General features: G+C 69.6%; 90 protein-coding genes and 15 pseudogenes (2 of these 105 running past the window's edge). 68 read left to right on the top strand and 37 right to left on the bottom strand.

Going from position 1 to position 115,343, the window contains the following annotated elements; translation table 11 throughout:
* Positions 1-376, top strand: the end of a protein-coding gene (locus tag ACFC8N_RS24445; RefSeq protein ID WP_362823292.1) for an RNA polymerase subunit sigma-70. The gene continues 584 nt to the left of window position 1, outside the view; only the last 376 of its 960 coding nucleotides appear in the window; its start codon lies off the left edge, out of view; the stop codon is at positions 374-376.
* A gap of 575 nt (positions 377-951) precedes the next feature.
* Complete coding sequence (locus tag ACFC8N_RS24440) at positions 952-1,620, top strand: CatB-related O-acetyltransferase (protein ID WP_376289706.1); 669 nt, start codon at positions 952-954, stop codon at positions 1,618-1,620.
* Between the two features lie 141 nt (positions 1,621-1,761).
* Here ACFC8N_RS24440 and ACFC8N_RS24435 read toward each other — a convergent pair whose 3' ends face one another.
* The gene (locus tag ACFC8N_RS24435; protein ID WP_376289841.1) at positions 1,762-2,031 is read right to left on the bottom strand and encodes a replication-relaxation family protein; all 270 of its coding nucleotides are present in this window, start codon (positions 2,029-2,031) and stop codon (positions 1,762-1,764) included.
* 753 nt (positions 2,032-2,784) lie between these two features.
* On the opposite strand from ACFC8N_RS24435, the gene ACFC8N_RS24430 reads away from it, so the two are divergent.
* Together ACFC8N_RS24430 and ACFC8N_RS24425 are read left to right on the top strand one after the other, a co-directional pair.
* Positions 2,785-3,303, top strand: coding sequence for a hypothetical protein (locus tag ACFC8N_RS24430; RefSeq protein WP_356025001.1), 519 nt, complete (start codon positions 2,785-2,787; stop codon positions 3,301-3,303).
* Between the two features lie 80 nt (positions 3,304-3,383).
* A pseudogene (locus tag ACFC8N_RS24425) lies at positions 3,384-3,548 on the top strand (IS701 family transposase); the annotation flags it as partial.
* Here the strand turns inward: ACFC8N_RS24425 and ACFC8N_RS24420 are convergent.
* Both ACFC8N_RS24420 and ACFC8N_RS24415 read right to left on the bottom strand, forming a co-directional pair.
* Positions 3,539-3,856: pseudogene (locus ACFC8N_RS24420) on the bottom strand (PP2C family protein-serine/threonine phosphatase); the annotation flags it as partial. The pseudogenes ACFC8N_RS24425 and ACFC8N_RS24420 overlap by 10 nt on opposite strands.
* 256 nt (positions 3,857-4,112) lie before the next feature.
* Positions 4,113-6,228 (bottom strand): annotated as a pseudogene (locus tag ACFC8N_RS24415) (glycoside hydrolase family 3 N-terminal domain-containing protein); the annotation flags it as partial.
* Between the two features lie 428 nt (positions 6,229-6,656).
* On the opposite strand from ACFC8N_RS24415, the gene ACFC8N_RS24410 reads away from it, so the two are divergent.
* From ACFC8N_RS24410 to ACFC8N_RS24395, 4 genes are all read left to right on the top strand, one after another.
* Positions 6,657-8,330, top strand: a complete 1,674-nt coding sequence (locus ACFC8N_RS24410) for an extracellular solute-binding protein (RefSeq protein ID WP_376289704.1) — start codon at positions 6,657-6,659, stop codon at positions 8,328-8,330.
* The gene (locus ACFC8N_RS24405; protein WP_356024996.1) at positions 8,330-9,391 is read left to right on the top strand and encodes an ABC transporter permease subunit; all 1,062 of its coding nucleotides are present in this window, start codon (positions 8,330-8,332) and stop codon (positions 9,389-9,391) included. The genes ACFC8N_RS24410 and ACFC8N_RS24405 overlap by 1 nt, the downstream gene beginning before the upstream one ends.
* Positions 9,388-10,314, top strand: a complete 927-nt coding sequence (locus ACFC8N_RS24400) for a carbohydrate ABC transporter permease (RefSeq protein ID WP_362823288.1) — start codon at positions 9,388-9,390, stop codon at positions 10,312-10,314. The genes ACFC8N_RS24405 and ACFC8N_RS24400 overlap by 4 nt, the downstream gene beginning before the upstream one ends.
* A 162-nt stretch (positions 10,315-10,476) precedes the next feature.
* Positions 10,477-11,193: a hypothetical protein gene (locus ACFC8N_RS24395; RefSeq protein ID WP_376289702.1), complete on the top strand. Its 717-nt coding sequence runs from the start codon at positions 10,477-10,479 to the stop codon at positions 11,191-11,193.
* 7 nt (positions 11,194-11,200) lie between these two features.
* On the opposite strand, the gene ACFC8N_RS24390 is transcribed toward ACFC8N_RS24395, so the two are convergent.
* Positions 11,201-12,043 carry an enoyl-CoA hydratase/isomerase family protein gene (locus ACFC8N_RS24390; RefSeq protein ID WP_376289700.1) on the bottom strand — a complete coding sequence of 281 codons (843 nt, stop codon included), beginning with the start codon at positions 12,041-12,043 and terminating at the stop codon, positions 11,201-11,203.
* 106 nt (positions 12,044-12,149) lie between these two features.
* Here ACFC8N_RS24390 and ACFC8N_RS24385 point away from each other — a divergent pair, with 106 nt between their 5' ends.
* The 4 genes and pseudogenes from ACFC8N_RS24385 to ACFC8N_RS24370 all read left to right on the top strand — a co-directional run bounded on the left by ACFC8N_RS24385 (position 12,150) and on the right by ACFC8N_RS24370 (position 13,675).
* Positions 12,150-12,542, top strand: a complete 393-nt coding sequence (locus tag ACFC8N_RS24385; protein WP_362823285.1) for a helix-turn-helix domain-containing protein — start codon at positions 12,150-12,152, stop codon at positions 12,540-12,542.
* A 38-nt stretch (positions 12,543-12,580) separates the two neighbouring features.
* Positions 12,581-12,712 (top strand): annotated as a pseudogene (locus tag ACFC8N_RS24380) (IS5/IS1182 family transposase); the annotation flags it as partial.
* 73 nt (positions 12,713-12,785) lie between these two features.
* Positions 12,786-12,971, top strand: coding sequence for a hypothetical protein (locus tag ACFC8N_RS24375; RefSeq protein WP_356024984.1), 186 nt, complete (start codon positions 12,786-12,788; stop codon positions 12,969-12,971).
* Between the two features lie 374 nt (positions 12,972-13,345).
* Positions 13,346-13,675: a hypothetical protein gene (locus ACFC8N_RS24370; RefSeq protein WP_376289698.1), complete on the top strand. Its 330-nt coding sequence runs from the start codon at positions 13,346-13,348 to the stop codon at positions 13,673-13,675.
* Positions 13,676-13,742: 67 nt separating this feature from the next.
* Here ACFC8N_RS24370 and ACFC8N_RS24365 read toward each other — a convergent pair whose 3' ends face one another.
* Entirely contained in the window at positions 13,743-15,236 is a 1,494-nt protein-coding gene (locus ACFC8N_RS24365; RefSeq protein ID WP_376289696.1) for an RICIN domain-containing protein, read from the bottom strand.
* 134 nt (positions 15,237-15,370) lie between these two features.
* Positions 15,371-17,602 carry an alpha-L-fucosidase gene (locus ACFC8N_RS24360; RefSeq protein ID WP_376289694.1) on the bottom strand — a complete coding sequence of 744 codons (2,232 nt, stop codon included), beginning with the start codon at positions 17,600-17,602 and terminating at the stop codon, positions 15,371-15,373.
* 432 nt (positions 17,603-18,034) lie between these two features.
* On the opposite strand from ACFC8N_RS24360, the gene ACFC8N_RS24355 reads away from it, so the two are divergent.
* From ACFC8N_RS24355 to ACFC8N_RS24290, 14 genes and pseudogenes are all read left to right on the top strand, one after another.
* Positions 18,035-19,093 carry a sugar ABC transporter substrate-binding protein gene (locus ACFC8N_RS24355; protein WP_376289692.1) on the top strand — a complete coding sequence of 353 codons (1,059 nt, stop codon included), beginning with the start codon at positions 18,035-18,037 and terminating at the stop codon, positions 19,091-19,093.
* A gap of 78 nt (positions 19,094-19,171) precedes the next feature.
* Complete coding sequence (locus ACFC8N_RS24350) at positions 19,172-20,734, top strand: sugar ABC transporter ATP-binding protein (protein WP_356024969.1); 1,563 nt, start codon at positions 19,172-19,174, stop codon at positions 20,732-20,734.
* 4 nt (positions 20,735-20,738) lie between these two features.
* Positions 20,739-21,782: an ABC transporter permease gene (locus ACFC8N_RS24345; RefSeq protein WP_376289839.1), complete on the top strand. Its 1,044-nt coding sequence runs from the start codon at positions 20,739-20,741 to the stop codon at positions 21,780-21,782.
* A gap of 96 nt (positions 21,783-21,878) precedes the next feature.
* A complete protein-coding gene (locus tag ACFC8N_RS24340) occupies positions 21,879-23,213 on the top strand; it encodes an L-fuconate dehydratase (protein WP_376289690.1) in 1,335 nt (444 codons plus the stop codon).
* Complete coding sequence (locus tag ACFC8N_RS24335; protein WP_376289688.1) at positions 23,206-24,108, top strand: amidohydrolase family protein; 903 nt, start codon at positions 23,206-23,208, stop codon at positions 24,106-24,108. The genes ACFC8N_RS24340 and ACFC8N_RS24335 overlap by 8 nt, the downstream gene beginning before the upstream one ends.
* Positions 24,099-24,536, top strand: a complete 438-nt coding sequence (locus ACFC8N_RS24330) for an RbsD/FucU domain-containing protein (protein WP_356024961.1) — start codon at positions 24,099-24,101, stop codon at positions 24,534-24,536. The genes ACFC8N_RS24335 and ACFC8N_RS24330 overlap by 10 nt, the downstream gene beginning before the upstream one ends.
* Positions 24,533-25,576 carry a zinc-binding dehydrogenase gene (locus ACFC8N_RS24325; RefSeq protein ID WP_376289686.1) on the top strand — a complete coding sequence of 348 codons (1,044 nt, stop codon included), beginning with the start codon at positions 24,533-24,535 and terminating at the stop codon, positions 25,574-25,576. The genes ACFC8N_RS24330 and ACFC8N_RS24325 overlap by 4 nt, the downstream gene beginning before the upstream one ends.
* Complete coding sequence (locus tag ACFC8N_RS24320) at positions 25,573-26,334, top strand: SDR family oxidoreductase (RefSeq protein WP_376289684.1); 762 nt, start codon at positions 25,573-25,575, stop codon at positions 26,332-26,334. Before ACFC8N_RS24325 ends, ACFC8N_RS24320 begins: the two co-directional genes overlap by 4 nt.
* Positions 26,331-26,963, top strand: coding sequence for a bifunctional 4-hydroxy-2-oxoglutarate aldolase/2-dehydro-3-deoxy-phosphogluconate aldolase (locus tag ACFC8N_RS24315; RefSeq protein ID WP_376289683.1), 633 nt, complete (start codon positions 26,331-26,333; stop codon positions 26,961-26,963). The genes ACFC8N_RS24320 and ACFC8N_RS24315 overlap by 4 nt, the downstream gene beginning before the upstream one ends.
* Positions 26,960-27,997 (top strand): sugar kinase, encoded by a 1,038-nt coding sequence (locus ACFC8N_RS24310; RefSeq protein WP_376289682.1) that lies wholly within the window; start codon positions 26,960-26,962, stop codon positions 27,995-27,997. The genes ACFC8N_RS24315 and ACFC8N_RS24310 overlap by 4 nt, the downstream gene beginning before the upstream one ends.
* A 34-nt stretch (positions 27,998-28,031) precedes the next feature.
* Complete coding sequence (locus ACFC8N_RS24305; protein WP_376289680.1) at positions 28,032-29,072, top strand: aldo/keto reductase; 1,041 nt, start codon at positions 28,032-28,034, stop codon at positions 29,070-29,072.
* A pseudogene (locus ACFC8N_RS24300) lies at positions 29,035-29,427 on the top strand (FadR/GntR family transcriptional regulator); the annotation flags it as partial. The gene ACFC8N_RS24305 and the pseudogene ACFC8N_RS24300, both read left to right, overlap by 38 nt.
* A gap of 640 nt (positions 29,428-30,067) precedes the next feature.
* Complete coding sequence (trpC, locus tag ACFC8N_RS24295; protein ID WP_376289678.1) at positions 30,068-30,853, top strand: indole-3-glycerol phosphate synthase TrpC; 786 nt, start codon at positions 30,068-30,070, stop codon at positions 30,851-30,853.
* A gap of 144 nt (positions 30,854-30,997) precedes the next feature.
* Positions 30,998-31,561 carry an MBL fold metallo-hydrolase gene (locus ACFC8N_RS24290; protein ID WP_356024944.1) on the top strand — a complete coding sequence of 188 codons (564 nt, stop codon included), beginning with the start codon at positions 30,998-31,000 and terminating at the stop codon, positions 31,559-31,561.
* 265 nt (positions 31,562-31,826) lie between these two features.
* Here ACFC8N_RS24290 and ACFC8N_RS24285 read toward each other — a convergent pair.
* Positions 31,827-32,257: pseudogene (locus ACFC8N_RS24285) on the bottom strand (AraC family transcriptional regulator ligand-binding domain-containing protein); the annotation flags it as partial.
* A gap of 112 nt (positions 32,258-32,369) precedes the next feature.
* On the opposite strand from ACFC8N_RS24285, the gene ACFC8N_RS24280 reads away from it, so the two are divergent.
* Positions 32,370-33,626: an SLC13 family permease gene (locus ACFC8N_RS24280; protein ID WP_376289676.1), complete on the top strand. Its 1,257-nt coding sequence runs from the start codon at positions 32,370-32,372 to the stop codon at positions 33,624-33,626.
* A 5-nt stretch (positions 33,627-33,631) separates the two neighbouring features.
* Positions 33,632-34,132 carry a universal stress protein gene (locus ACFC8N_RS24275; RefSeq protein WP_356024939.1) on the top strand — a complete coding sequence of 167 codons (501 nt, stop codon included), beginning with the start codon at positions 33,632-33,634 and terminating at the stop codon, positions 34,130-34,132.
* Positions 34,133-34,198: 66 nt separating this feature from the next.
* Here the strand turns inward: ACFC8N_RS24275 and ACFC8N_RS24270 are convergent, their stop codons facing one another.
* Together ACFC8N_RS24270 and ACFC8N_RS24265 are read right to left on the bottom strand one after the other, a co-directional pair.
* The gene (locus tag ACFC8N_RS24270) at positions 34,199-34,957 is read right to left on the bottom strand and encodes a FadR/GntR family transcriptional regulator (RefSeq protein ID WP_376289674.1); all 759 of its coding nucleotides are present in this window, start codon (positions 34,955-34,957) and stop codon (positions 34,199-34,201) included.
* 349 nt (positions 34,958-35,306) lie between these two features.
* Entirely contained in the window at positions 35,307-36,209 is a 903-nt protein-coding gene (locus ACFC8N_RS24265; protein ID WP_376289672.1) for an expansin EXLX1 family cellulose-binding protein, read from the bottom strand.
* 285 nt (positions 36,210-36,494) lie between these two features.
* On the opposite strand from ACFC8N_RS24265, the gene ACFC8N_RS24260 reads away from it, so the two are divergent.
* Entirely contained in the window at positions 36,495-36,770 is a 276-nt protein-coding gene (locus ACFC8N_RS24260) for a hypothetical protein (RefSeq protein ID WP_356024932.1), read from the top strand.
* Between the two features lie 85 nt (positions 36,771-36,855).
* On the opposite strand, the gene ACFC8N_RS24255 is transcribed toward ACFC8N_RS24260, so the two are convergent.
* Complete coding sequence (locus tag ACFC8N_RS24255; RefSeq protein WP_376289670.1) at positions 36,856-40,515, bottom strand: LamG-like jellyroll fold domain-containing protein; 3,660 nt, start codon at positions 40,513-40,515, stop codon at positions 36,856-36,858.
* Positions 40,516-40,841: 326 nt separating this feature from the next.
* Here ACFC8N_RS24255 and ACFC8N_RS24250 point away from each other — a divergent pair, with 326 nt between their 5' ends.
* The 6 genes from ACFC8N_RS24250 to ACFC8N_RS24225 all read left to right on the top strand — a co-directional run bounded on the left by ACFC8N_RS24250 (position 40,842) and on the right by ACFC8N_RS24225 (position 48,826).
* The gene (locus tag ACFC8N_RS24250) at positions 40,842-41,888 is read left to right on the top strand and encodes a LacI family DNA-binding transcriptional regulator (RefSeq protein WP_356024928.1); all 1,047 of its coding nucleotides are present in this window, start codon (positions 40,842-40,844) and stop codon (positions 41,886-41,888) included.
* Positions 41,889-42,028: 140 nt separating this feature from the next.
* Positions 42,029-43,276: an extracellular solute-binding protein gene (locus ACFC8N_RS24245; RefSeq protein WP_376289668.1), complete on the top strand. Its 1,248-nt coding sequence runs from the start codon at positions 42,029-42,031 to the stop codon at positions 43,274-43,276.
* A gap of 10 nt (positions 43,277-43,286) precedes the next feature.
* Positions 43,287-44,270, top strand: a complete 984-nt coding sequence (locus tag ACFC8N_RS24240; RefSeq protein ID WP_376289666.1) for a carbohydrate ABC transporter permease — start codon at positions 43,287-43,289, stop codon at positions 44,268-44,270.
* Positions 44,267-45,091, top strand: coding sequence for a carbohydrate ABC transporter permease (locus ACFC8N_RS24235; protein ID WP_376289664.1), 825 nt, complete (start codon positions 44,267-44,269; stop codon positions 45,089-45,091). The genes ACFC8N_RS24240 and ACFC8N_RS24235 overlap by 4 nt, the downstream gene beginning before the upstream one ends.
* Before the next feature lie 79 nt (positions 45,092-45,170).
* Positions 45,171-46,907: an amylo-alpha-1,6-glucosidase gene (locus ACFC8N_RS24230; RefSeq protein ID WP_376289662.1), complete on the top strand. Its 1,737-nt coding sequence runs from the start codon at positions 45,171-45,173 to the stop codon at positions 46,905-46,907.
* A 65-nt stretch (positions 46,908-46,972) separates the two neighbouring features.
* Complete coding sequence (locus ACFC8N_RS24225; RefSeq protein ID WP_376289660.1) at positions 46,973-48,826, top strand: RICIN domain-containing protein; 1,854 nt, start codon at positions 46,973-46,975, stop codon at positions 48,824-48,826.
* 38 nt (positions 48,827-48,864) lie between these two features.
* On the opposite strand, the pseudogene ACFC8N_RS24220 reads toward ACFC8N_RS24225, so the two are convergent.
* Positions 48,865-49,359, bottom strand: a pseudogene (locus ACFC8N_RS24220) (hypothetical protein); the annotation flags it as partial.
* On the opposite strand from ACFC8N_RS24220, the gene ACFC8N_RS24215 reads away from it, so the two are divergent.
* Entirely contained in the window at positions 49,265-49,732 is a 468-nt protein-coding gene (locus tag ACFC8N_RS24215; RefSeq protein ID WP_376289836.1) for a hypothetical protein, read from the top strand. The pseudogene ACFC8N_RS24220 and the gene ACFC8N_RS24215 sit on opposite strands and share 95 nt — an antisense overlap.
* On the opposite strand, the gene ACFC8N_RS24210 is transcribed toward ACFC8N_RS24215, so the two are convergent.
* Positions 49,674-50,657, bottom strand: a complete 984-nt coding sequence (locus ACFC8N_RS24210; RefSeq protein WP_376289658.1) for an acetylxylan esterase — start codon at positions 50,655-50,657, stop codon at positions 49,674-49,676. The genes ACFC8N_RS24215 and ACFC8N_RS24210 overlap by 59 nt on opposite strands.
* A gap of 206 nt (positions 50,658-50,863) precedes the next feature.
* Here ACFC8N_RS24210 and ACFC8N_RS24205 point away from each other — a divergent pair, with 206 nt between their 5' ends.
* Positions 50,864-53,008: a beta-galactosidase gene (locus tag ACFC8N_RS24205; RefSeq protein ID WP_376289656.1), complete on the top strand. Its 2,145-nt coding sequence runs from the start codon at positions 50,864-50,866 to the stop codon at positions 53,006-53,008.
* 66 nt (positions 53,009-53,074) lie between these two features.
* On the opposite strand, the gene ACFC8N_RS24200 is transcribed toward ACFC8N_RS24205, so the two are convergent.
* A complete protein-coding gene (locus tag ACFC8N_RS24200) occupies positions 53,075-55,009 on the bottom strand; it encodes an alpha-L-fucosidase (protein ID WP_376289654.1) in 1,935 nt (644 codons plus the stop codon).
* A gap of 151 nt (positions 55,010-55,160) precedes the next feature.
* On the opposite strand from ACFC8N_RS24200, the gene ACFC8N_RS24195 reads away from it, so the two are divergent.
* Positions 55,161-55,604: a hypothetical protein gene (locus tag ACFC8N_RS24195; protein WP_376289652.1), complete on the top strand. Its 444-nt coding sequence runs from the start codon at positions 55,161-55,163 to the stop codon at positions 55,602-55,604.
* A gap of 152 nt (positions 55,605-55,756) precedes the next feature.
* Here the strand turns inward: ACFC8N_RS24195 and ACFC8N_RS24190 are convergent, their stop codons facing one another.
* The 5 genes from ACFC8N_RS24190 to ACFC8N_RS24170 all read right to left on the bottom strand — a co-directional run bounded on the left by ACFC8N_RS24190 (position 55,757) and on the right by ACFC8N_RS24170 (position 63,677).
* A complete protein-coding gene (locus ACFC8N_RS24190) occupies positions 55,757-57,514 on the bottom strand; it encodes a cellulase family glycosylhydrolase (protein ID WP_376289650.1) in 1,758 nt (585 codons plus the stop codon).
* A gap of 58 nt (positions 57,515-57,572) precedes the next feature.
* Positions 57,573-59,072, bottom strand: coding sequence for a glycoside hydrolase family 43 protein (locus tag ACFC8N_RS24185; RefSeq protein WP_376289649.1), 1,500 nt, complete (start codon positions 59,070-59,072; stop codon positions 57,573-57,575).
* Positions 59,073-59,109: 37 nt separating this feature from the next.
* Complete coding sequence (locus ACFC8N_RS24180) at positions 59,110-61,257, bottom strand: alpha-galactosidase (RefSeq protein ID WP_376289647.1); 2,148 nt, start codon at positions 61,255-61,257, stop codon at positions 59,110-59,112.
* A 15-nt stretch (positions 61,258-61,272) separates the two neighbouring features.
* Positions 61,273-63,261 (bottom strand): beta-galactosidase, encoded by a 1,989-nt coding sequence (locus ACFC8N_RS24175; protein WP_376289645.1) that lies wholly within the window; start codon positions 63,259-63,261, stop codon positions 61,273-61,275.
* A 113-nt stretch (positions 63,262-63,374) separates the two neighbouring features.
* Entirely contained in the window at positions 63,375-63,677 is a 303-nt protein-coding gene (locus ACFC8N_RS24170) for a hypothetical protein (protein ID WP_376289643.1), read from the bottom strand.
* A 209-nt stretch (positions 63,678-63,886) separates the two neighbouring features.
* On the opposite strand from ACFC8N_RS24170, the gene ACFC8N_RS24165 reads away from it, so the two are divergent.
* The 3 genes from ACFC8N_RS24165 to yicI are packed head-to-tail and all read left to right on the top strand — an operon-like array spanning position 63,887 to position 70,475.
* On the top strand, positions 63,887-66,796 hold the full coding sequence (locus tag ACFC8N_RS24165; RefSeq protein ID WP_376289641.1) for a glycoside hydrolase family 3 C-terminal domain-containing protein: 2,910 nt from the start codon (positions 63,887-63,889) through the stop codon (positions 66,794-66,796).
* Positions 66,793-68,196: a GH1 family beta-glucosidase gene (locus tag ACFC8N_RS24160; RefSeq protein ID WP_376289639.1), complete on the top strand. Its 1,404-nt coding sequence runs from the start codon at positions 66,793-66,795 to the stop codon at positions 68,194-68,196. Before ACFC8N_RS24165 ends, ACFC8N_RS24160 begins: the two co-directional genes overlap by 4 nt.
* Complete coding sequence (gene yicI / locus ACFC8N_RS24155; protein ID WP_376289637.1) at positions 68,193-70,475, top strand: alpha-xylosidase; 2,283 nt, start codon at positions 68,193-68,195, stop codon at positions 70,473-70,475. Before ACFC8N_RS24160 ends, yicI begins: the two co-directional genes overlap by 4 nt.
* An 11-nt stretch (positions 70,476-70,486) precedes the next feature.
* Here yicI and ACFC8N_RS24150 read toward each other — a convergent pair.
* The 4 genes and pseudogenes from ACFC8N_RS24150 to ACFC8N_RS24135 all read right to left on the bottom strand — a co-directional run.
* Positions 70,487-71,569 (bottom strand): annotated as a pseudogene (locus tag ACFC8N_RS24150) (arabinofuranosidase catalytic domain-containing protein); the annotation flags it as partial.
* Between the two features lie 54 nt (positions 71,570-71,623).
* Positions 71,624-72,316 carry an alpha/beta hydrolase family esterase gene (locus ACFC8N_RS24145; RefSeq protein WP_376289635.1) on the bottom strand — a complete coding sequence of 231 codons (693 nt, stop codon included), beginning with the start codon at positions 72,314-72,316 and terminating at the stop codon, positions 71,624-71,626.
* A 244-nt stretch (positions 72,317-72,560) separates the two neighbouring features.
* Positions 72,561-74,324, bottom strand: coding sequence for a cellulose binding domain-containing protein (locus tag ACFC8N_RS24140; protein ID WP_376289634.1), 1,764 nt, complete (start codon positions 74,322-74,324; stop codon positions 72,561-72,563).
* A 260-nt stretch (positions 74,325-74,584) separates the two neighbouring features.
* On the bottom strand, positions 74,585-75,400 hold the full coding sequence (locus tag ACFC8N_RS24135; protein ID WP_362822671.1) for an AraC family transcriptional regulator: 816 nt from the start codon (positions 75,398-75,400) through the stop codon (positions 74,585-74,587).
* Positions 75,401-75,471: 71 nt separating this feature from the next.
* On the opposite strand from ACFC8N_RS24135, the gene ACFC8N_RS24130 reads away from it, so the two are divergent.
* Both ACFC8N_RS24130 and ACFC8N_RS24125 read left to right on the top strand, forming a co-directional pair.
* Complete coding sequence (locus ACFC8N_RS24130) at positions 75,472-76,290, top strand: phytanoyl-CoA dioxygenase family protein (protein WP_376289631.1); 819 nt, start codon at positions 75,472-75,474, stop codon at positions 76,288-76,290.
* Positions 76,287-76,604 (top strand): hypothetical protein, encoded by a 318-nt coding sequence (locus tag ACFC8N_RS24125; protein ID WP_376289629.1) that lies wholly within the window; start codon positions 76,287-76,289, stop codon positions 76,602-76,604. The genes ACFC8N_RS24130 and ACFC8N_RS24125 overlap by 4 nt, the downstream gene beginning before the upstream one ends.
* 122 nt (positions 76,605-76,726) lie before the next feature.
* Here ACFC8N_RS24125 and ACFC8N_RS24120 read toward each other — a convergent pair whose 3' ends face one another.
* The 3 genes from ACFC8N_RS24120 to ACFC8N_RS24110 all read right to left on the bottom strand — a co-directional run bounded on the left by ACFC8N_RS24120 (position 76,727) and on the right by ACFC8N_RS24110 (position 78,374).
* Positions 76,727-76,930, bottom strand: a complete 204-nt coding sequence (locus tag ACFC8N_RS24120; RefSeq protein ID WP_356024876.1) for a hypothetical protein — start codon at positions 76,928-76,930, stop codon at positions 76,727-76,729.
* 253 nt (positions 76,931-77,183) lie between these two features.
* Positions 77,184-77,909, bottom strand: coding sequence for a glycoside hydrolase family 16 protein (locus ACFC8N_RS24115; RefSeq protein WP_356024874.1), 726 nt, complete (start codon positions 77,907-77,909; stop codon positions 77,184-77,186).
* 246 nt (positions 77,910-78,155) lie between these two features.
* Positions 78,156-78,374 carry a hypothetical protein gene (locus ACFC8N_RS24110; RefSeq protein WP_376289627.1) on the bottom strand — a complete coding sequence of 73 codons (219 nt, stop codon included), beginning with the start codon at positions 78,372-78,374 and terminating at the stop codon, positions 78,156-78,158.
* Between ACFC8N_RS24110 and ACFC8N_RS24105 the strand changes: the two are divergent.
* From ACFC8N_RS24105 to ACFC8N_RS24080, 6 genes and pseudogenes are all read left to right on the top strand, one after another.
* Positions 78,355-78,597: pseudogene (locus tag ACFC8N_RS24105) on the top strand (S1 family peptidase); the annotation flags it as partial. The gene ACFC8N_RS24110 and the pseudogene ACFC8N_RS24105 sit on opposite strands and share 20 nt — an antisense overlap.
* 615 nt (positions 78,598-79,212) lie before the next feature.
* Positions 79,213-79,631, top strand: a pseudogene (locus ACFC8N_RS24100) (DDE-type integrase/transposase/recombinase); the annotation flags it as partial.
* 590 nt (positions 79,632-80,221) lie between these two features.
* Entirely contained in the window at positions 80,222-81,505 is a 1,284-nt protein-coding gene (locus tag ACFC8N_RS24095) for an ABC transporter substrate-binding protein (RefSeq protein WP_376289625.1), read from the top strand.
* Between the two features lie 11 nt (positions 81,506-81,516).
* Positions 81,517-82,470 (top strand): carbohydrate ABC transporter permease, encoded by a 954-nt coding sequence (locus ACFC8N_RS24090; protein ID WP_376289623.1) that lies wholly within the window; start codon positions 81,517-81,519, stop codon positions 82,468-82,470.
* Positions 82,471-82,475: 5 nt separating this feature from the next.
* On the top strand, positions 82,476-83,303 hold the full coding sequence (locus tag ACFC8N_RS24085; RefSeq protein WP_376289621.1) for a carbohydrate ABC transporter permease: 828 nt from the start codon (positions 82,476-82,478) through the stop codon (positions 83,301-83,303).
* A 64-nt stretch (positions 83,304-83,367) separates the two neighbouring features.
* Positions 83,368-83,727: pseudogene (locus ACFC8N_RS24080) on the top strand (family 1 glycosylhydrolase); the annotation flags it as partial.
* Positions 83,728-83,758: 31 nt separating this feature from the next.
* Here the strand turns inward: ACFC8N_RS24080 and ACFC8N_RS24075 are convergent.
* Both ACFC8N_RS24075 and ACFC8N_RS24070 read right to left on the bottom strand, forming a co-directional pair.
* A complete protein-coding gene (locus tag ACFC8N_RS24075) occupies positions 83,759-84,007 on the bottom strand; it encodes a hypothetical protein (protein WP_362822664.1) in 249 nt (82 codons plus the stop codon).
* A 12-nt stretch (positions 84,008-84,019) separates the two neighbouring features.
* A complete protein-coding gene (locus tag ACFC8N_RS24070; RefSeq protein ID WP_356024861.1) occupies positions 84,020-84,214 on the bottom strand; it encodes a hypothetical protein in 195 nt (64 codons plus the stop codon).
* 460 nt (positions 84,215-84,674) lie between these two features.
* On the opposite strand from ACFC8N_RS24070, the gene ACFC8N_RS24065 reads away from it, so the two are divergent.
* Together ACFC8N_RS24065 and ACFC8N_RS24060 are read left to right on the top strand one after the other, a co-directional pair.
* Complete coding sequence (locus tag ACFC8N_RS24065) at positions 84,675-85,139, top strand: transposase family protein (RefSeq protein WP_376289619.1); 465 nt, start codon at positions 84,675-84,677, stop codon at positions 85,137-85,139.
* Between the two features lie 2 nt (positions 85,140-85,141).
* The gene (locus ACFC8N_RS24060) at positions 85,142-85,975 is read left to right on the top strand and encodes a transposase (RefSeq protein WP_376289617.1); all 834 of its coding nucleotides are present in this window, start codon (positions 85,142-85,144) and stop codon (positions 85,973-85,975) included.
* Here ACFC8N_RS24060 and ACFC8N_RS24055 read toward each other — a convergent pair.
* Positions 85,964-86,728 (bottom strand): hypothetical protein, encoded by a 765-nt coding sequence (locus ACFC8N_RS24055; protein WP_376289616.1) that lies wholly within the window; start codon positions 86,726-86,728, stop codon positions 85,964-85,966. The two genes, ACFC8N_RS24060 and ACFC8N_RS24055, sit on opposite strands and share 12 nt — an antisense overlap.
* Positions 86,729-87,218: 490 nt before the next feature.
* Here ACFC8N_RS24055 and ACFC8N_RS24050 point away from each other — a divergent pair, with 490 nt between their 5' ends.
* From ACFC8N_RS24050 to ACFC8N_RS24040, 3 genes are all read left to right on the top strand, one after another.
* Positions 87,219-87,500 (top strand): NAD(P)-binding domain-containing protein, encoded by a 282-nt coding sequence (locus ACFC8N_RS24050; RefSeq protein ID WP_376289614.1) that lies wholly within the window; start codon positions 87,219-87,221, stop codon positions 87,498-87,500.
* Positions 87,415-87,696 carry a ricin-type beta-trefoil lectin domain protein gene (locus ACFC8N_RS24045; RefSeq protein ID WP_376289833.1) on the top strand — a complete coding sequence of 94 codons (282 nt, stop codon included), beginning with the start codon at positions 87,415-87,417 and terminating at the stop codon, positions 87,694-87,696. Before ACFC8N_RS24050 ends, ACFC8N_RS24045 begins: the two co-directional genes overlap by 86 nt.
* A gap of 630 nt (positions 87,697-88,326) precedes the next feature.
* A complete protein-coding gene (locus ACFC8N_RS24040; RefSeq protein WP_376289612.1) occupies positions 88,327-89,415 on the top strand; it encodes an AbfB domain-containing protein in 1,089 nt (362 codons plus the stop codon).
* A 789-nt stretch (positions 89,416-90,204) separates the two neighbouring features.
* Here the strand turns inward: ACFC8N_RS24040 and ACFC8N_RS24035 are convergent.
* Positions 90,205-90,517: pseudogene (locus ACFC8N_RS24035) on the bottom strand (hypothetical protein); the annotation flags it as partial.
* A 603-nt stretch (positions 90,518-91,120) separates the two neighbouring features.
* Between ACFC8N_RS24035 and ACFC8N_RS24030 the strand changes: the two are divergent.
* Complete coding sequence (locus tag ACFC8N_RS24030) at positions 91,121-93,220, top strand: hypothetical protein (RefSeq protein WP_376289610.1); 2,100 nt, start codon at positions 91,121-91,123, stop codon at positions 93,218-93,220.
* 84 nt (positions 93,221-93,304) lie between these two features.
* Here ACFC8N_RS24030 and ACFC8N_RS24025 read toward each other — a convergent pair whose 3' ends face one another.
* Together ACFC8N_RS24025 and ACFC8N_RS24020 are read right to left on the bottom strand one after the other, a co-directional pair.
* Complete coding sequence (locus ACFC8N_RS24025) at positions 93,305-93,445, bottom strand: DUF6207 family protein (RefSeq protein WP_376289608.1); 141 nt, start codon at positions 93,443-93,445, stop codon at positions 93,305-93,307.
* 340 nt (positions 93,446-93,785) lie between these two features.
* On the bottom strand, positions 93,786-94,010 hold the full coding sequence (locus ACFC8N_RS24020; protein WP_376289606.1) for a hypothetical protein: 225 nt from the start codon (positions 94,008-94,010) through the stop codon (positions 93,786-93,788).
* 268 nt (positions 94,011-94,278) lie between these two features.
* Between ACFC8N_RS24020 and ACFC8N_RS24015 the strand changes: the two genes are divergently transcribed.
* From ACFC8N_RS24015 to ACFC8N_RS24000, 4 genes are all read left to right on the top strand, one after another.
* Entirely contained in the window at positions 94,279-94,845 is a 567-nt protein-coding gene (locus ACFC8N_RS24015) for a dihydrofolate reductase family protein (protein WP_362822655.1), read from the top strand.
* A 132-nt stretch (positions 94,846-94,977) separates the two neighbouring features.
* Positions 94,978-95,403: a Ku protein gene (locus ACFC8N_RS24010; RefSeq protein WP_376289604.1), complete on the top strand. Its 426-nt coding sequence runs from the start codon at positions 94,978-94,980 to the stop codon at positions 95,401-95,403.
* A gap of 57 nt (positions 95,404-95,460) precedes the next feature.
* Complete coding sequence (locus tag ACFC8N_RS24005; RefSeq protein WP_356024840.1) at positions 95,461-96,543, top strand: serine/threonine-protein kinase; 1,083 nt, start codon at positions 95,461-95,463, stop codon at positions 96,541-96,543.
* A 989-nt stretch (positions 96,544-97,532) separates the two neighbouring features.
* A complete protein-coding gene (locus ACFC8N_RS24000) occupies positions 97,533-99,206 on the top strand; it encodes a TROVE domain-containing protein (RefSeq protein ID WP_376289602.1) in 1,674 nt (557 codons plus the stop codon).
* A 677-nt stretch (positions 99,207-99,883) separates the two neighbouring features.
* On the opposite strand, the gene ACFC8N_RS23995 is transcribed toward ACFC8N_RS24000, so the two are convergent.
* Both ACFC8N_RS23995 and ACFC8N_RS23990 read right to left on the bottom strand, forming a co-directional pair.
* Positions 99,884-102,334: a discoidin domain-containing protein gene (locus tag ACFC8N_RS23995; protein ID WP_376289600.1), complete on the bottom strand. Its 2,451-nt coding sequence runs from the start codon at positions 102,332-102,334 to the stop codon at positions 99,884-99,886.
* 528 nt (positions 102,335-102,862) lie between these two features.
* A pseudogene (locus ACFC8N_RS23990) lies at positions 102,863-102,990 on the bottom strand (ArsR family transcriptional regulator); the annotation flags it as partial.
* A 1,159-nt stretch (positions 102,991-104,149) separates the two neighbouring features.
* Between ACFC8N_RS23990 and ACFC8N_RS23985 the strand changes: the two are divergent.
* From ACFC8N_RS23985 to ACFC8N_RS23975, 3 genes and pseudogenes are all read left to right on the top strand, one after another.
* Entirely contained in the window at positions 104,150-104,431 is a 282-nt protein-coding gene (locus tag ACFC8N_RS23985; RefSeq protein ID WP_376289598.1) for a hypothetical protein, read from the top strand.
* 224 nt (positions 104,432-104,655) lie between these two features.
* Positions 104,656-105,318, top strand: coding sequence for a peptidylprolyl isomerase (locus tag ACFC8N_RS23980; RefSeq protein WP_376289596.1), 663 nt, complete (start codon positions 104,656-104,658; stop codon positions 105,316-105,318).
* Between the two features lie 335 nt (positions 105,319-105,653).
* Positions 105,654-105,976: pseudogene (locus tag ACFC8N_RS23975) on the top strand (integrase); the annotation flags it as partial.
* 215 nt (positions 105,977-106,191) lie between these two features.
* Here the strand turns inward: ACFC8N_RS23975 and ACFC8N_RS23970 are convergent.
* Together ACFC8N_RS23970 and ACFC8N_RS23965 are read right to left on the bottom strand one after the other, a co-directional pair.
* Positions 106,192-107,535, bottom strand: coding sequence for an endonuclease domain-containing protein (locus tag ACFC8N_RS23970; RefSeq protein ID WP_376289594.1), 1,344 nt, complete (start codon positions 107,533-107,535; stop codon positions 106,192-106,194).
* Positions 107,536-108,109: 574 nt separating this feature from the next.
* A complete protein-coding gene (locus ACFC8N_RS23965; RefSeq protein ID WP_376289830.1) occupies positions 108,110-108,307 on the bottom strand; it encodes a peptidoglycan-binding protein in 198 nt (65 codons plus the stop codon).
* 419 nt (positions 108,308-108,726) lie between these two features.
* Between ACFC8N_RS23965 and ACFC8N_RS23960 the strand changes: the two genes are divergently transcribed.
* A complete protein-coding gene (locus ACFC8N_RS23960; RefSeq protein WP_376289592.1) occupies positions 108,727-109,116 on the top strand; it encodes a hypothetical protein in 390 nt (129 codons plus the stop codon).
* Between the two features lie 43 nt (positions 109,117-109,159).
* Here the strand turns inward: ACFC8N_RS23960 and ACFC8N_RS23955 are convergent, their stop codons facing one another.
* A complete protein-coding gene (locus ACFC8N_RS23955; RefSeq protein WP_376289590.1) occupies positions 109,160-109,399 on the bottom strand; it encodes a hypothetical protein in 240 nt (79 codons plus the stop codon).
* 1,143 nt (positions 109,400-110,542) lie between these two features.
* Here ACFC8N_RS23955 and ACFC8N_RS23950 point away from each other — a divergent pair.
* The 4 genes from ACFC8N_RS23950 (at position 110,543) to ACFC8N_RS23935 (ending at position 114,030) form a co-directional block, all read left to right on the top strand.
* Positions 110,543-111,715 (top strand): hypothetical protein, encoded by a 1,173-nt coding sequence (locus ACFC8N_RS23950; RefSeq protein WP_356024819.1) that lies wholly within the window; start codon positions 110,543-110,545, stop codon positions 111,713-111,715.
* A 490-nt stretch (positions 111,716-112,205) separates the two neighbouring features.
* Positions 112,206-112,403 carry a cold-shock protein gene (locus ACFC8N_RS23945; protein WP_356024817.1) on the top strand — a complete coding sequence of 66 codons (198 nt, stop codon included), beginning with the start codon at positions 112,206-112,208 and terminating at the stop codon, positions 112,401-112,403.
* Positions 112,404-112,796: 393 nt separating this feature from the next.
* The gene (locus tag ACFC8N_RS23940) at positions 112,797-113,543 is read left to right on the top strand and encodes a polysaccharide deacetylase family protein (RefSeq protein WP_376289587.1); all 747 of its coding nucleotides are present in this window, start codon (positions 112,797-112,799) and stop codon (positions 113,541-113,543) included.
* Positions 113,544-113,676: 133 nt separating this feature from the next.
* A complete protein-coding gene (locus ACFC8N_RS23935) occupies positions 113,677-114,030 on the top strand; it encodes a hypothetical protein (RefSeq protein ID WP_376289585.1) in 354 nt (117 codons plus the stop codon).
* Between the two features lie 39 nt (positions 114,031-114,069).
* Here ACFC8N_RS23935 and ACFC8N_RS23930 read toward each other — a convergent pair.
* Positions 114,070-115,097: pseudogene (locus ACFC8N_RS23930) on the bottom strand (LacI family DNA-binding transcriptional regulator).
* A 200-nt stretch (positions 115,098-115,297) separates the two neighbouring features.
* Here ACFC8N_RS23930 and ACFC8N_RS23925 point away from each other — a divergent pair.
* On the top strand, positions 115,298-115,343 hold the 5' end (the start) of the coding sequence (locus ACFC8N_RS23925; RefSeq protein ID WP_376289584.1) for an ABC transporter substrate-binding protein. It continues 1,274 nt past the right edge of the window; the window shows 46 of its 1,320 coding nt (coding positions 1-46); the start codon lies at positions 115,298-115,300; the stop codon falls past the right edge of the window.

Below are 115,343 nucleotides of genomic sequence, written 5' to 3'. Positions count from 1 at the left end.
GGACGAGGAGACCCAGCGCGTCCTCCTCGACGACTATGTCGACGCCTTCACCCGCGCCGACCCCGACGCGCTGGTGCATCTGCTGCGCGTCGACGTCGAGCTGGAGATGCCCCCGACCCCGACCTGGTTCACCGGCCGCCAGGCCGTCATCGGCTTCCTGTCCGCCCGCGTCCTGCGCCCGGGCCGGTGGCGGATGACCCCCACCCGCGCCAACGGTCAGCCGGCCCTCGTCGTCCACACACACGCGGGCGGCGGGCGGTATGAGCCTTACGGCATTCAGGTCCTGACCCTGCGCGCAGACCACATCGCCCGGATCACCGCCTTCAACGACCCCTCCCTGGTCGCGGCCTTCGCCGACTGCCTCGAAACGAACTGACGTGCGCCTGTGGGTTCCCAGAACCCGCGGCGGCGTTCGCCCCGCTGTGTCGACCGCGTTGTGCAGGGCTTCGGCGATGGCGCGTGCCTGTGTGGTCATTCCCTGTACCTCGGCCGCGGCGAGGTGGCCCGTTGCGGTGGCGGCGAGCAGTGCGAGCACGTGATCGTCGCCCGCCGCCAGCTGTCGGGCTTGCGCCCACTCTGTACAGCACTTGTCCGCCTCGGCCCCTTTGTCCGCGTACTCCTCCGGTACGGCGACCCGGCGGTCGATTCCCTGCCTGATCGTGTCGAGGTGGGCTCGGCGTGTGCCGGGGGGCTTGTGGAACGGGGGAGTGTCGGCCTGCTGGGGGAGTTCGCCGGTGGGGCGGTTTTCTCGGTGAGCTTGCGGGCGATCGCCCAGACTAGCGGCGAGGGGAGGGCCAGGTCGTTCTGCTGGCGGTCGATCAGGTCCTTCTCGTGTACGGCGGTGCCCCAGGACGGTGTCGGCGGCTTTCTGGGCGCGGCCGGCAGCTCTGCAGCATCGGCGTCCAGTTCGGACGGCCGGATGAAGTGGTCCTCGGCCCGAAGCAGTTGACGGTGATCCGCAGCCCGTCCCTGCGTGTCGAGCATGCGCGGGAGCACGGTCATCAGCCCGAACGGGAAGGGGAGAAGCCCGGTGACCAGCAGGTGAAGTCGCCGCTGATCGAGGTCGGTGACTTCTCCTACCACGACGATCCGGACGACCCGACCGCGTTCGAGACGCGCAACGTCCTGTACCACTACGGTCCCGAGCGGCTCGTCATCGGCAAGTACTGCGCACTGGGGACGGGCACCCGGTTCATCATGAACGGCGCCAACCACCGCATGGACGGACCTTCCACCTTCCCGTTCCCCACCATGGGGGGGGGCTCCTGGGCGGAGCACTTCGACCTGATCACCGACCTGCCCTGCCGGGGCGACACGGTCGTCGGTAACGACGTGTGGTTCGGCCACGGCGCCACGGTCATGCCCGGTGTACGCATCGGTCACGGCGCGATCATCGCCGCCGGCGCCGTGGTCACCGGCGACGTCCCCGACTACGGCATCGTCGGCGGCAACCCCGCCCGGCTCATCCGCACCCGCTACGACGCCGCGGACATCGCCCGGCTCCTCGCCGTGGCGTGGTGGGACTGGCCCGTGCAGCACATCACCAGGCATGTACGGACGATCATGTCGGGGACCGTCGCCGACCTGGAGGAGGCTGCCGCGCAGATCGACCAGCCCTGACACCACGGTCCTCGGCACCGGCGGGTCCGGTGCTGTCCGGGTGGGGATCCAGTCCAGCGGCCGTCACAGATCGCCATGGCAGCGGGCGTTTTTGAGGAAGGCGGCTGCGGTCTCGGCCACGGTCAGCGTGTGGCCCGGCCTTCAGCAGCACGGCGGTCGGGTCGGACACGGTCCTGGAGGGCCGGTGCCCGCGCATCTCCGGCCGCTTACAGGCGAGTTGCAGGCTGTTCGGGTGGGGAACCACACCCGGGTCTGTCCGGCCCGCGGCAGAGTGATGCGGTCGACCAGCCCCTCGACACGCAGCCTGGCCAACCTGCGCCGGGCCTGCCCGATGCGCACCGAGGGGGCGATCATCCGGTGCATCTGCCCGGTGGTGGCCATCCGGCACTGCGTCAGCACGCCCAGCGCCATCCGGTCCGCGCTGCCCACGTCCCCGCCGATCATCACGGATCTGCTCGCTTCCCGTCCGGTGCGGCGCCGTCCTGCCCGACCCCGCCCGGTCACTGCAGCAGCCGGTCCCGACGAGAGCACCGACCATGAAAGCCGACCACGGTCACGAAGCGACAACGCCTCCGTGGACCAGACCCACATCCCCGCCGACACCCCGACCGACAGCTCGGCCGACAACCGTCCGCACCCACTTCCGCATCCGCCCACAAACCCGCAGGTCACCAGGCTGCCCCTGCGATGGTCGGGAGGCCGACGTCCCTGCTGCGCCCCCGAGTCCACGCCTCACAGCAGGAAGAAGGAAGTGGGTGGGTGGGACAGGTCCCGGGCGGCGGGCGAGGGTTCGGGCGCCGCTGGTGTTCCGCGCGCGTCGGCGGGGCCGTGCGCGTCGGCGGACGGACAGACCGTCCGGCGGCCCCCGGCTGACATCACGGGACCCCGGGTCGTCGCGGCAGCCCTGAGCCACTCCCAACTCGCTACACTGCGCGCCATCGTGTCGCGGCGTTTCGGTGCTGGTGGGGAGCGGCTGTGCTTGGTGGACCTACGGGGGAAGAAGGAACCGTGCGGCGTGCCGTTGCTCTGACGCTCTGTTCGGGGATGTTGGCTGCCACTGCGGCGTGCGCCGGATCCTCGCCGGGGAACTCGGCGGCGCCGCGGAGTCCGTCTGTCGGCGCCACGTCGGTGTCCTCGGCCGGCAGCAGGAGCCCAAGCGGCAGGGTGCCCGCCTCCTGCCCGAATGGCGTGCAGGGCCAGAGCGCGGCCTCACCCGCTGCGGGCAGTGGCACTTCTGCCGACACCGTGCAGGCACAGGCACTTGCGCAGGCCGTCGGCGATGAGGAGTTCAATTCCGAGTACTCGGATATTTTCGGCACGGTGATCGACGGCTACACCCAGGGCCGGGTGGCCCTGTGTGTCACGGACGTGGCACGCGGGAGGCTGCTCGCGCAGGCGGCCAAGCGCGCCCACCCGACCGTCGACCTCAACCGGCTCGACATCTTTCCTTGCCGCTACTCCGAGCGGACACTACACGCGGCCGTTCGCGGCCTCATGGCGCACGACGGTCCGACGATTGCAGGGTTCCCCGTCTACCAGATCGGTCCGGCCACGGACGATTCCGGCATCGAATTGCGGACCAGCCAGGCAGGAAGCGCCTCAGCGGCCTTGCGCCGCTACCTCACCTCGCAGCTGGGCGGCATCGCCTTCACCATCGTGAAGGGTGAGCAGGCGGCCGGATGAGGTGGACCTCGACATGGCTGCCGGCCTTAGTACTCCAGTCAGAAATCGTGTCCTGAGCTGCATCTTCTCGTTGTCCGGTCATGGAGGGGACCACTGAAGTCGAGGGCTGGGCTGCGGAGTTGGAGTCCGTCTTCGCCCGGGTGGCAGGCCGGTTCGGTCGTGCGGATCTGCGGTGGCGGATGCGGGACTACCTCCGCGGCCTGCTGGCGCCGGTGGGCCGCAAGAACGGCTGGCAACTGGCCGAGGAGTGCAGGCCGTGACCGACGACATCGCCGACGACGAGGGCGCCGTGGGCGCCGGACAGCGGAATGACGTCGAACCAGTCACCGCCCACTTCCACGCCGGTCCCGCCGGGCAGGTGGCGGGATGCCACCTCGACCGCCTCCTGGTTCGGCACCCCCTGCGGCAGCAGGCTGCGTTGCAGGGTCAGCGCGGTCGTGCGCTCGCGCGAGTACCGGCGGGCGGTGTCGATGGCGACGGCTGCCTTGGGGGTCAGCTCTTCGGCGAGGATCAGATCGTCGGCGGTGAAGGCCTCGGGCCGGTCGAGGCGGGACGCCCCGGACGGTAGCGTGGTCCCGGCCGGTACGGCCTGGAGCGTCCACGCCACTGCAGCGTGGTCCGCGGCGGAGGAGCGGCGACGTCACGCCACCGCGGCACCGGAAACAGACCGACAAATCGACAACGAGCCCGGCGCCGGTCTCCGGCACACTCTGCCAGGCCTCGTCGCGGGCCCCCTTTCCGAAGTCACAGGCGCGGAACAGCAGCTCGCCTTTCCGGCCGGTCACGGGGCGACGGCGTCCCTCCGACATCTTCGTGCGGTCCACGATCTCCGTGTCGCTCGGGTCATCGAAGTCCGTCGCGTCCAGGCCTCCCGCCATGACCGGCCGGGGGACGGACGGCTCGCCGTCGAGGGTGGACGGTCCGGGTCAGGCGGATGTCCTCGCTGGACGTTCCGACGAGGATCTCGTAGGGGCCCGGTGCCACCCGCCGGCGTCGCTGCGCCGCGTCCCAGAAGGCGAAGGCCGACATCGGCACCCGGAAGGCGATCTCCGTGACCTCCCCGGGCGCGAGCGTCACACGCTGGTGCGCGGTCAGATCCCTGCGAGGCCGTGACACCGACAGTTCCATGGCCCGGGTGTAGAGCTGGGCGACCTCGTCCACGGTGTCGTCACCGGTGTTGCCGACCGTGAAGGACAGCTGCAGTGTCCCGTCCTCGACGCGAGTCGTGAGGCCTTCGTAGGAGAAGGACGCGCACGACAGGCCGTGGCCGAACGGGAGGAGTGGCGTGCCTTCGCGGCCGTTGATGTGCGGATCGTTACCCGCGAGCACCAGGACCACGTCCGGCTGCGAGGCGACCCTGCTCACCGCGTCCTCGCCGCGTTCGACGACGACCTCGAAGATCTCACCGTTCCCGTCGGCAACCTTGAGGCCGTCGGCGGCGACAGAGACGTGGTGACCCGTTCCGACGTACCGAAGGAGGTGCCCGTTCTCGTGCCGTTCCAGGCGGAACGTCTCCTGGACGACCCAGCCGCCGGACTGGTCGGCGGAGGCGCGGAAACGGCCGTCCTCGGCGACCGAGAGACAGCGGCCGTCGGGGGAGCACAGGGTCAGCACGCCCTCGCCCGAGTCGGCGAGCGCGAACTCCGTGCCGGTCGCGTCGGTGGTGAGCGAGGGCAGGTCCGTACGGACCGCGAGCAGGGCGGGGTCGAGGGCGCCCTCGGCGCCGCGCACCTCGTCGGCGGCGTCCGTCTCGGGGACGTGCAGGCAGGTTCCGGCCGAGGTCTTCAGCAGGATGCGGTCGACGCCCTCCGCGAACTCCACACGCTCCGCGCCGAACCGCTCGTACAGGCCCTCCAGCAGGGGTGAGCGGTGGATGAGCATGCTGCTGTACCAGTCGCGCTTGCACTCGTCCGCGAGCAGGCCGACCACGGCGAGCCGGGTGCCGGGCGCGAGCGGCAGCAGGCCGGGGCTGTTCCCGAGCAGGACGACCGCCTGCTCGGCGGCCTCCTGGGCGAGGGCGCGGTGGGCCGGGGTGTCGAAGTCCCTGGTGATCGCGTGCGGGTCGTGTTCCGGGTCGAACTCGCCGAGCCTGAAGCGGACCGAGAGCTGGCGCCGTACCGCCGGGTCGATGTCCGACTCGGTCAGGCCTTGTTCCAGGGCTCCCCGGACCCGTGCGGTGATCTTCGAGACGTTCGTGCCGTGGTCGGTGAAGCTGTCGGCGCCGGCCAGCAGCACGGCCGTCGCCTCCTCGTGGGTGCCGAGGGAGTGCTCGGAGTCGACCAGGTCGGAGGGCGCGCCCGCGTCCGAGCAGACGAGGAGGTCCTCATCCGTCCAGGTGCGCAGGTGCTCGCGCCGGTACGGGGAGACGTGGTTGGGGCGGGCGTTGACCAGGTTGTACGCCGGCATCACGCCTGTCGCCGCGCCCGCCTCGACCGTCCCGCGGAAGGCGCGCAGGTCGTACTCGTGGAGCACGCGCGGACGGACCGAGGAGGACGTGACGTCACGGCCCGTCCCGTTGTTGCGGGCCAGCCAGTGCTTGAGGACGGGCGCGGTGCGCCGCTACGTCGGGTGGTCGCCGCGCAGGCCACGGGTGTACGCGGTGGCGATGGCCGAAGTGAGCTTCGGTTCCTCGGAGTAACTCTCCTCGTTTCGGCCCCACACGGGGTGGCGCAGGAGGTTGGCCGTGGGGGACCAGACGTTCAGGCCCACGCGGTCGTCGCGGGCGCGCATCGCGGGTCTCCTCGGAGACGGTCTCGCCGAGCCGTCGTACGAGATCGGTGTTCAAGGCTGCGCCGAGGCCGACGGCCTGCGGGAAGACGGTGGCCGGGCCCATCCAGGCCACGTCGTGCAGAGCCTCTTGGCAGTGCGGAACGCGGCGATGCCGAGGCGCTCCACGGTCGGCGCGAACTGGTGCAGGAATCCCATCTTTTCGTCGAGCGTGAGCTACGGCAGAAGGTCGTCGATGCGCATCGCGACGGGCAGCTGCGGATCGCGGAAAGGTGGTGGCGTGTGCGGGGTGTGTACGGACATGTGGGGTTACCTCAAGACGGAACTGGCCAGCTATTCGAAGCGCTTCGATGCTCTTCAGGCATGGGATGGGTGTCAAGAGATCAGCATCAACGCATCATGCAGGACATACGCAGAGTGCCTTCCAGAACCTCGGATGAATCTTGGAGCCGACCCTTGTGCGGGCATGGGAGTTCACTTAACCTCGCAGCAACATCGAAGCGCTTCGACTGTAAAACACGTCGCAGTAATGGGACGTCTGCTTTCAGCTCAGCCAGTTCCAGTCACGACACCGCAGCCGACGGCCCACCGCCGGGTGTCCAGGTGCGCCATGAAGGGTTGACGCAATGACGCCGAACGCCGCCTCCTCCGGACTGAGCCGGAGAAGCTTTCTCGCCTCCACGGCGGTCGCCACCGCAGCGGTGGCCGGGGGAATGCCGCTGCTCACCGCCTGCGGTGCCTCGGACAACGGGTCGCAAGGCGGCACCACGTCGGGCAAGGCCGCCGAAAAGCTGCTCCCGACTTACGTCGCCAGCGCGGTCGCCCAGCCGGACCTTCCGTCGAAGAACGGTTCGTCGGCCGGCTACACCCGCAAGGTCGACCTCGCGGCCCTCGCCACCTCGGTTCCGCACAAGCTCGGCACCGGCGCTCCCTTCACGATCATGTCCCCCCTCTGGGGCACCCCGCCGAAGACCGATTGCGCGTACTACAAGGCGGTCGACGCGGCGGCGGGCACCAAGGTCACCTGGCAGAACCAGGACGGCAACACCTACGCTCAGAAGCTCGGCGCCGTCCTCGCCTCCAGCTCCATACCCGACATGGTGGTCGTGCCCAGCTGGTTGCTGGTCGGCCAGATCCCGAACGCGGTGGCCTCGAAGTTCATGGACCTCGGCCCCTACCTGGCGGGCGACAAGGTCAAGAAGTACCCGAACCTGGCCGCGATCCCCTCCGACTCCTGGCGCATGTCCATCTTCGGCGGAGCGCTGCGCGGTATCCCGATGCCCACCGCCGCCGCGTCGTCCGTCGTGCCCTACTACCGCAAGGACATCTTCGACAAGAAGGGCTACACCGTACCCAAGTCGCCCGATGAGTTCCTCAGCTGGGCCAAGGACGCCACCAGCGCCAAGGCCAAGGTGTACGCCTGCGGGGACATGGCCTGGGTATCGGCGGGCATCTTCGGCGTCCGCCCCGCCGGGCCGCTCGGCTGGAACATCGGGGACGACGGCAAGCTGACCTACCGCATCGAGCAGCCCGAGTACCTTGAGGCCCTGGAGTGGACTCGCAAGCTGTTCGACGCCGGCGTGGTCCATCCCGACGACAAGGCGCGCACCGGCGACGCGGGCCAGCGGTTCACCTCCGGCCAGATCCTGGTCTGGGTCAGCGACTCCTCGGCCTGGTACGTCAAGACCGCCGAACAGGCGAAGGCCAATCCGGACTTCAAGATCGAGGGCATGGACTACTTCGGCGCCCACGGAGGCAACCCGCAGCTGTGGGCGTCCTCGCCCGCCAGCATCTGGTCGCTGATCCGCAAGGGCGCCTCCAAGGAGACCGTGGAGAACGCGCTGGCCGCGGCCAACTTCGCGGCAGCGCCCTACGGCACCAAGGAGCGCATGCTCGTCGACTACGGCGTCGAGGGCACCCACTACACGGTCAAGGACGGTGTCCCGGTCAAGAACGACCAGGGCAACGCCGAGGTGATCAACGCCTGGGTGATGCTGGCGTCCCCGGCCCCCTACTTCGCCCACCCCGACTTTCCCGATGTCGCCCGCAAGCAGGTCGAGTGGCAGCAGCGGATGGGTGCCTCCATGAAGAAGACGTCCACCTTCGGCATGAACATCGTCGAACCGACCCGCTACGCGAACCTCTCCAGCCAGTTCGAGCAGCTGGAGATCGACTTCGTGCGCGGCCACAAGCAGCTCTCCGATGTGCAGCAGGCCATCTCCACCTGGAAGTCTTCCGGTGGCGACAAGCTGCGCGACTGGTACAAGCAGCTCCTCGACAAGAACGGCAGCGGCAACTGATGTCCATGACGGCCGGTAGCAGGCCCGACGGGACCCGTCCCTCCGTGGCCGTCGAGGAAGCGACGGGCGCGGTCGCCACCGCGGCGGCGAAGGACCGGGTGCCACGCAGGACGAGCAAGGCCGCAAAGGCGGGCAAGGTCCCGTGGCGGATCCGGCTGCGCCGCGACCGCGCGCTCATCCTGATGACCTTGCCCGTCATCGTCCTGATCCTGCTCTTCAACTACGTCCCCCTGCTCGGCAACGTCATCGCCTTCCAGGACTACGACCCGTACGTCTCCAGCAACGGCATCACGGCGATCTTCCACAGCCCCTGGGTGGGTGTGGAGCAGTTCTCGCGGATGCTCGACGACCCGCTGTTCTGGAGCGCGGTGAAGAACACCATCATGCTGTTCGTGCTCCAACTGGTGCTGTTCTTCCCGGTACCGATCGTCCTCGCGCTGGTCATCAACAGCGTGATCCGGCCCCGGGTGCGGGCCGTGGCACAGGCGATCATGTATCTGCCGCACTTCTTCTCGTGGGTCCTCGTGGTGACCGTGTTCCAGCAGATCCTCGGTGGCGCGGGCATCATCGCGCAGACCCTGGCGAAGCACGGGTGGAGCGGCTTCGACCTGATGACCAATGCTGACGTCTTCAAGTACCTGGTCATCGGGCAGGCCGTGTGGAAGGACGCCGGCTGGGGGATCATCGTCTTCCTCGCGGCCCTGTCCGCCGTCAGCACCGACCTGTACGAGGCCGCCGCCATGGACGGCGCGGGGCGCTGGCGCCGTATGTGGCATGTCACGCTGCCCGCACTGCGCCCGGTGATCGCGCTGCTGCTGGTCCTGCGGGTGGGCGACGCGCTGAGCGTCGGATTCGAGCAGTTCCTGCTCCAGCGGGACGCGGTCGGTACCAGGGCCGCCGAGGTCCTCGACACCTATGTGTGGAGCGTGGGAATCAAGTACGGCGATTTCAGCTACGCGGCCGCGGTCGGCCTGGTCAAGGGAGCCATCGGAGTGTGTCTCGTCCTGGGCGCGAACAAGGTCGCGCACCTGCTCGGCGAGCAGGGGGTGTACAAGAAATGAGCCTCAACACGCAGCTCATCCGCAGCCTCAAGGCTCCCGCCCGCCCCGTCTGGGAGGAGCCGCCGAGCAAAGCAGGAATCACCGCCAAGAGCGGCTTCCTCCTGTTGTGCTGCCTGGGGGTGCTCGGTCCGCTGTGGATCGTGATCGTCACCAGCCTCTCTCCCAAACCCGTGATCGACCGGGTCGGCGGCCTCGTGGTGATCCCCCAGGGCGTCACCTTCGTCAACTACACCGAACTGCTCGGCGGCGGCCAGGTCAGCCGGGCGATCATGGTGTCGGTCGGTGTCACGCTCTTCGGCACGCTGTTCTCGATGGCGGTGTCGGTGCTGGCGGCCTACGGCCTGTCGCGGCCGGGGAGTCTGGGCCACCGGTTCTTCCTGATGGCCATGATGGCGACGATGTTCTTCGGGGCCGGACTCATACCGACGTACCTTCTGGTGCAGACGCTGGGCCTCACCGACACCTATCTGTCGCTGGTGCTGCCGAGCGCGGTCAGTGTCTTCAACATCCTCGTCCTGCGGGCCTTCTTCATGGGGATCTCACCCGAACTCACCGAGTCCGCCCGCATCGACGGGGCCAGTGACCTGCGCATCCTGCTGACCATCATCATGCCGCTGTCGCGCGCGGTGCTGGCCGTCATCTCGCTGTTCTACGCGGTCGGCTACTGGAGTGCCTGGTTCAACGCCTCCATCTACCTCTCCGACCAGAACATGATGCCGTTGCAGAACGTGCTCATCCAACTGGTCCAGAAGAACACCGAGGCGCCGACCGGCCTCCAGCAGCAGGTTCGCACCGGACAACTCTCCTCGCTGGGCCTGCAGATGGCTGTCATGGTCCTCGCGCTGATCCCCGTCGCGGTCGCCTCCCCCTTCGTCCAGCGGCACTTCAAGAAGGGCATGCTCACCGGAGCCATCAAGGGCTGAGACCCCCCGGCGACCCGCGCCGGTGACCGGCGAGGTGCCCGGCACCCACCAGGACTTCTTCTGGCGACGCGGCCGGTCCATCTCGTCGCCGGAGAGGGCCACGTCCTCAGCGAGGGGCGTGGTAGCAACCCCCACATTTCCCCCACCCATGGAAGGGACACCATGGTGAAAAGCAGGATAGGCAAGATAACCATGGCGGTGCTCGCGCCGGCGATGGCTCTCGGTGCCACCGTCGGCCTCGCCTCCGCCCCCGCTTCGGCCGCAGTCTGGAACTCCCGCGACCGGTGGGCCAGCACCAGCCGGGACGGTTACAGGCTCTACAACAACATCTGGGGCTCCGGTGCCGGCAGCCAGTGCATCTGGGCCAACTCCGGGACCAGCTGGGGTGTCTGGGCCGACCACCCCAACACCGGCGGCATCAAGTCCTACGCCGACTCGACGAAGACGATCAACAAGTCGATCGACACCCTCAGCTGGCTCACCAGCGACTACAACGTCAGCGTCCCGTCGTCCGGCGCGTACAACACGTCGTACGACATCTGGGACAGCGCCCACCAGTACGAGATCATGCTCTGGGTCAACCACACCGGATCCGTCGGCCCGATCGGCAGCTGGCAGGCCAACGTCACGCTCGGTGGCCACAACTGGGACGTCTACAAGGGCACCAACGGGTCGAACCAGGTGTTCTCGTTCGTGCGGACGTCCAACTCCGACTCCGGCACCGTGGACGTCAAGCCGGTCCTCAACTGGATCGCCTACACCAGGGGCTGGATGCCCGGCAACGCGGTCATCGGCGACGTGCAGTTCGGCTATGAGATCACCTCGTCGTCCGGCGGACTCAACTTCAACACCAACAACCTGTCCGTCAGGGGCGGCTGACCCGTCATCAAGACCGAAAGCGCGCGACGCTGCGCATCAGTCCCTCAAGGTCGCGTTCGCCTGCCGGTGTTTGCGCCCCTTCCTGAAGGGCTCCGCTGATCAGGTGTTGAGCGGCCGGCAGGCTGAACGTAGAGGCCCAGGCGTCGTGCTCACGGAGGAGCCCTTCCTTGAGGTCATCGGCGGGCAGCGCGCGCTTGGCTGCTTCTATGACACCGTCGGGCAGCGCGGCGATATCGTGGGCGATACGGTCGACGTACTCGTCGAGCTCGTCGGCCGGCAGGGCCCGGTTGATCCAGCCGTAGGACGCTGCGGTCTCGGCATCGAACAAGTCGGCGGTGAGGACCACCTCCAGTGCGCGGTTGCGACCCACGCGGTCCCGGAGGTACTGCGTTCCGCCTCCGCCGGGGACGATGCCCATGAGTGCTTCGATCTGACCGAGTCCAGCGGTCTCGATGGCGGCGAATGCCATGTCCGCTGCGGCCACGAACTCCGCGCCGCCTCCGCGGGCCTTCCCGGCGAGCTTGACGATGGTCACCTGGGGCTGATGGCGGATCAGTTCACCGATCGCCTGGAACACGTTGACGTCCGTCGGCGCGGATGCGGCGAGTTCCTGGAGGACGTCCATCTCGTCCACGATGCGCATGTCCACGTGAGCGATGAAGAACTCCGGGTCGGCGCTCGAGAAGACGATCACGCGGACGGATGAGTCGTCCTTGAGGCCGGTCAGCACCGTCCGCAGCTCGCGCATCATCGTCGTTCCGAGTGCGTTCACCGGGGGATTGTCGAGGACGATCCGGGCGACGCCGTGTTCGCTGCTCACGCGCAAGGTCGAGCAGGCATCGTTCGTCATGTGGTTCTCCGTTGGTTACCGCTGGGCATGTAGGTTTGCCATGCATACCCACCGTCCGCGACGGCGCCCAGATGGTCAAGAACGCACTTTGGGAGCACCAAGGATCATGAAGGACACCGATCCGCACCACGTGGACGCCGAAACACGGACGGTTTTCCGGGCGGACTGCCCCAGCCGGCCGATCCTCGACCAGATAGCGGACAAGTGGTCGATGATGGTGATGGCGCTGCTTGAGCGGCCCACCCGGTTCAACGAGCTGAAGCGAGGTCTGGAGGGCGTGACGCAACGTGTCCTCACCCAGACACTGCGCCGTCTCGAACGCAACGGCATGATTCGGCGTACGGTGCTGCCGACCTCACCGGTCGGCGTCGAGTACTCGCTCACGCCCCTGGGCGAGTCCCTGCGCGAGCCGTTCGGGCACCTCTACGACTGGACCGTCGAGCACAGCGAGGAGATCCAGAGCAGCCAGCGGGCGTACGACACCAGGGCGGACGCCTGACCGCTGTTCGACGGTGGCAACGCGCAGGTCGCGATGGCGCGCCGGGACTGCTGAGGGTCCTGCGCGAGGCCGATGCGGACTTCGTCCTGGTCATCGGCACGCTCGCCGAATGCGACCCGGTCGGCGACGGACGGGCCGACTACTCCCGCAAGCACCGCCGGCAGGGGGTAGGACGTGCAGGGTCACCGATCGGCCTGCCCGCGATGGGATGGAGGCGCGGACCAAGGGCACAAGGAGTTCGGAATGAGCAGATCGAGGCGCGCGCCCCGCGAGATCATCACGCATGGTGAGGGCGGTCGGGTACCGGACCACGGCCCGGTTGAGGGCGTGCTCTGCCGCCGGGTCGGCAACGGCGCCCAGCGCGGGCGGACGGCGGCCCTCGGCCCGAAGAACGAGCGCACCTTGTCGAAGGCCGCGGCCGGTCTGTAGCGGCTGACCGGACTGTCCGGCCTTGGCATGGCCCGGCGCATCCGGCCCGGTCACGGTCGACTGCCGGGTGGTGCCAGGAGGCTCGCTCGCCTTCGAGGTGTCCGCCGGGCAGTCGGTGCCCCGGGACCGGCAGTTGGTCCTGCAGCCCCGCGACGAGAACATCGCCGCCACCGCGCAGATCCAGTTCGAACAGTCCGACACGTGCGGCGACGGCAGCGTACGGGTCGTCCTCGACGAGCGTCACCGGGACCTCGCCGAGGGCGACTGGGACGTGTTCCTGCGACGCACGGGCGGCAGCAGGTCGCACCCGGTCCGAGCGGGGCTCGTCGAGACGGCGCACCTCCTGGATCCCGCAGCCTGCGGCCCTCGGGCCGGTGGACGAGGCAGGGCGCACAAGGACAGCGCGGGCGTACCACCACCGCTTCCTGGCGCGGCTCCAGGGCAACGGCGGGCATGCCGTCGACACCCCTTGTTTCGTGGATCAGCATGCCGACTTCCGCACCACCTTGCCGGTCGATGTGGTGGCGGAACTCCAGCCCGGGGGAGAGGCGCTGTGGGACCTGCGTCCGAGCGCGTACGGCGGGCCGGAGATCCGCCTGGCGATGCTGGCCGGTGATGTAGTCGCCCCCCCCGGGACGTCAGCGTGTTTCCGGCCCTCCGGTGCGCGGGCCCCGGCGAAGGGCTGTCGCTGCGGCCCCAGCTGACACGTGATCACGACCTGGTGCTCAGAACCGCCGATACGGTGTTGGGCCGACCGTAGAGTGGCGACAGTCAGAGGGCGAGCAGCCGCCACTGCTGGTTGGTTCCGTCACCGACAGGCCACTGGATCACCTTGGCGCCGTTGTCCGCCGATCCGCCCTCGACGTCCGCGCACAGGCCGTTGCGGACGTTGACGAGCCGCACGTGTCCACCGCCCGCGTCGACTACCTTCCAGTGCTGGTTGTCGCTGTTGCCGTCCGGCCACTGGATGAGCTGGGCGCCCTGTCCGGAGCCCCCGGGGCTGTCGACGACCTTGCCGCTGTGGCGGGCGACGAGGCGGAAGGAGCCGTCGGCGTCGGGCTGGAGCCGCCACTGCTGGTTCTCGCTGCCGGACCAGCCCCACTGGATGAGGTCGGCGCCGTCGGCGGTAGTGCCGCTGGTGACGTCGAGCACCTTGCCGCTGCGCCGGTTTTCGAGCCGGAAGAAGCCGCTGAGCAGGGAGACGGTGATGTCGGTGCGCTGCCCGGCGGTCAGGGAGACCTTCCTGGCGTGGGTGCCGAGGGAGGAGGCTGTGACGGTCGCGGTCGTGGCCACGGAGGTCATGCCGCGGCGGCTGATCAGCGTGACGTCCTGGTCGACGTCGGAGGTGACGGACAGGGTGGCGGTCCGGGCGTTCAGGTCCCAGGCGAAGCTGTGAATCCGGATCCGGCCGCGGGCCCGGACCCCCGTGATCGTGCCCTTCGGCAGCTGGTCGGGCAGCGCGGGGAGGATCTCCAGCACTCCCGGCCGGCTGTAGACCAGGGCCTCTGCCAGCACGCCGGGGACGGCGTTCGCGGCGTCGGCGTTGTAGATGTCGAGGTTCGGGTTGTGCGAGGTCATCGGCGACTTGAAGACCATGTTGTTGCCGAGGATCTTCCGCAGGTTGCCGTAGACCTGTCCGCCGTCCTTCAACCGGGCCCAGGCCAGTGCCCGGTGCAGGCTGCCATGTGCCGAGATGTTCTGGTCGCCGCGCAGCTCAAGGGCCCGCTTCGCCGGGCGGACCAGGGAAGGCGCGTCCTCGGGGTTGATCTCATGCAGCGGCCAGGCGCCGACCCGTGCGTAGTCGTTGACCGTGGTCATGCCGGGTGTGTCGATGTGCAGTTCGTACGCGGGGTGGTAGGCCTGCGTCCAGCGCAGCGACCAGCCCGCGGCGAAGTCCCGGTTGGCCCCCGCGTAGTCACCCGCGAGAGCCTTGTCGCGTGCGCCTTCCAGGCGGCCGGAGATCACCGGCGGGTTCACGTCACGGGTGCCGTTCGGGAGCACCAGCCGGTGATGGTTGAAGACGACCTTCTCCAGGGCGGGAGCGCCGTGCAGCACGGCCCCGAATTCGCCGTTTCCGGTGAGGAAGCCGTCGGTCCAGGCGGAGGCCGGGGACGTGTCGTGGATGCCGCGCTCGGGGAGGGTGATCTGCGGGGGGACGGCCGCCAGCGCCCTGCCCGAGAGCGGGCCGCCGGGCAGGGCCGATGCTCCCGCGGTCAGTGCGGCCGCGGTGAGGAACCGTCTGCGGTCGATGGCGCTGTCCGTCAAGGGGACTCCTGTGTCCGGTCGGCGGGGCGTGGTCGTGGGGGAGGCGAGCGGTGACCCGTCGTCGTGGTGACCCACCGCCGCCCGGCCGACTTGGAACGGAATCCGGGCGGCGGCGGGGGCCGCGGGAAAAAGGATCAGACGGCCGTGAAGGACCACAGCAGGTTGGTGCTGCTGCCGTACGTCCACTGCTTGGTGACGGAGCCAGAGTCGACCTCGCCACCGCCGTCGAGCACCAGGCCGGTGGTGCGGTTGGCGATCGAATAGAGGTCGCCGCCCCGGTGGGTGAGCTTCCACTGCTGGTTGGTACCGCCGTTCCAGGGAGCCTGGCGGGCCGGAGAGCCGTTGTCGGTGGCGCCCCAGCCGTCGGCGACCATGCCGTTCGTCCGGTTGACCAGCCGGTAGTAGCCGCCGCCGACCGCCTCCGCCTGCCACTGCAGGTTGGAGCTGCCGTTCCACGTCCACTGCTTGAGGTCGGACCCGGAGGCCACGCCGCCCCCGCTGTCCAGGGCGAGTCCGTCGGTGGCGTTGGTGAGCCGGAAGTACGCCGCAGGGTTGAACTGGACCCTCAGCGAGGCGATCCGGTCGTTGTTGCCGGTGACCCGCAGGTCGGGGTTCTCGGTGGTGAACGTCCAGGAGGTGCCGGTGAAGTCGTCCCCGGAGTAGCCGATGACCTGGTAGCCGGGGGCCGGCCGGAGGGAGGAGATGCTGCCCGCGCCCAGCCCGGCCGAGGTGAGGTCGGCCGTGGTGTAGTCGCCGACGGTGAGTACGGCCGAGTTGCCGCTGTAGTCGACGTCCGTGGAGGCGAGGGTGCCCGCGAGCGGCCGCAGGCCCGGGATCGTGCCGGAGAAGGCGAGCTTCAGGACGTAGGCGTTGGCGTTGTACGGGGCCGAGGACGGCAGGGTGACCGTGAGGCCGGACGAGTTCTGGGCCGGCGTGGGCAGGTCGATGTAGGTGCCGGCGGTGGTGCCGAGGAGCTTCACCGAGGTCAGCGACGAGAGGTTGATCCGGTCCGGGCTGAGCGTCTTGATCGTCAGTGAGCTGGCCGGCCAGCCGAGGACGGTGGCGTACAGGACGGTGCCTGCCTTGTCGCGGGTGAAGCGGATGTCCTGCGGCGTGCCGGCGTGCGGGGTGGTGAAGGCGCCGCCGCCCATCTTCGTCGGGCCCTCGCCGTACGCCGTCCAGGCGCGGGTCGAGTACACCGACTCGCCGAAGCGCTTCAGGTGGTCTCCGATACCGAGCAGGATGTCCTTCTGCGCCTGGGGGATGGTGCCGTCGGCCATCGGCGCGATGTTCAGCAGCATGTTGCCGTTCTTGCTGACCCGGTCGATGAACGAGTGCAGCATCTGCTGGATGGTGTAGTAGCCGATGCCCTGGGTGTAGCACCAGCTGCTGCTGGAGATGCTGTCGTCGGTCAGCCAGTACGGGGAGGTCAGGTCTCCCGGACCGCCGCGCTCGTAGTCGAAGACCTCGCCCTTGCCGTTCATGCCGTCCTTGTAGGTGGCGACGACCTCACGGCCCCAGCTGTTGGCCTGGTTGTAGTAGTACGCCAGGAAGTTCAGGCGCTGTGTCTCGTCCACGGCGTCCAGCTTGAAGTCCTGCCACAGGATGTCGGGCTGGCTGCGGTCTATGACCTCCTTGAGCTTGTCGAACCAGAGCTGGTTCTCCGCGGCCGGGCCCAGTTGTCCGTAGAGCTTCTTGAGGCTGGGGTCCGTCTGGGCGGGGACGAACTCGTAGAAGCCGTTGAAGTGGTACGCGTGGTGCATGGCCACCAGCAGCTTGAGGCCCTTGGCGCGGATGGCCGTGGAGAAGAGCCGCAGCAGGTCGAGCCCCGGGCCCTTCTTCACCGAGTTCCACTCGTTGACCTGGCTGTCCCACATGGAGAAGCCGTCATGGTGCTCGGCGACCGGGCCGGCGAACCTGGCGCCGGCGTCGACGAACAACTGCACCCACTCGTCGGGGTCGAACTTCCCGCCCGCCGACTGCAGTTTCGGCGCGAACTTCACGAAGTCGCCCGCCAGGTCCTTTGCCCCGTTGATGAAGTCGTGGTACGGCCATGCCGATGGCTGGCCGTAGGTCGCGATGTGGTGCTGGTTGGCGTTGCTGCCCGCCTGGTACATGTTGCGCGGGTACCACTCGTTGTCGTAGGCGGGGACGCTGAAGACGCCCCAGTGGAAGTAGATCCCGAACTTCGCGTCCCGGAACCACTCCGGGGCCGGCGGGTGCTGGTCGACCGAGCTCCAGTCGGGCGTATACGTGCTGGGTGCGGCCCGGGCGATGCCGGCATCGAACACGCCTCCGGCAACGGCCGCCGCGGCGACGCAGGTGGCACCGGCCAGGAAGTGGCGTCTGTTGATCGAACTCGACATGGAGACATCCCTGGTGCAGAGGGGGCAGAGGAGTGCAGGGCGCCGCTTGTTACGCATGAAGGTCGGCCATGTCTCCCTGGGATGTCAACCGGTGTGCAGGGATGAAAAGCGCCGATCGGTCAGAGAGTTGGCTTTATTTGGTGCCGGTCTGATGCGGTTTGCGACTGACCAGACATGGAATGTCTGTCAGGGCTACATGGCTGATCTGGATCGGTCAAACGCGAGGATTGATGGGATGGGTCTTGCCCCCTTGGCGCCGAGGTTGAAATCTCGGATGGGCTGTGAGCTGACATTTTGATACTCATTCGATCGTGGGGTAGACAGGGTGGCGAGGGCGCGCCTATAAACATCCCATCTCTTTCGGCACGGCGATACGCAGATGTCGTCGAGGCGAAACATCTCCCGCTACGGGACCGGCGCGAGGAAGCACCGATGAGAGTCAGAACCGCCCTCTGTTCAGCCGTCTCCGTCCTGTCCGCCCTGACGTTGCTCAGCGCCTGCAGCAGTGGCTCCGGCACCGGGGCCGGCGGCGCGCCGCTGGTCGGCGTCGACTACCCGCGCTCCGACACCGACTTCTGGAACTCCTACATCAAGTACACGCCCCAGTACGGCAAGCAGCTTGGCCTGGACCTGAAGACGACCAACTCGCAGAACGACGTCGCCAAACTCACCGCCAACGCACAGACGTTCATCAGTCAGGGCGTCAAGGGTCTCGCGATGGCCCCGCAGGACACCGCCGCCATCGCGCCCACCCTCGCGCAGCTGGAGGCGAAGAAGATCCCCGTCGTCACGGTCGACACCCGCCCCGACACCGGCAAGGTCTACATGGTCGTACGCGCCGACAACCGCGCCTACGGCGAGAAGGCCTGCCAGTACCTCGGCGCGAAGCTCGGCGGCAAGGGCAAGGTCGTCATGCTGGAGGGCGACCTCTCTTCCATCAACGGCCGCGACCGCACCGAGGCGTTCAACAACTGCATGAAGAAGAACTACCCGGACATCAAGGTGTTCGGCGAGGCCACCAACTGGGACGGCGCGGTCGCCGCCCAGAAGCTGCAGACCGACCTGACGGCCAACCCGGACATCAAGGGCGTCTACATGGAGGCCAGCTTCGCGCTGTCCGGCACGCTCCAAGTCCTGAAGCAGAAAGGCCTGTTGGTGGGCCCGAAGGACACGAAGCACGTGTTCGTCGTGTCCAACGACGGCATCCCCGAGGAGCTCAAGTCCATCGCCGCGGGCAAGATCGACGCCACGGTCTCGCAGCCGGCCGACCTCTACGCCAAGTACGCCCTGTACTACGTCAAGGCCGCGATCGACGGGAAGACGTTCAAGCCCGGCAAGACCGACCACGACAGCACCATCATCCAGGTCCGCGACGGCGTACTCGAGGACCAGCTCCCCGCCCCGCTCGTCACCGCCGACGGAGGCACCTACGGCGGCGTGCCCAGCGTCAAGAGCGACGACAAGGCGCTGTGGGGCAACAACCTCGGCTGATTCCTCTGACTTCTCATCGGGACGCATCGGTGATTCCACATCAGTGACGCAACGGCGCACGAGGACAAGGAGGTTGAGATGAGCGACGGGGAGCGAGCAGTCACCCCCGCGCCCGCCCAGGCGGACGGCGGGCGGTCCCCCTCGGGCCCGCCCGTCGTCGAGGCGACGGGCATAGTCAAACGATTCGGTCCGACGGTGGCCCTGAACGGCGCCCGGATCACCGTCCGGCCCGGCGAGACCCACGCGCTGGTCGGCCGCAACGGAGCCGGCAAGTCGACCCTGGTGTCGGTCCTCACCGGCCTTCAGGCCCCCGACGAGGGAAGGGTGACCTTCGGCGGCGAGCCGGCCCCCCGGCCCAGCGACCGTGACGCCTGGCGGCAACGCGTGGCCTGCGTCTACCAGAAGTCGACGATCATCCCCGCACTGACCGTCGCCGAGAACCTCTTCCTGAACCGGCACGACCACGGACAGAGCCGGCTCATCAGCTGGCAGGCCACCCGTCGCCGCGCGCAGGACCTGCTGTCGACCTGGTCGGTGGACGTCGACCCGCAGACTCCGGCCGGTGATCTGAGCGTCGAGCAGCGGCAGTTCGTCGAGATCGCCCGCGCGCTGTCCTTCGGGGCCCGGTTCATCATCCTCGACGAGCCGACCGCCCAACTCGACGGGGCGGCCATCAACCGCCTCTTCGGCCGCATCCGCGACCTGCAACGCCAGGGCGTGACCTTCCTGTTCATCAGCCACCATCTCCAGGAGATCTACGAGATCTGCGACATGGTGACGGTGTTCCGCGACGCCCGGCACATCGTGACCGCACCCGTCGCGGACCTTCCCCGCGCCGACCTGGTCGCCGCCATGACCGGCGAGGCGGCGGCCGACCGGCGCGAGGAACGCACGAGAGTCCTCGCCCACGCTGCCACGGCCGCACTGAGCGTCCGCGCTCTGCGGGGCGACGCCTACGACGACGTCAGCTTCCAGATCGCGGCCGGCGAGATCGTCGGCCTCGCGGGTGCCGCCGGCAGCGGTCGTACCGAGGTCGCCGAGACCGTCGTAGGACTTCGGGCGGCAGCGGCGGGTGAGGTGGAGATCGCCGGGAGGCGGCCCCGGCCGGGAAGCGTGCCCGCCGCGCTCGCCGCAGGTGCCGGGTTCGTCCCCCAGGACCGGCACCACCAGGGCTTCGTTCCCGACATGTCGATCGCGGACAACGCCACCCTGTCCGTTCCCCGCCGGCTCGGCCAGGGCGGGTTCCTCAGCCGCAGCCGCCGCGACCGGCTCGCCGAGGGCCTGATCGAGAACCTCGCGATCAAGACTCCCGGTCCCGAACTGCCGGTCTCCGCACTGTCCGGAGGCAACCAGCAGAAGGTCGTCATGGCCCGCGCCCTCGCCGACGACCCCCGGCTGCTGGTCCTGATCAACCCGACCGCGGGCGTGGACGTGCGCTCCAAGGAGTTCCTCCTCGGCAAGGTCGAGGAGACCGCGGCCACCGGCACCGGAGTGCTCATCGCCTCCGACGAACTCGACGACCTGCACATGTGCGACCGGGTCCTGGTGATGTTCCAGGGCCGTGTGACCTCGGAGATCGCCCGCGGCTGGCACGACCACGACCTCGTGGCCGCGATGGAAGGAGTGGACCTGCATGCCTGATGCGATGCCTGAAACCGTCCTCGCGGACACCGCCGCCGCCAAGGGCACGGAGCCGGTGCCCAGGCGGACCGCGCTGCTCGGCGGCCGGATACCCCTGGCCCGGCTGCGCGACCTCGCGCTCGTCCCGGCCATCGTGGTCATCGCGATCGTCGGCCAGGTCGTCAACCCGGTCTTCCTGCAGGCCGACAACCTCCTCAACGTCCTTCAGACCATGTCCGAGATGGCCCTGCTGGTCCTCGCCCAGACGATGATCCTGATCGTCAAGAAGATGGACCTGTCGCTGGAGTCCACCATGGGCCTCGCCCCCGGCGTCGCGGCCTGGCTGGTCGTGCCGGTCGGCGCGGGCCACGGACTCGGACTGCTCCCCGGCGCGTGGTCCGTTCCCGTCACCCTGGCCGTGGGCGCGCTCGTCGGCGTGATCAACGCCCTGCTGATCATCCGCTTCGGCCTCAACGGCTTCATCGTCACCCTCGGCATGCTGATCGTCCTGCGCGGCGTCCTCACCGGCATCTCCGGCGGCCAGACCTTCTTCCAGCTGCCGCAGTCGATGCTCTACCTCGGCACCGCCGAATGGTTCGGGATGCCCGCGTCCATCTGGGTGTGCCTGGTGCTGTTCACCGTCGCGATCGTGGTGCTCGGCTGGACCAGCTTCGGCCGCTCGCTGTACGCCATCGGCGGCAACGTCGACGCCGCGAAGGCGGCCGGCATCCGTACCGACCGGGTGCTGTGGATCGTCATCGTCACCGGCAGCGTCCTCGCCGCCCTCGCCGGACTGATGCTCTCCGGACGCCTGGCCTCGGTCGCCTCGGCACAGGGCAACGGCTACATCTTCACCGTCTTCGCCGCCGCCGTCATCGGAGGGATCAGCCTGAACGGCGGCAAGGGCACCATGTTCGGGGCGTTCAGCGGCATCCTGCTGCTCTTCATGATCCAGAACGTGCTCACGCTGGCCGGCGTCCCCGCCCAGTGGATCGGTGCCCTCAACGGCCTGATCATCCTGGTCGCCCTGACCATCTCGCGCATCACCGGCGGCAAGGTCCAGGAGTGAGCCCGGCGGCCGTCCAGGCCGCCCGGCACCCTCCGCCGCACCCCCGTCTCGCCGCAAGGGGCCGTATCGCCCCCGCACTTCACAGGAGTCGCCGCCATGTCATCCGCCCTGTCCGCTTCCGCGTCCGCTGCCCGTATCACCGCCCTGGACGTGCTGGACGTGCGGTTCCCGACGTCAGAGCACCTCGACGGGTCGGACGCGATGAACCCCGAACCCGACTACTCCGCCGCCTACGTCGTCCTGCGCACCGACGCCGGCGACGGCCTGGAGGGCCATGCCCTGGCCTTCACCACCGGCCGCGGCAACGACGTCCAGGCCGCAGCCATCGCCGCCCTCGCCCCACACGTGGTGGGCCTGTCGGTCGACGAAGTCTGCGCCGACCTCGGCACGTTCTCCCGCTCCCTCGTCCACGACCCGCAACTGCGCTGGCTGGGCCCGGAGAAGGGGGCCATCCACATGGCGACCGGCGCGGTCGTCAACGCCGCCTGGGACCTGGCCGCCAAGAGGGCCGGCAAGCCCGTGTGGCGCTTCCTCGGCGAGATGTCACCCGAGGACCTGGTCGCGCAGGTCGACTTCCGCTGGCTGTCCGACGCCCTCACCCCCGATGAGGCACTTGAGATCCTGCGCCGCGCCGAGCCCGGCCGCGAACAGCGCATCGGCCGCCTGCTCGACCAGGGCTACCCCGCCTACACCACCACCCCCGGCTGGCTCGGCTACTCCGACGAGAAGCTGGCCCGCCTGGCCCGCGAGGCCGTCGCCGACGGCTTCACCCAGATCAAGCTGAAGGTCGGCGCGGACCTGGAGGACGACATCCGGCGCATGCGCACCGCGCGCGAGACGGTCGGCGACTCCATCCGCATCGCGGTCGACGCCAACCAGAGATGGGACGTCCAAGCCGCGATCGACTGGATGAGCGCCCTGGCCCCCTACCAGCCGTACTGGATCGAGGAGCCCACCTCACCGGACGACATCCTCGGCCACGCCGCCGTGCGCAAGGCCGTCAGCCCCATCAAGGTCGCCACCGGCGAGCACATCGCCAACCGCGTCGTCTTCAAGCAGCTCCTCCAGGCCGGCGCGGTGGACATCGTGCAGATCGACTCCGCGCGGGTCGGCGGCGTCAACGAGAACATCGCGATCCTGCTCCTCGCCACGAAGTTCGGCGTCCCGGTCTGCCCGCACGCGGGTGGCGTGGGCCTGTGCGAGATGGTGCAGCACCTGTCGATGTTCGACTACGTAGCGGTCTCCGGCACGACCGAGGACCGTGTCATCGAGTACGTCGACCACCTGCACGAGCACTTCGTCGACCCGGTGCGCATCGTCGACGGCCACTACCTCGCGCCGACACTGCCCGGGCTGAGCGCACAGATGCACCCCGAGTCCCTCAAGGAGTACGCCTACCCCGACGGCCCCGTCTGGACCGCTCGTGTCTGACGCCCAGGGACTTGTCGACGCCCACCACCACGTCTGGGACCTGGACGTCCGGCCGCAGCCCTGGCTGGACGAGCCCGCGCACGAGCCGATCCGCCGCAGCTTCAGCTCGCACGCTTTGCGATCGTCCGCGACCCGGCCGATCGCCGGACGACGACTGACGAGCACGGTGGTCGTCCAGTGCATCGCGTCCGTTCCCGAGACCCGCGACCTCCTCGCCCTGGCCGACAGCGACCCGCTGATCAGTGCCGTGGTCGGCTGGGCGGACCTGACGTCCCCCACGATCGGCGACGTACTCGACGACCTGCGCACCGGGCACGGGGGCCGGTACCTGCGGGCCCTACGCCACCTCGTGCAGGGCGAGTCCGATCCGCACTGGCTCCATCGGCCGGACGTGGAACGGGGGTTGGCAGCGGTCGGGGAGCGCGGGCTCGGATACGACGTGCTGATCCGCAGCCACCAGCTCCCGCAGGCGATCCGTCTCGCGGAACGCCTCCCCGAGCTGCCGATCGTCCTGGACCACGCCGGCAAGCCGCCGCTCGCCAGGCAGGATCTCACCGACTGGACCCGGCTGGTGCGCGCACTGGCCAGGCATCCCCAGGTCCGCTGCAAGGTGTCGGGTCTGATCACAGAGGCCGACCACGAGAAGTGGACCATCGACGACATCCGCCCCGTGTGGGACGTGCTGCTCTCCGCCTTCGGTCCCCACCGGCTGATGTTCGGCTCCGACTGGCCGGTCTGCCTCCTCGCCGGCGGATGGAACCGCTGGGCCGCAACCGTCGGGGAACTCCTGGACGGCTGCTCCGGCACCGAGATCCACGCGGTGCTCGCCGGCACCGCGACCGCCTTCTACCACCTGCCCCCTGCCCCCACGAAGGAGGGCACACCGTGCTCCTGACGGAACTGCTGCACCCCGGGATCCTCGAATCCCTGGCCGGAGCCGGGCACGGATCGCGTGTCCTGCTCGCGGACGGCCACTACCCCGCGAGCACCGCCACCGGCGAGCGCGCCCGGACCGTCCACCTCAACCTGGCCCCCGGCCTGCTCGACGTCACCACCGTGCTCGACGTCCTGCTGCGCGCCCTGCCTGTCGAGGCGGCCCACGTCATGGTGCCGCCCGAGGGCGAACCGGAACCGCCCGCCATCGCCGAGTACCGCGCGATGCTGGCGCCCCTCCCGGTCGACACGCTCGGCCGCTTCGAGTTCTACGACGCCGCCCGCTCGCCCGACCTGGCGCTGGCGATCGTCACCGCCGACACCCGTACCTACGCCAACCTGCTGCTGACCATCGGCGTACGCGCTGAAGGGACCCTGACGACACGATGACTCTCGCCGTCCGTTACACATCCGCCCGCACGCTGGACACGGCTTCCGCGATCGGTGCGCCACCCGGTCCGGGTGAGGTGGAGCTGGCTCCCGCCTACGTCGGTATCTGCGGTACCGATCTGCACATCTTCCACGGGGACATGGACGCCCGGGTCCAGACGCCCGCCGTTCTGGGGCACGAGATGTCCGGCCGGGTCGTGCGGGTCGGGACGGGCGTGGAAGGCTGGCGGGCCGGTGACGCGGTCACCGTGATGCCGCTGCGCTGGGACGGCACCTGCCCGGCCTGCCGCGCCGGACATCAGCACATCTGCCAGCACCTGGACTTCATCGGCATCGACTCCCCGGGCGCGATGCAGCAGCGCTGGACGGTGCCCGCCTCCACGCTGATCCGGCTTCCGGACTCCCTCGCCCTGGACCGGGCCGCGCTCGTCGAGCCGACGGCGGTGGCCGTGCACGACGTGGGCCGGGCGAAGGTCGCCGAGGGCGAGAAGGCCGTGGTGGTCGGTGGCGGGCCGGTCGGAGTGCTGATCGCGTTGGTCGCACGGGCCGCGGGTGCCGAGGTGCGGGTGGTGGAGCCGAGCGCCCACCGTCGGCTGCTGGCCGAGGAGTTGGGGCTGACCGTCTGGGACCCGGCCGCGGACGGCATCGGCGCCCTGGCCGGCGAGTGGACGCAGGACGCGGGCGCGGATGTCGCCTTCGAGGTGTCCGGCGCGGCGGGCGGCGTGGACACGGCCGTCGACGTGCTGGGCGTACGCGGCCGTCTCTGCCTCGTCGCCATCCACCCCCGCCCCCGCGAGGTGAACCTGCACCGCTTCTTCTGGCGCGAACTCACCCTGGTGGGCGCCCGGTTGTACGACCGTGGCGACTTCGAGCGCGCGGTGACCCTGGTCGCGGACGGCACGATCCCGGCCGAGCGCCTCATCAGCAAGGTCGTCCCCCTCACGCAGGCGCCGGCCGCGTTCGAGGCCCTGGAGGGCGGCGGTGACGTGATGAAGATCCTCGTGGACTGCACCGACGACACCGAGGGAGCGGCCGCATGACCGCCTTCGACCTCACCGGGAGGCTCGCTGCCGTCACCGGGGCCCGGCGCGGTATCGGCAGGGCCATGGCCCGCGCGCTGGCCGGGGCCGGTGCGGACGTCATCGGGGTGAGCGCCGCGCTGGAGGAGTCCGGCAGTGCGGTGGAGAAGGACGTGCACGCCGCGGGCCGTTCCTTCGAGGCGATCCGGACCGACTTCGCCGACCCCGCCGCCGTACGAGCCCTGGGCGCGGACCTCGCCGGACGCGAGCGCCCGGTGGACATCCTGGTCAACAACGCGGGCACGATCCGCCGTACTCCGGCTGCCGAACACACTGACACCGACTGGGAGTTGGTGCTGCAGGTCAACCTCAACGCGCAGTTCGCGCTGACCCGGGCGGTCGGCGGCGCGATGGTGGCCCGCGGCGAAGGGAAGGTCATCTTCACGGCGTCGCTGCTGAGTTTCCAGGGCGGCATCACCGTGCCCGGATACACGGCCGCCAAGCACGGCATCGCCGGTCTGACCAAGGCCCTGGCCAACGAGTGGGCCCCGCACGGGGTGAACGTCAACGCCCTCGCGCCCGGCTACATCGCCACCGACAACACCCAGGCCCTGCAGGACGACCCGGTGCGCAGCAGGGCGATCCTGGACCGGATCCCGGCCGGCCGCTGGGGTGACGCCGACGACCTGGCCGGCGCCACGGTGTTCCTCGCCTCGGACGCCGCCGCCTACATCCACGGCGTCGTCCTGCCCGTCGACGGCGGGTGGCTCGGCCGATGAGCGGCCCCGACCCGGCCACCGCACTGGCCGGGGCCCGTCTCCTGCCCGTACTGACCGTGCCGTCCGCGGCCGGCGCAGGCCCACTCGCCGACGCGCTCACCGCGGGCGGGGCACGGTGTGCCGAGGTCACCTTCCGCACACCGGACGCCGAGCAGGTGCTCAAGACGATGGCCGCGCATGGCGGGCTCACCGTCGGCGCCGGCACGGTTCGCACGCCCGAGCAGGCGGAGCGGGCGGTGGCGGCCGGGGCCCGCTTCGTGGTGTGTCCCGGCTTCGACGAGGAGGTCGTCGCGAAGTGCCGCGAGCTGGGAGTGCCCGTGGTGCCCGGTATCGCCACGGCCACCGAGCTGATGCACGCCCTGAAGGCGGGCCTCGACACCGTCAAGCTCTTCCCCGCCGAGCCGCTCGGCGGCCTGCGGACGCTGCGGGCGCTCGCGGCGCCCTTCCCCGGGACGCGCTTCGTGCCGACCGGCGGGATCGACGCCTCCCGCCTGGCGGCCTACCTCGCCGACCCGGCGGTCCTCGCGGTCGGCGGCAGCTGGATGGCCAGGGCCGCCCACCTGGAGCGAGGCGACTACGAGGAGATCCGCCGACTGACCGCCGAGGCGGTGGAGAGGAGCACGACGTGATCGACGTGGTGGCCCTCGGCGAGGTGATGCTGCGCTTCGACCCGGGCGAGGGACGGATCCGCACCGCCCGCTCCTTCCAGGTCTGGGAGGGCGGCGGAGAGTACAACGTGGTACGCGGACTGCGCCGCTGCTTCGGGCTGCGCACAGCCGTCGTGACCGCCCTCGCCGACAACGAGGTGGGCCGGCTCGTCGAGGACCTGATCCTCCAGGGCGGCGTCGACACCTCGCTGATCCGCTGGGTGCCCGACGACGGTATCGGCCGCACCGTCCGCAACGGCCTCAACTTCGTCGAACGCGGCTACGGCATCCGCGGCGCGCTGGGCGTCAGCGACCGCGCGCACACCGCCGTCTCCCAGCTGCGCAAAGGTGACGTCGACTGGGACGCGGTGTTCTCGTCCGGCGTGCGCTGGTTCCACACCGGCGGCATCTTCGCGGGCTTGTCCGACACCACGGTGGACGTCGCCGACGAGGCCATGGCCGCGGCCCGCCGCCACGGTGTCACCGTCTCCTACGACCCCAACCACCGCCCCAGCCTCTGGGCCGGCCGGGGCGGCGCCGACGCCGCCCGCGAGGCCGACCTGCGGCTCGCTCGGCACGCCGACGTCGTGGTGGGCGCCCTGGGCCTGGCCGGGACGTACCCGGGACAGGCGCGCATCGAGGGCGACGAACTGGCGGACGCCCTCGCCGAGGTGGCCGACCTGCTGCCCGCGGCGAGCGTACTGGCGACGACCCTGCGCGGCGTACCGTCGGCCGGAGTCAACGACTGGTCCTCGGCCGCCTGGTCCGTCGAAACCGGCTTCATCGCCGGCCCCCGGATGCCCGGCCTGCAGGTCCTGGACCGCATCGGCTCCGGCGACGCCTTCGCCGCCGGGCTGATCCACGGACTGCTCGACGACGCCGGCCTGGAGCGGGCCCTGGCCTACGGCACCGCCCACGGCGCGCTCACCATGACCACGCCCGGAGACGTCTCCATGGCCTCGCTCGCCGAGGTCGAGGCGCTCATCGCGGGCGGGTCGCCCCACGTCAGACGTTGACCGGCGCCCGTCGCCCGTATCCCAGGAGCACGTCTTGCACCAGCGGAAGATCCAGAACACGTCCGTCTCACTCACCGAGCTCGGCTTCGGGGCATCCGTGATCGGCAACCTCTACCGCGTCACCCCGGCCGCCGACGCGACCGCCGCCGTGGATGCCGCCTGGGGGGCAGGCCTGAGGTATTTCGATACGGCACCGCACTACGGCCTCGGCCTCTCCGAGCGCCGCCTGGGCGCCGCCCTGCGAGGTCGCCCGCGCGACGAGTACGTCATCTCCTCCAAGGTGGGCAGGTTGCTGGTGCCCAACGAGGAGCCACGCGGCGTCGACACCGAGGGCTTCGTCGTACGGGACGACGTGCGCCGGCAGTGGGACTTCAGCCGCGACGGCGTACTCCGCTCCATCGAGGACACACTGGAGCGCACCGGCCTGGACCGGCTGGACATCGTCTACCTGCACGATCCGGACGACCACTGGCCGCAGGCCGCCCTGGAGGCCATGCCCACGCTCGCCGAACTGCGGGACCAGGGTGTGATCGGAGCGATCGGCGCCGGCATGAACCAGTCGGCGATGCTCGCCCGCTTCCTGCGCGAGACGGCCGCCGACGTGGTGATGCTCGCCGGCCGCTACACGCTCCTGGACCAGTCGGCGCTGGACGACGTCCTGCCCGCCGCGCGGGAACTCGGCAAGAGCGTGGTGGCGGTGGGCGTGTTCAACTCGGGACTGCTCTCCCGTGACCGGCCCGCCGAGGGCATGAAGTACGACTATCGGGACGCCCCGCCGGCTGTGGTCGTCCGCGCCCGGGCGATCGCCGAGGTCTGCGAGGCGCACGGGACCAGCCTGCCCGCCGCCGCGATCGCCTTCCCGTACACGCATCCCAGTATCGTCAACGTCACCCTCGGCATGCGGACTCCGGCACAGGTCGGACGAAACGTGGAACTCCATGGTCAGCGCGTCCCGGAGGGCCTCTGGGACGATCTGCGCGCGCAGGGGCTGATCAGGCCGGACGTCCCCGCGGGGCACAGTGGGGGAGGGATGTGCGATGTCTCTGACGGACAAGGCCATCGAGCAGATCCGTGAGCTGATCCGGACCGGCGCGCTGCCTCCGGGCTTCGAAACTCCCACCAGGGGCGGACCTGGCCGCGCAGCTGGGCCCGTCCCGCAACCTTGCCCGCGAAGCGGTCAAGGTACTGGCCGTGGCGCGGGTCCTGGAGGTCGGGCGCGGCGACGGCACCTATGTGACCAGCCTGCAGCCGAGTCTGCTCTTGGGGGGCTCGGCGGTGCGGTGGAGCTGCTGCAGGGCGACTCGGTCGCCCTGCAGGCCCTCATGGAGGTACGGCGGCTCCTCGAACCGATGGCCACGGCCCTTGCCGCGACGCGGATTACCGATGGGCAACTGGCCGAGGTGGCGCGGCACTTGGACGCCATGCGTGACCCTCCCCTCGGGCGAACCCCTCCCCTTCGGGACGGCAGCGGGGAAGTGACGTGCGGGCGCCGGGACGGCTCGGGGTGGGCTGTCGGTGTGCCGGATACCGACGCCTGTCGCGTCTTGTCGTCACGCGCGGAGTACGCGCCCCCGCTCTGGTGCTCTCCAACCCGACGGGATCCGGTAACGGATCATCGCGACCGAACTGCGTGGGCGGCGGAGTTCGTCATGTGTACCCCAACGCCCTGTCACGGCTTGCGGTTAAGGCGTTAATCACTCAACGTGCCGGGCGACGGCAGCCGGGACGGGCCGCCGGGTGAGGAGCGAGCAGATGCCAGATGCCTTCGACGGCGCCTCTGAAGGGCCCGCGCGCGGCCCGCTGCACCGACGGACGCTCCTTGCATCGGCGGCCGTCCGACCCCCGGTGGGCAGGGAAACAGGCATACGCCCTCGCTTCGGCCTGCCCGTATTGCCACTTCACAGGTCATCCGCGAGAAGTTCAACTTCCGCGCCCCGTGGCAAGCCGGTATGCAAGCCATGATCAATCCCAAATAAGCTTCTTCGAGCACGACGTGGATGTGGGTGATGCACGGCCTCACCCAGGCCGGGGGACGTCCGAAGCCGCAGACGATTCGACAGGGAGATGACGATGAGCGTTCTGGACGGGATCCTTGAGGGAGTTCGCCAGGACTTGGAAGAGCGTAAGCATGCGACGCCGTTGGCGGAGCTGCGCTCCCGGGCTGCGGACGCGGCACCCGCGCTCGACCCGCTGCCCGGTTTCCGGGCGCCTGGGGTGTCCGTCATCGCCGAGGTGAAGCGAAAGAGCCCCAGCAAGGGGGCGCTGGCGGACATCCCCGACCCCGCCTCCCTCGCGGCCCAGTACGCGGCGGGCGGTGCCGCTGCGATCAGCGTGCTCACCGAGCGCAGGCGTTTCGGCGGCTCTCTCGCCGATCTGGACGCCGTACGTGCCCGGGTCGACGTGCCCGTCCTGCGCAAGGATTTCATCGTCGACCCCTATCAGCTGTGGGAGGCCCGCGCGCACGGCGCCGATCTTGCGCTTCTCATGGTCGTGTCGCTAGACGACGGTCAGCTCACCGATCTGATGGGGCTGTGCAAGGAGTTGGGTCTCACGCCGCTGGTGGAGGCGCACACGGCCGACGAAGTGCGGCGCGCCGTCGCTGCGGGAGCCGAGCTCCTCGGCATCAACGCGCGGGACCTGACCACGCTGGACGTGGATCGCAATGTGTTCGCCGAGCTCGTGACGGCCATTCCGGAAGGCACCGTCAAGGTCGCGGAATCCGGAGTGACGGGCCCCAAGGATGTGGCGGAGTACCGCGGCTGGGGAGCCGACGTGGTGCTGGTCGGCGAGGCACTGGTCCGCTCGGGGGACCCGCGCACTGCCGTAAGCGAGTTCATCGAGGCGGCCGGGGTGTAACGGCGTGCGGCTCGGTCAGCGGCACGCCTGGAAACGCCCACCGGGATAGGAGACCGATCCGGCTCCACCTCCAGCTCCGGGTGCGGTGGAGGCCGGGGTCGCCCTCAGCCGTTCGCACCTACCCATCATCCGAGGAGCCACCTCATGACCGCTGCCTTCCACGTCCTGACCACCGGTTACGCCGACACACGGGTAGCCGGCACCGTCACCCTGCTCGTCGACGGCGAGACGGTCGCGGTCGTCGATCCCGGCATGGTCGCGGACCGCCGACTCATCCTGGACCCGCTCGCGGACCACGGACTGAACCCCGAAGACGTCACCGACGTGATCTTCAGCCACCACCACCCGGACCACACGCTGAACGCGGCCCTGTTCCCCCAGGCCCGCTTCCACGACCACATGGCGATCTACCAGAACGACATCTGGGAGGACCGCGATGCCGACGGATACCGGCTGTCGCCGTCGATCACGCTCATGACGACCCCCGGCCACACCGCCGAGGACGTCAGCACCCTGGTCACGGCCACCGAGGGCCTGGTGGTCCTGACCCATCTGTGGTGGACCGCCGAGGGGCCTGCCGACGACCCCTTCGCGCCCGACCGCGAGCAGCTGCGGGCGGCCAGGGAGAAAGTCCTGGCCCTCGGCCCGGCACTGATCGTGCCGGGACACGGGGCACCGTTCGTGCCGTCGGAGTCGACGCCCCTCTAGCCTGCGCCGCACCTTCGCCGCCCAGCCGTTGACCATCGGCTGACGCCGTCCCGCCCTCCTCCTTCCCGCACTGGTATCGACCCAGGGTGGACCAAGGGGGAGGGCGTATCCGTAACGGGCCTATTGCCGGTCTGCCGCGACTCCGATGCCGACCGCTGTGCGCGAGCACGAGCGCGAACCAGGCCTGGCGCGGGGCGGGGCACCGTGATGTGCCGTCCCATCATCCCGGTCGGGCTGGTGCTTGCGTACCAGAACGGCATGCTGTCGCGACCGCCGGATCGAAGGCGGGATCCGGCAGTGCGGCCCGCAGCACGTAGCCGGCCTCCTCCTGTCCCGCCGACCACACCACCATTGCCCCGGACAGGTACTGGAAGCGCACGCCCGTCTCGATGGCCTCCCGCAGCGTCTCCGCGGCCATCTGGGCGAACCCCAGGAGGCCTCAGGAGGTCAGGTGTTGCGCGGCACCCACCCGCAGGCCCAGGTGAGCGTCACCGGTGAGCTGCAGCGCACGCCGGACCACGGCACCGCCCTGACGGTAGGAGACCCGCAGCTCCGCCGAGCCCATCATCGTCTCGTCCAGCAAACGTTCGGCGGGGTGGTCGCCGAGGTGCTGCGGCTGGTTCCCGGCGACGGTGCGGGGGCGGGACCGTCGACATGGCGTTCCTTGTGACCGGGCGTTGCTCGCTGCGCGCACAGTAGAAGTGGTCCGACGCCATCCGCAGGGAAGTCCGCTGCTGTTCGCTGCCCAGCAGGCGGCCCCGCCGGTGCCAGGTCGCGCGGGCGGTCGCGGGCAGGGGAAGATCAAGTGGTGAACTCATCTGTGGCGGAGGCCGTCTCCGTCGTTCTGCTGCTGGCGGTGCTGGCGTGCGCCGTCGTTCGCCCGTTCGGGTGGCCGGAGGCGGTGGTCGCCGTCCCGGCTGCGGGCGTGGTGATCGCCACCGGGGCGCTCTCGCTGGGGCACGCCCGTGAGGAGGCCGAGCGGCTCGGGCCGGTGATCGGGTTCCTCGCGGCCGTCCTGGTCCTTGCCCAGCTGTGTGACGACGAGGGACTGTTCCACGCGTGCGGAGCGTGGATGGCCGGTAGTGCGGCGGGGAGCCCGCGCCGCCTTCTGGTGCAGGTATTCGCAGCCGCGTCGGTGATCACCGCGGTGCTCAGCCTGGACGCCACGATCGTGTTGCTGACGCCGGTGGTGTTCGCCACCGCCGCCCGGCTCGGCGCCCGGCCGAAACCGCACGTCTACGCCTGCACCCACCTGTCGAACACCGCGTCGCTGCTGCTGCCGGTCTCCAACCTCACCAACCTGCTCGCGTTCGCCGCCAGCGGGCTGAGCTTCACGCGCTTCGCGGCCCTGATGGCCTTGCCCTGGCTGGTGGCCATCGCCACCGAGTACGTGGTCTTCCGCCGGTTCTTCGCCACCGACCTGGACGCGGGCGCTCAGGCCCCGCGCACCGCCGGGCAACGCGAACTGCCGGTGTTCGCCCTGGTCACAGTGGCCGCCACGTTGGCCGGGTTCGTCCTCACCTCCATGGTGGACGTCAACCCCGCGTGGGCGGCCTTCGCCGGCGCCCTCGTGCTCGCCGTGCGGGCTCTGGCCCAGCGCCGTACCACGCCCGCCGCCATCGTGCGGGCCGCTGCGGTGCCGTTCCTCGCCTTCGTCCTGGCCCTGGGACTGGTGGTCCGCGCGGTCGTCGACAACGGGCTGGCGGCGGGGCTGGGACACCTGATCCCGGGCGGCACCGGACTGGCGGCGTTGTTCGGCATCGCAGCCCTGGCCGCGGTGCTGGCCAACCTCATCAACAACCTGCCCGCCGTGCTGGTGCTGCTGCCGCTGACCGCCCCGTCCGGTCCGGGCGCGGTCCTGGCAGTCCTGCTCGGGGTGAACATCGGCCCGAACCTCACCTACGCCGGCTCCCTGGCCACGCTGCTGTGGCGGCGCATCGTGCACGAACACGACAGCGACGTCGAACTCGGCGAGTTCACCCGGCTCGGTGTGTTCACCGTGCCTGCCGCCCTGGGACTGTCAGTGGTGGCACTGTGGACCTCGCTCACCCTCATCGGAGGCTGACCGTCATGAAAGTCATCGCCTGGATCACCGAGGGCACCTGGCCCGCCGGCATCGACGCCGCCCGCGCCCACGCGCCCGACGACGCCGACATCGTGCTGCTCCACGTCACCCCGGCCGACGTCCCGGGCGCGGCGCACGGAGCCTTCGCCGGTCTGCTCGGCCGCGGCCATGGTGAACGCGACCCCGGCACGCAGGTGGAGCAACTGGCCGCTGCCTCCGCCGAGACATTCCTGGCCGAGGCCGCACAGCGTCTTGGCCGCCCGTGCGCCCGAGTCGAGCGGACCGGCCGCGTCGAGCGGGAGGTCGTCGCCGCGGCCGAGGGCGCCGACCTGCTCATCCTCGCCCGCGACGGTGACCGCACCCATCTCGGGCCGCGCAGCCTCGGGCATGCCGGCCGGTTCATCGTCGACCACGCCCCGTGCCCTGTCCTGCTGGTGTGGCCCGAGCCCGCACCCGGCATCGACACCATCCCGGCCCCGCCACCCCACCCGCCGCACCATCGATAGCGGCAGGCACCCGGCACCGACATGGCTTGGCGGCCGGTCCGCAGGGAGGCCGCGCCTGGGAACTCCTCACCCCTCCCGGTGGCGAGGCTTCGCCGGAGCACCCCGTCGACGCCCCGCTGAACCGGTGACGGGTGACTCCGAGGCGTGCAGGTGTTCCCTCAGCCACTGCTCCGTGTTGTGGACGTGCAGGAGTGCGGCGGCCTGGCTCAGGAAGGCGTCGCGGGTGGAGAGGGCCGTGAAGATCGACTCGTGTTCGGCGAGTGTGCGGCCCGCGGCCTGGTCGTCGACCAGGCCGCGCCAGATCCGGGCACGCAGCGTACGGCCCGATATGCCTTCGAGGAGCGTGAGCAGCGAGTCGTTGCCCGTCGCGGAGATCACGGCCCGGTGGAAGGCCGCGTCGTGGGCGTTGAGCTGCTCGACGTCGTCACGGGCCTCGCGCATGGCGTCCAGATGGTGCTTGACCTCGGCCAGTTGGTCGTCGGAGATCCGGGTGGCGGCCAGCGCGGTGGCCGCCGGCTCCAGCAGCCTGCGGACCTCCATCAGGTCCAGCAGTGCGGCCGAGTCGCTCTGGAGGAGTTCTACGGCTCCGCCGAGGCCCTCGAACAGCAGGCTGGGCTCCAGACTGGTCACGTACGTTCCGTCGCCTCGCCGGACGTCCAGCACGCGTGCGACGGCCAGTGCCTTCACGGCCTCGCGGGCGAGGTTGCGGGACAGACCCAGCTGGGCTGCGAGGTCGGCCTCCGGCGGCAGCTTCGAGCCCGGGGGCAACGCGCCGCTGCGGATCAGCTCACGGATGTGCTCGATGGCCTTGTCGGTCAAAGACACCACGCACTCCTCCCGCGACCGGCACGCGCCGGCACGTCCGCCCTGGTCAGGCCCCGAGCGCGAAGGCCGGCCCACAGACCGTCGGGAACGGGCCGATGGTGAAGCTCCGCGTTCCGCTCGACCTGTTCGAGGTTTCGCATGCCCAGGGTGACGTTGATGATACTGGGATGCGTGCCGGGGAAGGCCATGGCCGCGGCGGGCAGTCTCGTCCCGTGCTCCGCGCGGACCTGGGCGACCTGCCGGGCGCACGACCCGCGCCGGCGGAGCCTCGCGCTAGTCGGCCCCGGCCCCGGTCCGGGACCAGGGCCGGGCTGTCACCGGGATGATGGATCGGACGTGGGTGGCGGGATCAGTGCCTGGCGAACTGGACCTGGGTCGGTTGCTCGACGTTCGGCCGTATCGCGATCCCGCTGATGGTCAGCTGCTCTCCGTAGATGTCCGTGAGTCTGATCGCGCTGCCGCAGCCGCGGCCGTCGGCGGAGACGAAGTAGTTGTAGTCGGTGCGGGGCAGCTGCCGCCAGCCGTTGCCGGTGCGGACCTCCAGCCGCGCGACGGGATTGCGGTGGCCGATCGCCTGGAGCGCGCACCAGTAGGGGCTGGAGCCGGTCTTGTACCGGACGGAGATCGTGTCGGACGTGCTGGGGCTCAGCAGGCTCCAGGTGATCGGTGTCCGGCCGACTTCGAGTGGGGCGAGCTTGGCGAACGCCTGCTGGCTGAGGTCGAGTTGACCAGGTGCGCAGGGAGCCGGGCATTCGTTGGTGATCCGGACCGTGATGGAGGCGCCGTTGTCCGCGCGGACGCGCACGTACGCGCCGCACGCCCTGGATGTCTCGTAGTCGGTGGTGTTCATCGCGGCGATCATGAGGTCGCTGCTCGGGCCGAACAGACAGGCGCCGTTTCCGTCGCCGGCCTCGTAGGCGGTGGCGACACCTCGGTAGGTGGCCCCGGGGCGGATCCGTCCCGTCGACGGCGCAGCGGCCTCGGTGGACGCCGTCCGCGAGGGCCGCGGGGTGGCGTTGGCCGATGGTCGTGCTGCCGTGGTGCTCGCACCAGCCGTCGGCGTCGAGGTGCCGGTCGCGGTCGCCGGCGTGGACGGGGTGTCCTTGTCGGCCGTGTTGCCGGCTCTCACCTGGGCGCTGGCGGCGGAAGTGGCCGCGGCAGGTGTCGCATCCGCCTTGCGGTCGGGAAGCAGCCCCATGAGCAGGTAGGCGAGAACGCCCGCGGCGGTCAGCCCCACTGTGGTGCCCAGCATCAGCCTCTGTCTGTGCCGGCGCTGTCGCGCGGCCTGCCTCGGTGTCTTCATGTCCGTCCGTTCGGAAGATCGAATCGATGGTGCACCGTTCAGTGGCCGCAGGCAGCGGAAAGGTTGCCGCCGATTTCCTACGGGGCCCGCTCCCGAAGACCCCGGTGGGCTGCCGCCGCCCCGCGCAGTGCGCGCAGCTCGTGCGCGAGCCGTGGCACGAAACCGGCGTTGGAACGCACGGGGCTTTCAGGCGTGTCACCAACGTCCCGGGACAGCACACCTGGGGCCGATGTCATGGCCGTGGTCGGCCTGACGCCGACCGCGAGGCCGACCGCCGAGTACCCGGACGCCACCCACCCGGTCCGCGGCCTGGTGACGGCTCACCGGGACTGGATCCGCACCCTCTTCCAGGACCTGCTCACCCGGCTCGGCCACACCGACCCCAAGTCGGCCGCCGGTGCGCTGCTGATGCTCTACGACGGCGCGATGGCAGCCGGCTACCTGGACGACTCGACGGCCGCCCACAAGACCCTGCTTGACGCGGTCCGACTGATCCGATCGGGAGGCTGACCCCATCGAGGGCGCGCGAAACACCGGCTCTCTCCTGGCCTACCCGCGCTCCCTGCGTGTCACAGTGTCGCCGATGGTGATCACCTCATCGCACCTGTCGCGCGAACGGGGCGACGGTGATCCGGTCGATCAGCGGTGCGTAACGGGAGCGGAGCAGGACGCCGGGGAAGGTGTCGGAGGCGTAGGTGGTCCCGTCGAAGTTCGGGAGTTCCTCGGAGCGGAAGGTGATCGTGTTCTGTCCCTTCTTGAGATTCACCGGGACGGTCAGCTCCCAGAAGTTGTTCTGATGGAAGCTGTGCGGGAAGCTCACGCGCTGCCTGTCACCGCCGTTGACGGTGAGGTCGGCGTGGCGGGCGAGTGGGTCCGGGTTGTAGTGGGTGGCTTCGGACTGCTCGGGGTTGGAGTAGCGGATGCGCAGTGCGTGCAGGCCGGCCCGGTCCGCGGCGATGGTGAACATCGCCGTGTTGCCGTTGCCCGGGTCGCCGCCGATGCCGGTGATCGCCGTGCCGTCGGTGGCCGGCGGGAGCGGGGTGAGCGTGGCCGAACCGGTGAGCTCGGCGTCCTGAGCCGTGTACGTACGTGCTTTGAGGGTGCCCTCGGTGGGTGTGACCGTGAGGCGGTCCACGAGGGTGGTGGCCGAACCTCCTGTCACCGTCACCTTGTTGAGGCCACCGGACAGGGAGACCGCCACGCTGTCGCCGGCCTTGTCCAGACGCAGGACATCGTGACCGTTGACGGCGACCCGGGCGCCCGAGCCGCCCAGGGTGTCGACCTTCAGGGTGGCCTCGCGGTCGGCGGGTGAGTAGACCCAGAACGTGGCGGTTGCCTGCTTCGGGAGCCGGGCCGCGCCCGAGCCGGTGGCGGGGAGCGTGCTGTGTTCCGCCAGGCCGTAGACGGGTTGCGCGCCGCCGCCCAGCCAGGCCAGTTCGCCCTCGTACACCTGCGTGGCGGCCGAAGGCTCGGGCAATGACAGGGTGAGGCGGTCGACGACGGCGTCGCCCTTGGTGGCGCGGGTGCCGTCCGCGCTCTTCGCAGCGAGTGTCAGGACGTGCTCGCCCTTGGTGAGGTGGACCTTGGTGCCGGTGTGGTCCCACACCACCCACTTGTAGCCGAGTGGCAGGTGAAGCTCCTGCTCGCTGTCCGCCTTGCCGTCCACCCGCAGGAAGACGTTGGTGGGGCCCTGCTCCTGCACCTCGTCGCAGGTGTTGAGGGAGTTGGCGAAGACGCTGAGGTCGTAGGTGCCGTCCTCGGGTACGTCCACCGTGAAGTCGAGCGTGAGGTCCGAGCCGGTGCGCAGGCCGCCCACGTCGTAGCCGCCGGAGGTGTAGAACTTCGACACGTCGCGCGGCGACCCCTCCGGGCCGTTCTTCGAGTAGCCGGACCCGGTGTGGGCGGCGTCCTGCGCCGCGTACGACCCCTCCCATCGCACGGGCGGTGACTGCGTGCTCTTCGCCTTCCCGGCGGGGCTGAGGACGATCTCGTACGCCGAGGACTCCTTCAGCGTCGGCAGCCCGCCGTCGCCGAACTCGACGAGGACCGTGCCGTCGTCACCGACCCGCAGGTTCGTCTCCGTGAGCAGCTTCGGGCCGGAGTTGTCGCCGATCTGGCCGCTCCACTCGATCTCCCTCACCCAGGCGTGCACGCGGTCCCCGAAGACCTTGTCCGGGACGCCCGCGAACGTGATGTGGCCCTTGCCGGTGGAGCCGCCGAAGATCAGCCGGGCCTGTCGCTTCGTCTCGTCCAGCGTGGCGACACCCTGCATGGTGTAGTTCTCGCCCGGGAACGGAGGGGTCACCTCGACCGTGTGTCCGCTCATCGAGGCGTACGAGTGCAGCAGCCACCACTGGCCGTTCCCCCGGTTCGACTGCACCGCGGAGTCGGAGAGGTTGCCGTCGACGTTCCAGTACGCGATGTCGGCATCCACCTTGGATTCCTCGATCGCGGACATCCACTGGATCATCTGGCCGGGGACGGAGGTGTGGTAGTTGAAGGCGTACTCGTTGATGTTGACCGGGAGCCGGGTTCCCTCCTTGGCGGTGCCCTTGAACAGTTCCCTTTCCCACGCCCGGTAGGTGGCGACGCTCCGGCGCACCGCCTCCGGGTGGCTCAGCTCGTGCCAGGTGATCACGTCCGGGAGGGTGCCCGACGCCAGGGCATGCGTGAGGAAGCCCTTCACCTGGTCGTACAGGACGCTGGTGTTGGGCCCGGCGATGCGGGCGCCGGGCATCCTCCCCTTGATGAGCTTGTGGACGTCGTCCCATGCTGCGAAGTAGGCATCCGGGTCGGCGAGCCAGCTGACCTTGTCGTAGCTCCACTCACCGGTGCCGAACATGTTGCCCTCGGGCTCGTTGAACGGCACGAAGACGATGTTGTCCTGGTACGGCTCCGGCAGCCGCAGGACCTGGTCGACCTGCTGGGCCAGCTTCTCCCTGTAGAGGTTGAGCTTTTCCTGCGGGGTGGCGCCCGGCCACTCGTAAGGGAAGCCGCGGTGGATGTCGGTCATGTAGATGTACACGTCGCCGTCGGTGGAGTCGGCCAGCGGTTTCACCACCTCCAGCGCGTCGGCACCGGGGTGCTGCGGGCCGTCCTGCGCCTTCGTCGAGACCGTACGCAGGCCCATGCCCTCGATGAGGTTGTTGGTGGGGACGCCCGGCCCGTACACGCCGTAGAGGGTCCCGGAGGCGCCGCCGTGGAACGCGCCGGTGTCCGAGTGCAGGCCGACGGTCAGTTCGCCCTCGCGGACCACGGTGACGGTCGCCTGCACGGCGCGCCCGGCCGCCGTTCCGGCAACGGTGAACCTGCCGGGGCGGGCGTACTTCCCGGGCGGAACGGCGTCCCAGGTGATCGGTGTGTCGCGGTCGTAGCCGTCGGAGAAGGAGGAGCGGATCGCGGCGGGGAGCGACGGGGCCGTCCCGGTCGTCGTACGGGCGTCGAAGGACACCTGCGAGAGCTGCTGGAGGGTCGGCACGTTGCCGACCATGCCGGCGACCTGCTCGGGGCTGAGCGCCGCGTGCCACACGGTGAAGTCGTCGATCGCGCCCCGGAACAGGGGGTCCTGGTGGAAGGACCTGCCGATGCAGCCGGCGGTCGTGGCCGAACTGCCCAGCAGGTCCTTGGCCTTGACGGTCGTCTCGGCGGAGGAGACCGCCACACCGTCGAGGTAGGTGGTGATCCGCCGGGCGGCGGTGTCGAGGGTGACGGTGAGCGTCCGCCAACCGTCGGCAGGGAGCGGCGCGTGACCGCAGACCTGCGCCTCCGCGCCCCCTCCACTTGTGGTCACCGCGGTGCGCAGCACACTGCCGTCGTACGGCGTCGTGAACAGGTAACGGGTGGTGTCGGTGCCCAGGTCGAAGATCCGCTGCCAGGGCGACTTGTCACCGCCCCACTTCACACGGACGGAGACTGTCAAGTCGCTCGCGCTGTCCAGGATTTCGGGAGGCAGCAGCACGTACGCGCCGTCGGAGGTGGGTGCTCCGCCGGGCAGGGCCAGCGCCTTGCCACCGTCCGTGCCCGCGACGGACCGGGCTGTGGAGGCGTTGACCAGGGTCGCCGTGAGGCCGTTGCCGGAACTGTCGGCGATCTCGCCGGAGGCGAGGTCGCCCTGGTCGAAGGTGTAGTGGGCGGCGGGCTGGGGCGCCTCGGCCGCCTTTGCGGGGACGGCCGGGGCGGCCGGCAGGCCCGCGCCGGGAGTCGGTGTCACGGCGCCCGGCACGCGGCACCGGGCGGATCCGTCAGCGGAATGCATGGATCGCGTCCTCAATCCTTCAGTACCGGTATACGTCGAACCGTCAGATCATCTACGCCACACCTTGTCGAACCGGTTCGGCGAAGCTAGCACCGGGCGACCTGGCCAGCAATCCCCTCGACGCGATCTACCGGCTCCGGATCCGACTCCGGCCCGGGATTACCGGATTGTGTCGAGGGTGTTGACAGGCCCTACGTGCGATTCCTACCTTCACTTCATGCGAACCGGTTCGACAATGCGGAATTCGCCTCTTCACCGTTCCCACCCCAGGCGCCCGGCGCTATGTTCCTCCCGGAGCAGCGAACCGGTTCGAGCAAGGAGTTCCCGTGAACATCGGTGAGATCGCCAAGCGGGCCGGTGTCTCGCGGAGCACCGTGTCGTACGCGCTGAGCGGCAAGCGCCCGGTGTCGGAGGAGACCCGCCGGAAGATCCAGCAGGTCGTCGACGAGCTGGGCTACCGGCCCAGCGCCAGCGCCCGCGCGCTGGCCAACGGCCGGACCAGCACGATCGGTCTGGTCTTCCCGCCGGCCGGGAACCACTACACGGGGATGCAGCTGGATTTCATCGGCAGTGTGGTGGAGGCCGCCGCGGCCTACGACTACGACGTGCTTCTGTCCCCGAGCGGTGTGGACAGCGACCGCTCCTTCCAGCGGCTGCTGGGCGAGCGGCGGGTCGACGGCGCGATCCTGATGGAGATCAGGCTGGAGGACGACCGGGTCGATCACCTGGCCGCGCTGGACTTCCCCTCCGTCGCCATCGGCCGCACCGCCCACCCGGAGGACGGCTGGTGGGTGGGCCTGGACCACACCGCGCTGGCGGCGGCGTGCGTGCACCACCTGGCGGATCTCGGCCATCGCCGGGTCGCCTTCGTCAACCGTCCCGAGCAGCTGCTCCGGGCCGGGTACGAGTCCGCGCACCGCGGCCTGGACGGCTTCACCAAGGCCGCGGCCGAGCGCGGGCTGACGGTGCGGACGTACTGCTGTGGGGACGACGCCGCGTCGGGCCAGGCATGCGTGGAGCAGATCCTGCGCGACGACCCGGCCACCACAGCCCTGGTCACGCTGAACGAGGCCGCTCTGGGCGGCCTCTACCGGGGGCTCGCCCAGGCCGGCCGCCATGTGCCGCGCGACTTCTCCGTCACCGGGGTGGTGGCCGGCCGGTGGGCGGAGACGGTGACCCCGCAGCTCACGGCGGCGGACGTACCGGCGGCGGAGATGGGCCGGCACGCCGTCGACCTGCTGGTGGAGCGGCTCGACCGTCCCGGCGCACCGCCCCGGCACCATCTCCTCACGCCGCCGATCTCTCTGCGAGCCAGCACCGGGCCCGCGGGAGTCACGCCCGCCGCGGACGCGGTGTCCGGCACGACGCCCTGACCGCACCCCCACGTAATCCCCTTTCAACCCTCGTCACACCATCGGGCGCTCGAACCGCTCAACGGTGCCGTTCGCCGTGCCCGTCTCTCCTCGTCACCCCGTGGCCCTGTTTCTGTCATGCCCAGAACAAAGGACTCGTAATGAACCACTCCTCCAGACAGCGTCGTCTGACCGCCGCAGCCCTGACCGCCCTGGCCGTGGCCGTCAGCGCCACCGCCTGTTCCTCCGGTTCGGGCAGCACGGACGCCAAGGGTGCCGGCAGCGGCACGTACACCGTCTGGGACCCGTACCCCCAGTTCGACAAGGGCTCGGCCTGGGCGAAGCTGCTGGACCGGTGCGGCACCGAGGCCGGGGTGAAGATCAAGCGGACCGCCTTCGACACCAGCGACCTGGGCAACAAGACGCTGCTGGCGGCGCAGCAGGGCAACTCGCCGGACGTCCTCATCGTGGACAACCCGGTGGTGTCGACCCTGGCCGAGGCGGGCGTGCTCACCACGACCGAGGACACCAGGCTGGACACCTCGAAGGTGGACCCCAACCTGCTCGCGGCCGGCCAGTCGGGCGGCAAGACGTACGGCACGCCGATCGGCGCCAACACCCTGGCCCTCTACTACAACAAGAAGGTGCTGAAGGAGACCGGGGTGGACATCGCCTCGGTCAAGGACTGGACGTCGCTGACGGCGGCGCTGGCGAAGGTCAAGAAGGCGGGCAAGAAGGGCGTCACGTTCTCGGCGATCGGCACGGAGGAGGGCAGTTTCCAGTTCCTGCCGTGGTTCTGGGGCGCGGGCGCAAAGCTGACCGGGCTCGACTCCGCGCAAGCCGTGTCCGCCCTGTCGCTGTGGACGGACTGGCTGAAGCAGGGCTACGCCCCCAACTCGGTGCTCAACAACACCCAGACCACCAGCTGGCAGGAGTTCGCCGGCGGCGACTACGCCTTCGCGGAGAACGGCACCTGGCAGCTCGCCAATGCGGGGAAGGCCGGGCTCGATTACGGGGTGCTGCCCATCCCCGCCGCCGCGGGGGGCAACGCGGCGGCCCCGACCGGCGGCGAGTTCGTCACCATCCCGGTCCAGGACGACACCGCCCGCTACACCACCTCCCGGAAGCTCACCACCTGCCTGACCAGCAACGGCAATGTCTACGACACCGACACCGCCCTGTCCTACGTGGCCCCCACCAGCGAGGTCCAGAACAAGCAGGTGGCGGCCAACGCCGCGCTGAAGCCATGGGTCGACGCGGTCAAGTCGGCCAAGGGGCGCACGAGTGACGGCCTGGGCACCAAGTACCCCAAGATCTCCGAGCAGATGTGGAAGGCCGTCCAGTCCGCCCTCAGCGGCTCCAAGTCGCCCAAGGACGCGCTCACTTCGGCGCAGGGCGCGGCCAAGTGAGGTGGGACCGATGAAACAGACCACCCATCCGCCGGACCACCGGGCCACGCGCGTCCGGGGCGGGGCGGCCACCGCCGCCCCGCCCCCGGCCCGCACCAGGACACGCCGCCGTCCGACCTCCCAGCAGTGGGCCGCCTGGGGATTCCTCGCCCCGGTGACCGTCTACCTCGCCCTCTTCTACGCCTATCCGCTCTACCGCAACCTCGACCTCAGTCTGCGCCACTACACCGTCCGCTCCTTCGTACAGGGCAACGCGCCCTTCACGGGCCTGAGGAACTACCAAACCGTCTTCGACGACCCGACCTTCGCCCCGGCCCTGGTCCACACGGCCGTCTTCACCGCCGTGTGCCTGGTCTTCCAGTACGCCATCGGCCTGGCCCTCGCGGTCTTCTTCAACCAGCACTTCCGGCTGTCGGCCACCCTGCGCGCCCTGTTCCTGGTGCCCTGGCTGCTGCCGCTCATCGTGTCGGCCTCCACCTGGTCGTGGATGCTCAACAGCGACTCCGGCGTCGTCAACGCCCTGGCGAGCGCCGTCGGCATCGCGCCGGTGAACTGGCTGACCTCACCGTCCTGGTCGCTGACCTCGGTGATCATCGCGAACATCTGGATCGGCGTCCCGTTCAACCTGGTCGTGCTCTACAGCGGCCTGCAGTCCATCCCCGCGAACCTGTACGAGGCCGCCGCCCTCGACGGGGCGAACGTCTGGCAGCGTTTCTGGCGCGTCACCTTCCCGCTGCTGCGCCCGGTGTCCGCGATCACCCTGCTGCTCGGGCTGGTCTACACGCTCAAGGTCTTCGACATCATCTGGATCATGACCAAGGGCGGCCCCGCGGACTCGTCCACCACCTTCGCCACCTGGTCCTACCAGCTCGGTTTCGGCAACCTCCTGCCCGCCTTCGGCCCGGGAGCGGCCGTCGGCAACCTGCTCGTGGTCGCCGCCCTCGTCTTCGGCCTGGTCTACGTCCGGGTCCAGCGGAAGCAGGCGCTGTCATGAACCGGAGCACCAGGCGAACGTGGTGGAAGACGACCGTCGGCGTTCTGCTGACCGCGATCATGCTCTTCCCGGTGTACTGGATGCTGAACGTGTCCTTGACCCGCGACCAGGACATGCGCAAGAGCCCACCCGATCTGCTCCCCGTGCACGCCACCCTGTCCGGCTACCGCACCGTCCTCGACGAGCAGTTGCCCTACCTCGGCACCAGCCTCGTCATCGGCCTGGGCACCGTCGTCCTGACCGTCGCCCTGTCCGCGCCCGCCGGCTACGCCCTGGCCAAGCTGCGCCCGCGCGGCGGCGGCATCCTGAGCTTCGTGCTGCTGGCCGCCCAGATGATCCCCGGCATCATCATGTCGATGGGCTTCTACGCCATCTACCTCCAGCTCGGCCTGCTCCAGTCCGTCCCCGGCCTCATCGTCGCCGACTCCACCCTGGCCGTCCCCTTCGGCGTCCTGATCTTCACGGCGTTCATGTCCGGTATCCCCGGCGAGCTGATCCAGGCCGCGCAGATGGACGGCGCAAGGGCCCTGCGGACCTTCTGGGCCGTGGTGCTGCCGATGAGCCGCAACGCCGTCGTCACGGTCTCCTTGTTCGCCTTCCTGTGGTCCTGGTCCGACTTCGTCTTCGCCAGCACCCTCGCGGGCGGCGGCGCCCACGAGCCGATCACGCTCGGCATCTACCACTACATCGGCAACAACAACCAGCAGTGGAACGCCATCATGGCGACCGCCGTCGTGGCCTCGCTGCCGACCGCCGTGATCCTCGTCCTCGCCCAGCGCTACGTCGCCGCCGGCGTGACCGCCGGCGCCGTCAAGGACTGAGCCCCTCCCTCCCGTCACGACCGCTCCGGCTGCACGCCAGTCGGCCGGTTCCCCCTGCCCGAGAAACGAGTCACACCACATGACCGCCGCCCCGACCGGCCCGGCCTTCTCCGTCCACGACATACCGTTCAGCACGTACGGCTCCTGGTTCGACATCTCGCCCGTGGTGGCGGAGAAGACGTACGCCGAGGACCTCCACCTCGTCTCGCACCAGAACGGCATGCACGGCGTCCTGCGCCTGGTCCCGCTGGACCCGGCGACGGGTGAGCGGGCCGAGGCCCGCGTCGAGGCGACACCGGGCCTGCTCAGCTGGACCGGCGAGGGCGGGCACGTCGACCTCGCCTACGAGTCGCCGGACACCGTGCGGCTGCGGGGGAGCGGCCTGGGCATCGGCGTCTTCGCCGCCACGCAGACCCTGACCCCGTTCAGCGGAACGTACTTCTTCCACGACCCGGCAGCGAACGGGCACGTGTTCACCTCGTACGAGACCGGACGCCGGTACCGCGTCACCGTGCTGTCCGGCGCCCTCGCCGACCCCACCGGAACCCAGGCCCTGGGCAGCGGCGACCGCGGACTCGCCGTCACCGCCGCGGCGGACGGGACCTGGGAGTTGGCGATCGAGGAACTCGGCACCTCTCGTCCGCCCTACGCGTCCTCGGCGCCCTTCGGCGAGATCGTGGAGGCCGCGAAGAGAGGGTTCAGGGACTTCGTCGAGGCCGTGGCCCCCTGGCGCTCGTCCGCCACCCCGGCCGCCGAGCTGGCCGCCTACGTCGTCTGGTCGGCGACCGTACGACCGACCGGTCTGGTCACCCGACCCGCCGTGCTGATGTCCAAGCACTGGATGGACAAGGTCTGGAGCTGGGACCACTGCTTCAACGCCCTTGCCTTGGCGCCCGGTTGTCCCGAACTGGCCCTGGACCAGTTCGCCCTGCCCTTCGACCACCAGGACGACAGCGGCGCCCTGCCCGACTCGGTCACCCACTCCGAGGTGCTCTACAACTTCGTCAAGCCACCCATCCATGGCTGGGCCTTCGGCCACCTGCGCCGCCGTCTGCCGACACCTCCCGGCGAGACCGAGCTGGCAGAGGTGTACGGCCGGTTGGAGCGCTGGACCGACTTCTGGCTCACCGCACGACGGGCCCCCGGCGCCGAACTGGCCCACTACCAGCACGGCAACGACAGCGGCTGGGACAACGCCACGACCTTCGACCCCGAGCGGGTGGTCGTCACCGCGGACCTGGCTGCCTTCCTCGTCCTCCAGCTACACGAACTCGCACAGTTGGCAGTGGAGTTGGGCAGGAACGACGAGGCTCGCCGGTGGACGCGGGCGGCCGAGGAGACCCAGACGGCACTGCTGGAGCAGCTCTGGAGCGGGGACAGATTCGTCGCCCAAGGCGTCGCCGGCGGGGACACCTGGAGCAGTTCAAGCCTCCTCGACCTGATGCCCATCGTGCTGGGCGAGCACCTGCCCGGCGAGGTCGCCGGCACGCTCGCCGACCACATCAAGGCCCATCTGACCCCGTACGGCCTCGCCACCGAACTGACCACCTCACCGCACTACCTCGCCGACGGCTACTGGCGCGGCCCGATCTGGGCCCCCGCCACCGTCCTCGTCGAGGACGGTCTGCGCCGCGCGGGCCACCACCGGCTGGCGGACGACATCAGCACACGCTTCCGTGCCCTGTGCGAGATCCACGGCTTCGCCGAGAACTTCGACGCCCTCACCGGCACGGGCCTGCGCGACCGCGCCTACACCTGGACCGCCAGCAGCTATCTCCTGCTGGCCGAAGCACACGCACACCGAGACAGCCACTGACCGGCTGCCTCCCCCAAGGCCCCCGGACCGTCCGGGGGTCGCCACACTCATGCAGGAGCCGCATCATGAAATCGCTCCGGATACACCCCAGCCCCACCACCCGCACCGGACGCCGAACGGTCCCCTCCGTCGCCGTCCTGCTGACCGCCCTGGCCGCGACGCTGGTGCCCGCAGCCCCGTCACAGGCCGCCGACACCGGCGTCACGGTGGACTTCGCGACAGCCGGAGGCGCGCCCACCTACCGCGCCTCCGGCATGATCTACGGGATGACCCCGGACGGGTCACTGCCGCAGGACCACTTCTTCAAGGACATCAAGTGGCACTTCATGCGGGCCGGCGGCGCCCAGCTCAACAGGGGAGGCTACGGCACGAGCCTCGCGGACTACCAGACCCGCTGGAACGCCACGCTCGCCCAGTACAAGCGCACCGCGGCCCTCGGCGGCACCTTCGTGCTGCTGCCGCACGACCTGTGGGGCGCGGACGGCACCACCAGCCAGGACTGGCCCGGCGACAACGGTGACTGGACGAAGTTCGACAACTTCGTCACGCAGCTCATCAACGACGTCAAGGCCAACCACATGACCGTCGAGTGGGACCTGTGGAACGAGCCCGACGGCAGGGGCTTCTGGGCCCCCTCGCAGAGCCAGTACCTGCAGATGTGGTCGCGCTTCTACGCCCGGGTGCGGGCGGCCTTCCCGGGCCAGCTCATCGTCGGCCCCAGCATGGCGGGCCAGCCGACCTCCTCCAACACCTGGTGGACCACCTACCTCAACTACGTCAAGGCCCACAACGTCGCCCCCGACATCTACAGCTGGCACGACGAACCCGCGGACCCCGTCCCGGGCGTCGCCGGCGCCAACTCCACCCTCGCCGCGGCAGGCCTGACCAACACCCGCCCGTACCAGATCAACGAGTACGCGGCGCTCTCCCAGCAGAACCCCGGCGGTGGCGCCTGGTTCATCGGCCGTCTGGAGCGGGCCGGCGCCGACGGCCTGCGCGGCAACTGGGCCTCCGGTACGAACCTGCACGACGACGAGGCCAACCTGCTCACCAAGAACAGCTCCGGCCAGTACCTGCCGCTGGGCGAGTGGTTCATGTACCGCTACTACGGCTCGCAGACCGGCAACATCGTCAACCTCGCTCCGGGCACCAACACCGACGGCCTCGCCACCAAGGACAACACCGCCAAGAACGCCAAGATCCTGCTCGGCAGCAACGGCAACACCGGCAATCTCACCGTCAACCTCACCGGTCTCAACACGACTTCGGTGGTAGAGAGCGGCAAGGTCCGTGCGGTCGTCCAGCGCGTCCCCTACAACGGCGGCGCCGCGGTGACCGGGCCCGAGACGATCTCCGACACCACCCTGAGCGTCAGCGACAACGCGGCCTCGGTGAGCATCCCCTGGAGCAACGCCAAGGACGGCTACACCGTCACCCTGCTCCCGCCGTCCAACACCACCGTCTCGACCGTCGCCGTCAGCGAGAACAGCGGCCAGTGCCTGGACGACACCAACCTGAGCGCCGCCAACGGCACCCAGTACCAGCAGTACCACTGCGAGGGCGGCTACCAGCAGATGCTCGACCTCAAGCCGGTGAGCGGCAAGACCAACACCTACACCGTGTTCAACGAGCTGAGCGGCAAGTGCCTCGACGTCTCAGGGGCGTCCAGCGCCGACGGCGCCGCCGTCATCCAGTACACCTGCAGCGGCGCGGCCAACCAGCAGTTCACCCTCAACCCCGTCACCGCACTCGGTAACAACAAGGACTACCAACTCGTCGCGGTCCACAGCGGCAAGTGCGTCGACGTCAGCGACGTCTCCACCGCTCCGGGGGCCCTCATCCACCAGTGGACGTGTGACCCGGCCGGCGCCCTCAGCACCAAGAAGAACCAGATCTGGCGACTCTCCGGCAAGTTCTGACGGCTGGAACGAGTCCGCTGCCGGAGTCGGTTCACGGCCGCGAACCGGTCGAGGGCCTGGAGCACATGGTCGCGTGTCGTCGCGCTGCCCAGATGCCCCGCGCCCTCGACGACGACCGACTCGGGGCCGGGCCAGGCACGATGGAGCCGCCACGCGGTGTCGAGGGAGTTGCCCATGTCCTGACGGCCGTGGACCAGGACTCCCGGGATACCGGCCAACCGGCCGGCCTTGCGCAGCAGCACGCCTTCTTCCGGACGGCCGCCGTAGGGGCTGAAGGCGCCGCCCGTCTCACCAGACAGGACCGCGTCCTCCCAGGCACACCAGTCGGTCGTGGTCTTCTCCCGCACGGCATCGTCGGGGTGCTCCATCAGACGGGCGTAGGCCGCGACGACGTCCTCGTCTCGTGACACGCCGTCAGCCTGCTGCCTGAGCCGCTCCGTGTCAGCGATCGGCCGGTGGGTGGTGTTGTGCCGCACGTCGGTCGCCGGGTCGCTCGTGTGGGGAGTGCTGCGGGCGCAGCCGCGCTGGTCGAACCGCGACGTCGGCCGTGGCGGCGGGCCGACCTGGCCAAGGTCTTCAAGCGGGTGCAGGACACCTTCCTGGCCCGGGGCACCCCCACGGTGTTCGGCGAGTACGGCGTGCTCGGCTACGACTTCGGCCCGTCCGGCGTCCCGCCCGCCCGTGCTGTCGGCCACCACGGGGACGAGCGGCTCCTTCTGGATCCCGACCCGGTTCAGCGGCGATGTGCTGGCCACGGTGCAGGCCACGTACCCCGACGGCACCCCCGCCGGCCCCACCACATGGAGCCCCTACCAGCAGTTCAACACGGACTTCCGGCCCCCTTCCCCTACTGCTGCGGAGCCAGCCCGCGTTCGCGCAGCCACTTCAGCTGCTCCGCGGTGTTGAAGCCGAATCCGCCGCCGTGGTCGGCGAAGGGCCAGGCGGTCATGGTCCGGTCCGTCCCCGCGTAGTGGTTGAAGGCGGCGTAGACGGTGGGAGGCGGGCATGTCGGGTCCATGAGGCCGACGCTGAACAGCGCCGGGGCCGTCGCACGCAGGGCGAAGTGGACACCGTCGAAGTAGTCGAGCGTGGCGAAGGTCGCCTCGACGCGGTGCGGACTGTGCCAGCGCAGGTATTTGGCGAGTTCCAGGTACGGGCCGTCCCCGCTGGTCCGCGCCGCGTGGCGGAAGTGGCACAGGAACGGGACGTCGGCGAGCACCGCCGCCACCCGGTCCGGGACGAGTCCGCCGACCGCGAGGGCCAGGCCGCCGCCCTGGCTCCCGCCCGCGACGACGACCCGCCCGGCATCCAGCCCGGGCAGTTCGGCGATCGCGTCCACGGCGCGCACACAGTCCGTCATGAGGCGGCGGTAGTAGTGGTTGCCGGGTGAGTCGATGCCGCGGGTCATGAAGCCTTCGACCCACTGTGTGCCGTCGCCCTCGGTGCGGTCCGGGGTGTCGTGCCCCTGGCCACGGCTGTCGACGACGAGTTGGGCGTAACCGGCCGCGGACCACAGCAGGTGGTCGGTGGGCAGCCCCCGGCCGGCGCAGTAGCCCAGGAAGGTGACGACGACCGGCAGCGGCCCTTCCGCGCCGCGCGGGCGCAGCAGCCAGGCGGCCACCGGTTCGCCGTTCCAGCCGGGGAAGCGGACGTCGTCCACGTCGACGGTGCTCAGCAGATACCGCTCGGTGACCCGCTCGGCCTTCACCGCTCCGCCTCGGGCGCGTGCTTCGGCCAGGGTCTGTTGCCAGAAGGCGTCGAAGTCCTCCGGTACGGACACCTCCGGCCGGTAGGAGAGGAGTTCGTCCGAGCTTTGATCGGACAGAGACATGGTGGTCCTCCTGACGGGACGGTACCGGGCTGCGACGGGTTGGTGAAGCGCATCGACGCTGCCATGCACATAAGGACGTGTCAACTCTCCGAATCCCGGCGCCACTTCCTTCGGCAAGGCCTTGCAATACGGGAAAACCCGTCAATAGTGTCGACTCCACTCCCTGCGCTTTGCAGTCGAAGCGCTTCGATCAACGGAGGCTGTTCATGCCCGTCCTGCCCGCCCGCGTCCTGTTCGGCGCCGCCTACTACCACGAGTACCAGCCCCATGAGCGGCTCAGGGCCGACCTGGATCTGATGGCCGAGGCGAAGTTCACCGTCATCCGGGTCGGTGAGTCGGTCTGGTCGACCTGGGAGCCGGAGAACGGGACGTTCGCCCTCGACTGGCTGCGGCCGGTTCTCGACGGTGCCCACGAACGCGGAATCTCGGTCGTCCTCGGCACGCCGACCTACGCCGTGCCGCCGTGGTTGTCCCGGCAGTACCCGGAGATCGCCGCCGAGCGGGCCACCGGGCAGCGCATCGGCTGGGGCGCCCGCCAGGAGGTGGACTTCACCCACCCCGCCTTCCGGTTCCACGCGGAGCGCGTCACGCGCGAGATACTCACCCGGTACGCCGCCCACCCGGCGGTCATCGGCTTCCAGGTGGACAACGAGCCGGGCCTGCGGCTGCCGCACAACCACGGTGTCTTCCAGCGGTTCGTGGACCACCTGCGCGCCCGGTACGGGGACGTGGAGACCCTGAACCGCGAATGGGGGCTGGTCTACTGGTCGCACCGGCTCTCGACCTGGGCCGACCTGTGGACACCGGACGGCAACGCGCAGCCGCAGTACGACCTCGCCTGGCGGGCGTTCCAGGCGCGGCAGACGACCGAGTTCGTCGCCTGGCAGGCCGACATCGTGCGCGCCTACGCGCGCGACGACCAGTTCGTCACCACCTGTATCTCCTACGGCCACCCCGCCATGGAGGACGACGAGCTGACCGACAGCCTGGACGTCACGGCGGGCAACCCGTACTACGACATGCAGGACGGTCTCGCCCTGCCCGACCGGACACCCGACGACCACGAGCAGCAGTGGAAGACCAGAGGTGTCTGGGCGCTGTTCCAGAGCGGAGACCGGATGTTCTCCTCCCGCCAGGCCCCGTTCCTCGTCACCGAGACCAACGCCCAGGCCATCGGCGCCCCTTGGGACAACAAGCCCGCCTACGACGGCCAGTGGCGGCAGGCGGCCTGGGCGCTGGTCGCACGCGGGGCGCGGATGGTCGAGTACTGGCACTGGCACACGCTGCACTTCGGCGCGGAGACCCACTGGGGCGGAATCCTGCCGCACAGCGGCCGTCCGGGGCGTGTGTACGGCGAACTCGCCCGGCTCGGCGCGGAGTTCGACGCCGCCGGGGCGCTGGTCGCCGGCATCGAGCCGGATGCCGACATCGCCATGGTCTACTCGATGCCGACCAAATGGCTGATGCAGAAGTACCCGCCGCTCGCGACTGCCGACGGCGGCCCGGACCCCGCCGCGTACCAGCGCATCTTCGACCCCTTCTACCGGGGTGCGTTCGACGCCGGCCGCCAGGTGCGCATCTTCCACGCCCGCCAGTTGCACGGCTCCCGTGGCGTGAGGGTACCCCCGGCCGAAGGCCGGGGGAGTGGCGGCATGGCACCCGACCAGGCCGCACACGCTCACCCCGTGCTGGTCGTCCCCGGGCTGTACATCGCCGACGACGCGACCCTGGACTGGCTCGCGCAGTACGCGCACGCCGGTGGCCACCTGGTCCTCGGCCCCCGTACCGGCTACGCCGACCACGAGGCCCGGGCGCGGCACGAGCAGGCCCCCGCACGCCTCGTGGCGGCGGCCGGAGTCTGGTACGACGAGGTCGGCAACCTGCCCGCCGAGCTGCCGCTCCGCGCCGTGCCCGGAAGCCCGCTCGCACTGCCCGAGGGCGGGACCGCGAGGCACTGGGTGGACGGACTGACGGTGGTCGACGCCGAGGTGCTCGCCGAGTACGAGCACCCGCACTTCGGCCGCTGGCCCGCGATCACCACCCGCCGCCACGGCGCGGGCCGTGTCACCTGCGTCGGTACCGTGCCCGGACGCGGCACGGCCCGGGCACTGGCCGAGTGGCTGGTGCCCACGCCCAGCAGCGGATGGGGCACCCTGCCCGCGTCCGTGACCGTGACGACCGGCACCTGCCCCGACGGGCGACGCGCACACGTGGTGCACAACTGGAGCTGGCAGGAAGCCGCCGTCCGTGCACCCGGTGAGCTGACCGACGTCCTCGACGGAAGTGTGATCGCCGTCGGCACGCCGGTGAGCCTAGGCGCCTGGGACGTCCGGGTCTTCGTCATCTCCTGATGGTGTTCCCGGGAATCGGGGCTCCGGCTGTCGCGGCCGAAGCCCCCTGGGCCGGCTCGCCGGTGCTTACGATCCCAGCTCGGCGGAGAAGGGCCGCTCGTAGACCTCGAAGTTGCGGATGGAGGCCCATGCCCCGGAAGGCAACCCGGTGACCGTGACCCGCACATACCGTGCCCGGGTCCGGAACAGGGCCACCTGGACCTGACTGGTGCTTGTGGTGGCCGTGTTGTCGGCCAGCGTGCTCCACCTGCGGTTGTCGACGGAACCCTCGATCGTGTAGCGGTAGTTGGTCCCGTCCAGTTCCCAGGCGATGCGGGTGCCGGTCAGCGACCGGGGCGAGCCGAGGTCGACCTTGAGCCAGTGGCCGGTGCCGCTGTCGGCCGCGCACCACCGGGTCGAGGTGGAACCGTCCACCGCCCTCGCGGCGGTGTTGCCCTTCGAGGACTCCTCACTGTCGGCCGTCGCCGTCCGGCCGACGGCGATGTCGGCCGGCTGCACGGACCGGTCCAGCGTGACGCCGACGACGCTGTCCTCGGGATGGGCGGTGCGGTCGATGCCGGTGATCGTCACCTGGCCGTCGCCGTCGGCCGAGTACGCCAGGCCGGCACCGGTGCGCACATCGAAGGCCCGCACGATCCTTGCGTCGCCGAGCGACGGGGTGGTGAACGAGGTTCCGCTGTATCCGGGCAGCAGGTGCACGTAGAACGTGTCGTCCTTGCAGGTGAAGCCGTACTGGCCGTCGACCGGGTGCCACGGGCCGCCACGGGTCCCGTAGACCGACCGGCCGCAGGACGCCATGAAGGTGCCGATCCGCCGCAGCAGGCCGGCCTGGGCGTCGGACACCGTGCCGTGCCGGTCCGGGCCGACGTTGACCATCGCGGTCATGTTCCGCACCCAGCAGTTGACCAGGATGTCCATGGCGGTGCCGTAACTCATCACAGTGGCACCGGAGTTGTAGCCCCAGGTGCCGTCGACGGTGAACACCTTCTCGACGAGGCCGGTGCGGATCGCCCCGCTCGGGACGGAAGGGCCCTCGTCGCTGGCGTAGTCGCCCGTCCAGCCCGAGCGTGAGGTGGCGACGATGCCGGGCTGGTGTTTGCGCACGATGCCCATCAGGCCGAGGGGCCTGCCGTCGGCGTCCGTCTCGCCGTAGACGGTGTCCACCGGCCACTCGTTGGCGGGGTCGCGGTACCGGCCGGGCTCCCAGAAGAACGCGCCGTCCGCGTCGCTGCCCTGCTCCGCCACCCAGCCGCCGTCCCACCACAGGTCGTCGATCGGGCCGTACCGGGTGACGAGTTCCTTGACCGACTGGTACACCTCGGTCTTCATGACCCGCGCGTTCTCCTTGTGCGCGGGATCGGTCGTGTACTTCCAGGGGTTGGGCGCGCAGTGGGTGCCGCGGACGTCGTAGTAGCCGGGATAGCGCCAGTCGATCGGCGAGTAGTACAGGCCCACTTTCAGGCCCGCCGCCCGTACCGCCGCGACGTAGTCCTTGACGAAGTCACGGCCCAGCGGTGCCTGCCCTGAGTTCCAGCTGTTGGGATGGTTCAGCGGCCACAGCGCGAAACCGTCGTGGTGGCGCGTGGTCAGCGTCACGTACCTCGCTCCGAAGTCCTTGGCCAGCCGCGCCCAGGCCGCTGGGTCGTAGGCGTCCGCGGTGAACTGCTCGTCGGTGGCGTCGGTGACGTACTTCCGGTAGTCCGCCGGCGTGACCGGGGCGCTGTGCATCCACCACTCGCCCTTGGCCGGGCCCGAGTACACGCCCCAGTGGATGAACATGCCCAGCTTGGCGTCCTGGAGCCACTTGATCGTGGAATCGGGCTGCTGCTCGACCCCCATGTCGGTCCTCGGGATCCGCAGGGCAGGCAGCGGCAGAGGCGCGTCGGGCGCGTCGGGCGCGGCGTACGCGGGTGCCGCCACCGTGACGGAACCGACCGCGGTGGCCACCGTCATGGCCGCCATGGCGGCGAGTACCGCTCTGCGTGACGTGGATTCCGGCAACGTAGATCCTCCTGTTCGGTCGTCTGCCAAGACATTGGATGAATTAACGGACGTTGGTGTCGCTTCTGTCGAGTCCCGTGACGCATGTTGTTGAAAAACAGCGGTAGTTGACCGACAGGCCGCCCTCGTGATGGATAATGACATGGGATGTATGGACGGGGTCGGAGTGGAACTGCCCCCATCGAACGCGTACATCGCGGAGTCCGCGGGCGTCTCGGTCCCGATCGACGACACGGTCGGACGGCGGCCCCGGTGTGTGCTGTCGGTGGCGCAGCTCTCCGAGGCGGAGCGGGAGGAACTGGAGACCAGGGACGTTCCGTTCGTCGGTGCCACGAACTGGCGAGGCGGACAGGCCGCGACGCGGCACCTGCTCAACCTGGGACACTGGCGCATCGCCATGATCAGCGGGCTCCACCGCACCTTCTGCCGCGCCCGGCTGTCCGGTTACTTCTCCGCTCTGGCGGAGGCCGCCCTGCCGACGACGTCCGATCTGGTGGTGAAGACCCAGCTCACGCGCGAGCACGGGTACACCGCGGCCACTGGCCGAAATGGCCACAGCAGCCACCGAACTGGCCCTGGCGCTCGGCCGCGGTGAGGAAGTGCCGCCGGCGGGACTGGAGATCGCGACCACCCTGACCGTCCGGGAGAGCACGGCTCCGCCGAAGGAGGCGTGAGGTCGCGTCGGGACACGGGATGTGCCCTGGTCACCCGGCACGGGGCGGGCAACCAGGGCAGCGGGCCGGTCGGTCAGGACGCCGTGCCGGTCACCGAGCTTCCGGACTTCGTCACGTGGTACGTGACGATGGCGCCGCTCCAGAAGTGGAACTTCAGCGTCACCGGCGCGTTGTCGTGCACCGCCTTGAAGAAGTCGGAGGTCAGGGTGATCCTGCCGCCCGCGTAGTCGGGCGAGAAGGACTGGTTGAACTGCTGGTACGGGGTCCAGTCGGCCGGGCCGGCGTTGCTGCCGTCGGCGTACGCGGCCTCCATGGTCGCCAGCACGTCACCGCGGTACTGCGTGGGAAGGGCGAACGAGCCGCTCGTGCCCGTGGTGTTCGACAGCACCGGGGTGTCGTAGGTGATGACGTCGATGTTCCAGGGCAGCCCGCGGGAGAACCTGGCCTGGAGCGTCGCGTTCACCCCGTACGCGCGATTGCCGGTCAGCCGGTTCAGCGCGGTGGGCGTGAGGGTGAGCCGGTCGCCGGACACGGTGTAGTCCCGTCCCGCGACCAGCTTCCTGCTGCCCTGCCACAGGCCCCGGAAGGTGGTGCCGTTAGGGTTCAGGGTGAGGGACTGGGCCGTGATCGGGGCCGACTTCGCCACGAAGACCTTGTCGAGGGAGGCGGTACCCGAACGGGTGGTCCAGCTCGACTTGATCCAGGCGAACAGGGCGGGGTCACGCCACTTGAGGGTGGAGCGATTCAGGTAGGAGAAGGGGTCCCACAGGGCGGTGGTGACCCCGGCGACCCGCGCCTGGTGTCCGAGCTGCTCCAGGTACTTCAGTCCCTCACCCCGCTCGATGGGGTCGGGATGGTTGTAGTCGGGCCAGCTCAGTGTGCCGTACTCGCCGAGGTAGACGGGGATGCCCTTGGCGACGAACGTGTCGTGCATCCGGGCGAAGGCGTCGGTCAGGTCCTTCTGGGCGGAGGCGTCGTACCGGGTGCCGCCCGCGACGTTCACGCTGAACGGGTACCAGCTGTAGTAGTGCACGGTGGCGACCAGGTTGCGGTCGTGCAGCGCCCCGATCGTGGTGGACAGGTCGTCCATGAGGTCCTGCGCGGGCGTGCAGCCCTGCGTGGGCAGGGCGAGCAGGCGGTTGGTGTTCCCGCCGCCCGTGGCGCGGACGACCCTGTGGAAGGAGGTGTTCAGCTCGTTCAGGAACTGGGTCTTCTGCACGGGCGTGGCGTTGTTGAACTGCGGCTCGTTGACGCTCTCGAAGAGCAGGGTGCGCGGCTCGTCCCGGAACGTGGTGGCGATCTGCGACCAGGAGGCGTCGAAGCGGGCGAGCACCTTGTCGTGGTTGGTGGCCATGTCGGCGATCCACTGCCACGAGTCGTGGTGGACGTTGATCACGACGTAAAGGCCGTCGGCCAGCGCCCAGTCGACCACCTGCTTGACGCGCTTCATGTACGTGGCGTCGATGGTGTAGGGCGCGGTGGCTGACTGGTGGTCGGTCCAGGTGACCGGGATGCGGACGCTGTGGAAGCCCTGCGCGCGGATGGTGTCGAACAGGGGCTTGGTGACCGGGGGGTTGCCCCAGGACGTCTCGTCCGGGATGGCGTCCAGGGTGTTGCCCAGGTTCCAGCTGGGTTGCATGGCCGCCACGGCGTCCATGGCGGAGGCCGGAACCCTGACCTGGGTCCGCGCTGGGTGCGCCGGGCTGTCATCGGCCGCCGCCATCGTGGTGCCGCTGGTCAGGCCCACGATGGCGAGCAGCGTCAGCAGCAGGGCGGCCAGGCGCCCGGGGCCGCGGCTGTGGTGGCGTGCGGGGTGCCGTATGTCCTTCACCTGTCGTTCCTTTCGCTCGGTTGTCGGGTTGTCGGGTTGTCGGTGGTCGGTTCGGTGGTCAGGGTCTGAGGGGCTCGTAGTCGAACCAGTCGAAGTGGACGGTGCCGGCCGTGGCGTACATGCCGATGACGCGGCCCGTGAAGCCGCCGGCGACCTCGGTCGACAGGTAACGGCCGTCGAGGGTCGCGAGCACGGTGAAGGTGCCGTCGGGCTGCTCGACGCCGAGAGAGACGGCATCGGGGCCGGTACGGGCGTCGTGTGGCGGCGGGGGGTCGGTGATCGTGAGGCCGAGGACCACCGGCCCGTCGGGTACGGGCTGTGCCGCCACGACCGTGCGCAGGGAGCCGACCCGCGCGATCACCCGCACTTCGCTGCCGGACGCCTCGATGGCGTAGTGGTGCCGCTCGTCCAGCCGTACGGCCAGGCCGCCGGTACCCTCCGCGGGATCGACCAGGGTCCGGGCCCCGCACGACAGGTGCTGCTGGCGCCGGCCGACGAAGATGGCGTCGGGTTCGTCCAGGTCGACGCCCCGCGCGCGGAGCGTCAGCCATCCGGGGCGCTCCTTCGTGGTGCAGAGTTCGGCCGGGCGGTCCCGCACGGAGATCCACGAAGGCCGCAGTTCGCTCAGGTCGAAGTCGTCCCGTGGTTCCTCGACGGGGCCGGGGGCAAGGGGCCACGGAAGCTCCGGCAGGTCCAGGGCGACATCGCCGACGACCGGCCAGTCGTCCACCCAGGTCACCGGAGCCAGGAAGGTCTCCCGGCCGAGCACGTGCCAGCCGGGCGTGCCGCCGCCCGGCCGTACCCCGAGCAGCACCATCCACCACGAGCCGTCGGGTGCCTGGACCAGGTCGGCGTGCCCGGTGTTCTGCACGGGGTGGTCGGTGCTGCGGTGGGTGAGGATCGGGTTGGCCGGGCAGGGCTCGAACGGGCCGCTCGGCGTGAGACCGCGGGCGATCGCCACGCCGTGGCCGCGCTCGGTTCCCCCCACCGCGATGAGCAGGTACCAGTAGTCGCCTATCCGGTACAGGTGCGGCGCCTCCGGAGCCTTGTCGCCGGGCGCGCCGGACCACAACTTCCGCGGTGTCCCGTACGTTTCCCCGGTGTGCGGGTCGATGCGGACCTGTGACACCCCGGCGAAGGTGCACCAGCAGGTGCCGTCCTCGTCCCAGGCCAGGTCGGGATCGATGCCGGGCACGCCGGGAAGCCGGATGGGGTCCGACCACGGTCCGGCGGGGTCGGTGGCGGTGACGACCAGGTTTCCGCCGCCTGCGCTCACGTTGGTGACGATCAGCCAGAAGCGTCCGTCGTGGTGGCGCAGGGTGGGGGCGTAGATCCCGGCGGAGGACGGCACGTCGGCCGCCAGACGCAGCTGGCTCGGCCGGTCCAGGGCGTTGCCGATCTGCGTCCAGTGCACCAGGTCACGGCTGTGGAAGAGGGGTACGCCGGGGAAGTACTCGAAGCTGGAGCAGGCGAGGTAGTAGTCGTCGCCGACCCGGCAGATGCTGGGGTCGGGGTGGAAACCGGGGATCACGGGGTTGGCGGGGCCGGTGTCTGACAAGGCACCAGGTCCTTTCGGTATACGGGATGTACGTGGCTCAGCCGGATGTCTCGTCTGGAGAGGACGCCTTGGGGCGGCTGAGCCGGAGCAGCACGGCGGAGGGCGCGGTGGGCAGGGTCACGGTGAGGTGACCGGTGTCCGGGTGCCAGCCGGTGGTGGCCTGGCTGGTCGAGGGGTAGAGCAGGTCCGCGCGGACGTGTGAGCCGCGCAGGTGCGGCAGGCTGAGAGTCGCGGAGCTGTCGGTGCCGGGGCGGCGCCAGGCCGTGAGGTAGGTGGTGTCGCGAGTGCGCAGGGCCAGCGCGAGCCAGGGATCGTCCCAGGCGGGGAGGCCGAGTGGCCAGCAGGGCACGGCCTGCGCCAGGTCGGCTCGGATGGCCTTGTAGACCGTCACCGCCTCATGGACGAGGGCGCGTGCCTCGGGCCGCAGTTCGGGCAGCCGGCCGGAGAGGTGGATGCGGCCCAGGAGAGCGTTGGCCATCGTGAACGCGACCTCGTCGAGGGAGTCCTCCGGCTGCGGGTAGGCCCAGACGGCGCCCTGTTCGGGGGTGACGGCGGTGGGTGCCGAGGCCGCGATGGGTGAGTAGAGCAGGAGGTTCTGCTGGTCGCTGGTGGACTGCACCTGCAGCCGGGACAGCAGGGCGTGGTCCCACCGCATGCCGCCGGAGGAGCAGTTCTCCAGCACCAGGTGGGGGTGCCGGTCGAGGATGCCGTCGAGCCAGTCGAGGTGGGCGCGGTTGTGGCCGAGCAGCCCGGCTCCGGGCGACTCGCCGGGACGGTTGCTGGTCCCGGAGCCGGGGTCGATGTTGTGGTCGAGCTTGAGGTAACCGACGCCCCATGTGCCGGCCAGGCGGTCCACCACCCGGTCCAGGTGGGCACGTGCGGCGGGGTGACGGAGGTCCAGGTGGTACCGGCCGCCCTCCACGACGCGGACGCCGTCGCGGCGGAAGAACGCCTCGTCGGGCAGGATCCCGGCCACGGGGCTGTGCACGCCGACCACTTCCGGCTCCAGCCACAGCCCCGGGACCATGCCGCGTGCGCGGATCCGGTCCAGCACCTCGTGGATCCCGTTCTCGCCGGGGAAGCGCGAGGCGGCCGGTTCCCAGGCGCCGACGGTGGTCCACCAGCCGCCGTCGCCGTCGTCGTACCAGCCGGCGTCGATGACGAAGTACTCGGCGCCGGCCTCGGCCGCCGCGTCGACCAACGGCAGGAGTTTGTCGGTGGTGGGGTCGCCCATCAGGCAGTTCATGTAGTCGTTGAAGATGACGGGCAGCCGCCTGTGGTCGGGATGCGGGCGGCGCAGGGCGCGCCGGTAGCGGGTCAGCGCGGCGAACGCGGCGTCCGGTCCGCCGTCGGCGCTGAACGCCACAGCGGCGGGTACGGCGCTGAAGGCCGTCCCGGGTGCCAGGGCGTGCCGCCAGCCGTGGTGCGTGTCGGTCGGCCCGGACAGTGCCGTGTACGCCGCGCCGTGGCGCTCGCCGCACTCCCAGCGCCAGCTGCCGTTGTGCTCGATCTGCCACACCCAGGTGAGGCCGGAGTGACGGTCCGTCAGCCCACCCATGGGTAGATGCCCGCAGCTGGACCAACTGCCCTGCCCGGTCAGAGCGAACCCTCCTCTGCCATTGCCGAATTGCACGCGTCCGCTCAGGACGGGCGAGGTCAGGCGCATCGGACGGCGCTGCCACCGGCATTCAGCGAGCCAGTCGTTGTCCGCCCACAGCAGGTCCGCGGCGTCGATGGCCGCCGGACCTGCCGCGGTCAGGCCGCCCACGACGAGAGAGCTGACCGACTCCAGGAACACGGTCTCCCGGCCTTCGTTGCGCAGGGTCACCTCGCCGCGCACGACGGGCACACCGTCGGGCGAACGGTACGTCACGTCTGCGACCAACCCGCTCTCCGGATCGTGGAGTTGGACGGTCAGTGTGTGCCAGTCGCCCTCGCGCGCCGTGTGGTGGCCCCGGTGGCGCAGCCGCCCGCCGATCGTGGTGTCGACGAGGCGGTTGCCCGACCAGCCGCGGCCGTGCCCCGCGGCCGTCACCTCCACCAGGGGCAGGGAGGCATGGGGGTTCGCGTCACCGCCGGCGGGCGGTCCGAGGTAGGTCAGGAGGGGGCTGTCGTTCTCATCAAGGGTGATCTGGAGCCGAAGGGCGTCGTGACCCCAGCGGATCGTGTGCTGTTCCTCGGTCATGGTGGCCTCTCGGAGTCAGGTCCTGCGCAGCACCGCGCAACCGCCGGGGGGCAGCTCGCGGACCCCGGCGCCGGTGAGCAGGTCGTGAGCGGGATCCGGCAGCGGCACGGTGTCCGCGCGGTGGTTGAGCAGGAACTGCCAGCGACGGCCGTCGGACGCGTGCCGGGTGACGGCTTCGACACCGTCCGGCAGACCCGGCGACTCCTCCGGCTCGACACCGGCCTCGTGCAGGACCCGGCCGACCAACGCGCCGTAGTCGGTGTCGTCGAGGCGGGTGGAGACGTACCAGCCCTGCCCGGTTCCGTAGCGGTGCCGGGTCAGTGCCGGGCTGTCGGCGAGCATGCCGTGGGTGTAGGCGGCGAGCGTCTCGGCGCCCTCGGCACGCAGGGACTCGCTCCATACCGAGCCGTGCGAGCCGTCCGACAGGGTGATCCGCTCATCCGTCCGCAGCGGGCGGTGCTCCTCGACACGGACGCCCAGGGCCTCGCGCAGCGGCCCGGCTGGATAGCCGCCGAGCCGGGCGTGCATGCGGTCGTCGACGCATCCGTTCGCGTACTGGACGAGGAGCGTCCCGCCGTCGGCGACGTAGCGGCGCAGGTTCTCGGCGCCCGCGTCGGACAGGAGGAACAGGGCCGGCGCGACGACGAGCGCGTAGCGGCTCAACTCGTGCTCGGGATGGGCGAAGTCGACCGTCACGCCGGCGTCCCACAACGCCCGGTGTGCCCGGCTCAGCTCCCCGTGGTAACCGAGGGCGGCGGAGGGCAGGCCGTCGACGCTCAAGGCCCACCAGGCGTCCGCGTCGTGCAGGACGGCCACGGACGCGTCGACCGTCGAACCCGCCAGCTCGCCGAGCCGGGCGACCGCCTCCCCGACCTGTGTGACCTCGCGGAAGATACGGCTGTCGGGGCCAGCGTGCGGGACCATCGCCGAATGCCATGTCTCGGCACCGGCCCGGGACTGCCGCCACTGGAAGAAGAGGGCACCCTCCGAACCGCGCGCGATGTGGCCGAGGGTGTGGCGCAGGATCTCCCCGGGTTCCTTGCCCAGCACCCGGTCGCTGTCGTAGACGGTGTTGGTGCCCTGTTCCATCAGCAGCCAGGGGCTGCCGCCGCTCAGGGAGCGGACGCGGTCGGCGTGGAATGCGGCGTCGGCGGCGGCGTCGAGACCCGGCGACCCCGGGTAGTGATCGGAGGTGACCACGTCGAGTTCGCGGGCCAGCGCCCACAGGTCCAGGTTCTGGTAGGCGGGCAGCATCAGGTTGGTCGTCACGGGCCGGTCGCTGTGCGCGCGGATCGCGTCGCGCTGTTCGCGGTAGGCGGCGACGGTCTCGTCGGACCAGAAGCGGCGGAAGTCCAGGCTCTGGCCCGGGTTCTTGTGCCACTGCGTCGCGCGTGGTGGCAGCACTTGTTCCCAAGAGGTGTAGCGCTGGCTCCAGAAGGACGTTCCCCAGGCCTCGTTGAGGGCGTCCAGTGAGCCGTGGCGGGCGCGCAGCCACACCCGGAAGGCCGCCGCCGCGTGCTCGCAGTGGCAGAGCGTGGCGTACTCGTTGTGCACGTGCCACAGCGCGAGGGCCGGGTGGTCGCCGTACCGTGCGGCGAGGGCCGAGGCGATCCTGCGGGCCGCGTTCCGGTAGGCGGGTGCGGCCAGGCAGTAGGTGTCGCGGCTGCCGTGGGTGAGGCGGGTGCCGTCGGGTGTGACCGGCAGGGCGTCGGGGTGGGCAAGGGTGAACCAGGGCGGCGGGGAGGCCGTCGGTGTGGCGAGGTCGACGGCCACACCGTTCGCGTGCAGGCGCTCCAGGTGGGCGTCGAGCCAGGCGAAGTCGTAGCGGCCCTCCTCCGGTTCGAGCAGGGCCCAGGAGAAGACGCCCACGGTGACCAGGTTGACCCCGGCCCGGCGCATGAGTGTGTCGTCCTCCTTCCAGACGGGCTCGTCCCACTGCTCGGGGTTGTAGTCCCCGCCGAAGGCGAGCCCGCCCAGACGGTCGGTGACGCTGCGGGCGGTCATGGGTGTTCCTCCGGTACGGGAGTCGGGTGTGGTGTGCTCTCGCGGGTGGCCGGCACCGGCGCCAGGGGTGGAGGCCGGCGGCCGGCGTGGCCGTAGTGGGGGAGCGGTCCCTTTCAGGCGGCGGGGAGAGGCGAGCGGGACCGCTCCCGGTCCGGGGATGTGCCGTCGGCGCGGTACCGCTTCAGCCCTTGACGGCGCCGGTGCGCAGGCCGCTGCGGAAGTTCCACTGCGGGGGGCACGCCCGTGACGCCCTTCGGGTAGGCCGGCAGCGCCGCCTTCGAACCCGCCTTCGTGTTCGTATCCGTGTGCCGCTGTCCGCCACCCCCGTGGGCGGACAGGGGCGGAGCCGGTGCGGCCGCTCCCGGGAACGAGGCGGCCGCGCCGACGAAGCTTCTGCGGTTCAACGCGTGCGGCATGGTGGCGACCCCTTTCCCTTGGTGTCGAAGCGCTTCACCTGACTCGCGAAGTTAACGGACATGTTTCGTGCGAAACAAGAGTGCGAACATAAAGAGAGGTTCTTTTCGCAGGTCCATTGACAGTCCGTCATGACGATGAAAGCGTCGATGCGCTTCGACAATCTGTCTTCAGCCCGACATCCACTCCCGCTTGTTGAGGGGCATGACTCGTGGGTTCTCCCTCCCTTTCCGCCACCGCCCGGCTGCCGTTCCGTGATCCCGCGCTTCCGTTCGGGAAACGTGTCGACGACCTGCTGGACCGGCTCACCCTGGATGAGCGGCTCGCCCTGCTGCACCAGTACGTCCCGGCCGTCCCGCGCCTCGGCATCGCCTCGTTCCGCACCGGAACCGAGGCGTTGCACGGCGTGGCCTGGCTGGGAGTGGCGACCGTCTTTCCCCAGGCCGTGGGGCTGGGAGCCACGTGGGACGAGGATCTGGTGCGCACCGTCGGCGAGGCGGTCTCGGTCGAGGCGCGCGCCTTCCACCGACACCGGCCGACCGCGACCGGATCCGGCACGAACAGCCTGCAGATCTGGTCGCCCGTGGTGAACCTGCTGCGCGATCCGCGATGGGGGCGGGGCGAAGAGGGCTACTCCGAGGACCCGTTGCACACCGCGCGCCTCGGCACCGCGTACTGCCGGGGCCTGGCCGGCGACCATCCCGACTACCTGCGCGCCGCTCCGGTGCTCAAGCACTTCCTCGCCTACAACAACGAGAACGACCGCTGTGTCACCTCCTCCGGCCTACGCCCCCGCGTGCTGCACGAGTACGACCTGGCCGCCTTCCGCCCGGTCATCGCCTCCGGCGCGGCCACCGGCGCGATGGCCGCCTACAACCTGGTCAACGGCCGCCCCTGCCACGTCAGTCCGCTCATCGAGGACGAACTGCGGCGCTGGGCAGGGCAGACGGGCCATGAACTGTTCGTGGTCAGCGACGAGGAAGCGCCCTGCAACCTGGTGGAGCTGGAGCACTACTTCGAGGACCACGCCTCCTCCCACGCCGCCGCGCTGAAAGCCGGCATCGACAGCTTCACCGACCACCGCGAGGACAGCGCGGCCGTGATCGGCCGGCTGCGCGAGGCGCTGGAGCGCGGACTGATCGAGGAGGAGGACGTCAACCGGGCGGTGCGCCGCCAGCTGCAACTGCGCTTCCGGCTGGGCGAGTTCGACCCCGATCTCGATCCGTACGCCGGCATCGGCCCGGAGGTGATCGACTGTCCCGAGCACCGCGCCCTGGCCCTGCGCGCCGTGACCGAGTCGGTGGTCCTACTCAAGAACGACGGCCTGCTGCCCCTCGATCCGGAACGAGCACCACGGATCGCCGTCATCGGGCCGCACGCCGACGCCCTGTACGAGGACTGGTACAGCGGCACCATGCCGTACCAGGTGGGCATCGCGACCGGTCTGCGCGCCGCGCTCGCAGACGGCGGCGGCCATGTGGTCCGCGTGCCGGGCGCCGACCGGATCAGGCTGCTCTCCCGTACCTCCGGCAAGCCGCTGGGCGGGACTTCGTTCGATGTCCAGGAGTGGGGCGACGGCGTCCTCACCCTGTGCGACGCCGACACCGGCCGCTACCTCGGCGTCCAGGACGACGCCTCCCTCGTCACCGACCGGGCGCTCCTCAAGTCCTGGTTCGTCGACGAGACTTTCCGGCTGGAGCCCGCCCCGGACGGCGAGGGCGACACCTTTGTGCTCCACAACGTGCGCACCGGCCGCTACGCCGCCCGCGATCCCGCCGACGGCCGGGTGCGCGTCACCGCCGAGACCCCCGAGACGGCCGAGCGCTGGCAGCGCAAACTGCTGCGCGACGGCGCGGCCGAGGCGCGGGCCGCCGCAGAGGAGGCCGACGTGGCGATCGTCGTCCTCGGCAACCACCCGATGATCAACGGCCGCGAGACCGAGGACCGTACCGGAATCGGCCTGCCCGAGACGCAGGAAGCGCTGCTGCGCGCGGTCGCCGCCGTCAGACCGGAGACCGCGCTGGTCGTCATGAGCAGTTACCCCTACGCCGTCGACTGGGCCGACGCCCACCTGCCGGCCCTGCTGTGGACCTCCCACGGCGGACAGGAGACGGGCCGGGCGCTGGCCGCCGTCCTGCTCGGCGCGGCAGACCCCGCCGGCCGGCTGCCGCAGACCTGGTACCGGGGCGGGGACCCACTGCCGCATCCACTCGACTACGACATCATCAAGGCGGGCTGGACGTACCAGTACCACCGGTCCGCACCCCTGTACTCCTTCGGACACGGCCTGTCGTACACCGACTTCACCTACCGCGACCTGCGGCTGTCCACGCCGTCCATGGCCCAGGACGGCTCAGTGGACGTCTCCGTGACTCTGGCCAACGCGGGCACACGGTCCGGGAGCGAGGTGGTCCAGCTCTACGTCCGGGCGGTCGATGCCCGCTACGAGGCACCCCGGCTCCGTCTCGCCGAATTCCGCAAGGTGCGGCTCGCACCGGAGCAGAGCCAGGAGGTGACCTTCCGGCTGCCGGCCGAACGACTGGCGCACTGGGACGTCACCGCGGGCGCCTTCACCGTCGATCCCGGCCGATACGAGGTGCTCGTCGCGCGCTCGGCCGAGGACATCGTCCTCGGCGCGCCGCTCACCGTCACCGGTTCCCGACCCGCACCACGGGCACTGGTGGGCCGGAGCACCCTCGCGGTCGACTTCGACGACTACACGGACATCGCCCTGGTCGACGCCACCCGTGCGAGGGGCGATGCTGTCGCCCCGGCAGATCCCGCTCACCCCGCGACCCTGCTGTTCCGCGCCGCGGACCTGTCCGGTGCCGCCTGCTTCGAGGCAGAGGTCGCGCGCGAGGCCGCCGGACCGGGTGAGGCACGGCTGGAGGTGCGGGCCGGAGACCGTCTCGTCGCGGAGACCGCAGTACCGGTCACCGGCGACCGCCACACCTGGACGACCGTCACCGTCGCGACGGCGCCACCTGCCGATGGCCCCCACGATCTGCGGCTCACCCTGCACGGCGACTTCCGGCTGGCCTCCTTCCGCTTCACCGCACCGGATGAGGCACTCGCCGGAGACCACGCGCCTGCCCCGCGGAGCGAGGAGGGTGCCCGGTGAACACCCCGCCCTTCCCGACGCTCCCCGGCGGCTTCCGCTTCGGCGCGGCCACGTCCGCCTACCAGATCGAAGGCGGCCACGACGAGGACGGCCGCGGGGCCTCCATCTGGGACACCTTCAGCCACACTCCCGGTCGGACGCACGCGGGTGCCACCGGCGACACCGCCGCCGACCACTACCACCGCCACCGCGAGGACATCGCGCTGCTGCGCGGTCTCGGCGTCGACACCTACCGCCTCTCGATCTCCTGGCCCCGCCTGCTGCCCCGGGGCATCGGCCCGGTCAACACCAAGGGCCTGGACTTCTACGACCGCCTCATCGACGGCCTGCTGGCCGCCGGTGTCGCTCCCGCCGTCACCCTCTACCACTGGGACCTCCCACAGGGCCTGGAGGACCGTGGGGGCTGGCGCGTGCGGGAGACCGCCGAGGCGTTCGCGGCGTACGCGGCACTCGCCGCCGAGCGCTACGGCGACCGGGTGGAACGCTGGATCACCCTCAACGAGCCGTACTGCTCCGCGTTCGTCGGGCATGCCGAGGGCCGACACGCCCCCGGCACACAGGAGGGACGGGGCGCACTGGCCGCCGCCCACCATCTGCTCGTCGGCCACGGTCTCGCCGTACACGCCCTGCGCGCCGCGGGCGTCGCCGGGGAGATCGGCATCACCCTCAACCTGGACTGCATCCACGCCGCGTCCGACCGGCCCGAGGACATCGCCGCCCGCCATCGCGCCGAGACCCTGCACAACGACATCTGGACAGAACCGCTGTTCGCCGGACGCTACCCCGCGCACGAGGCCGAGACCTGGGCCGGGCTCGCCGACGGCCCCTGGCGGTTGCCGGGCGACCTGGACCTGATCGGCACGCCGCTGGACTTCCTCGGCGTGAACTTCTACCGGCCCCTCACCGTGGCCGCCGCACCGCACCGCGTGGCCGACCCCGACCAGCGCACCGCCGTGGACATCGGCGTGGCCGAGCTGGACCCGTACGGCACGCGACACACCACCATGGGCTGGCCGGTCGTCCCGTCCGCGTTCACCGAACTGCTCTGTGGCCTCCATGTCCGCTACCCGCAGTCGCTGCCGATCTGGATCACGGAGAACGGCTCGGCGGAGGCCGACACCGTCGCACCCGACGGCTGCATCCACGATCCCGACCGTATCGGCTATCTCGCCGAGCACCTCGCCGCCGTGGCCGATGCCATGGCCGCCGGTGTGGACGTACGCGGCTACTACGCCTGGTCGCTGCTGGACAACTTCGAGTGGGCACGCGGCTACGACCAGCGCTTCGGACTGGTCCACGTCGACTACGACACTCTGACCCGCACCCCCAAGGACAGCTACCACTGGTACCGGGGTCTGATCACCGCGCACCGTGCGCGTACGGAGGAACCTGCCCGATGAAGTTCACGGACGGCTACTGGCTGATGCGCCCCGGCTGCACGGCTCGCCATGCCACCGAGGTCGCCGATGTACGCGCCGACGACCAGCGGATGACCCTGTACGCGCCGGTGAAACATGTGAGCCGGCGGGGTGACACCCTCAACAGCCCGCTGCTGACCGTGGAGTGCTGGTCCCCGGCCGAGGGGATCATCGGCGTGCGCACGACCCACCATGCCGGATCGGCGCGCCGGGGCCCGGAGTTCGCGTTGCCCGGCGCCGGTGCGGACGCCGGCAAGGTGCGCCGGGACGGGGCGGTGCTGGAACTGGTCTCCGGCGAACTGACGCTGCGCGTGGACACGGAACAGCCGTGGCGGCTGGAGTTCGTCGCCGACGGCCAGGTGCTGACCTCCGCGGGCGAGCGCGGCAACGGGTTCGTCACCGACGCCGAAGGCCGCCATCACATGCTCGCCCAGCTGTCGTTGGGAGTCGGAGAGCTTGTCTACGGCCTGGGGGAGCGATTCACGCCGCTTGTGAAGAACGGGCAGACGGTGGACATCTGGCAGGCCGACGGCGGCACCAGCAGCGAACAGGCCTACAAGAACATCCCGTTCCACCTGACCAACCGTGGATACGGCGTCTTCGTGAACCATCCCGGCAGGGTCAGCTACGAGGTCGGCTCGGAAGCCGTCGGCCAGGTCCAGTTCAGCGTCGAGGATCAGTCGCTGGAGTACTTCGTCGTCCACGGCCCGACCCCGAAGCAGGTCCTGGAGCGCTACACCGCGCTCACCGGCCGCCCGGCCCTGCCGCCGGCCTGGGCGCTGGGCCTGTGGCTGACCACGTCCTTCACCACCGACTACGACGAGGCCACGGTCGGCCGTTTCATCGACGGCATGGCCGAACGCGGTATCCCGCTGAGCGTGTTCCACTTCGACTGCTTCTGGATGCGCGCCCACCAGTGGTGCGACTTCGCGTGGGACGCCGAGACCTTCCCCGACCCGGAGGGCATGCTGGCCCGGCTCAAGCAGCGGGGACTGCGCGTCTGCGCCTGGATCAACCCGTACATCGCCCAGAAGTCACCGCTGTTCGAGGAGGGCATGCGCGAGGGCCACCTCGTACGGCGTCCGGACGGCAGCGTGTGGCAGTGGGACCTGTGGCAGGCGGGCATGGCCCTGGTCGACTTCACCAACCCTGCCGCCCGCGACTGGTACACCGGCAAACTGCGCACACTGCTCGCACAGGGCGTGGACTGCTTCAAGACCGACTTCGGCGAGCGCATCCCCACCGATGTCGTCTGGCACGACGGCTCCGATCCGGAGCGGATGCACAACTACTACACCCACCTCTACAACCAGGCCGTCTTCGACCTGCTGCGCGAGGAGCGCGGCGAGGGCGAGGCGATGCTGTTCGCCCGCTCGGCCACCGCCGGAGGCCAGCAGTACCCCGTGCACTGGGGCGGCGACTGCGACTCCCACTTCAACGCCATGGCCGAGTCGCTGCGCGGCGGACTCTCCCTCGGGCTGTCCGGGTTCGGCTTCTGGAGCCATGACATCGGCGGCTTCGAGGGCACTCCCACGCCGACCGTGTTCAAGCGCTGGGTGCAGTTCGGTCTGCTCTCCTCGCACAGCCGGCTGCACGGCAGCCGGTCGTACCGCGTCCCGTGGGACTACGGCGAGGAGGCTGTCGAGGTCACCCGCGAGTTCACCCTCCTCAAACACCGCCTCGCCCCGTACCTGCAGCGCGCCGCCCAGCAGGCCCACACCACCGGCATCCCGGTGATGCGGGCCATGGCCCTGGAGTTTCCCGGCGACCCCACCACCGGTCATCTCGACCGGCAGTACATGCTCGGCGACGACCTGCTCGTCGCTCCCGTCTTCACCGACGACGGCACGGCCGAGTACTACGTGCCCGAGGGCACCTGGACCAACATCCTGACCGGCGTCCGGGTCACCGGCCCTCGCTGGGTGCGCGAGCAGCACGACTTCCACACCTTGCCGTTGCTGGCTCGCCCCGACTCGGTCATCCCCTTTGCCGCCGACGACCAGCGCCCGGTCTCGGCCTGGGCGGACGATGTCGAGCTGAGGGTGCACGCCTTCGCGGACGGGGCTCGCCGCACGGTCGCGATCCCGACTACGAACGGCCCCGGCGAGACGGCCCGCTTCGATGTCCGCCGCGAGGGCGACCGCCTCAGCGTCACGACCGACAGCCCACACCCCTGGCGGCTGCGTACGGGTGGCCCCGACGGCACCCTGCACATCGTCGCCGCGGGGCCCGCGACCACCGAGTTCCGTTACGAGGAGTGAACCTACTTTCCGTAGCCGGCGGCCGCGATGCCGGCCTGTACGGCTCCCTCAGTGGCGTCCGAGGGGTAGCCGGAGGTCATGACGCCCTCGTAGAAGGTGCCGGCGGAGCCGTGGCTGTTGTCGCCGCCGATGCCGAGGATGATGGCGCCTTCCTTCTTCATCGGGTTGTAGCCCGCGACATTGGGGCGGGTTCCGCTGTAGAAGGTCGACAGGCCGCCGGACTGGGCGTTGCCGCCGCGGATGGCCCAGTGGTTGGGCTCGCCCTTGACGACAGCGGTCAGATAGCGGTGGCTGATGGAGGGGTCGTTCGCGTTGTAGTGCTGATTCACCCCGGAGAACAGGCCGTTTTCGAGGTCGGCCATGATCCAGGGACCGTTGCCCGATCCGTAGCCCCAGACCTTGATGTTTCCGAAGTAGATGGCTTCCATGGTGCCGTTGCCGTTGTCGCGGCTGTTGGTCTCGGCGTTGCCGTAGTCGAAGCAGCAGCCGCCGTTGTAGTGGGTGCCGTCGAGTACGGCGTACATGCCCTCGGGCTGGTCGCCCTTGGCGACACCGTTGGTGTTGTTGTTGCGGTACCCGGTGCCCGGGGCGACGTAGACGCCGTAGGCCTTGTGGCCGCCGATGGTGGTCGGTGCGGCGGTGGCATTGGCGAGGTTGTCGTAGCCGCCGGCGGCCGGGCCGGAGAACCCGCCAGGAGGTGCCTGGGTGAGGCGGTTGCCGCGGCCGGACTGGTCGTAGATGACGGTGATGACGCAGGTCGTACCGGCACAGAACGAGTCCTGGGCGGCGGCGTTGGCATATCCGCCACGGCTCAGGACGCCGATGTCGCGGGTGGTGTTGTCGGAGGCGCGGCGGACCTGGTACAGCGGGCCGTTGTAGGAGCCGTACAGCGCGCGGGTCGTGCTGTGCGCCGCCACGCAGGGGGTGCCTCCGGCGGCGTAGAGGTCGCACGGCAGCGAGGCGGCGGCCGGGGCGGGGGAGGCCGCCGGGGCTGCGGGTGCGGTGCCGGTGAGCACGCCGAGGCTGAGCGCGGCGGTCGCTCCGGTGGCGAGCAGTGCACGGTGCAGGGGCCGTATCCGCGGGCGGACGGTCATGAGTGAGCTCCTTCGATGGTGGGGGGTGTCTCACGTGCCGGCGGTGTGCCGGATTCAGAACTGCGTGAAGAACTTCCAGACCTCGGCCGGCACCCAGGTCCGGGAGCCGCTGTCGCCGCCGGCTCCGTCCTGAGGCGTGGGGATGTGGCCGTCGTCGAAGGCGGCCCACTCGACCGGGTGTCCGGTGGAGCATCCCGAGCAGGTGGTGAAGCGGTGCGTCAGGCTGCCCTGTGCGGGCTCGGGCGGGTTCTGGGGAGTGCAGCCGTTGTTCCTGACGAACCGGTCGCGCAGGGCACGTCCGCCGGAGATGCCGAGCACGTTGTCCCGGATGCCGTGTATGCCGAGGTACGCCATGGGGCGGGTGCCGCCGTCGCAGCCGCTGAGCCGCCAGCCCGACTGGACCGCGACCGCACGGAAGACGGTTGCCCGAGCACACGCGAGCGCGTAGGTCATGGTGTCGACGAAGATCGCGGTGCTGTTCGCCGGCCGATAGGCGTGGTCCTGGCCGGAGTTGGCCGGCACCTTCGGGATGTAGCTGCGGCTCTTGCCGTTGATCCGGAGTGTACGGCTCCCGCTCGTCAGCGTGGGGGCCTTACCGCAACCGGCGGTCGAGGTTGTGGCCTTGCTTGCCGTGAGGGAGGCGTCCTGTACGTCGTGGACGCCGTTGCGCAGAGCTGTGCCGCCGGTGGCCTTGACCAGGGCGAGAACTGTCGCGACCACGGCGGACCATAACGGGGGTTTGGGCATCACATCGCTCCGCCTTCTGTCGGATACGGCTTGCTACTTCCCAATAGGGAACAGGTGGTTCGGTATATCGAACTACGCTCGGAACTTCGGACTCTTCAGGATGATAGGAACCGCGCCGCAGACGTCAATGCCCGTCACTTGATTCACCCGAAGTCGATGCTCGCCGAAGCGGTGGGCAGTCCCGACCGCCACACTGACTTCGGCGATGCCGTGGCGGACGCGTTCGCGCCGCCGGCGGCGTGGTTCACCCGATCGAGCAGCTTGCGCCGTTGAGCCAGAACTGCGACGGATCGGCGTCACTGCTGGACCAGGTGCCCTGGAAGCCCCAATAGACGCTCCCGCCCTGCGCGACCGAGGCGTTGGAGGAGGTGTTCCCGGCGTTGATGCTCGGGCCGCTCTGCTTCACCGTGGCGTTCCACTGGGCAGTGATCTGGGTGTCGCCGCCGAAGTTGAAGCCGAGGTCCCAGCCGTTGATCTGGCCAAGGCTGTTGTTGGTGAGGGTGACGGAGCCGATCAGGCCGCCCGGCCACTCGTTCTTGTTGTAGACGACCCGGCAGGCGGCGTCGGCCGGGTGTATCTGGACGACCACGACCGAGTACGCGGGCACGGTCTGCTGAGTCGCGCTGCCGGCGGTGGCCGACGTGATCGAATGAGCGTTCTTCAGATACGAGTAGACCGTCGGGGCGGCGGCGGACGGGGTGAATCCGCTGTAGCCAAGGCTGACCGTCGCGTCGTTGTCCGGATCCTTGTTGATGAGCATGACGTCCACGTCGCCGTTGGCGCGGCGGACGGTGTGCGCGGACAGCAGCGAGTTGGAGCTGGTGGCCTTGACCATCGTGTCGCCCGCGGCGCCCAGCTTGGTGATCATCTGTGTGCCGTAGTACGCCGGGAACGGGGTGTTCAGCGGGGGCTCGCACGAGGCGCCGCTGGAGAGCATGCCGTAGTCGTTGTAGTCGGTGGCGCCTTCGACGCTGGTCAGCCCGGTGCAGTCGGTGCCGTTGTGCATGTCCCACCAGTCCACGCTGAACGCGCCGTTCTCCAGCCAGGTCACGTACTCGTCGGGGGCGAACAGGCCGTTGGGGGAGGTGTCCCGGTAGGACGTGGCGTTCGCCTCCGTCACCGCGATGCCGACGCTGTCGGCGTTGGTACCCGCGTACTGTTTGATCAGCGAGCGCACCGTGCCGGTGATCCTGGGGATGTCGGCCTGTGGCTTGGTGAGCAGGTCGGCCTCGCTCGTGCTGTTCGGGTAGTGGTGCACGATGACGAAGTCGATCTTCGATCCGACGATCGACAGGACCGTGTGGTTCCAGTCCGCGGTGTCACCGGGCCCGGTGATGCCGTCCGGCCAGCCTCCTGGGGTGGTCAGCACCGCACCGATCTTGATGGAGGGATCGACCGCCTTCATCGCCGATATGTACTGCAGCACGTTGTTCGCGTAGGTCGTGGCGCTGTGGCTGGAGTGGTGGTCGGTCTCCCACGGGGAGCCGTACTCGCCGTTGCCGTACTGCTCGTTGCCGACCTCCCAGTACTTCACGCCGTAGCGCTTGGTGACGTTCGCGTACTGCACCCAGGAGGCCGCCTCCTGCGGCGTCCCGGTGCCGTAGTTCACCGTGATCGTCGGCTGCGCGCCTGCCGCACGCGCCGTTCCCATGAAGGTGTCGAAGTCGGTGTTCGGGGCGACATAACCGCCGCCCTCCTCGGTGTTGGTCTGCCAGTGGTAGACGTCGGCGACGCTGCCGCCGGGATAGCGGACGCTCCCCACGCCTTCCGCGCCGAGCAGGCCCGGGATGTCGGAGCGGGTCATGTTGGGGTCGTAGACCGCGACGTTGGTGCCGACCCCGGTGGACGGGATCGTCGCGAGCTGCTGCGCCGCGTCGACCGACACGGACACGGTGGTCGAGGCGGAGGCGGGCGGCGCGGCCGCGGTGACCGTGCCGGCGGCTGCGAGCAGCAGGGCCGCGGCCAGCGCGACCGTCCGACCATGGAACCTACTGATGGACCATCTCATGTGTCTCTCCAGAGATACTGATCATGGTGCTCTGCAGGACGGAAGTGCCGGGTCTGGTCTTCGGGGCACCGGGCGATCGGTGGCTGTCGAAGCGCTTCACTTTTCCTCAAGGTAACGGAGATGTTTCTCGGGAAACAAGCGACGTGAACTCAAGAGAATTTCTCTGAGAGGGCGTCATGGCAGTGGGTCCCGCGAGGAGTTGAATCCGTCCCCGGGATGCGTCGATGCGCTTCGACAACGCTTCGACAGACCGGGTCAGTTCACCCCACGGGCCATCCAGATGATCGCCCGCGGACAGGTCTCGCTGTCTCGCGAACGGCTCGGGGTGAGGCTCCCAGCTCTCGGCGGCAGGCCTTGTTGAAGGCCTGGAGGTCGGGGATTCCCACCGCGGCGGCGATCGCGGAGATGGAGAGGGTGGATTCGCGCAGCAGGTGACGGGCGCGTGCCAGGCGGCGCTGACGGATGTAGGCGACGACGGTCTCGCCGGTGGCCGCCCGGAAGAGCCGGGTGAGGTGGTTGTGGGAGATCCCGGCGGCGCGGGCCACCTCCGGGACGGTGAGGGGGTCGGTCAGCCGGGACTCGATGTAGGAGATCGCGGCGGTGACAGCCTGGTGCGGGCCGTCCCGGGGGCCCTGCGGGACCGGCGGGGTGAGATGGCCGACGCGCCACAGCGCGGCCCAGACCTCGGCCGCGGCCCGGACCGGGGCGCTCGGCCAGGCCGCGATGGCCTGGAGCATCAGGGCGGACAGCATGGACAGCTCCGGACCCGCGTCCTGTACGACGGGCACCGAGCGGAGCGCCCCGCCGGAGGACAGCCGCAGGTGGGCGTACAGGTGCTCGGAGCGGCCCCGGTAGCGGTACCGGACGGTCGTGGCGGGCGGTACGAGGCTGACCCGGCCGGGGCGGATGACATGGGGCGTGCCGTCGACGGTGAGGTCGGCCTCGTACCGGTACAGGTGCAGCTGCCACAGGTCGGGCAGGCGGAAGACGTCGGTGTGCCCGGCCGGGCCGTGGACGCCGACGCCTACGTTCGCCACGACCGGCGGCTCGTCCAGGCACACCGCCACCTCAAGCATGGTGAAAACCTACCAGCGGTGGTGAGCGGGACCCACGCGCCGGACGCGATGCCTTCCCTAGCGTGGTGCACATGACGACAACCAGAGAGCATCTGCTCAGCTCGGTGCGGATGGCGCACTTCGTCGCCCACGGATCGCTGCGCCTGGACGCCGTGGTGCCCGCGGAGATGAACGCCGGGGCCATGGAGGTCTTCGCCGCCGGCATTCCCCCGGTGCCGTACGGCACGCCGGTCACCGAGGCCTATCCCGAGGGTTCCTTCATGCGCAGGCTCGTCGACCTGCCCGAAGTCGCGGGCGCGTTGCACAGTCTCGTCGGCCCCGATCCGAACATCGACCACCACTTCGTCCACGTCCGGGAGCCACGCGAGGGCCGCGCGCAGCCGCTGCACGCGGACGCGATCATCGACGCACGGACCGACGCGTTCGATGTGCAGCTCATGTACTACCCGCAGGATGTGACCCTGGAGATGGGTGGCACACTGAGCGTGCCCGGCAGCCATCTGCGGCGCACGAACGAGAGCGACACCGGTCGGTACCAGAATCTGCGCGGCCAGCACCGACTGGTCTGTCCGGCGGGCACCGTGGTGTTTCTGCACCACGGTCTCTGGCACGGCGGCCGGCGCAACGACAGCGACATCCTGCGCTACATGTTCAAGATCCGCTTCAATCCGACGGTACGGCAGCGGCGGCTGTGGGACACCTCGGACCTGGCGGACCCGGGCGTGGCGTCGGAACTGAACACCGGCTTCCCCTGGTACGAGGGGGCGACCGGTCGCCTGGAGCTCTACAACCGCGTCCTGTTGTGGCGGGCGCTGACCGGCGACGCGGACTTCGACCTGGACCACTGGGTCACCCGCGTCTCGAACCGACCGCAGGAGGTGCCCGCATGACCGCGATCGACCCCGCCCCCGCCCCGACCTCCTCGGTCGTCCGCCAGCAACTTCTGGTGCTGTACCTGGGCACGTCCGCACTGGACTCCGACGTCATCGGCTGGGCACTCTACGACGGTACCGGCCGCACATGCCCTACCACGGGCGACAGCGACGAGCCTCCCTACGCGACGGGCCTGGCCGCCCTGTGCGACGGCTGGCGCCTGATCCAGGCGTCCCAGCTGATCCCGCCGTATCCGGGGCACGAGTACGACGTGTCGTTTCTGAAGCACGAGTTCTTCTTCGAGAAGCTCGCGGAGCTTCGCGAGGACTGAGGGCCCCGGCGCCGGACGGTGTGCGGCCGGACCGGCGGGCTTCCGGGAATGCGTAGCCGACTGGTCGCCGTGCCTGCGGCAAGCGACCAGTCGAACCGCTCGGCTAGGTGACGACGGTGCGATCAGTGCCGTGAGAACTGGACCCCGGTCGGTTGCACGATGTTCGGCCGCGGCTCGATCCCGGTGTTGGTCAGCCGTTCACCGTAGATGTCCGTGATTGTGATCGCGCCGCCGCACTCGCTGCCGTCGGCGGAGAGGAAGTAGTCGTAGTCGGTACGCGGCAGTTGCCGCCAGCCATCCGCGGTGCGGACCTCAAGCGCGGCCACCGGATTCCGGTGGCCGATCGCCTGGACGGCGCCCGACTAGGGACTGGACCCGGCCCGGCGCCGGATGGAGATGGTGCCGGCCGGCGCATGACGGTACCTCGGCGGCGCCTCCGCCGGGACGCACACCGGAAGGGCTGGGTACTGACGTTGGGAGCACTCCCGTTGGACCGAGTCGCCGTAGTGAAACTCTGCGACCCGGCCCGGCAGGCACGTTCTCGGCAGTCCTCCGAGTTCGGGTCCTGAAGCGGAACCCTTACGGTTGGTACGGGGTGTACGTGATCGAGGAGACCTTCAGGTACCTCGCGCCGTCTGCTGTGGCCCATGTCGAGTCGTTGGGGTTGCCCGGCCAGTCGCCGCCGACGGCGGTGTTGACGATGAAGTGCATCCCGACACCCGGTGCCGTGGTGTACCACTTGGTGCCGGTGATGGTGCCGTCCACGGCGAAGTCGATGTGATCGGGCCACCAGGTGAACGAGTACGTGTGGTACGCGTTGGTCCAGCCCGCAGAATCCGTCTTCGAGAACTGGGTCTGGGCGTTGTTGGAGTCGTGGGAGGTCTGGTACACGGAGTTCGGGTTCTGGCCGACGATCTCGGCGGCGTCGAACTCGGGCAGCCACGGATTCAGGTAGGCCGCCCATACCGCAGGCAGGAGGCCCTGGCCGTTGGGCATGTTCGCGGTGAAGCTGTAAGTGCCGTAGCCGTAGAGGGCCTTGGACTCCACGCGGCCGGAGTAGTACGTGCTGCCCGACTTGTAGGTCTTGATGACGAGGGTGCTGCCCTCGTACCAGACGCAGTCGGGAGTGTAGGTCTCCAACTCGTTGTTGGCGGTCCACCGTCCGTTGATGGTGTTCCACGAGTTGATGGTCTGGGGGGCTCCCCACGACGCCGCGTGGGCTTGCGGCTGTCCCAGGAGAAGCAGGGACAGCGCCGCCAGGGCGGCAACTATCAGGCGTCCCGGCCTGAGAAGTGCAGATGACATCGCGGTTCCATTGCTCGGATGACATGAGGCGGGGGAGCGGTCCCACGCTCCCTTCAACGCCGGACTCTAGGAGTCCGTTCAATGTTTGACAAGATGTGTGGCGCGGATCGTTTCCTGGCTTCTGGAGTTGAAGACACAAGGTGTCGCACCCCGGCTTGATCACAACTGGACACAAGCCCTGACCCCTCTCCGGCAGGCTTCGCGGCCACGGCCGTTCGGCGTGAGCGAGGTGCGCATGAGCTGGGTTCAGTCCGCGTTCTGGGTGCGCTGGTAGAGCTGGGCGATGTCGTCGTCGAAGTACGAGGCGTAGGAGACATCGTCCTGGTCGCCGCCGCTCTCGTGGCCGCGCAGGACCCGGATGACCGTGCCGGCGTGGCTCTTGGGGTCGTAGTCGGCGAGCCAAGGGTTGCCGCTCGTCCCGTCCTCCAGGCCGGTGCACTGGATGGTGCAGCGCAGCGGCAGCACCACCCAGGTCCACGACGGCACCGTCACCGCGCTGAACGCCAGCCTCAACTACCAGGAAGGCACGGTCAGCGGACTGATCCAGACCGACGTCTGCGCCGAGCCCGGCGACAGCGGCGGCGCCCTGTTCGACGGCGAGAGCGCCCTCGGCCCTCACCTCCGGCGGCAGCGGCGACTGCACCAACGGCGGCCGGGCCTTGCAGCGTACGGCGCACAGATCGGCTGACCCCCGGGCCGAGCGGCCCCGTCCAACGGCATGAACCGGCCCCCGACTCCCGTCCTGGGACCGGCGCCCAGAACAGGGCTATGTCCTCGCCGCCGATGTCGGCGATGACGGGCCGGAACTGAGCAGGGAGGCCATCCACGCGGTCAGGGCCGGCCGCGGCGGCCACGGCAGGGGCCGTCTCGGCCAAATCAGATGCGATACGGCTCGGCGGCTTCGCCGTAGGGGACTTGTGCCAGGACAAGTTGACGACGACAGTGAGCAGGCAGGAACGGGGTGCGTTCTGACTGCCTGTCCAGGACACGCGCAGGACACCGCAGGGCTTGCGCCTGCCGGGGGCCGGGTGGGTCGGGCGCAGCGATCGGCAGGCAGTGTGGGCGGTCCATGCGGCGAGGTGTGGCAGGGGCAGGGTGGAGCGGCAGCCGCGGCAGCGGTGCCGGTAGCGGAGCCAGTCGTGGCAGACGGCCCGCCGTGCCATGACTGCAATTCACGGGAGGGCCTGTATGCCGTCGGCCGCACGGTGTGTGTGCATCCTGCGCCGTTCCGCTTCGAGGGCTACTGGGCGGATCCGCCCGCCGCGAGCTTCGCCTGGAGCCGGCCGACATCGCCGAAGAGCGGCAGATGGACCTGGTCGGCGGGGTTCCGCCGGCCGACGGGCGGTTGTGCAAGATGGTCACCGGCATGGACGACCACTCCCGGTTCGTCGGGTTCGCCTCCGCCGTGGCTGTGCCCAGCGCCCGCGCGGTGTGCTCGGCCTTCACCGCCGCGATGCGCCGCTGCGGAGTGCCCTTAGAGGCGCTGACGGACAACGACAAGCAGTTCACCGGCCGTCATACCCGACCTCAGCCCGTCGAGGTGCTGTTCGAGGGCGTCTGCCGGGAGAACGGCATCACGCAGCGGCTGACCAAGCCCCGCTCGCCCCCACCATCGTCAGGACGGAGTGCTTCCATCGCACCCTACGGGAGGAGTTCCTCGATCCCGTGGTGCCGTTCGAGTCACTGGCCGCAGCCCGCGAAGCGACCGACGGCTGGGTGCACGTCGAGGTTGGCGGACCGCCGGTTCTGCCGCCGCAAGGGAAACCACCGCAGCGTCCGCTCCCTCCTCAACGGACATCTCGTCACCACGGTTCCGTTCCGGCTTCGACCGGAGGATCTCGCCTACCTGGCCACAAGTACGCGCAGGTCTCATAACGTGACGGATTGCCGTCACGCACGCCCTCGGTCGACGCTGGGATGCGCGCGTCTAGCGTGCCCCTCTGCGCATCACCTTCTGCGCCGTGACATGGGCGGTGAAGCGATTCGATTACGCGTGCACTCCACGCGTCTCGGTGGCGCATGCCACCTGAACGCCACCGCGGATGCGCCGGAACCCGTTGGTGAACGTCATGAGGTCCTCGGGGGAGCGGGTCGATCTGCGGGGCTGCGTGGGCTGCCGTGGTCGTTGGCATAGCGCGTAGACATCATTTGATCTGCTGTTATTTCATCTCTCGAGCCGAGTTGAACTTCTCGGCGTGTTCGGGTGGACACGTTCAGAGGGTGGCGTGGAATCGGCGATTGACGTATTAGTCATCCCAACAAACAAATCTTCCTGATGATGTGCCGGACGATATGACAGCTAGGACCGCCGTATGTCGAAGCGCTTCAACTTAACAGCACCCGCCGCAGCACCCACTCCGTCTACCGCACGCCGCCGACGCCCCCGCAGGGCCGCGGCGCCGCTCGCCACTGTGGCCGTCCTGCTCGCCGGGGTGGCCTTGGGTGGTTGCGGCCAGCAGCGCGACAGTGCCGTGTACACCGTGTTGAACTCCTCGACCGACGACTCCTACCACCGCTGGGACGCGCAGGCGATGGCCCGCTGCGGCAAGCGACTCGGCGTCACCATCGAGCAGCAGAGCGTCCCTGCCGCGCAGGTCATGACCAAGGCGCTGCGCATGGCGTCCTCGGAGTCGCTGCCCGACATCGTGCAGTTCGACGCCTCCGAGATGCCGACGTTCGCCGAGGCCGGCGGGCTGATCGACCTCAGGACGCTGGGCTTGGGCACCGACGACATCCCCCAGGGCATCGTCAACTTCGGCTCCTACAAGGGGACCTACTACGGCGCGGCCCGCTCGGTGAACACGCTCGCGCTTTTCTACGACAAGGACGTCCTCGCCAAGGCGGGCCTGAAGGTCCCGGCCACCTGGGCCGAGCTGCGCGAGACCGCCAAGAAGCTCACCCACGGCAGGCGGTACGGCCTGGCGCTGAGCGCGGGCGGTGCCGAAGACGGCGTCTTCCAGTTCACGCCGTTCATGTGGTCCAACGGTGGTGACGAGAGGCGGCTCGATGGACCGCGAGTCGTCGAGGCCCTGGACTTCTGGAAGGCCCTGCTGAAGGACGCCTCGCTGTCGAAGTCGACGGTCAGCTGGACGCAGGCGGACGTCAACGACCAGTTCATGGCGGGCAACGCGGCGATGATGATCAACGGCCCGTGGCAGGTCGAGACGCTGGACACCAAGAAGTCGCTGCACTGGGGCATCGCGCGGATCCCCGTGCCGAAGCCCGGCGACAAGTCGGTGGGTCCGCTCGGCGGTGCGGTCCTCACGGTGCCGAACACCGGGGACCGGGCCCGCGAGAAGGAGGCCGCCCGGATCATCGGCTGTCTGGCCGGCGAGAAGGAGCAGCTGACCTACGCGCTCAACAGCTGGATGGTCCCGGCCGACGAGAAGGCCGCCGCGGTGTGGCGCAAGCGTGTGCCCGAACTGGACGCCCTCGCCGGCCAGGTGGCCACCGCCCGCTCCCGCACCGCAGAGCTGGGCGCCGGATGGTCGAGCGTGTCGCTCGCCCTCCAGAGCGCCTTCCAGTCGGCTTTGACCGGCGAGTCGAGCAGGGTCGCCCTGACGCGCGCCCAGCAGCGGGCCACGAGCGGGAACTGAGGTAAGTGCCCATGACCATGTCCACCGCCACCGTCCCGGTCCGCTCCAGGACCCGGCAGGCCACCGGCACCCCCGATCCCCGACGGCTCCGTCTGCGGCGCCGACTCGCGCAGTGGGGGTTCGTCGCACCGGCCGTCGTCTTCATGCTGCTGTTTTTCGGCTACCCGCTCGTCCGCAACGTCGTGATGAGCTTCCAGCACTACACGCCGAAGACCTTCTTCACCGGCAGGGCGCCGTTCAACGGCGTCGACAACTGGTCGAAGGTCTTCCGGGACGCCCTGTTCGCCAAGGCGCTGTGGCACACGTTCGTGTTCACCGCCGGGTCACTGGTCGGCCAGTTCTGCATCGGCCTCGCCCTCGCGGTGTTCTTCAACCGGAGGTTCCCCCTCGGCGGTGTCCTGCGATCACTCGTCCTCCTCCCGTGGCTGGTCCCCATGGTGGTGTCGGGCATCGTGTGGCGGCGGATCCTCGACGAGGACACGGGCGTGCTGAACTCGTTCCTGGACACACTCGGAGCGGGCGGCCACCCCCCGTGGCTGACCAGCCCCGGCATGGCCCTGCTGTCGGTGATCCTGGTCAACATCTGGATCGGCATCCCGTTCAACATGGTCATCCTCTACGGCGGTCTCCAGGAGATACCCCGGGAGTTGTACGAGGCGGCCTCCCTGGACGGAGCCTCCGCCTGGCGGACCTTCCGCTCCGTCACCCTGCCGATGCTCCGGCCGGTGATCACGGTCGTCCTGGTGCTCGGATTCATGTCGACGGTGAAGATCCTCGACCTGATCCTGGCCCTCACCGACGGTGGCCCGGCCGACGCCACCCAGACCCTGGGGACACTGACCTACCAGAACTCCTTCGTGCAACTGGACTTCGGCGCGGGCGCGGTCGTCGGCAACGTACTCATCCTTGTCTCCGCGGTCTTCGCGGTGTTCTACCTGCGGGCCAACCGCACCGAGGGGAAGTGACGTCCATGGCCCCACACCCGCCCACGACAGCCAAGCGCCGCTGGGGTTCCACCGTCACCGGCGTGCTCATCCTGTGCGTGATGCTCTTCCCGCTGTACTGGATGCTCAACACCGCGCTCCAGCCGGGGTCGGGTCTGCTGGAGGTGGCCCCGGTGCCGGGCAGCCTCGACCTGTCCGGCTTCTCCAAGGCCCTCGGTGATCAGGGCGGTCGTCTGCTGACGTCGCTGGTAGTCGCGCTCGGCGCCGTCGTCCTCTGCCTGACGATCGCCGCCCCGGCGGCATACGGGCTGGCCCGGTTCAGGCTGCGGGGCACACGGACCCTCGTGTTCGGCACCCTGATCACGCAGATGGTCCCGGGCATCGTCATCGCGAACGCGCTGTACACCTCCTACGTCGACCTGGGGCTGGTCAACTCGTACTTCGGCCTGATGCTCGCGGACGCCTCGCTCGGCATTCCCTTCTCCATCGTGCTGATGCGGTCCTTCATGGTCTCGATCCCCGGCGAGGTGATCGAGGCGGCACAGTTGGACGGTGCCGGCCCGGTGCGGACGTTCCTGCGGGTGGTGGTTCCCATGAGCCGCAACTCACTGATCACTGCAGGGCTGTTCGCCTTCCTGTTCGCGTGGAGTGACTTCATGTTCGCGCTGACGCTGAACACGACCGACGACGTCAAGCCGGTCACGCTGGGTATCTACCAGTACATCGGCGCGCACGTCGGGGACTGGGGCTCGGTGATGGCAGCGTCCGTCCTCTCCGCGGTACCGGCGGCGATCCTCCTCGTCGTCGCCCAGAAGTACATCGCCGCCGGCATCACCGGCGGCTCCGTCAAATGACCCGTCCACCGCCAGAACTGAGCCCACGCATGAGTGACCTCCCCCGTGTTTCCCGCCTGGCTTCGTGTTCGGCGCCGCGACCGCCTCGTACCTTGTCGAGGGCGCGACCCGGGAGGACGGCCGCGCTCTGTGCATCTGGGACACCTACACCCACACCCCCGGCCTCGTGGCGAACGGCGACACCGGTGACATCGCCTGCGACCACTACCACCGCCATCCGCGGGATGTGGCTCTGCTGCGGGAAATAGGCGCTGGCTCGTACCGGTTCTCGGTCGCCTGGCCAGGCGTCGTTCCAGACGGCGTCGGCCCGGTGAACCCCAAGGGGCTCGACTTCCACTCCCGGCTGGTCGACGAGCTGCTCGCGGCCGGCATCGAACCCGCTGTTCCTTGGCGGACCGCTTCTTCCCTCGCGTCAGAGGCCGGTTCCGGGCGGCCTCGCACTCGTCAAACGCGGGCTACTGGCCTGCTGTGAATCTGCCGTCGCCTCGTCTGCCCGGCCAGGCCCGGTCGGCGAGCTTGGTCATCTTCGCGTGCAGCGGTTCCAGCTTGCCGCGCACCGTCACCTGAAGACCGAGCTCCTCACCGACATTCCTGACCTGGACCGGGCCGTCGGCAGCCCGCACGATCGCCGGGATTTTGCCGTAGCCAGCGGGCAGGGCGGCCTCGTCGCGTGTCTCGCTGCGGTGCGGGTTCAGCAGGACCACTTGCCTCGCCACTCACAGCGAAGACGGGGCGACGGCCACGGAGGCCTCCGCCGCGGGCCGGCCCCGCTCAGCCAGACGGTTCAGGACCCGCTCGGCGATCACCAGCTCCGCCCGCTCGGCCTGGACTTCCTGCAGCTGCTTGACCAACTCATCGGCGAGCGCGCCCTGTTCACCCCGGTGAGCCGTGATCCGCTCCAGCTCCTGCATCCCCGCATCCTCTCCGCGCTCTCCGGGCATACCGGCCCGGCCACGAATCGTAGGAGCGCCAGAGAAAGACGCGGACAGGTACCTGCCCCGCAGGTCATCGGGCGTGGCTGCGGAGGCGAACGCCCCCGATGTGGTGCCGTGCAGCAGTTCCCCACAGGTATGGAAGAGGGTCGCCGCGGCAGGCCCACGTGCACCCTCGTGGTCGCCAGATCCAGCAGGGCGAAGGAGACGAAGGACGCGGCGAGGACCACACCGCCGGGGGCCGCGGCCCCCGGCCTGCGGGTACGGACGAGCGCTCTGGTGACAAAGAGGGTCTTCGATCTTGAGCGGTGTGTCGTCCTGAGCGGCTGACTGGCTGTCACGTTGAGTGAGGGGCAGGGGTGGCCCCGGCAGCAGGACGCCCGTGGTCGTGAGTGATCATTTCTGTTCTCGACGCAGAACGATCATCAGGACCACGGGCTTGGACAGCGATACGACGGTGCTGCTCGACCTTGACGGCCTGGCCGTCGTGCGGGTGGAGCGGCTGGAGGACGGCACCCGGCGGGTGCACCTGGCCACCGCCGGTGAGCAGGCGCGGGCCTGCCCCGCGTGCGGGGTGTTCGCCACGCGGGTGAAGGGTTGGGTGGTCACCCGGCCACGTGACCTGCCCTGCGGGGAGCGGGGGCTGGAGCTGGCATGGCGTAGACGCCGCTGGTACGGCACCCAACCGGGTTGTGCCCGCCGGTCGTTCACCGAGCAGGTTCGCCAGGTCCCGGCCGGTGCGAGGATCACCACCCGGCTGCGGCAGGCGGCCGGGAGGCGGGTGCGGGGTGCCGGATCCACGGTCGTGCAGGGCCGGCCGGGACCTGGGCCTGTCGTGGCCGACGGTGATGGACGCCTTCCGGCAGGTCGGACAGGAGGTCATGCCCCCCTCCCGGACCGGTGACGGTGCTGGGGATCGACGAGACCCGCCGAGGTCGCAGGCAGCGGCGCCGGGATCCGCGCACCGGCCGGTGGGAGCCGAGGGCGGAGCGCTGGCACATCGGCTTCGTGGACGCAACCGGGATCCAGGGCCTGCTGGGCCAGGTCGACGGCCGCGCCCCCCCCAGCGACGTGCTGGCCTGGCCGGCAACCACCCCCAAGCCCTGGTGTGAGTACATCGCTTACGTCGCCATCGACATGTCCTCCGGCTACCGGGCCGCTGTGCGTACCGGCCTGCCCCACGCCACCGTGGTAGTCGACCACTTCCATGTCGTCCAGCCGGCGAACAGGATGCTCACCCTGGTGCGCCGCCGCGCCACCTTCGCCCTGCGCGGCCGGCGCGGACGGGCCGGCGACCCGGAATGGAAGGCCCGGAGCCGCCTGCTGCGCAACCGCGAAGACCTCACCGACACCCAGTTCAGCACGATGTGGAAGCAGCTCATCGACACCGGCGACATCGGCATGACGCTGCTGACCGCGTGGATCGCCAAGGAGAAGCTGCGTGACCCGCTCGCACGCTCCCGCACCACCGACCGGCACCGAACCGGGAGCTCGCCGCGCGAGCCGCCCACGGATTCCGCAACCCCACCAACCAACGCCTACGCACACGCTGCGTCACCACCCGCCGGGTGCGAGGCCACCTCCACCCGCCTGAATTCGAAGGCTCCGCAAACCTTGCCGCCGGAATTCGTCGTTCGAGGCCCGGCGGCAAGGTATGCGTTTGGGAATCGCTCCGGCGTTCGTCTCTATGCGCGGATGGAGTGCACCATCGTGTCGCGCGTATTGCGGCTAGATGTTTGATCCGCCGCCGGAGGTGTTGTTCCACCAGGCGCTGTAGGAGTTCAGCGAGTACTGCTTCTGCAAGCCGCTGGTCGAGGTGATCTCGATGCCGTACTGCATCGTGTCGAAGGTGGTGTTGCGCAGGAGGTTCTGCGACGCGGCCCATCGCCAGACCGCCGAGGCGTCGATGGTGCCGGTGTCGCTCTGCTGGGCGGGGATGAGCTGCAGGACGTTCCAGCCGGGATTGGCCTGCCAGACCGACGCGTACAGGACGCCGCCGATGGTCACGTTGGACGCGATCTGCCTTCCCCAGCCGCCTGCCGTCCCGGACCAGCTGGTGAAGACCATGATCTCGTCCTGGTTGCCGGTCGACCAGAAGTCGCTCGTCCAGTCCCAGTAGTCACTGCCGGAGACGGGAGCCGACGACGTGTTGTACCAGAAGCCCGCCGAGCTCAACTGCGACAACGGCGTCTGGGGTCGGACCGCCGTGTTCGGGTAGGACTTGATCCCGCCGCCGGAGTGGTTGGCGTCGACGTACCACGACTTGATGCTGTTGACGGTCAGGCACTGCGGGCCGTGGTTTTGGCCCCACATGTCGTTGTAGATCGTCCAGGTGCCCTGGGTGTACTGACCCCACTGGTCGCAGGTGGAGTAGACCTGGGCCTGCGCCGGAGACGCGATGCTCAGGAACCCGGCGATCACGGCGGCTATCAGGGCCAGCCGACCGAACCCGGCCGACTTGCTGCTGATGGATTTAAGGGCTTGCCATCTCATGTGTCCCTCCAAGGACGGCGATGGGTTGTTCCGGACCCCCGGTCTGGTGGCGGACTCTGGCGCAGCGAGGTGTCGCTCGCCGACGAGTCCGGGCTCGGGACGGCGCGACCCAGTCCCGTCCGAGGCGCTTGCGCAGTTGGCCGACTGATCGGCTTGACGGCCGGCCCTGGGCAAAGTGGTTCCTTCCACTGCTCGCAGTTGGAGTCCCCGCCGAAGGCGAGGCGGCCGAGGCGGTCGATCAGCTGACGTGTCCCCCTTACTTTCAAGCACCGGGCTTGCCAGACGCAGGTGCCGAAGCGTCGAAGCGCTTGCGCCTTTGGACAGTAATGATGGGATGTCTGAACGGCAAGTCTCTGCACAGGAAGACATATTTCATTCACCGGCGGACATCGCTGTCGAAGCGCTTTTGTCGAAGCGCTTCGAATAGCAGTATCGACCGCGCCCGAGGTCGCCACCGGCTCATCCGTGTGCGCCGGCAACCGCTGCACCTGTGCAGATCACCATCATCGGCGCCCGGAACATGGCCCGGGGCATCGCCGCACGGGCGCCGGTGGGCGGGCACACAGTGACCGTCACCGCCAAGGATCCCGCCAAAGCCGCGCGACTCGCCGGCGAGCTGGGCGCGCACGCCAGGAACCCGCCCGCCAACACCGTCACCGGATGCGGCGACGCCCACCTACAGCGCCCTGGTCAACGCGGCCTTCAGCAGCTGCCTGGAGATCTACGGCGGCGGCACGGCCGCGGGCTCGGCCTCGGAGGTCCGGACCTGTAACGGCGCCAACAACCAGCAGTTCGCCCGCGCCTCCAACAGCGAACTCCAGGTCTACACAAGCGTGCTCACCATGTGCCTCGACTCCAACGGCGCGGCGAGTCCGGGCTCCGCTGCGGTGATCGAGAACTGCACCGTCGCATCGATATCGTTGTCCAAGCCTGTGGTTCCTGAGCGATCGTTCTGCGTCGACGACTGAAATGATCACTCACGACCACGAGTGCCCTGCTACCAGGGCCGCCCCCGCCGCCGCTGACACTCGCCCAACGTCACAGCTGGTCAGCCCCTCAGGACCAGCGCACCGCTCAACTTCCAAGAGCCGACAAAGACTTGGGCGAGAGAGCGAGATGTTGGCCGCGGTGAGCTGGAGACAGGGGCGGTGTAGCAGCACTCTTCGGAGGCCGAACGCGGCGCGCGGCAGCCGGGCGTGGGGTGTGCGGGTCGGCGTCCGTGGCGTGGCGACGAGTACAGCCGCGACGGCCGAGCCGACACCGCTGCCGATCACGACGGAGGGGCACACCCAATCGCTGTCGACTCCCAGGACGACGTCGGCCAGCACGGTCGCCGACGGCCAGGACCTGCCGGCAGCTGGGCGTCATAGAGTATGAGAAAAAGCCCACCGCACGGATGAGGAAGCCGCCGACCGCAGCAGCGCAGGCGCCCCAACGGCTGAGGACAGGTCCTGCCACCAGGCTGACAGCGAGGCCGAGGAGCGCCGCGACGGTCATGGACTGAGGTACGACATCCATCCCACCTCTCGACGCCGTACCCGAGACCCTGCACACACTCGCCGCCCGTGGCTGCCACTTCGTCATGGTCTGCCACCTGTGTGCCACCTTCTGACGGCGATCTGACCCGCGCCGAACTCGCCGAGGCCTGCGGCCTCACGCCGCAGCATGCCGCCGTGCGGGTCCAACGGGTCAAGGAACGGTTGGAGACCGCGCGTGCCGTCGTACGGGCCGTGACCACCTCTCCTCGATGCACGGAACTGGCCGCCGCGCTCACCTCGTGGGACGGACGACCGTCCGCGCTGTGGCGCAAGCGGCTGGCACGCCATGTCCGCAACTGCCCGCAGTGCCTGTTCAGCGCGTCCGACCTGATACCGGCGGAGGGGCTGCTGGGCGGCTTCGCACTGGTGCCGTTGCCGGCCGGTCTGGCCGGACTGATGCTGGGCAAGGTCCTCGCGGCAGGCTCGGCCGGGGGCACCACGGGTGCAGGCGGGTCCGCGGCGGGCGGCGTGGGCCGGGTAGCGCGACTGCTCGGCAGGCCGGCCGCCAAGCCGGTGGCGGCGACGACCGCCTGTGCCGTGGTGCTCACAGCCGCCGGAGTGGCCTGGTACGCCACCACACGGTCACCGGGGCCGAGCCTGCCGCCCAAGGCCGCGGCCCCGTCGGCGCCCGCTGCGTCTGCCGTCTCGCCGACTCCAGGGACGTCCGCTTCACCGACACCGGCCCCGAGCAAGAACCCGACAGCTGCCGCGAGGCTTTCGGGACCGCATGCGCTCCGGTCGGTCGACGACCCGGGCGACTACATAAGCCGGTCCGGGGGCCTGGGCTTCCTGGCTCCGGTCGGCGCAAACAGCTCCTTGGCCACCCGGCGGGCGGCCACGTTGACGTTCGTTCCCGGTCTTGCCGACCCCGGCTGCTACTCGCTCATGGACGCCGCGGGCAGGTACCTGCGCCACTACGCCTTCCGTATCCGCCTGGACGCCGACGACGGATCCGTCATCTTCCGGAAGGACGCCACCTTCTGCGCCCGCTCCGGCTCCGCCGACGGGTCGCTCTCCCTGGAGTCGTACAACTACCCGGGCCGCTACCTCCGTCACCGGGACAACCTCGAACTCTGGCTCGACCCTTCCGAGAGCAGCGCCGCGTACCGGGCCAGCCGCTCCTTCGTCGTCGTCGCACCCCGTACCTGACCGTAGGCTGGACCGGAATACTCCGCTTTGGCACGCCCCGTCCGAAACCTCGGCCACGCTCCTGGACGTCTCGCAGTCCCTACCGTTGCGACGACTGCTGGAATCCAAGCCTGCAGGCCAGTGCCGATACGTAGTTGGGCGTGCTGGGCCGTCTCCGCGCCCTGGTCCCAGGCAAGCGACCTGCGCAGCTGCTCGGGCAGGGTGTCCCCGGGTCCCTCGGCGCTCCGGGCGCGGTACACCGAGTTGTGCCAGATGCCGGGATATGTACCCGCGACCTCTTCGTCCCGAAGCGATTTGGGTGGGCGCTTGACGTCGGGGTGGGTGACTCTCGCCTGCTGCGACGGTCCACGGACGCCCGCGGTCGTCCGCCGCCGTGCGTTGCTACTTCCGCGACAAGCTGCTGGGTACCGCTGCCGTCAATCGGGGGTGCGGGGACTCCGCGTCCGAGAGACGCGATGCACCGTCCGTAGCACCAAGACGAGCACCGTGACCGCCAGCGCGCCGTTGAGAGTGTCCATGATCATGACGACAGGGTGGGGCGCTGGCAACAGGCTCGGCAGCCTGGCGCTGATCATCCCCAGGCCCATGAGCAGAGGGAGCCATGCCCGAAAGAACCGCATGCCTTGATCGGGACTCTTTCCCTTCCGAATCTCGGTCCGCTCCCACCACCGGAAAGCGAGACTCATGAGGACCAGCGCGCACCCCATCGCGACCACGGACCAGTCCATGAACCGCAGCATCACAACTCCTTTATCGGCAGGAGGATCTTCGTCCCACGGGTGTTCGCGGTCAAGGAGCCGGCGCCCCGCAGTAGCCCTCGGCGCCCCTTGAGCGTCCGTGCCCCGACACGGTTCGAACTTGTGACACCCGGGCCAGGTAGTTGCGGGGATTGCGCTCGTAGCCGGGGGCTGAGTCTGCGGTAGCCGGACAGCCACGACATCGTCGGCTCGATCACCCACCTGCGACGGCCCGACCGTTCGCTGGACTCGACGCCTTTGCGGGCGATCTGGACTCCAATGCGCTTGCCTCGTAACCATTTCCGCAGGTCCTGACGGTCGTCGGCTTTGTCCGCGTGGAGGCGCAGGGGTTTGAAGTACCTGCCGAGACGCAGACGAGAAGGGGCAGTCCGATCGCGTCCGACAGGACGTGCGACCGTGACCGTCTACCTGGCTGGACTCCACATCGCTGGCACTTTCCTCTGGTCCGCCAGGCGACCCAAACGACGGCCTCTGGTTCTGGGTGCCGGCAGACGAGTTACGACACGTCGAGCCGCGACAAAACGCCGACGCGCACTGGTCGGCGGCCCCGGCATCGCAGCCGCCGCCCCACGTGCCGCACGACCGGTAATGACAGACGCGCGAGCCCAGGTTGTTCGACTCTCCGCACTCCCTGAGAACGGCGCACTGAACGGCTCGCGTTGCCGGGCGGGCGGACCATGCACGCGCGCTGCACTCTCACGGCCTCCACCAGCAGGCGTTCGCGTGCGCCGTCTCACCCCGATCCCGCTGTGCGTCCGGGAGCCGGCACCGGCCGCCAGTCATCACCCAGGCAAATTCGCCCTGTGGTTCGATCGCCGAGCGGCAGTGCCGTACTCTCTGCTAGTCCTATCGCCTGCGTGACGGAGAGTCACGCCAAGTGGGGGGAATTCAGCCCAAAAGTGAGCAGAACTGCAGGGCACCGTGCGAGTCGGCGCGGTGCCTTTCTCGTGGCGGCCGTAGGTGCGATCGCCGCGCTGGCCGGCACCCTCGTCGTCTCGGTCGATACGGCAGGCGCGACGAACGCCCCTCCGGCGTACACGTCCGCGATACCGGACACCGCCCCGCGTCTTCCCGCTGCCGCGCCGCACTGGACAGGCCTTGCGGCCAAGCGGTTCTGGACCGTCCAGCGCATGGCAGAAGCAAAGCCGCTTCCGGACGGCAAACCGCGGACCGCGGGCAAGGCCGCCCACCCCACACTCCAGGGGCTCGTCAAGCCGCCGAGGACCGGTGGTCTGAACGCCCAGGACCTGCGCGAGGCTCCGATGGACACCACGCCGAGCGCCACCGCGGGCCCGACGGACACACCCACCGACACCTCGACCCCGGATCCCTCCGCGACCGCTACGGACACCCCGACCGCCGCCCCGACGGACACCTCGTCCGCCTCTCCGAGCACCTCCCCCAGCGCGTCGGACTCGGCGAGCCCCACCGCCTCGCCCAGCCCGTCCCCCACGAGCACGGGCGGGACAGGTCCCGTCAGCTCCTACTTCGGCGGGCTGCCGATGGTCGGCCGGATGTACATGCAGACCAGCAGCGGCTCCTACTTCTGCACCGCGAGCGTCATCAACAGCCCGCACCACAACATCGTGCTCACCGCCGGGCACTGCATGGACGGGCGGGCAGGGGGCGGCTCGCTCGCGTTCGTCCCCCAGTGGACCGCGGCCAATCCCCAGCCGTACGGCATCTTCCCCGTCGCCACCGACTCCGAAGGCCGCAGCCGGGTCTGGGTCGATCCCCGCTACTACGACCGCGGACACGTCCAGGGCGCCCCGTGGGACGTGGCGTTCGCCCAGGTCGGCGCACGCAGCGACGGCAAGCAGGTGCAGGACGTGGTGGGCGGCAACAACCTGGCCACCGGCCGCGGCTACGCCTTCCCCAGCATTCGGCTGGTCGGCTACCCGGGCACCGCCGCGCAGCCCCTGACCTGCGACAACAACACGACGCAGTACACCCCGACCGACGGCACCCCCGGCTCGTACCTCCGGATCGCCTGCAACGGCTTCGCGACCGGCACCAGTGGCAGCCCGTTCCTGGAGAACTTCGACCCGACCACCGGCACCGGCGACGTGGTCGGCAGCATCGGCGGCTGGGACACCGGCGGACCGACCGAGGACGTCTCCTACAGCCCCTCCTACGGCTCCGACGTCCAGAACCTGTACCAGGCGGCGGTCGCCGGCACCGCCCCCGCACGTCCCAATGTGCTGCCCGGCGCCTCCACACTCACCCATGCCACCCTCGTCACCTCGGGCTCCTTCACGCCCTCACCTTCGCCCGATCCGGACAAGAGCGACCAGATCGTGCGCTGGTCGGACGGCGAGCTGACGCTGTACCGGGGTGGTGGCAACGGACGGTTCGACAAGGAAATACAGCTCGTCGCGGCCAATACCACCTGGACGAAGGCCGTCTCCATCACGGCCGGCGACTTCACGGGCACCAACACCTACGACCTGCTGGTGCGCTGGAGCGACGGCAGCCTCACCCTCTTCCCCGACGTCGACGCGCACGGCCTGCACAGCCAGATCACACTCGTCAAGCCGGGCACGCTGTGGCAGCACGAGGTCGCCATGACCGCGGGCCGCTACACCACCGACGACCACTGGCCCGACGACCTGATCGTGCGCTGGTCCGACGGCGAGACCACGCTCTACAAGAACCTCAACTCCACCGGCCTCCACAGCGAGGTCCGGCTCAACCCTGCCAACTCCACCTGGACACACGCCACATCCCTCACGTCCGCCGACTTCGCCGGGACCACCGAGTCAGACCTAGTGGTCCGCTGGTCCGACGGCGAACTGACCCTGTACCCGGACATCAACCAGTACGGCTTCCACGGAGAGGTGCGACTGCGGGCCCCGAGCGCGCTGTGGACCCACGCCACGTTGACCACGGCGGGCAACTTCACCAGCACTGACAACCGGTCCAACGACTACCTCGTGCGCTGGTCCGACGGCCAACTGTCCATGTACCAGGACAGCGGCAACAGCCTCGGCACGGAAGTCGTACTCGCGACCGCATCCGGCTCGTCGCTGCCGTACTACCGCCGCTGACCACGAAGTCCTCTGGGCCTGGGCCCAGGGGACCCCTAGCGATGGTTTGTTGACGGCGGTTCGTCTGGGAATGGGCTGTGACGTCTAAAACTGACGATTTATACGGTCCGCCGGTGCGGCCGCGCACCGTGCGGCGAGCATTTCCTGGACGGCGAGTGCGGTTTCGTCATCGGTGGCTGCGATCTCCACCACGGCCAGGCCCGGTTCCGCCACCTGCGCTTCCATGGTCTCCGGAGGCCGAAGCGGTTCTCGGATCCCGGTGTCTTCACCAGACCGAGTACGGACGCGAACGCGGCTGCTCTGGAGGATGCGCCGGCCTTGGTGGCGCGGGCGAGTGGCGGCTGGAGTCAAGGCTGCGGACACCGATCGCAGGGGAGTGACTTCGGTTCGTAAGGCCCCGCGTTGCGGTGGGTGTTGCGATGGGCGGCGTGGGCGTGGGCGCGGCTGGGGATCGGGGCGCGCTCGCGGGAATCGCGCGTCGGCGCTGCCGCCGCGCAGGGCCGCCGACAATGCGCCGGTCGTCAGGAGCCAGGCTGCTCCCTGCTCGTGATGATGCTTGAGCGCGTCACGTGCCGGGCGGCGCCCACACGTCCGGACCGGCACCCCACCACTCCACCCAGTCCGCGCTCGCCACGTCCGCGGGCTCGACGTCTTCGGATCCGGCTCGGCGCAGGAATTCGACGATGTCGTACAGCGTGTATGCCATGCCCACGAAGCGGCTGGCGACGCGGACGCGCCTGTCGCCGTCCTCGGCTGGCGGGTAGACGACGACCTGCGGCGTCTCCGTCATGCTCCCAGGGCGCGGCGCGCGCCGGGAGCGCACATGCGGGACGCCGGAGCCGTCCGTAGTCTGATTGCAGGGTTTCGCCGCTCGCGGCATGTCGATCTTGCGTGACCTGGGCGTTCTTGGCTGTCTCAAGGCCTTGTCATCCGTGATCAGTCTCAAATCCGTGGCATTCCCCGCAAGGGCGAGGTCGAGATCAGGCGGCTTGTCCGAGTCGGCCGAGTACACCACGCTGAGTCCATACGCCGGACACCCACGGACGGAAGGCTGGGCCATGCGGAAACTGATCTACGGCATGAACGTGACCCTGGACGGCTACATCGCCGCTGCCGGCGACGACATCGCCTGGAGCGGACCGCCGAGCGACGAGCTGTTCCAGTGGTGGCTCGACCACGAGCAGGCGAGTGGCCTGTCGCTGTATGGGCGCAAGCTGTGGGAGACGATGAGCTCCTACTGGCCGACCGGCGACCAGCAGCCCAACGCCACCCCGGCGGAGATCGAGTTTGCGCGGAACTGGCGGGACACGCCGAAGGTGGTGTTCTCCTCGACGATCGACAAGGTCGACTGGAACACCCGCCTGGTCACCGGCGACGCGATCGCCGAGATCACCCGGCTCAAGGCCGAGGACGGCGGCCCGATGAACATCGGCGGCGCAACGCTCGCCGGGGCGGCCATGCGCGCCGGGCTGATCGACGAGTACGTGATCGCCGCCCATCCGGTCCTGGTGGGCCGCGGCACGCCGTTCTTCACCGCGCTGGACAGCTGGGTGAACCTGAACCTGGTGGAGACGCGGTCGTTTCCCGGCGGCGTGGTCCTGACCAGGTACGAGACGGGGCGCTGAGCAGCGAGTCTCAGGGATGCTGCACAAGTGCTGCTGACGTGCAGTCAGCCCTGAGACCGTCTACCTATGTCCCGAACCCTATGGCCAGGCGCCATCAGCTTTGGTCTAGTGACCCTGCTTCCGATCAACGTAGTGAGCGCGACCGAAGAACACAGGGTGCGCTTTCACCAGTACCACCTGGATCTGGAGGATCGCGAGGTCGCCCAGTCCGAGATCGGCAAGGGGTACGAGCTGACCGGGGACCGGGTCAGCCCGATCACGCACGAGGAGTTGAGCAATCTGCCGATGCCGATGGCGATGGCGATGGCGATCGACGCGTTCGTGCCGCTGGAGGACATCGACCCGATCCGTATGGGCGCCGGGTACTACCTGTCCGCCGGCGGGCAGGTCGCCGCTACGGGCAGGGGCGGCTATCAGATGTTGTGTAATGGAGTTGAGCGGCTCGGCTGCGTCCTCGCACCCGCCCAACTTCGGTGTCGAATCCTGGATGTTCTCCCGCTCCGTGTCAGCTTTCGCGGCGAAGGTGCCGAACTGAGAGTGGCTGATCTTTCGGCGTAAGGTCGGTGCCGTACGTGGGATTGCCGAAGCCCTGGTTCGGGCACCGAGGAGCCGTCGATGCTGGGCCACGATTTCCTGCGTACCGCGCGCTTGGCTGGTTACGGGACCGTGAGCACTCAGCTCTCCTTGCTGAGCGACCACCGGCTCGGGGAGGCCGTGGCAGCCGCTACCCCGCTCGGGTCGGGCATCGGCGGCAGGTCGGCACAGCTGGACATCAACGGAACGCGCGTCTTCGTCAAGCGGATCCCTTTGACGGACATCGAATTACGCCCGGAGAATGTGCGGTCGACGGCGAACGTCTTCGAACTGCCGATGTTCTACCAGTACGGCGTGGGCTCGGCCGGGTTCGGTGCCTGGCGGGAGCTTGCCGTGCACGCCATGACCACGAACTGGGTTCTCGGCGGCGAGTATGCGGGATTTCCCCTGATGTACCACTGGCGGGTTCTGCCTGACTCCCCTCCCGAAGGATTCACCGACGAGTTCGGGGGCCTGGAAAGGGCAGTTGCACACTGGGAGGGATCACCCGCCGTTCGTGACCGGCTGGAAGCCATCGGCCAGTCCTCGTACAGCCTGGTGGTCTTCCTGGAGCACGTGCCGCACACACTCGCCGGATGGCTGGTCGATCACCGCAAGACCGCCGCGCCGGGAGGCGGGGACGGCTCGCCCTTCCTTTGGGTGGAAGAAGCTCTGATGGAAGGAGCCGCTTTCATGAGTTCCCGCGGCCTCGTCCACTTCGATGCTCACTTCGACAACATCCTGACCGATGGCCGCCAGCTCTACTTCGCCGACTTCGGACTCGCCCTGAGCTCCCGTTTCGACCTTACGGCGGACGAGTCCGACTTCCTCGCGGACCACTTCGTATTCGACCACTGCTACACCGCGAGCCACCTGCTCCAATACCACGTGCTCGACGGCGTCCGCGGTGACACGGAACGCGAAGCCTTCCTGCACGACTGGATCGCGGGCCGGCGACCTGGCCACATCCCGCCCGAGATCACGGCCATCATCGACCGGCACGCACGCCCTACCGTCGTCATGGACACCTTCTTCCATCGTCTGTTCACCGAGAGCAAGCAGACGCCGTTCCCGGCCGCCGAGATCGAGCGGCAGTTGGACGCCGGCGCCACAACCCCGACCTGATCCACGCCCTCGCCTCGGCCGCTGCCTACCGACGAGCCTCTGGCACGCAAGCGCGGGCCGGTCCAGGGCAGTCTTGAGCTGTTCGGGTCCGACGAGGATGACGGCAGGCGTGGCTCGTGCTCCTGGAACAAGTCCCAGAGCCGGTAGAGGCAGTGGAGGGCGTTGTTGCGCAGCAGGTGGGCGTTGTGGACGATGACTGCCGGCCGGGGGCGTCGCGTGAGTTCTCCCGAGATCGCGATACGCAGGCCGCGGTGTTCCTGGTGGGCGCCGCGTTCATCCGTAGGAGACTCCTGCCCCATCCCGTCGCCGTTCCCGCGGGTCGGGACGGCGCCGCCGTCGCACGGTCGGCCGCCACCGGCCCGCGCACCGGTGAGTCGGTTGCCACGCTTGCGCCACAAGGGCCTGTTCGTCCAGCCGGATTGGCCTCCGGACGACGATGCCGACTGAGTCGACACGCTCCCTGCATAGCCCCGGCCCAGCTCAACGGCGCTGCAGCGGGGAGTTATTGCATGCGTCGATCTGACGCAGGAGCTACAGTGGGGTCGTCCAGGTGCGCAGGCAACGGATCCTTCTTGGAATTGAGGGTTGCGGGTTCAAGTCCCGTCTGGCCAACAGCGTTGGCCGGTAGCTCAATGGGTAGAGCATCAGTCTGTGAGCCGTCGCCGACTCTGACCTCTGGACTACAACTTCAGACTTCTGCACCTCCCGGTGCGCAGGCCGCGGTTACTTCTTTTGGCAGAACCACCTCGGTGGGCGGGGATCGAACCCCGCAGAACCGCAGCCGTCTTGATCTCGGGAGGCTCAAGCATCGGGGGCGCCCGGTGCGCAGGCAGCGGATACTTCTGGATTCACAAATCCTCGCGGGTTCGAATCCCGCCGCCAGTTGCACGGCTGGTGTGGGCGAGCGGCCTAAGCCAACGGGTCCGCAGCCGACTTCCGATCTCGGGCGCCCACTGCTTGCGCTTCCCCTCCATAGTGAGGGGCTTTTTGTGTCGCGCTTCAACACCCGCACCGCCCGGCCGACGACCTCGTCCCCGGTCACCACGACCGGCGAGACGACCCGCACCCACGAAGGCGCCACCGGCCACCTCCGCGACGCGCGGTCCGAGCTGTTCGTGCTCGCCATCTCCCACTTCCTCGCGGACACCTTCTACGAGAACGCGAAGGAGCGGGACGACCGGTTCGAGCGTCTCGTCCGCCAACTCGCCGTCGAGGACCCGGCGTGGACCGCAGGCCTGCTCGGCTGGCTGCGCCAAGAGGGCAACATGCGGTCGGCCGCGCTCGTCGGGGCCGCCGAGTTCGTCAAGGCCCGACTCGACGCCGAACAGGCTGTCGCCCGAATCCCGGGCCCGGCCGCGATCGACGGAGCAGTCCCGTACTCGAACCGCGCGGTCATCGCCTCGGTACTCCAGCGAGCGGACGAGCCGGGCGAGATGCTCGGCTACTGGACGACGAAGTACGGGCGCCGGCTACCGAAGCCGGTGAAGCGAGGCATCGCCGACGCGGTCCAGCGGCTGTATAACGGCAAGTCGCTGCTGAAGTACGACACCGCGTCGAAGGGCTACCGCTTCGGTGACGTGCTCAACCTCGTGCATGCCGCCCCAGCCCCTGAGAAGCCGTGGCAGGGAGACCTGTTTCAGTACGCGCTCGACCGGCGGCACAACCCGGACGATGCGGTCCCGCCGGCGTCGAACCGCATGCTGACGGCGCGGCAGGAGCTGCTGGCGCTGCCTGTGCAGGAGCGGCGTGCAGTTGTGACGGCTTCGGATGGCGCGGAGCGTCTGGCGGCGGCCGGGATGACGTGGGAGTCGTTGGCAGGCTGGCTCCAGGGCCCGATGGACGCGGTGGCGTGGGAGGCCGTGATTCCGTCCATGGGTGTGATGGCGCTGGCACGGAACCTGAGGAACTTCGACGAGGCGGCTGTCTCCGATGCTGTAGCCGCTCGGGTGGTGGCGCGCTTTGCTGACCCGGAGGAGGTGCGTAGGTCTCGGATGTTCCCGTTCCGGTGGTGGGCGGCGTACAAGCACGCCCCGTCGCTGCGGTGGGGGCACGCGCTGGAGCAGGCACTGAACCACTCACTGTCGAACGTGCCGCGGCTCGGGGGCCGGACGCTGATCCTGGTGGACCGGTCGCCGTCGATGTTCCCGGGGTACGGGTTCTCGACGCCGAACAAGTCGGACATCCCGCTCGCCGAGCAGGCTGCGGTGTTCGGTGCCGCGCTCGCGGTACGGGCGCAGGACCCGACGCTGGTGGAGTTCGGCATGCGCAGCGCACGGGTGGACGTGCCGAAGGGCGGGAGCGTGCTGCGGCTGATCGAGAAGTTCGGGCAGATCGACGGCACGGACATCCCCTCGGCGGTCAAGGCTCACTTCGACGGGCACGACCGGATCGTCGTTGTCACCGACGAGCAGACCCGGCCGGGCTGGTTCCCATCCAACGCCCACGGATACGGCGGGATGCGCGAGACCGAGATCGACGACCTCGTACCCAGGAACGTGCCGGTCTACATGTGGAACATGGCCGGCTACCGGGCCGGGACGGCGCCGACCGGGAGCGGGAACCGGCACGCCTTCGGTGGCCTCACGGACCATGCTTTCCGGATGATCCCTCTCTTGGAGAGGGGACGGGACGCCCGCTGGCCGTGGCAGGAGGGTGCGGCCTGATCGCGCGAGATGGCTCCGCCGCTTTGGCGGCGGGGCTTTCGTCATGCGGCCTCGACGACCTCGTCACGTACCGCGAGCGCCCACTCGGCGAGAGCCCCTGGTGGGTGGGCCGGTCCTGTGGTTTCAGGTGGCCGCCGGCCTGCAGCATGAGCGCGCGGATCTCCGCGTTCACCACTGGGGAAGGGCGCGCGGGGTCATGGCTCGGGCGCTGTCCGGACCTCGGTGGCCTCCTGACCGACACCGCTGACAGCAATACCCATATGAGGAACATCAACGACGGCCCGGGCATCACCCCGCCCGGGCCGTCGGCGCGCTTTCGATGCACGCTTTGGTGGATACCGGCCGGTGATGTGGGCTCTGCGGGAGAACCGGCTCCCGCCCGCTGTGACAGGGGCGCGGTGTCCAGGATGTTGTCCCCGTGGTGCATCACGGCGGTCGCCGCCACCACATGCGCCAGCAACGGCCGAGGCAGCAGCAGCCTGGCCGCCAGGTATGCGGTGCGCCGGAAGCGTCGCACCAGCTGCCGCTGACGGTCGTAGTCCTCACGCAACCCCGGCTCCCGGACACCAGCGGCGTTCAGGCTCTTCGTCCCCCTCGCATGGGCCGATCGTAGTCAGTACGGCGTGTGCTGGCGGTCGGCGCGGTTCTGCACCGACGGCGGCACCGGCACGGCCTGCCTAGCGCTGCGCTCCTCGGGTGCCTGCGGAGTTGACGGTGAGGATTGCGGCTTTGCTGGGCACGGCCTGCTGGTTGACTGCGAAGAGCATGTACGTGCCGGGAAGCGCCACGCCGGGGTCGGCCGGGATGTCGAGTTCGTAGGTGTTGGTTGCGGTCTTGCGGGGCGTCAGCGGAATTCGGCGTTGGTCGTTGTCGACGGAGTGGGTCGCGGCTCCGGCTCGGACCAGGGCGAACTTGTCGATGGGCATGTCGGTCGTCACCGTCAGCCGCTGCCCGTGTGCGACGTCGGTGGGAACGCTGCTGATGATGTGGGGGCGGGGCTTTTCGCTGCCGTCGGGGTTGAGGAGGTAGGGCGGGGTGAAGATCGCTCCGTCGGCGTGGTTGGTTTCGCAGTCGCCGCACAAGCCGCCGCCTCCGGTGAAGATCCGCCCGTCGGGGAGCAGATTGGCGACGCTGTGATAGTTACGGGGGAGCGCCATGGCTGCCATGGGCGTGAAGCGGCCGGTCGCGGGGTCCCATATCTCGGGGCTCAGGACGGAGTGGCCGTCGCTGAAGGGCTTGGCGTAGGACTGTCCCCCGAAGACCGCGACCTTTCCGTCTGGCATGACGACGCTGTTGGCGAAGGAGCGGGCGTAGGCCATGTCGCCGGTGCGGACGCTGGCAGGCGCCTCGTCGGGGCCTTTGACGCCGACGGCGTAGGCGCGGTTGGTGGCCGTCGCGTTCTCGTATGCGGTGGCGCCGCCCAGGGTGAGGAGCTTGCCCACGTCGTAGGCGACGGCATCGCCGTTCATCGCGTCGAGGCTGTCGGCGCGGGTGCCGGCCGGGGTGATGCCGCCCTCGCCATCGGTGGAGATCCAGTTGAGCTGCTTGCTGGGGCCGAACTGCAGGACTCGTCCGTTGGACGTGGCGTACAGCCATTCGTGGTTGTCTGCCCGGTAGGGGCCTGCCGGGTCGGCGGTCAGGGTGGGGGAGACCGGTACGCCGGACAGGGTGCGCCAGGTGCCGGTAGCGGCCGACCAGACCTCGCTGCCCTTGTCCGGGGCGTTGTCGCGGCCCCAGGAACCGCCGATGACGAACGCGTCGCCGTTGGGGAGCAGGGTCATGGCTTGATAGCCGCGCGCGATGTTCATGTCGCTGGTGGAGGTCCACTCGTCGGTGGCGGGGTCGTAGATACTGGCGCGCTCGGCGTTGCTGCCGCCGGTCACCAGCACCCGGCCGTCGGAGAGGATCGCGGTGCCGGGACAGAACATGTCGTGCTTGGTGTTGTCGACGCGGCGCTGGGTGATCTTCCCGGTGGTCAGGTCCATGATGGCGGTCTGGGTGTAGCCGTTGCTTCCGCCGAAGCGGTCGGGGGCGTAGGCGGACCAGGCCAGGAGTTTGTCGTTGGGCAGTACGGCGGTCGCCACCGGCACCAGCGGGAAGCCGATCAGCGGGCCCCACGCGCCGTGTTCAGCGGGGTTGGCCGGACCACTCAGGCGCAGTTCGGCGGCTGAGGACCAACTCCCGCGGCCGCCGGCCTCGGTGATGGCCGTCAGACGGACATAGCGCGCGGTGACGGGCTGGTCGAACGTGGCGCCCTTGACGGTGTCGTCGTCCTTCCAGGTCCCGGTTGCCACCGGTTTCCCGAAGGCGGTGCCGTCCGTGCTGGTGGTGATCGAGTACTGGCCTATGCGGCCGTTGGCGCTGTCGGCCAGTCGTGGTTCGTAGGAGAGGCCTGAGACGACGGCGGTGCGGTGCATGTCGATGGTGATGCTGTGCGGCAGCGGTCGGGTGTCACCGGACCACTGGGTGTGCCAGATGGTGCCGGGGTTGCCGTCCAGTGCGTTCTGGGCGCGACCGTCACCCGCTTGGGTCTCTTCGCTGTCGGCGGTGGCGGTCCACCCGTCGCGCGGCAGGTCGACGCCGGGTCCGGGCGTGCTTGGATCCCCGAGCAGGTTGATCTCCGCCGCCGAGTCCCACGGCCCGCGCGCGCCGGCCGCGGAGGTGGCGGTCAGCCGCACGTAGCGGGTGCGTCCGGCGGCGAACCGCAGCTTCTTGACAGCCGCGTCGTCGGCCAGGGTTCCCGTGGCTACGGGCTTCCCCCAGGTAGTGCCGTCGGCACTCAGGTAGATGGCGTATTCGCCGATCCGGCCGCTGGGGCTGCCGTCCTGGCGCGGCTGGTAGACCAGTCCCGAGACGACGGCGGTGCGGTGCATGTCGATCGTGATGCTGTGTGGCTGTGGCTCCTGGGCGTGGTGGTTGTCCTCGCGGGTGTCCTCGTCGCTGACGGTGGTGGTCCACCCGTCACGCGGCAGGGTGGGAGCGGCGGGTTCAAACGCCTCCCTGGGGACGACCTCGCCGTGTGCTCCTGGAGGCGTCGGCTCGTGCCCGCCGGAGGGTGAGTCTGTGCCGTGTGCGGCCGTCGCACGGTCCGCGACGGCGGGGTTCGGATGCAGCAGCGCGCCGGTCACTGCCGCGGAGGTAAGGAGGACAAGGCTGAGGGCTCGCACCGTGGCCACTCGTAACCTGTCAGGCGCACCTGTCATGGCGTCTCTCCGAACGGTGAGCAAGGGGCCGCAACCACGTCTGCCGCACAGGCAAGGCCCCAGGGCGGCACGCACCGCGAATGCGCGCGGAATCCGGCAAACGGCTTTGGAGCGGTTCGCAGGGTTCAGCTGTCGCAGTGTTCATGCAATCACCGTGCACGTCCTTGAAGCCACATGCGCCCCGAGCGCAGCCGATGGGGGAGTCACCCGCGAACCCTTCTGCGGGCGACCAGCCGGTCTTCGAACGGACCCCGGCGCATGGTCTGGCCCAGTACCACGAGAGCACAGTCGCCGACGTGCACACCGCCGGCGGACACCTGCCCGCCACCGGCGTGGGCCTGGCCACATACGGACCGGCGGGGTGGGCAGCTCAGGCGGCCGGTGCACAGACTTCCCCGTCGGACTCGACGGTCCGCCAGGGGACCCAGGGCTCCAGAATTCGACCATTCAGCGTCAGGCCCGCGGGGGCCAGGCCGCTATCAGGGCGAGAGGCCGGGGAACCGGGCATGGGGGTCTTCGATGCGTACGTGGCTGCGGCGTTCGAGCCCGTACTGGCGCTGACGTGTGACCCCGCCCCGCCTCGCGCAGCGCCTTGCAGGGGTGGCCGCGTCCCGGTTTCCCGGGCGTGCGGTCGCCGGTGCAGTGTTGACGACCGTCGGGGGCGGGCTGCGTTGGTCGCTGGCGTTGTTCCTCGTGCCTGCCCTTGCGGTGCGCTACGGGGTGAATTGCGGCAGTCTGGCCGTCTGAGCGTCTGTGGATGTCGTTTCGCGGTGACTTCGGGAGCCACGGGTAGCGCTCACTCAGTTCGGCGGCGGCGAAGGCTTCGAGGGCCGCTCGGTCGGGGCGGTGTAGATCGCGCGCAGGGGCGGCATCAGCTTGGGGCGGTCGCGCACTGACGACAGCCGCGGCGACGCGCGGAACTCTGAGCGCCATCGCCCCCGAGGGCACGAGCCCGCGCCTGGCGGCGTGGCTGCTACCGGAGGGCGGAGGAACGAAGTGGACCACCGACCCGGACGCGCTCGGCATCCCCGCCCCGATCACCCCGGAAAACCGGCTGTGACGCCGCCAGGGCCGGCCCCGCCACAGCGGGCCTTGGTGGTGGGCCCGGTGGCAGACGTGGTGCCTCGCGGGCGTGCTCTTCGCCCTGACCGTCGTCTTGCTCCGTTTCCTGTAAACCCCGGCTGAGCCGGGCCGGGACGTCACACCCTTCCCGGTTCAGCCGACTCCGCTCCCGCGCCGGGCCCGGACCGTGATCCGTGCATCCGCCGACGGCCCGGAGCGGGCGGTCACACCCGAGCCCCCGGCGGGGCCCGGGACGTCACACCACCCGCCCTGGCCGTGACCGTCGCACCAATCGACGTGAGTCGAGGGACCGTGCACGACCTGATCGTCCGCCCGTTGCTGGATGGCTACCTGGCCGTGCGGCCGGGCAGTACCGCTTGCGTGCGTCTGCCGGCCGAACTGTATGAGGAGGTGCGCGCCGGGCCGATGACCGGGTGCCTGGCTGGCTGGTGGAGGCCACCGCCGATGCCTGGGGCCTGGACTTGGAGGGCAGGGCCGCCGGGTCGGCGCTCCTGGTGCGCACGTCGACCGAACTCGGCTTCGCGCGGGCGAGTTGCGAGATCAACCTCTACTGCAACTTCGGGCGCACGTACTGGTCCTGCGGCTCCAGATCGCGGGCGGTGAGCCGACCGTGGATCCCGACTTCGAGGGCGTCTACCGCTGCGCGTTCGCCAGGGCATGGTGCTCACGGTCTCGACCAACGCCTCCCGGCTGTTGGAGCGGGAGCTGCTGCGGCTGTTCCGGGACTGGCCGCCGTACCGCGTCGTCGTGAGCATGTACGGCGCGACGGAGGAATCGCTCGACGAACTCACCCAGTGCAGGAGCGCCTACCGGAACTTCCGGAAGGGCATGGCCGCGGCCTGCAACGTCGGCCCGTACGTGCGGGTGTCCGTCGTCGTCACGGAGGACAACGCTCACGAGGCCGACGACATGATGGCCGTGGCCGTGGCCGTGGGCTGAGGGCTGGGCCGTCACGTCTACACCAACATGCAGCCGACGTTCTCGGGTACGGGCGGGCCCCTCCTCGTCGTCCAGTCCGCGGAGTTCCTGCGCGGGCGCCCGGTCTTCGAGGACTGCCACATGGGGGCGGTGCCCGGCGCGGGGGTTTCACCGGGACGGTGGGGCGGGCAGTATGAGGCGGCCATGACACGCCCGTACGGTGCTGACCCGAAGGGAACCGTCTCGTGCTCCGTAAGCCAAGCGCCCTGCTCGCCGCCTCCGCCCTGCTCCTCCTCGGCACCGCGACACAGGCCGCGGCCGACCCCCCGCCCCCTGCCGCGCCGTCGGCCGCCTGCACCTACACGCCGGCCGTTCCCGCAGACAACTTCAAGGGGATACCGGTCTTCGACCCGGTGAAGGCCGCCAAACCGTACAGTGCGACGCTGCGCACCGGCCAGGGCCCGATCACCTTCCGGGCACTGACCGACAAGGCTCCCTGCACCACGTATTCCTTCAGGTTCCTCGCCCAGCACCACTACTTCGACGGCTCGCACTGCCACCGGCTCACCACCGCGCGCATCTACGTGCTCCAGTGCGGCGACCCGACCGGCACCGGGAGCGGCGGACCCGGTTACTCCTTCCCCGACGAGAACTTGACCGGGGCGACCTATCCTGCCGGGACGGTGGCGATGGCCAACGCTGGACCCAACACCAACGGAAGCCAGTTCTTCTTCGTCTGGAAGGACACCAAACTCCCGCCCGCCTACACACCGTTCGGCAAAGTCACCGCGGGCCTCGACCTGCTCCAGAAGATCGCGGCGGGCGGTGAGGACGACCAGAACGGGCCGGGAGACGGCTTTCCGACGCTGCCGGTGAACATCAAGCGCGTACAAATCAAGAGCAGGTAGTACGGTCCTGCCCCGGCCCTGTCCTTGCCGGAACCCTCGTCCGTCCCGGTCATGGTCGGCGTCGTACGAGTTGGCGGACGAGATCGTCCAGCGGGGCGGAAATTCCACGGGGACGCGGCCCAGCTGGAGAAGGGCGATCTTCTCGCCGTGGTCGGCGACCTGATGGGCGGCAATCAGGGGGATCTTGCCGGTCGGGTGGGGCACCGTGCCTGCCGAGAATGTCGTCTATGCAGCTCAGGAACCTGTTCGGTGGTGCGGCAGGATGACCCTCGTGTTACCTCGTCTCGCCCTACCCGACCGTCATCAACGTCTTCGCCGTACTGCGGCTGCTGCCGATGAGCGACCACGACAAGGACGTGGAGTTCCTTGCCCTGCGCCACCAGATCACCGTCCTCGAACGGCAGCTTGGCACGGACCGGCTGACACGGTGCTGCGTTGGCACCGCGACCCGATGAAGCAGCGCCACGCCCGCATCTGCCGGCCGAAGCGGCCCGGACGGCCGCCCACCGTCCGCTCGATCCGCGCGCTGGTCCTGTGCTTGGTACGGGAGAACCCGTCATGGGGTTACCGCAGGGTGCACGGCGAACTCGCCACCCTCGACGTCAAGATCGCCGCCTCCGTCGCCTGGGAGATCCTCAAGGCCGAGGGCATCGACCCAAACCGACCAAAGCGGGGGTACCGGAATCCGGCCCGCACGACCGGGCGCCCGGGAGTCAAGGGGCGCCTCGCGTCGCATCATCGGCCACGTCCTGCAATTGCGGAGCAGCGTCCGGGGTAACTCTGCTGCGCATTTCGCTGGGGCGTACGGGGTGACCGTGTTGGGGGCCGGCACCTGCGAGGTGACGTGGGGGTGCCGGGTCTCCCGGTGCCCGCTCAGAACAGTGCCAGGCCCTCGCCGCTGGTGTCCGCTATGACTGGCCGGGACCGGGCAGGGAGGCCGTCCAGGCGGTCGGGTCCGGCCGCGGCGGCCACGGCGGGGGCCGTCTCGGCCAGCCAGATGCGAAACCGCTCGGCGGCTTCGCGGTAGGGGACTTGTGCCAGGACACGGTGCTCGCCGGAGGGGCAGAAGTCGACGGCGACCGTGAGCAGGCAGGAACGGGGCGCGTTCTGACTGCCCGTCCAGGACACGCGCAGCACGCCGCAGGGCTTGCGCCCGCGCGGGGCGCGGTGGGTCGGGCGCAGCGATCGGCAGGCTATGTGGGCGGTCCACGCGGCGAGGTGCGGCAGGGGCAGGGTGGTGCGTGCGCGGCAGCCGGGGCAGCGGTGCCAGTGGCGGAGCCAGTCGTCGGTGTCGGTGGCAAAGAGGCGTGTGTAGCGGTTCGCCACGCGGATGTCGTTGCTGTACAGGTGGTCGGGGCGTTCCAGTGTGTTGCAGGACTGGCAGACGGGGGCGCGGACGTAGCCGTGTTCGTGGCAATGGTCGAGGACGGTGGAGGGCGCGGTGCGGCAGACGGCGCACGCCCACCCGGCCACCCGGCGGGAGGTGCCGGGCTTCCTGCTGAGGACCGAGTACAGCTGGCCTTCCAGCTCTCCGTTGTACGGGCGCAGACTGGCGGTTGAGCACTCGGGGCTCGTCGTCTGCCGGCCGTCGGCGTCTTGGGCCTGCCGGAGGCGGGAGGGCGGCTCGGTGACGGCTGCGCTTGCCTGGCGGGTCCGCGCGGCTTGCACCCACTGCGTTTCGGCGTGCTCGGCCGCATCCAGCAGCCTGACCACAGCGCGCGGCAGCCACCACGTCCGCCGCGTCCCGTCGCGAATCCGCTCCACGAGTATCCGCCGCCAGTCGATCCCCGCCAGATGATACGGTCGGCCGTCTTCACGTCGGACTGCCCGCTCGGGGCCGCCCATCCCCTGCAGTTCCCGCGTGATGCGCCGGCGCCAACGCAGCGGCGTTTCCTCGTTGTACTCCTGCCTCGGTGTCCCGTGAAACGGACCGATGCGGACCAGGTCCTGCTCGTCCATCGCAACCGCGTTCAGTTCCGCGGCCGCCCGGCGTACCTCAACTTCCGGAACTCTCCACTGACCGTCGCTCGCGCTCACCGTCGCCACCACGTGGTTGCCGAGGAGGACGTATCCAGCCCGGGCATGGGCAGGAGAACAGGTGAACGCCCCAGAAGCCGTCGGCACAGCAGTGTCGGCCGTCAGATCGACCCACAGAGCGTCCGCGGCACCCAGGGTGATCAGGCCGTCCGTGCGACCGGGCATGACACGCTCTGACATACAGACAGGCTAACGGCCTGCAACACGGCAACGGGTCTCCAAGCGCCTCGGCCGGCCAAGGCGCCGCCCACGCCGCATCCACCGACCGCAACTCCTCGTTCCTGAGCATCTGTTTCGTCAGCGCTTCCCGTGCCCACAGCCTCACCACCAGAGCGTCAAGAATCGGGCTATTCACCCTCGCGCATCAACGATCCCCGAGCCCAGTCGAATTGAGCAGCAGAGCCAGCGTGCGATGTCTGCGTCTGGTGGCCAGCCTTCTTCCGCTTTGACGGACACCATCGATGTGGTCGTCAGGCCGCCGGGGCGGCCTCGCAATCGGCGGGACTGCGATAGCCGCGGCCGCTGTGCAGTCGGTGCAAGTCGTACCGGCCTGGTGGGCGGGGCGAAGTGCTGCCAAGTGGCTCATGCGAGTGCGCACCCGCGGTGTGTCGGAGAGGTGGGCGTCGATGCGGGCGAGGTTGACCGCGGGGCCGGTGAGCTGGTGTTGCAGGTCGGTCATGGTCAGGCCTCCTAACCAGGAACGGCTGTCGCGGTCACGCCGCCTCGCGCGCTCGCCACTGGAGGGGTTCGGCGGTCAGCTGCCGACGAGCGTCTGCCGGGTCTGCGGGCCTTTCTGGCCGTCCACGCCGAGGCCGTGTGCGGACTGGAAGGCCCGGGCGGCGCTGTCGGTGAGGGAGCCGAAGCTGCCGTCGACAGCGAGGCCGTACCCGAACCGGTTCAGTTCGACCTGGGCGGCGCGGACGTCGTCGCCGGTGGAGACCTTCGAGGCAATCGATGGCCGTGGTCAAACAGGTTCATGTCACGTTCCGATCCTTGACGTCTGGTCGCTGCGCCAAGAGCTGCGCTCGACTCGTACGGGCGCTCTGCACGCGGCTGGGCCGCCTCGCCGAACCTCTGCGGGCCGCCGGGTAGTTCGATGGGGGAGCGGTCGAGGTTGGCCGCACGCCCGCCGGCGGCTGAAAGGCCTGTCGGGCGAGCGGCGATGAGCGGCTGCTGAACGGCCGAGAGGTTCACTGTGCAGAGCAGCACCGGAACCCCTCCTTCACGGTGCAACCGGACACTCCACGCGATGCGTTGCCGAGCCTAGATTCGCGATGGACTCACTCACCCGGCTGACCGCACACAGGCAAGCTGTCGTGCGGACTGCCAACGGCCCAGCCAGGGCTGCCATCAGGAGGAGGAAGCATTCTCATGAAGTGGAAATTGGGGCGGCACGCGGTGCGAGCTGCCATGGTCGGCTCGATGGTCGCCGGCAGTGTGGTGCTGGCCAACGGCTCGGCTCAGGCAGCCGAGGGGCAGTGGACGCTCAGTACGAGCTACTGCTCGGCAGTAGTGAAGATCGAGCTGCATTCCTACCCCGATGGCCTCCACGACGCGCAGGCCATCGATCCGACCCGGATTGTCTACCCTGGCGCCTGCCACTTCTCCCTTATCGACAACGGCAGGGTCATCTACGACTCGGACGACCAGCCGAACCCCGCTGCACAATCGCCGTGGGAGTACGACGGCCCTTGGCACTCCATGTACGGCAGGGTCTACGACTCGATCACGGGCGAGCAGCCCACCAGTACTCCCAACTAGCCACTGACTTCGGCTCGTCAGGGTGACGTTGGAGCGTCGAGGGTCAGACGGTGCCGGCTAGGAAGCCGTCGAGGGGGCCGGGCCGGTACCGTAGGCGCTTGAGCCGGTTGCGGACGAGGGTTTCGAGCCGGTCGAGGGCGACCATGGTTGGGGAAGCACCAGAACAGGTACGCGTGACGGCCCAGCCAACGGCGTCGGCGGCGCCTGCGGCGGCACAGAGCTTGCCGTAGGTGCGCACGAGCCGCATCCCGTCCAAGCGGCGGCGCAGCTTGATGTGCGACATCCCGTGAGTCCTCTCTCTGACCTCAGCCGCAAGGTAGCCCACGCCGTTGTCCACGGTTCGTCAGGTCGCCCATTGCCTTGGGGGCGCGGGTTCGTTGAGTCGGCCGGGTGATCCGGTGGGCTGAGGCGAGAGGGCGGGCACCTGCGCCACGGCAACCCAAGAGCACTGTTCCCGCGAGGCCCTGACCGCTACTTGCTCCTGCTCAGGTGCCCCGGAACTTTACGAACTCGTTTGACGGGCTTCCGGTGTGACCCGAACGTTCCTCAGGCGCTTTCGACTCTGGGTGGCACAGGCAACAACGGGAGGGGATGACATGCCACGAGGACCCGTGGGGCTGGCCGGCCCGACTGGCAGGCCCCGGCGGGTCACTCCGCCGGGGCCGTTTCACCGCTGTGCCGCTCCGGCACCGCCAGCCGCTCGGCATGAGGGAGTGCGGGGATGGTCTCTCCACTGCCATGACGCCCGCAGATCGCTGACCGGCATTCCGTACCGGGCGGTGATGCGGCTCATCAGCGACCAGGTGGTCTCCGCCGGGAGCAGAGCGATTCGTAGAGCAGTGGCCTGCGTCACGGTCCTGCCTTCCGCCCTCGGACGGTGTGTGCCGCTCTCCAAGGTCACTGTCATCGCAGAGCCCGGCCCGGACCGCTTGACACGCCCCCATCCCCACCGACTTGCCGTAACTGTCGTGCGGCCACCTTCCGCCCGGCGCGGTTACGCACGCGTCCTTCAACGACACGACCGCGCTTGTGGCGACGCCGCAGGCCGTCACCACCACGGACTTCCCCGGGGCTGTCGACATGGCGCGCTGCATCCGGCCGCGCCGGAGGGCGACACAAGGGAGAGTGCACCGTCGGACAGGGACCGGGGTGCTGGACCTTGCGTCATCACGTGCTCAACTTCCGCGTGTACCTGGGCATTCCACGCTACCCAGAAGCCCGGCCGGCCAACTTCCGCAACAGGCTCTGGCGAGCCCCGACATCAGGCGACAGGGTGAAGGCCTACTGCCCGAGACCGGCGGCCAGGGCCGCCGCCTACAGTGCGGGCTGGCGGTAGCGCGCCTGGGTCCAGGACCTGGCCATGTCGGCCGCGCCCCGGCTACGTTGGCGTCTGCGCACAATCGGGCAGACGAAGAGGGGGCCAGGCGTGACGAGCGGGGAACCCGGCGGCGGTTTATCTGTCACCGCAGCAGCCGGCACGGACATCACACCAGACACGGACCCGCACGGGAACCCGGACGCGCGGCCGGACCCGGGTGACGGGCCGGACCACTCAGCGGGGGGCGATGCCGGGCAGGGCGAAGCCAGCCTCACCGAGTACCTGTTCTTCTTCCTCGGCCTGTTGCCCACACTCATCGCCGGTGCACGGATCTATCTGATAGCTCACGGCGACCGTACGACCATGCTGGAACTGCTCGGCACCCTGAACGTGAGCGCCCTGGTGCTGGACACCTTCATCCGCTTCATCGGTGTGATCGGCGGGGCGGTGACGGCGTTCCTCCTGGTGCGCCTCCTCCTCGAACGCCCGGAATCCCCTCCCCGCTCCTGGCTTCGCCGCGTCATCTGGGGCCACCGGCGCCCGGCCCTCTGGCTGCTCGCAGGAACCTTCGCGGCGTTCATCAGTACCGCCTACCTGGAAGAGTTCTACGACGCCGACAACAAATGGACCTGGCAGCCCGTCGACCTCTGCAGGATCTACGCCTGGCTCGCCGTGCTGTATGTCGGCCGTGCGCTGGCTGTCCGTGCCTGGCGTCGCCGGTCCGCGTCCCGGCGACCGAGCCGGGACGGAACAGCGGTGGGCACGACGGGCGTCGCCACGGATGACACCACCGACCCGGATCTGGCTCAGACGCCGGGTGCGCCCGTCCGCAGCCACTGGCGTCTGTGGGGAGTGGCGACGTACACCCTTCTCCCGGTGGCCGTCCTGATGACGTGGTCATTGGTCAAGCAGTCCGACGACCGCATGTGGCTGCCCGCCCAAGTGATCACTCTCGATGGCGCCCCGGCTCTGGTCGCGCAGGAGGGCATCGACCAGAACGCGAAATTCCCACATCTGAATGCCGAGCACGACGGTCACTACACCTTCGTCGGCTACGTCCTCGACGACAACGGCACTTCGCAGACCATCCTGTCCTCCAGCGGAATTCTGCTGACCACCGACTCCAAACACATCGTGGACCGGGAGTTCTGCCAGTACGAGCCCACCCGCGACGTCGCCGACGACACCCCTTTCGTCGACCGCATACTCAATCACAACGACTCCTGGAATCCCGGGTTCACCTGTGAGGACCTGCTCAAGACGGTCGTCGGACTCAAGTAGGTCGTCGGATGCCGCGTGGCGCGTCCGATCCCCCAACTCACCGCCCACCCCGGGATCCGAGCCCCTGCGCTCGCCACGACGGATCCGCGGTCGCGGACGGCCCCTTGCTCCCGGTGCCGGCCGATGCCCCGCAGGAGGGCCGTTCGTGGCCGCGCCGTGATGCCGGTGTGGTCCGTGCCGGTCCTCGGCCCGGTGCCGCGGGCCGTGACGACATGGCCGTGGATGGACCTGGCCGCCCGGGCGCCTGTTGTTCAGGGTTCCCTCCGCGCGCGGCGGTTCGCTGAGCTGACGCGGGACCTGCGCGCTGGGCATAGGCCCCCGACGGACACGCCGCCCCTGAACTGGGCCTGGGTGTCGGCGGCTGGAGCGCGTGCCGGGTTTGTGTCCCGCGCGCCGGGTGACGCGCCCTTGGGCGCTGGTTGTGCGCTGGCGCAGGCTCTGCGATCACCACCGGCCACCATGCGGGGGTGGTGAGGTGCCTGTGGTAGCGGTGAAGTGGTTCGACCCTCAGCGGAGTGTCGGCCGCGTCGTGCTGGACGGCAAGGGGCTCGGTCCCGTCGCGTGCCGGTCAGCGGTTCAGGGCCGGGGGGAGAGGGCGCTGCACGCGGGCGAGCCGGTGGAGTCCGACCTCACCGTTGACGCCGCAGATGTCCGTGCCGGCAACATCTGCCGCCTTCGCTTTCTCTGAGGGTGACGTCCGCCGGATCGCGCCTGATCAAGCGGCTGGCTGACGTCGCTTGGATGATCGTCCTCACCGCTCTCGCAGCCCCTGATTCCGGCACCGATGCACCATCCTCGGCCAGCCCGGGCGGCGCCGGTGGCACCTCCTCGGCTGGCCTGGCTCCGAAGGCATGTCGAGCGGAATGAGCGGATGAGGGCCGGACAGAAATGGAAGGGTCAAGGCCGAGAAAAGGGATCGCAATGCGAAGAATGAATTGTGAGCCGGCTCACAAAAAGCATGATCTGTGACAAAAGGCGCAAATATCCTCGATCCCTTTATATCGGTCGGACATTCGGTCATGGTCGTAGGGACCCGACATCGCCATCTCGGAATGGCCGACGATGCCAGGAGTAGTACCGCATGCGGAACCCGAACTCTGTCCGACCCCTGTTGCGCCGCGCGGCTGTCGGCTGCACGGTTGTCCTCTCGCTCGCCCTGGCCGGCATGGGTACGAGCGCGAGCGCCGCATCCGGCGCCGGCGCGCGGGCCGCCCAGGCTCACGCCCCGAGCTCCTCGATCGCCTACCGCACGGCGACCGACGGCCGTACCGTGGCACTCACCTTTGACGACGGCCCGGGACCGGCCACCGGTCAGATCTTGGACCTGCTTGCGCAATACCACGTCAAGGCGACCTTCTGCCAGATCGGCACACGGGCCGCTGCTAACCCTGCCATGGTCAAGCGCATCATCGCCGACGGCCACAGGCTGTGCGACCACACCGTGCATCACCCCCAGCCGATGCGCACCCTCCCGCACGCGAAGCAGGTCTACGAGATCACCGCGGCCAAGAACATGATCATCAAGGCTGGGGGGCCAAACACCCAGGTCACATGGTTCCGTGCCCCCGGCGGCGACTTCAGCTCCGAAAACCGCCAGATAGCCGTGCACGCCGGTCTGCGCCCGCTCGGCTGGACCGTCGACCCCCGGGACTGGGCGCGCCCCGGCACTGGCTCGATCCTCGCCACCGCGAAACGGGAACTGCGTCCCGGCGGCATCATCCTCATGCACGACGGTGGCGGTGACCGCAGCCAAACCGTCGCTGCCCTGCGCCAGTTGCTCCCATGGCTCAGCAAACAGGGCTACACATTCGCCTTCCCCGCAAGCTGACGGGGCGGCACTGACCGATCGCCCTTGCTCCGGCCGTCCGGGCCTGGCTGCGCGCGGCCGGTCCGCGCTGCGGCAGGCCGCTGACGACCTCGCCGCAACCACGCACGTGCGCGGGCAGCTGATGCTCGAAGCCGTGCCGGCTCACTGGTCCGACGCGGACGCGGCCGACGTCCTGGCACCGCTGTGCGAGGTGATCGGCAAGGACCTCGACCGCGGCCTCGCCGGCCGCCGCCTCGCCCTGTCCGGCTGGCTGGCTGGGGTAGCCTGCCGCCGATGCGGGCCCTGCCCGTCTACGGGCAGGGCCCGCATGCTTTGCATACCCTGCAAGCGGTCCGTGCGGTCGCTGGGCGGGGTACTGGCGGCCATGGCCGTATCGCCGACCGGTACTCGGATCTCGGCCGTGCCACTGCCCTGGTTCGTGCACGTGACGACCGGCAGCGCCACCCAGACCGGACCTGTGGCCTTCTGCGGTACGCGGCCGGAGTGATGCGCCACGGGCTTTCGAAATTTCGAAGGTCCCGGCGACTCAATGGTGGTCGGGGGCTGGGGCTGTGCTGCTGCGCTCGACCAGGCTGGTGGCCAGGTCCACGCGTAGCGCGGATGGTGGGTGCTGCGGGCGAGGTCGATCACCATGCGCGCGGCGACCTCGGCCATCTCGGTCAGCGGCCGGCGGACGGTGGTCAGGGGTGGGCCGACCCAGCGGGCGACGGGCAGGTCGTCGAAGCCGACGACGCTGAGATCCTCCGGGGTGCGTAGGCCCAACTCCCGTGCGACCTCGTAGAGGTCGAGCGCCTGCAGGTCGTTGCCGGTGAAGATCGCGGTGGGCCGGTCCGTGAGGCGCAGCAGCTCCAGGCTCACCCAGTAGCCGGTTTCGTGGTGGAAGTTGCCCTCGCGGATCAGTGAGAGATCGAAGGCGCCGCCGGCCGTCTCCAGGGCGGCCCGATAGCCGTCAATCCGGGCGCGGCTGGACATCATCCGTCGTGGTCCGGCAATGACGGCGATCCGCCGGTGGCCAAGGTCGAGCGGGTGGCGGGTGGCGGGTGGCGGGTGGCGGCGAGGCCGCCGTTCCAGTTGGTCGTCCGACCGCCGGCATGTCCTGACCGGGGTTCCCGGCGGGGTCCATCACCACGAACGGGATGTCCCGGCTGGTCAGTTGGGCCTGTTGGGCCTTGTCGAGCCCGGACAGCACCAGGACCACGCCGGTGGGGCGTCGGGCGAACACCCCGTCCATCCAGGACTGCCCGAGGCTGAGCCGACCCGAGGATTCCGACAGGACGACGCTCATTCCCTCGTCGCGGACCACGTTCTCGACCCCCGCGGATGACCTCCATCGCCCAGGCACTCTCAAGCTCGTGGAAGACCAGCTCCAGCAATGGGCTCGACGGGGCGCTGTTGGTGCGTCGCCGCTGGTAGCCGTACTGACGCAGCAGCTCGTCCACCCGCTCCAGGGTGGCGGGGGCGACGTCCGCGCGGCCGTTGACGACTTTCGAAACAGTCGGTGTGAACCCCCCCCGCCTCACGCGCGATTTCGGCGAGTGTCGCCGCTCTGGTCACGAGCCCTTCTGCGCTGCCCTGGTGTGCGAGTCGAAGTGCGAAGTCGTTGCGGTTGTACGCGACGGATACCAGCTGCTCAGGGCATCGGCCAGTACGTCCGAATCGAGATCCTCCAGAGCCTTGACGGTGTCCGAGGTTACGCCTAGGTTTCCCGCATCGTTCGACAATCTCTTCGAAACTATCGACGGAGTCGTCAAGCCATGAATTCCTTCTCTGCGAGACTTCGCAGCGGTGCGTCCCGCAACA

The organism is Streptomyces sp. NPDC055966, from assembly GCF_042269865.1.
Classification (GTDB): domain Bacteria; phylum Actinomycetota; class Actinomycetes; order Streptomycetales; family Streptomycetaceae; genus Streptomyces.
This window is presented reverse-complemented; position numbering and strand designations above follow the sequence as displayed.

Excerpts from the sequence above, each read along its gene's own strand:
- ACFC8N_RS24435 (WP_376289841.1), bottom strand. The coding sequence starts at position 2,031 with ATGGCGCTGGGCGTGCTGACGCAGTGCCGGATGGCCACCACCGGGCAG.
- ACFC8N_RS24410 (WP_376289704.1), top strand. The coding sequence starts at position 6,657 with ATGACGCCGAACGCCGCCTCCTCCGGACTGAGCCGGAGAAGCTTTCTC.
- ACFC8N_RS24405 (WP_356024996.1), top strand. The coding sequence starts at position 8,330 with ATGTCCATGACGGCCGGTAGCAGGCCCGACGGGACCCGTCCCTCCGTG.
- ACFC8N_RS24400 (WP_362823288.1), top strand. The coding sequence starts at position 9,388 with ATGAGCCTCAACACGCAGCTCATCCGCAGCCTCAAGGCTCCCGCCCGC.
- ACFC8N_RS24395 (WP_376289702.1), top strand. The coding sequence starts at position 10,477 with ATGGTGAAAAGCAGGATAGGCAAGATAACCATGGCGGTGCTCGCGCCG.
- ACFC8N_RS24390 (WP_376289700.1), bottom strand. The coding sequence starts at position 12,043 with ATGACGAACGATGCCTGCTCGACCTTGCGCGTGAGCAGCGAACACGGC.
- ACFC8N_RS24385 (WP_362823285.1), top strand. The coding sequence starts at position 12,150 with ATGAAGGACACCGATCCGCACCACGTGGACGCCGAAACACGGACGGTT.
- ACFC8N_RS24375 (WP_356024984.1), top strand. The coding sequence starts at position 12,786 with ATGAGCAGATCGAGGCGCGCGCCCCGCGAGATCATCACGCATGGTGAG.
- ACFC8N_RS24360 (WP_376289694.1), bottom strand. The coding sequence starts at position 17,602 with ATGTCGAGTTCGATCAACAGACGCCACTTCCTGGCCGGTGCCACCTGC.
- ACFC8N_RS24355 (WP_376289692.1), top strand. The coding sequence starts at position 18,035 with ATGAGAGTCAGAACCGCCCTCTGTTCAGCCGTCTCCGTCCTGTCCGCC.
- ACFC8N_RS24350 (WP_356024969.1), top strand. The coding sequence starts at position 19,172 with ATGAGCGACGGGGAGCGAGCAGTCACCCCCGCGCCCGCCCAGGCGGAC.
- ACFC8N_RS24345 (WP_376289839.1), top strand. The coding sequence starts at position 20,739 with ATGCCTGAAACCGTCCTCGCGGACACCGCCGCCGCCAAGGGCACGGAG.
- ACFC8N_RS24340 (WP_376289690.1), top strand. The coding sequence starts at position 21,879 with ATGTCATCCGCCCTGTCCGCTTCCGCGTCCGCTGCCCGTATCACCGCC.
- ACFC8N_RS24325 (WP_376289686.1), top strand. The coding sequence starts at position 24,533 with ATGACTCTCGCCGTCCGTTACACATCCGCCCGCACGCTGGACACGGCT.
- ACFC8N_RS24320 (WP_376289684.1), top strand. The coding sequence starts at position 25,573 with ATGACCGCCTTCGACCTCACCGGGAGGCTCGCTGCCGTCACCGGGGCC.
- ACFC8N_RS24315 (WP_376289683.1), top strand. The coding sequence starts at position 26,331 with ATGAGCGGCCCCGACCCGGCCACCGCACTGGCCGGGGCCCGTCTCCTG.
- trpC (WP_376289678.1), top strand. The coding sequence starts at position 30,068 with ATGAGCGTTCTGGACGGGATCCTTGAGGGAGTTCGCCAGGACTTGGAA.
- ACFC8N_RS24290 (WP_356024944.1), top strand. The coding sequence starts at position 30,998 with ATGACCGCTGCCTTCCACGTCCTGACCACCGGTTACGCCGACACACGG.
- ACFC8N_RS24275 (WP_356024939.1), top strand. The coding sequence starts at position 33,632 with ATGAAAGTCATCGCCTGGATCACCGAGGGCACCTGGCCCGCCGGCATC.
- ACFC8N_RS24265 (WP_376289672.1), bottom strand. The coding sequence starts at position 36,209 with ATGCTGGGCACCACAGTGGGGCTGACCGCCGCGGGCGTTCTCGCCTAC.
- ACFC8N_RS24260 (WP_356024932.1), top strand. The coding sequence starts at position 36,495 with ATGGCCGTGGTCGGCCTGACGCCGACCGCGAGGCCGACCGCCGAGTAC.
- ACFC8N_RS24255 (WP_376289670.1), bottom strand. The coding sequence starts at position 40,515 with ATGCATTCCGCTGACGGATCCGCCCGGTGCCGCGTGCCGGGCGCCGTG.
- ACFC8N_RS24245 (WP_376289668.1), top strand. The coding sequence starts at position 42,029 with ATGAACCACTCCTCCAGACAGCGTCGTCTGACCGCCGCAGCCCTGACC.
- ACFC8N_RS24240 (WP_376289666.1), top strand. The coding sequence starts at position 43,287 with ATGAAACAGACCACCCATCCGCCGGACCACCGGGCCACGCGCGTCCGG.
- ACFC8N_RS24235 (WP_376289664.1), top strand. The coding sequence starts at position 44,267 with ATGAACCGGAGCACCAGGCGAACGTGGTGGAAGACGACCGTCGGCGTT.
- ACFC8N_RS24230 (WP_376289662.1), top strand. The coding sequence starts at position 45,171 with ATGACCGCCGCCCCGACCGGCCCGGCCTTCTCCGTCCACGACATACCG.
- ACFC8N_RS24225 (WP_376289660.1), top strand. The coding sequence starts at position 46,973 with ATGAAATCGCTCCGGATACACCCCAGCCCCACCACCCGCACCGGACGC.
- ACFC8N_RS24210 (WP_376289658.1), bottom strand. The coding sequence starts at position 50,657 with ATGTCTCTGTCCGATCAAAGCTCGGACGAACTCCTCTCCTACCGGCCG.
- ACFC8N_RS24205 (WP_376289656.1), top strand. The coding sequence starts at position 50,864 with ATGCCCGTCCTGCCCGCCCGCGTCCTGTTCGGCGCCGCCTACTACCAC.
- ACFC8N_RS24195 (WP_376289652.1), top strand. The coding sequence starts at position 55,161 with ATGGACGGGGTCGGAGTGGAACTGCCCCCATCGAACGCGTACATCGCG.
- ACFC8N_RS24180 (WP_376289647.1), bottom strand. The coding sequence starts at position 61,257 with ATGACCGAGGAACAGCACACGATCCGCTGGGGTCACGACGCCCTTCGG.
- ACFC8N_RS24175 (WP_376289645.1), bottom strand. The coding sequence starts at position 63,261 with ATGACCGCCCGCAGCGTCACCGACCGTCTGGGCGGGCTCGCCTTCGGC.
- ACFC8N_RS24170 (WP_376289643.1), bottom strand. The coding sequence starts at position 63,677 with ATGCCGCACGCGTTGAACCGCAGAAGCTTCGTCGGCGCGGCCGCCTCG.
- yicI (WP_376289637.1), top strand. The coding sequence starts at position 68,193 with ATGAAGTTCACGGACGGCTACTGGCTGATGCGCCCCGGCTGCACGGCT.
- ACFC8N_RS24145 (WP_376289635.1), bottom strand. The coding sequence starts at position 72,316 with ATGCCCAAACCCCCGTTATGGTCCGCCGTGGTCGCGACAGTTCTCGCC.
- ACFC8N_RS24140 (WP_376289634.1), bottom strand. The coding sequence starts at position 74,324 with ATGAGATGGTCCATCAGTAGGTTCCATGGTCGGACGGTCGCGCTGGCC.
- ACFC8N_RS24135 (WP_362822671.1), bottom strand. The coding sequence starts at position 75,400 with ATGCTTGAGGTGGCGGTGTGCCTGGACGAGCCGCCGGTCGTGGCGAAC.
- ACFC8N_RS24130 (WP_376289631.1), top strand. The coding sequence starts at position 75,472 with ATGACGACAACCAGAGAGCATCTGCTCAGCTCGGTGCGGATGGCGCAC.
- ACFC8N_RS24125 (WP_376289629.1), top strand. The coding sequence starts at position 76,287 with ATGACCGCGATCGACCCCGCCCCCGCCCCGACCTCCTCGGTCGTCCGC.
- ACFC8N_RS24115 (WP_356024874.1), bottom strand. The coding sequence starts at position 77,909 with ATGTCATCTGCACTTCTCAGGCCGGGACGCCTGATAGTTGCCGCCCTG.
- ACFC8N_RS24095 (WP_376289625.1), top strand. The coding sequence starts at position 80,222 with ATGTCGAAGCGCTTCAACTTAACAGCACCCGCCGCAGCACCCACTCCG.
- ACFC8N_RS24090 (WP_376289623.1), top strand. The coding sequence starts at position 81,517 with ATGACCATGTCCACCGCCACCGTCCCGGTCCGCTCCAGGACCCGGCAG.
- ACFC8N_RS24085 (WP_376289621.1), top strand. The coding sequence starts at position 82,476 with ATGGCCCCACACCCGCCCACGACAGCCAAGCGCCGCTGGGGTTCCACC.
- ACFC8N_RS24070 (WP_356024861.1), bottom strand. The coding sequence starts at position 84,214 with ATGCAGGAGCTGGAGCGGATCACGGCTCACCGGGGTGAACAGGGCGCG.
- ACFC8N_RS24055 (WP_376289616.1), bottom strand. The coding sequence starts at position 86,728 with ATGAGATGGCAAGCCCTTAAATCCATCAGCAGCAAGTCGGCCGGGTTC.
- ACFC8N_RS24025 (WP_376289608.1), bottom strand. The coding sequence starts at position 93,445 with ATGGAAGCGCAGGTGGCGGAACCGGGCCTGGCCGTGGTGGAGATCGCA.
- ACFC8N_RS24020 (WP_376289606.1), bottom strand. The coding sequence starts at position 94,010 with ATGACGGAGACGCCGCAGGTCGTCGTCTACCCGCCAGCCGAGGACGGC.
- ACFC8N_RS24015 (WP_362822655.1), top strand. The coding sequence starts at position 94,279 with ATGCGGAAACTGATCTACGGCATGAACGTGACCCTGGACGGCTACATC.
- ACFC8N_RS24005 (WP_356024840.1), top strand. The coding sequence starts at position 95,461 with ATGCTGGGCCACGATTTCCTGCGTACCGCGCGCTTGGCTGGTTACGGG.
- ACFC8N_RS23985 (WP_376289598.1), top strand. The coding sequence starts at position 104,150 with ATGGTGCTCACGGTCTCGACCAACGCCTCCCGGCTGTTGGAGCGGGAG.
- ACFC8N_RS23970 (WP_376289594.1), bottom strand. The coding sequence starts at position 107,535 with ATGTCAGAGCGTGTCATGCCCGGTCGCACGGACGGCCTGATCACCCTG.
- ACFC8N_RS23960 (WP_376289592.1), top strand. The coding sequence starts at position 108,727 with ATGAAGTGGAAATTGGGGCGGCACGCGGTGCGAGCTGCCATGGTCGGC.
- ACFC8N_RS23955 (WP_376289590.1), bottom strand. The coding sequence starts at position 109,399 with ATGTCGCACATCAAGCTGCGCCGCCGCTTGGACGGGATGCGGCTCGTG.
- ACFC8N_RS23940 (WP_376289587.1), top strand. The coding sequence starts at position 112,797 with ATGCGGAACCCGAACTCTGTCCGACCCCTGTTGCGCCGCGCGGCTGTC.